Source organism: Pseudomonas svalbardensis, from assembly GCF_030053115.1.
In the GTDB taxonomy this organism is placed as follows: domain Bacteria; phylum Pseudomonadota; class Gammaproteobacteria; order Pseudomonadales; family Pseudomonadaceae; genus Aquipseudomonas; species Aquipseudomonas svalbardensis.
The window spans coordinates 5,835,874-5,947,938 of the sequence record NZ_CP125619.1 but is presented as its reverse complement, the minus strand read 5'-3'; the positions used below and the strand labels follow the sequence as shown (position 1 = coordinate 5,947,938).

Below are 112,065 nucleotides of genomic sequence, written 5' to 3'. Positions count from 1 at the left end.
ACGCTGTCGAAACGCACCAAGGCGTGCAAGCCCAGACGTGCCAACGCTTCGCGCCAATCCGGCTCGCGATGGTTGGCGCTGCTGACAAAATTCAGCACCGGCAGCAACGGTTTTCCGCAGCTGGCCAACACTTCCAGCTCATCACGGTATTTGGCCAGCACCGGTTCCCGGGCATCGATCACGTAGAGACCGGCGTCGCAGGTCAGCAGTTGCCGCAGCACCTTGGCTTCCTGTTCGAAACGCTGCCGGGCTTCGCTGCCTTCAAGGAAACGCGCAAGACGTGCCGGGCCGTCCAGGCGTTCACCCGGTCGTTCCAGACGTTCGAGGTAGTCGAGCAGGGCGATGGCGTCTTCCAGGCCCGGCGTGTCGAAGAGATCGAGCAACGGCTCGCCGTCCACCGACAATCGTGCGCCCTCGACGTGTCGTGTGGTGCTGGGGCGATGAGACACCTCACCGAAACCGACATCGCGGGTCAGGGTGCGCAGCAACGAGGTTTTGCCGACGTTGGTGTGGCCGACTACCGCGAGCTTCAAGGGCGCTTTCCATGGATTAGTCATGACCGCTCTCCAGCCAGTTCAACGGCGCGCAATCGGCGAACGGCAAGTCCAACTGCTGCAACGCCACGTGCCAGTCGCCCAGCCTTTCGGCATCCAGCGCTTCGCCCGGTGGTGCTTGCAGCAGCCAGACGCGGGTGGCGCTGGCGTTGCGCGCCAGTTCGGCGATCAGTGCCAGACTGCCGCGGTCTGGCGAACGTCGCGGATCGCAAGCGATGGCCAATCGGGCCGGAGGGAAACGGCTCAGCTGTTCGAGAAGTTTGTTGCGCGATTCGCGACTGTCGAGAATCCCGGCGTTGCCCACGGTTTTCGGCAGTGGCGGCGGCCAGGGGCGTTGATCGTCCAGCTCGATGGCCACCAACAGTGCGCCATCGCTTGGCAGGTCGTTGACGCCGCTTTCAATACGATGCAATTGCTCTGGCGCAGCGTCGCTGATGCCCAGGCGTTCACTGGTCGGCATCAGCCGTTCGCGCAGTTGGGCATAACCGGGCAGGTTCAAATCCAGATGTAATGTCGCTTGGCCGGTTTTCCAGCGCCACAGGCAAAACAGCGCCAACAACAGACGCGGCAAAACACCGTAGACCACCAACACACCGACCAGCCATGTTGCCCAGGCCTGACGGGCGCTTTCGATGTTCAGCGCGGCATCGTCGCTGGCGCGGATCATTTCTACGGTCGGAACGTTGAAACCAAGCATGGCCGGAAGGGCTCCGAGAGCCTGAGTCATGGCGACGAAGGTGTCGCCGCTGAGGAGGGTGGTTTCCCAGACGAAGCCGTAACGCCGGGTCGCCATCAGCATCAACAGCATCACCAGAGCGCTGAGCATCGCCAGCAACCACAAACCGTTGACCAGTACGCCGACCGCCCAGCGATTGAGTTTTTGTCGTTGCAGCAATAGCAGCAGGGCCGGCGCCAGTTGCGCCGCTTTGGCATCGCGAGCGAGTTTTTCGCTGAGCCATAACCACAAGCGGCCGAGGGTGGCGCCGTGTTCGCCGGCGAAGGCAAGGCCCAACGCCCAGCTCAGCAACAGAATCAGGTTCAGCCCAAGCAAACTGCCCAAGGCCCAGAACACATTGACCGGGGGTTGTCCGTCGCCCAGCGCGGCAAGCGCCAGGCCGGCGCCGCTGGCAACGGCGAGAACAGCCAATACCAACAGTGCCAGCCGCGCACCTTGCAGCCAATGTTTGAGGGCGCTGGTCAGCCCGTCGCGGTCCGCCAGCCACAGGGCGCGGCGTTGAATGCGTGACGGCAAATCACCGCCCGCGCTGCGGGCCAGTCGGTTGGCTTCCAGATCATCCAGGGGGCCGGCGTGTTCTTCGCGCAGGCGAATGGTTTCCGTCAACCAGAGGTTATTCAGTTCAGTCACGCGGCATCCCGTCGCTTAGTTCAGTGGTGAGCATAACCGCTGTGGCGCTTATCGGGGTACGGGAGGCTCTGGTATCCTCGCCGGCATGACTAAATCACTCCCCCTCAGCCTGATTGCAGCCCTCGGTGAAAACCGTGTGATCGGCGTCGACAACAGCATGCCCTGGCACTTGCCGGGGGACTTCAAATACTTCAAGGCCACCACCCTGGGCAAGCCGATCATCATGGGTCGCAAGACCTGGGATTCCCTCGGTCGTCCGTTGCCGGGCCGGTTGAACATCGTGGTCAGTCGTCAGGCGGATCTGCTGCTGGAAGGCGCGGAGGTTTATCCGTCGCTGGAGGCTGCAGTGGTTCGCGCTGAAGAGTGGGCTCGGGAACAGGGTGTCGATGAGCTGATGCTGATTGGCGGCGCGCAATTGTATGCGCAGGGGATGGCTCGGGCTGATCGGTTGTATTTGACGCGCGTGGCGCTGAGCCCGGAAGGGGATGCGTGGTTTCCGGAGTTTGATTTGAAAGAGTGGAAACTGGTGTCGAACACCGAGAATCCGGCTGTGGATGACAAGCCGGCGTACAACTTCGAAGTGTGGGAAAAGTCTTAAAAGCTTCGCGAGCAAGCCCGCTTGTGTCTTGGGCAGGAATTAGACTGAGGGTGAGAGCGGTGAGTGGCAAGCTGAATGCCCGGAGTGCTTAAAGCACGTGTGGGAGCCCATGCTGCCATTCACCTCTCCGCTCTGGTTATTGAGCCCGAACAGTTGAACGAGCCGACCTCGAACATTACAAGCGTGGTGCCCAGCCAGAGCGCTCTCACCTTTGAGTGTAAGAGGGATCGGCTATGTTTTCCTGCGCAGGCATCGATGTTTCCAAAGATACCCTTGAAGTTCGGATTAACCCGCAAGACGTTGGCGCGAGTCACCTCAATACCGCCAGTGATTTCCTTGCGCTGATTGACTGGTTAAAGCGCTATCAGGTCAGCCGCGTATTGCTGGAAGCCACCGGCGGCTATGAGCGAGAGGTCATGAAAGCGCTTCAGGCTGCCGGCTTCGAAGTCTTGCGGATCAACCCTCGCCGAGCCAGGGATTTTGCCAAGGCCATGGGGCAGCGCGCTAAAACCGACCCGATAGATGCGCGGCTGCTCGCGCAGTTTGCCGAAGTCATAAAGTCGCCAAGCAACCGAATCACCAGCCCTGAACAGGACAATTTGCGTGCGCTGGTACAGCAGCGCGAAAATTTTGTTCAGCAGCAAGGCGACGATATACGGCGCCTTAAAACAGCCTCTGCTGACACGGTAAAACCCTGTCTGCGAAGTCATATCGACTATTTATGCCAAGCCATAAAGTCGATAGAAAAGCTGATCCGTCAAACTGCTAAAGACCTGGACAGTGATAAAACGGCCCGTTTGTGCTCGGTCAAGGGTATAGGGCTCGTGACGGCAGCCAGCTTGATGGCCTACTTACCCGAGCTGGGCGAGGTTGGACGGCACGAGATTGCAGCGCTGGCAGGCATAGCCCCCTACAACGACGACAGTGGCAAGCATGAAGGCCCCCGCCACATTAGCGGCGGCAGGTTTGCTGCGCGTCGGGCAATGTACATGGCGTGCTGGGTGGTGATTCAGCGACAGCCTGAGTTCAAAGCGCGGTATGACGCACTGCGTCATAAGGGTAAATGCGCAAAAGTAGCGCTCATCGCCTGTATGCGTGTGTTGTTGATACGGCTGAACGCCATGATCCGAGACCGAACCGAGTGGAAAGAACCCTTGGCCTAAACGGGTCGCGGTGTTCCTGTAGGGCATCGCATGGCGTAAAGCTGTGGGAATTCAGCTGTCTATCAATATGCCTTCAGAATAAAGATCATCAAGACAGTTGCTCCCACATTGGTCCTGCGGTGTACATAGAACTTATGAACACCGAAGATCAACTGTGGGAGCGGGCTTGCTCGCGAAGGCGGACTATCAGGCGCTACTTAAGCGTGAGCCAACTCCGAATGCTCATCCGCATGTAGCAGTTCTTTATCGGTCTGCTGCATGATCTGGCTGGTAATCGCACCGGCCGTTATCGAACCGCTGACGTTCAACGCCGTACGGCCCATGTCAATCAGCGGCTCAACCGAAATCAGCAACGCCACCAGTGACACCGGCAAGCCCATCGCGGGCAGCACGATCAACGCGGCAAACGTCGCGCCACCGCCCACGCCGGCCACACCGGCCGAGCTCAGCGTCACAATCGCCACCAGCGTCGCGATCCACAGCGGGTCCAGCGGGTTGATGCCCACGGTTGGCGCAACCATCACCGCCAACATCGCCGGGTACAGACCGGCACAACCATTCTGGCCAATGGTCGCGCCGAACGAGGCGGCGAAACTGGCGATGGATTGTGGAATACCCAAACGGCTGGTCTGGGCTTCGATGCTCAGCGGAATGGTCGCGGCGCTGGAGCGGCTGGTGAAAGCAAACGTCAGCACCGGCCAGATCTTGCGGAAAAAGCGCAGCGGATTGATCCCGGCGGCCGACACCAGCAAGCCATGGACCACGAACATCAGGCCCAGTCCGATGTAGGAAACCACCACGAAACTGCCAAGTTTGATGATGTCCTGCAGGTTGGAGCCGGCGACCACTTTGGTCATCAGAGCCAATACACCGTACGGGGTCAGCTTCATCACCAGACGCACCAGACGCATCACCCAGGCTTGCAGGGTGTCGATGGCGTTGATCACTTTCTGACCTTTTTCGACGTCATCTTTCAGCAGTTGCAGCGCTGCGACGCCAAGGAACGCAGCAAAAATCACCACGCTGATGATCGAGGTCGGCTTCGCGCGAGCGAGGTCGGCGAACGGGTTTTGCGGAATGAACGACAGCAACAGCTGCGGCACATTCAGGTCGGCAACCTTGCCCGCGTAGTCGGTCTGGATGGTTTGCAGACGGGCCATTTCCTGAGTGCCGGCCACCAGGCCTTCGGCGGTCAAACCAAACAGGTTGGTCAAACCGATACCGATCAGCGCCGCGAGGGCCGTGGTAAACAACAGCGTGCCGATGGTCAGGAAGCTGATCTTGCCCAGCGACGAGGCGTTGTGCAGACGGGCCACGGCACTGAGGATCGAGGCGAACACCAGCGGGATCACGATCATTTGCAGCAACTGCACGTAACCGTTGCCTACCAGATCGAACCAGCCGATCGAGGCTTTCAGTACCGGGTTGCCGGCACCGTAAACGGTGTGCAGAGCCACACCGAAGACCACGCCCAGCACCAACGCGAGCAGGACTTTTTTCGCCAGGCTCCATGTGGTGTGACGGGTTTGCGCCAGGCCAAAGAGCAGGGCGAGGAACACCAGCAGATTGAGGATCAGCGGCAGATTCATTGGAACTCCGATAAAGACTTGTGCCAGCTACCTTCCGGGGCAGCCGCGAACCGGCAAGCCTAACAGCTTGATATCTAATGAATTAATATCAAAAACATCTGGATGCTGTCGTTTTTGGAATAAGCGAGTGTCGCTGACAGAGATGCAGCTGGCGCAATAGGGACGCAGGCGGTCGCGGGCAGACGAGGGCTGTCACACTTATTTGTTAGCTTCGATGTCTTTAATTCAGGGTCTTTTAATAAGGAAAGCATGCCGATGAAGCTCGCACCGAAATTTCTGGTCGCTGCACTCTGCTTGGGCCTCGCCGGCCAAGCCTTCGCTACGGATTTGAAGCATTGGCCAGCCGATCAGGCCAAGGCGCTGGACGCAATGATTGCCGCCAACGCCAACAAAGGTAACTACGCGGTGTTCGACATGGACAACACCAGTTACCGCTACGACCTCGAAGAGTCGTTGCTGCCGTTCATGGAAAACAAGGGCCTGATCACCCGCGAGAAACTCGACCCCTCCCTGAAACTGATGCCGTTCAAAGACACCGCCGACCACAAGGAAAGTCTGTTCAGTTACTACTATCGCCTCTGCGAACTCGACGATATGGTCTGCTATCCATGGGTCGCGCAAGTGTTCTCAAAGGCTACGTCGATGAGTTGATGGCGTCCGGTAAACCGGTTCCGGCGACTTACTACGAAGGCGACGTGGTCAAGAACCTCGACGTCAATCCGCCGAAAATCTTCACTGGTCAGAAAGAGCTGTACAACAAGCTGATGGAGAACGGCATCGAGGTCTACGTGATGACCGCCGCCTCCGAAGAACTGGTGCGCATGGTCGCCGCCGATCCGAAGTACGGCTACAACGTGAAACCGCAAAACGTGATCGGCGTGAGCTTGTTGCTCAAGGATCCGAAGACCGGCGAGCTGACCACGGCGCGCAAGCAGATCACCGCGGGCAAGTATGACGAAAAGGCTAACCTCGGCCTCGAACTGACCCCGTACCTTTGGACTCCGGCGACCTGGATGGCCGGCAAGCACTCCGCGATCCTGACCTACATCGACGAGTGGAAAAAACCAGTACTGGTTGGCGGCGATACGCCGACCAGCGACGGTTACATGCTGTTCCACGATGTCGACGTGGCCAAGGGCGGCATCCACTTGTGGGTCAACCGCAAAGACAAATACATGACCCAGATTAACGGCATGATGGCCAAGCACGCCGCGGCTCAGGCCAAGGAAGGGTTGCAGGTTACGGCGGACAAGAACTGGGTGATTGTGAAGCCAGAAGAAATCCAGTAAGCACCAAAAATCCAAATGTGGGAGTGAGCCTGCTCGCGAAAGCGTCGGGCCATTCAACATCAATGCTGCGTGACACACCGCCTTCGCGAGCAGGCTCGCTCCCACACTTGACCGAGTTGGCCGCAAAAAAATGCCCCGCACTTGGCGGGGCATTTTTTTGTTCGACGGTTAAGCCTTACAGCCCGTCGAGCATTGCCTTGTTACGCACGGCACCCTTGTCGGCGCTGGTTGCCAACAGGGCGTAGGCCTTCAGTGCGGTGGTCACCTTGCGTGGACGTTTTTCCACAGGCTTCCAGCCTTTCTGATCCTGCTCGGCACGACGGCCGGCCATTTCTTCGTCGCTGATCAACAGGTTGATCGAGCGGTTCGGAATGTCGATCAGCACTTTGTCGCCATCCTGTACCAGACCAATCGCGCCGCCCGCCGCCGCTTCTGGCGAAGCGTGGCCGATGGACAGGCCCGAGGTGCCGCCGGAGAAACGGCCATCGGTGAGCAGGGCGCAAGCTTTGCCCAGGCCTTTGGATTTCAGGTACGACGTCGGGTACAGCATTTCCTGCATGCCCGGGCCGCCTTTCGGGCCTTCGTAACGAATGATCACGATGTCACCGGCTTTCACTTCGTCCGCGAGAATGCCGCGTACGGCGCTGTCCTGGCTTTCGAAGATCTTCGCGTTGCCTTCGAAGACATGAATCGACTCGTCGACACCGGCGGTTTTCACCACGCAGCCGTTCAGTGCAATGTTGCCGTACAGAACGGCCAGGCCGCCTTCTTTCGAGTACGCGTGTTCGACGCTACGGATGCAGCCGTTTTCACGGTCGTCGTCCAGGGTTTCCCAGCGGGTCGACTGGCTGAACGCGGTTTGCGTCGGGATGCCCCCAGGACCGGCCTTGAAGAAGTGATGCACCGCTTCGTCGTTGGTCTGGGTGATGTCCCACTTGGCGATGCCTTCAGCCAGTGTGTTGCTGTGCACGGTCGGCAGGTCGGTGTGCAGCAGACCGCCACGGGCCAGCGAGCCGAGGATGCTGAAGATCCCGCCGGCGCGGTGCACGTCTTCCATGTGGTACTTCTGGATGTTCGGCGCGACCTTGCACAGTTGCGGCACGTGACGGGAGAGACGGTCGATGTCGCGCAGGTCGAAATCGATCTCGGCTTCCTGGGCCGCGGCCAGCAAGTGCAGGATGGTGTTGGTGGAACCGCCCATCGCGATGTCCAGCGTCATGGCGTTTTCGAATGCCTTGAAGTTGGCGATGTTGCGCGGCAATACCGACTCATCGTTGTCGCCGTAGTAACGCTTGCACAGCTCGACGATGGTGCGGCCGGCCTGCAGGAACAGCTGTTCGCGGTCGCTGTGGGTGGCCAGGGTCGAACCGTTGCCCGGCAATGCCAGACCCAGGGCTTCAACCAGGCAGTTCATCGAGTTGGCGGTGAACATGCCGGAGCACGAGCCGCAGGTCGGGCAGGCGCTGCGCTCGTACTCAGCGACTTTCTCGTCAGAAGCGCTGGAGTCGGCGGCGATCACCATGGCGTCGACGAGGTCGAGACCGTGGCTGGCCAGTTTGGTCTTGCCGGCTTCCATCGGACCGCCGGAAACGAAGATCACCGGGATGTTCAGGCGCAAAGCAGCCATCAGCATGCCAGGGGTGATCTTGTCGCAGTTGGAGATGCAGACGATGGCGTCGGCGCAGTGGGCGTTGACCATGTACTCGACGGAGTCGGCGATGATCTCGCGGCTCGGCAGCGAATACAGCATGCCGTCGTGGCCCATGGCGATGCCGTCATCCACGGCGATGGTGTTGAATTCTTTGGCTACACCGCCGGCGCGTTCGATTTCGCGGGCGACCAGTTGGCCCAGGTCCTTGAGGTGGACGTGGCCCGGTACGAACTGGGTGAAGGAGTTGGCAATGGCGATGATCGGCTTTTTGAAGTCGTCATCTTTCATCCCCGTGGCGCGCCACAGTGCGCGGGCGCCGGCCATGTTGCGGCCATGGGTGGATGTTTTCGAGCGGTAATCAGGCATGAAGCACTCCGGGCGGCTAATCAGGTATCAAAAGGGAAGTGAGCTTCTATTGACGTCTGGAACACTCAGAAATGGCCGTGTGTCCGGAAGTTGCCGATAACTTTGCGGGATCGCCGCGCGCTTCAGCTTGAGCTCATAAACCCGCCGGGGGATGACTGGCGATGAATGTCGCGATTCTACACGGCTGGCGTCAGGAGGGAATGCCGGAAAATGGGGATCCAGCGCTGACGGAACGTGTGGGATGACCATCGGTAGGTGAGCAATCGCTTTGTGGGGATATCACCGCACGGGACGCTTGGCTAAACTGCCCGGCCTCGCGCAACCCCACCAAAAGGAATTGGAATGTCGCTGTTGAATCGTTCGTTGTGGTTTTACCTGCTGACCGGCCTGTGCCAAGGGTTAGTGTTCTGGCAGTTCGAAACACTCAAGACTTTTGGCGCGGGGGTGCTGGCGGCAAGCTTGACGCTGGTGTTGGTGGGTGGCCTGTTTCTGCAATTGCTCGGCCCTAAGCTCAGAAACACGCGGGTTCTGGCGCTGACGGTGGTGTTTTGCGTGTTGACGATGTCAATCAGCAGCTGGGTCCTGGTGTCCGGGATGGAGTATGGCAATCGCTGGCTGACGAACACTTGGCTGTTGACCAGCGTGCCGCTGTGTTACGTGGTGTGTGCGTTTCTGGCCAGTTGGCCTTCCGGCGAAGGCCGCAACTGGCGCTACGACGATCTGTTCCAGTACGCCTGGAGCCATGTGTTCGTGGTGTTTTTTGCTCTGACGCTGACCGGTGTATTCGGTTTGCTGCTTCTGCTCTGGAGCATGCTGTTTGTCATGCTGGGCATCGGGTTCTTTGCCGAGCTATTCGGTTCCCCGCTGTTTATTTGCCTGAGTGGGCCGGTGGTGTTTTCCCTGACCATGCGCCTGGGGCTGAACAACGAAAAAGTCATCGGCATGCTGCGGGGCGTCTTCCTGGCGGCGTGTCATTTTCTGTTGCCGCTGATCACGCTCATTACCGTTCTGTTTACCGTGACGCTCCCCTTTACCGGCCTGCAACAGATCTGGGCCACCGGCTACTCGACCCCGATATTGTTGTGTCTGGTGGGGACGTATCTGTTTTTGCTCATGGGGGTGTTTCAGGATGGGCGTCAGGCTCAGCCTTATCCGGTGTGGCTGATGCGTTGTGTCGAGGCGGGTTTGCTTTGCTTGCCGGTGCTGATGGTGGTGGCCGGGTACTCAAGCTGGCTGCGTGTTGAGCAGTACGGCCTGTCGCCCCGGCGGTTTGTCAGCCTGTTGCTGGTCGCGGTCATCGCGGCGTATAGCCTGGCCGCGGCGTGGGCCGTGGCGCAACGCAAGACCCCATGGCTGGACAGTCTGCGGCGCAGTAACCCGGCCCTTGCCCTGGCAGTGTGCGTGGTGTTGGTGCTGATCAATACACCTTGGCTCAATGCGCAATCGTTCAGCGCACGGGATCAGGTGCGACGTTTGCTCGATGGCCGCACGTCGGTGTTGACGTTCGATTCCAACTACTTGCGCAACGGGCTCGGCGTGTCTGGACGGCAGCAATTCGAGGCGTTGTCCGAGCGGCTTGAACGCAATGAAATTCTCGATGCGCCCTCGCGAGAGGTGCTGCGCATCCAGATGAAACAAACGCCCGGTGAAACCACCTTTACGTACCCGCCGACGGAGTCGACACCCGTGAACATTGAATGGGTGGGGCCGAAGGTGGACGGCAGCGAGCAGTTTGTCAGCCTCAACAGCAAAAAACGTCAGTGCCAGGATGCGGGGTGCGTGATGTGGGCGGCCGACCTGGATGGCGATGGCCAAGCCGAAGTGGTGCAATTCAATCAGCAGCCGTGGGATCACAGGGCGTTCCTCTATAAACGCGCCGCCGACGGTGAGTGGCAATATGTCACCGTGCTCCAGGGCGCGAATGTCACGCCGCAAAACCTTGACCAGCTGCGTGCGGGAGAGGTCAAACTCATCGAGCCGCGCTTCAAGAACGTTCAACTAGGTACGCTCTCGCTGGTCCCCGAACCTGAGGAGCAATGACACCGCACCCACTGTCTCAGGCTTCGCGCAAGGCCGGATTGCGCAGGCGGATGTGACAGATCATGACCAGCCCGACGCTGCTCAAGGCGATGAAGCTGAGGGCCAGCGTCAGTTGCAGTTCGAAGGGACTCAGGTTGATCAGGGCGCTGATCAGGCCACCGAAGATGAATACCAGCGTGTTCCCGGCGGACGCCGAGGTACCGGCCATGTCCGGAAAAACCTCCATCGCCTTCGAGGTGGCGATAGGGCGAGCGATGGTGGTGCCGGCGGTGCAGATGATCATCGGGATCAGCACCGTCAGGGTCGACAGCCCCATCGCGTTTGAGAGCATGAGCATTACCAGCCCCGAAAAGAAGATCAGGCTTAGACCGACGATGATCTGTGTATTGGGGGCGATTCGCCCAGCGAGGACTCGAGCGAGAATGCCGCCGATGATGTAGGCCACGCCATACAGCAGCAGTGTCAGGGAAAACTCGTAGGCCGAAAGCTGCAACTGCTCCATGAAGATCAGGGGCGAGATGACAATGAAGGAAAAGTGGCAGGTGAAGGCGATTGCGGCGATCAGCCAATAGCCGAGGAAACCCGCATCGCGACAGACACGCCGGTAGGACTGAAGAATACTTCGGCGCTGGGTTGTGGCAGTGTGCCGGTTTTCAAGAAAGAAGCAGGCCTTAAGGAACACGGCGGCGGCGATGGCAATAAAGACAATGAAGCTTGCGGGCCAGTCCAGTGCCTGTTGCAACAGGGTGCCAGCCAGTGGCGAGACGGAAATGAAGATCCCGCTGGCGGTGACCATCAGAATCCGCAGTTGATCCCGCTCCTTGCCGTCGAACAGGTCCTGGACCAGCGCCTGCGAGAGCACGAAGCAACCGCAGCCGATGGCTTGCACCACCCGGAACATCAGGAACCAGGCGTAGTCGGTGGACAGCACGCAACCAGTCGCACCGACAATCGAGACCGCCATTCCCGCCAGCAGCAGACTTTTGCGCCCGATGACATCCGAGAGCGGCCCGACCAGTAGTTGGGAAAGTGCGATCCCGATGGCAAACAGGCTGATGGAAAACGCGATGTCGCCTGGCGTGGTCCGGAAGTGTTCGGCCAGCGCCGGGAACGATGGCAGCAGAACATCCAGAGGGAAGACCCCGAGCATCACCATGGTCATTAACAGGGTGATCGCAGAGCGGCGGTGTTTGACACTGACCGCAGATATTCCTTCATCCATCGACAAGTCCTGCCTGTGCGAAGAGCTGCTGGTTAAAAGGCAGGTCGAAAAAACCTGCCTTTTCCATCGCCTGTAGCGTCGCGCCTGCACCTGATCGGGCGCGCTGAAGGCAGGCTTGCGGGCTGGTCAGGGCACTGAGGATTTCTGCGACGCAATTCTCCCTGAGGCCCACGCTGTTCAGGCTTTCCTTCAGCCATCGCTCATCGACCTCAAAGAACATCAGGATGATGTCCACCAGCAGCTTCGCCGCGAACGTGCGTTGGCTGCTGTTCAGGGTCAGCCACAGATAATGGAACACTTCGCAAAAATAACGACTGTGTCGGGCCTCGTCGGTGAGGTGGTCCCTGAGCATTTCCTGGACGCTGGACACCAACTCGTTGCGGCAAACCTCGAGCAGTTCCCTGGCGATGATGGTCTCGGACACGAAGCCGACGAGAAACCAGGCCAGCGCCTTATGCCTGTCAGGCGCGTGGTCAAGCAGGGCGTTCAGTCGGGTAATGCGGTGCGGCATCACCGGGCGTTGGCTCATGCCGTAAAGGTCGGCTATCTGCTCGGCGAGACTATTGGAGAACAGAGCGTGATAACCCTCATCGGTATAAAGCTGGAGGGCAGCTGTTTTCATCCGTCGGGGGATAGATACACCGAGCTCATCGTGGACGATGGTTTCCACGGAGCGGTTGACGATTCGATGTTCGAGCTGGGTGGTGTAGTCGAGGAAATACACCAGATGGTTGGCCGATAAACGATGGGTGATCGCACTGCCGGCTGCATCGATTTCCGGGTGATTCAGGTAGGGCAGGAAGGCGGGCGGGAACCAGTGTCGTGTTTCCAGTTGCCGTTCCAGATCTGATGGCAATTGATAGGTGTGCTCGCTGGTTCGTACCGAGGCCCGGGTGTTCCAGTCGCCGAGGGTGAAGCGCTGTGCCCAGGCGTCGGGCAGTGACAGGTCGTCTGTGCGGGGCTCGGTCATTGTTGTGGGCCTCGGTTGCGCAGCAGCGCTTTCAATTCCTTGCACATCACTTGTCCGTCACTCTGGCCGCAGCCCACAAAAAACAACGGTTGTTCGGCGCTGTCCTCGATCCCCAGCAACGTTTCGACCTGATCGTCGGCCAACGCACCGGTCAGCCAGGTGCTTAACCCAAGTGCGGTGGCCACCAGTTGAAAGGTCTGGGAAATATGACCTGCCTCGACGTAAGCCATTCGGTAGGCCCGCGAGTGTTCATATTTCCACCACAGTTTGTCGAAGCGAGCGGTGATGAACAGGCCGACTGGCAGGTTGTTGATGAAATGCTGCCCACACAACAACTGGCCCAAGGGCAAGTCAGGTACCGGATTGACGAAGCTCAACGCATGTTCGTCGGGGTGGTAGGCGTAGAGCCCGGGATTCAGGCCGCTGACGTTCTGAACATGCAGAAAACCTTCGCAGGCATTCAGCCCGCCACCGGATGGACTGCTGCGCCGGGCGCCAAGACCTTCAGCGATGGTTTCGTCGATGTCGTTGTCGCGCTCACGCAGATAACCAAGGGACAAATACAGAAGAGTGCTCACATCATCGAGGGAAACTCTTTCACCCGTGAAGGTGCGACAGGTCTTTCGCTCGATCAACGTCTTTACAAGCGCTTTTACCGGGAAGCAGGAAGGTTGAGGCAATGCAATCCGTTCGGTTGTCGGGTGCTCTGTGAGTCTGGCCTCCGGGGCAGGAGTGGCCAGTACTTCGGCGCAATGGTTCAGATAGTGTCTCGACCATTCATTAATATCTTGGGGGATATATTCACAAGGAATGTTCTTGGTGCCGATATGAAATATCTTCGACAGTTCATCCCAGCCCCATTCAAGGGTGTCTTGTATTGAGGTTGTGAGTATTCCCGCGTTCAGGAGTTGCGTGTCTATTATGTTGTTGTTATCAAACTTTTCAGGGTTTTCGATAAGGTGTGCGAGACGGGTTGAATATTCAAGATTCAATTCGAACTGTTTGTGGTTCTTGTAATCCCAGACTATTTGGTCGGGCGTGCGGGGAAGTATGAATATATAAGGGTTTATCTGCATGATTGGCGACTCACTCTGGTCTTTGCCATAGAAAACGCTGGGTAGCCGGCACTCCCCAGCGTTTCATTTACTTAGCGGGCTTTTGGCGCAACCAGAAAAGCCAGGTTAGCGATTTTGTTGGTTTCCAGAGTAATTGCTTTCATGTTTTGAACTCCTTGTAATTGATAGTGAGTGTCACTCCTTTGTGACGACTTAATCATAGTTTGTAATGAGTTCTTATCAAGGGGGGATTGGGTAGGAATATTCCAGTAATTTTGTCGGATTGATCTGAGGGTTGGATGAGTCTTGTAAGTTCTGTCCGCTAAAATAAAAGACAAAGCGAAACGTCCTGCAAGTCATTAAGACCGCTGGAGTAGGAAGTTGGAGGATTCAATAACAGATAACAGAACGGGGAGCCGGCTGGCTCCCCGTCAAACCAGCGTAATCAGCTGTTTGGCAGCAGACGGCAGGTGATGCTCTTGATGTAGCGGGTTTCGGCGATGGCTGGGTGAACCGGGTGATCCGGGCCCTGACCGCCGCGCTCCAGGATCTGGATGTTGCGGTCCAGGTGACGGGCGCTGGTCAGCAGGATGTTCTGCAGATCGTCTTCCGGCAGGTGCATCGAGCACGAAGCGCTGACCAGGATGCCGTCTTTGCTGAGCAGACGCATGGCTTGCTCGTTCAGGCGACGGTAGGCACCTTCACCGTTCTTCATGTCTTTCTTGCGTTTGATGAACGCCGGAGGATCGGCAACGATCACGTCGAAACGCTCTTCGCTGGCTTTCAGCTCTTTCAGGGCTTCGAACACGTCACCTTCAATGCAGGTCATCTTGTCTGCGAAACCGTTCAGCGCGGCGTTGCGCTCGACGCCGTCGAGGGCGAAGGCCGACGCGTCGACGCAGAACACTTCACTGGCGCCGAACGCAGCCGCTTGCACGCCCCAGCCACCGATGTAGCTGTACAGGTCCAGCACGCGTTTGCCTTTGGCATAAGGTGCCAGACGCGCGCGGTTCATGCGGTGGTCGTAGAACCAGCCGGTTTTCTGTCCCTGGATGACGGGCGCTTCGAATTTCACGCCGTTCTCTTCCAGGGCAACCCACTCCGGCACCAGGCCGAACACGGTTTCGACGTAGCGGTTGAGGCCTTCGGCATCACGGGCAGCGGAGTCGTTCTTGAACAGAATGCCGCTAGGCTTGATCACTTGGGTCAGCGCTGCGATCACGTCTTCTTTATGGGCTTCCATGGTCGCCGAAGCGATCTGTACCACCAGGATGTCGCCGAAACGGTCGACCACCAGACCTGGCAGCAGGTCGGAATCGCCGTAGACCAGGCGATAGAACGGCTTGTCGAACAGGCGATCGCGCAGGGACAGCGCGACGTTCAGGCGATGCACCAGCAGCGACTTGTCCAGCGGCAACTTGATGTCGCGCGACAAGAGGCGGGCGCAGATCAGGTTGTTCGGGCTCATGGCAACGATGCCCAGCGGCTTGCCGCTGGCTGCTTCGAGGATCGCCTGGTCGCCGGCCTTGAAGCCGTGCAAAGGAGTAGCGGCTACATCGATTTCGTTGCTATAGACCCACAAATGGCCGTTTCGCAGGCGACGGTCGGCGTTGGCTTTGAGGCGCAGGCTAGGCAGGGACATGACGTCGCTCCGGAAAAAAGAGCGGGAGTATAGCGTGTTGCGCACGGCCACGGTTTGGCGGATGGACATGCGGTGAGGAAGGGCAAGGCATTTGATGAAACTTCAGACGATGGACCGGCCAAGGTGTCGGATCCAACTTTATAAGGGTTAGAATCGCCGCCTGTCCCAGAGTGTGTACTTATGTCCCAAGAGCTGACTACCGAACAGATTCAACAGTCCCTGCAAGGCATCAGCGTGCCGGCCCAACCGCAAATCATGGTGGATTTGCAGATGGAACAGTACATGCCCGATCCGGATCTGGAGGTGATCGCGAAGCTGATCTCCCAGGACCCGGGCCTCTCTGGCGCCTTGTTGAAAATCGTCAACTCGCCGTATTACGGCTTGAGCAACAAGATCGCCTCGATTCAGCGTGCGGTGAATCTGCTGGGCAGCCGCTCGATCATCAACCTGATCAACGCGCAGTCGATCAAGGGCGAGATGAACGACGACACCATTGTTACCTTGAATCGTTTCTGGGATACCGCTCAGGACGTGGCGATGACTTGCCTGACCCTGGCCAAGCGCATTGGCACCCAGGCCGGCGATGAAGCGTACGCGTTGGGCCTGTTCCATGACTGCGGCGTGCCGCTGATGCTCCAGCGCTTCCCCAACTACATGACCATTCTGGAAGAGGCCTATGCCAGCGCCAGCGCCGAATGCCGAGTGGTGGATACCGAGAATCGGGTGTTCAATACCAATCATGCGGTGGTGGGTTATTACACCGCCAAATCCTGGCGCCTGCCGGAGCATGTGACCGCCGCCATCGCCAATCACCACAATGCATTGGCGATCTTCAGCGATGAGTCGTCGCGCAACAGTCAGGTGAAAAACCTGCTGGCGATCCTGAAAATGGCCGAGCACATTTGTGCGTCCTTCCGGGTGCTGGGCAACCAGCGTGATGACCACGAGTGGAACAGCATCGCACCGCTGGTTCTCGATTATGTCGGGCTCTCGGACTACGACTTCGAGACCCTCAAACAAACGATTCGTGACCTTGGCGCTCACCGCTGAGCGTTGCACAGCCTGATTCGAGAGCACCATGCCGGAACTGCCTGAAGTCGAAACCACTCGCCGCGGAATTGCGCCACACCTGGAAGGCCAGCGTGTCAGCCGGGTGATCGTGCGTGAGCGGCGCTTGCGCTGGCCGATTCCCGAAGACCTGGATGTGCGACTGTCTGGCCAGCGCATCGTGCTGGTGGAGCGACGCGCGAAGTACCTGCTGATCAATGCCGAAGTCGGCACGCTGATCAGCCATTTGGGGATGTCGGGAAATCTGCGTCTGGTGGAAGTCGGCACGCCGGTGGCCAAGCATGAGCATGTGGACATCGAACTGGAATCCGGTCTGGCCCTGCGTTACACCGACCCGCGACGGTTTGGCGCGATGCTCTGGAGTCTCGATCCGCTCAACCACGAGTTGCTGATTCGCCTCGGGCCGGAGCCGTTGACCGACCTGTTTGACGGCGAGCGCTTGTTCCAGCAGTCCCGCGGGCGATCCATGGCGGTCAAACCGTTCATCATGGACAACGCGGTGGTGGTGGGCGTGGGCAATATCTACGCAACCGAAGCATTGTTCGCGGCCGGTATCGACCCGCGTCGTGAGGCCAAGAGCATCTCTCGGGGGCGTTATCTGAAACTGGCGATCGAGATCAAACGCATCCTGGCGGCCGCTATCGAGCGCGGCGGCACCACATTGCGAGACTTTATCGGCGGTGACGGTCAGCCGGGTTATTTCCAGCAGGAACTGTTCGTGTATGGCCGTGGCGGTGCACCCTGCAAGATCTGCGGCACGGAGTTGCGGGAAGTGAAGCTGGGGCAGCGCGCCAGCGTCTTTTGCCCGCGTTGTCAGAGCTGATACGCCCAGGGTCTATAGTCAGTGTTCTGACTGCCTAGCCCAAGGACCGCGCCATGAACCTGTTTCGAACCGTTGTCGTCGTTTTGCTGCTGAGCGTCGGTGCGCCAGCGTTGGCAGCAAACACGGGCAGCGGCGACCCGCGTTACACCATCCAGAATCCCCCGGCGTACGCCATGATCGGCGATATGCTGATTGCCCGACCTTTGCTGGTCGTGGCGACGGTGATTGGTGCAGGAGTGTTTGTGGTGTCGTTGCCGTTTACCGCATTGGGTGGCGGCGTCGGCGATGCGGGGCAGGCGTTGGTGGTCGACCCGGCGAAAGCGGCGTTTGTGCGGTGCTTGGGGTGTATCGGAGAAGGGTTTGAGCAGCGGGAGTGAAGCCTTAAGCGCTTCGCGGGCAAGCCTCGCTCCTACAGGTGATACGCGAATCTTGTGCAAGATCCTGTAGGAGCGAGGCTTGCCCGCGAAGGCGCCCTCACAGGCGCCAAATGACTCAAGCCTTACCGGTAATGATCCGGTACTTCTCCATCAACTGCTCTTCAGTCTCCGGATGCGCCTCGTCCAGCGGAATGCAATCCACCGGGCACACTTGCTGGCACTGAGGTTCGTCGTAGTGGCCGACGCACTGGGTGCACAGGTTCGGGTCGATCACGTAGATCTCTTCGCCCTGGGAGATGGCGGCGTTCGGGCACTCGGGTTCGCAGACGTCGCAGTTGATGCAGTCGTCGGTGATGATCAGGGACATGCTAACTCCAGCCAGGGCGGAAGGCCCGGGCGCAATAAACCAATGCGCACAATTGTGCCGCATTGGCGCCCGCAGTGCACGCGGGCGCCGCTTGAGCGGTTGCTACTTCTTGAAGCGTTCGTTCAGGGCGTCCGCCACCGCAGGGTGGACGAACTTGGTGATATCGCCACCCAGGGCTGCGATTTCACGGACCAGCGTCGAGGAAATGTACGAATAACGCTCGGACGGGGTGAGAAACAGACTTTCCACATCTGGCGCCAACTGACGGTTCATGTTGGCCAGCTGGAATTCGTATTCGAAGTCCGACACCGCACGCAAACCACGCAGGAACACGTTGGCGTTCTTCTCTTTGGCGAAATGCGCCAGCAACGTCGAGAAGCCGACGACTTCAACGTTGGGCAGATGTTTAGTGACCTCGCGGGCCAGCGCCACACGCTGTTCCAGGGGAAACAACGGGTTTTTCTTCGGGCTGGCGGCGACGGCGATGATCACATGATCGAACAGGCGCGCGGCGCGTTCGACCAGATCGCCATGGCCCTTGGTAATAGGGTCGAAGGTACCTGGGTACAACACTCGGTTCATCGCGTCGTCCTGGCGGGAGTCCGTTGGGGAGTCGGATGGTATCGCAGCCTTCCCGGTCGGCCAAGTCGCCTTTTGTGTAAGAAAGCACTATAGACGATTGGAATATTCTCCATTTTCATGGGTTTTTCAAACGTTCGGCCAAAGAAGTTGCCAACTGCGCTGTCAGCCCGTAGACCGACAATTGCGGGTTTGCGCCAATGCTGGTGGGGAACAGCGAGCCATCATGAATTGACAGGTTGCCTAACTGATGATGCCGGCCGAGGCTGTCGGTCACTGCGTTTTTCGGGTCTTCACCCATGGCACAACCGCCCATCACATGGGCGCTGCCCAGGCGTGTGCGATACAGCTCAAGGCTCAGGCTGTCGATCAGCGTGCGCGCTTCGGCGAGGGTTTTCACGTAGCGAGCGTCGGTGTGCATTGGCATTACCGCATTGGCACCGCCCGCGAACTGGATCTCGGCCATGCTGTGGAACGCCCGACGCAATCCGTCCCAGGCATAAGGTGAAACCTGATAGTCGAGCACCGGCGTGCCGTCACCGCGCAACTCGACGCTGCCGCCGGGGCTGTCCGGGTGAAAGCCGTCCCGCAGCAACGCCAACATGGCGTGGGTGTGGGGCAGGTTTTCCATGTGTTGGGCGTTTTCCTTGCCGAAACCGCCGAGCAGGGTCGTGGCCAGTGCCGGGTGCAGCGGCGGCACTTCGAGTTTGTAAGACATTTTCCCGGTGGTGCCGTCCTGCCATTGGAAATGGTCGGAATAGATCGACTGTGGTGCGCCATAAAACGGGTTGATCACCTCGTCGAACAGCCCAGCCGACATGTTTACCAGGTGTAGAAAAGTCCGTTTACCCAGCCGTTTGTGCGGATCCGGTGCCTCGGAGCGCATGAGCAGCGCCGGGCTGTTGATCCCGCCGCCGGCTAGCACGTAATGCCGGGCCTTGACCGTGATCGTGTGTCCGGTAGGTGCGACGCAGCGGTCGTCCATCGCTACGCAATGCAAGCCAGTGACCTTGTCGCCGCTGATCAAGAGCTTTTCGGCGCGAGCCAGATAGAGCAACTCCCCACCTTTTTCCAGGGTCGCCGGGATGGTCGTGACCAGCATCGATTGCTTGGCGTTGGTCGGGCAACCCATGCCGCAGTAGCCCAGGTTCCAACAGCCACGCACGTTGCGCGGGATCACATGCCAGGCGTAGCCGAGTTTTTCGCAGCCTTTGCGGATCACGTCGTTGTTGGCGTTGGGCGGGATCATCCAGGGGGCGACGCCCAGGCGTTGTTCCATTGTCTCGAACCACGGCGCCATCTCGGCTGGAGTATGGCCTTTGACGCCGTGTTCCTTAGCCCAGTGGTCGAGGGTCAGGTCCGGCGTGCGAAAACTGGAGGTCCAGTTGATCAGCGTGGTGCCGCCCACCGCCCGGCCCTGAAGGATGGTGATCGCGCCGTCCTTACTCATGCGGCCGATACCTTCCTGATAGAGGTTGGTGTAGGCCTGGTCTTCGAGCATCTTGAAGTCGCTGCTGGTCTTGAGCGGGCCTTCCTCGATCAGCAATACCTTGTAGCCCGCTGCGCTGAGGATTTCTGCGGTGGTGCCACCGCCTGCGCCGCTGCCGATAATCGCCACGTCCACTTCGACGGTCAGGTCCTGGGTCAGTTGTGAACCGTTATAGGTTTTCCAGCCACGGGCCAGGCCTTCGCGGAACGGATCGGGTACGGGCATCTTCAGGTTCTCTTGTTGTTATGGTTTGGACGCATTGGTGAGGCGGCTGACGCCTTCGCGAGCAGGCTCGCTCCCACATGGATCGCGAGCCCCCTGTGGGAGCGAGCCTGCTCGCGAATGGGTCGACTCGGTTTTAAACTGTTGGTGGCCCGGGATACCCGCAATGCGCCCACGACTCCGCCCGGCTGTACCACGCCATCATCACCAGCTGCTGCAGCGAGCTGTGGCCCATGCGCAGCAAACTTAACCAGCTGTTTTCCCAGCGATCCAAAAAGTGCCGAATCTCGTCAGCACTGGCGTTTTCCCAACTGCCCCAGATCCCGGTCAGGGGGCCGCGAGTCACGGCCATTCCCAGCACATCAAATAACTGCCGGGTCAGCTTGAGCATTTCCGGCGACAGATGATTCAGACCGTTATCCAGGCAGTGCAGGGTTTCACCGACGGCCGCCGGCATTTTCTCGACGGCCACAGCGCCGTCGAGCATCACCGGAATCAGTGCTCGCAGAAACAGTAAGTCACCGCTGCGCAGAATCGCGAAACCGCTGGCCGGCAGGCTCGATGAGCAGCCGCTGAGGCTCGCTCCCAAACCGGCGGTGGCGAGAAAAGCGCTGGCGCCCAGGCTGAATTTAAGCAAGCCGCGCCGTGACAACGCGGGTGTATCGGACAGGCTTGGGCTCATTCTTGTTATTACCCGAAGGGGATGGTCGTTAGCGGATAAACAGCTTCTGAATCAGCTTCTGAATGGATTTTCCGTACGGCGGATAGATCAATTTCGCCGCATTGAACCGCTGTTTGATCAGCACGCCTTTGGCTTTGCTGAACGTCAGAAAACCTTCGTGGCCGTGGTAATGGCCCATGCCCGAGGCACCGATCCCGCCGAATGGCATATCGTCCTGAGCGACGTGCAGCAGGGTGTCGTTCAGGCACACGCCGCCGGAATGGGTTTCGTGAAGTACGCGGTGTTGCTCACGCTTGTCGTAGCCAAAGTAATAAAGGGCCAGCGGCCGGGGTCGTTCATTGATATAGGCAAAGGCCTGATCCAGATCCTTGTAGGGAACGATCGGCAACAGCGGGCCAAAGATTTCGTCCTGCATCACCATCATGTCGTTGCTGACGTTGAGCAGCAGGCTGTGACTCATGCGGCGTCCCTGGCCCTTGTCGAACAACGGAATCAGCAGCGCGCCCTTGCTGGTGGCGTCGCTGATGTAGCCGTTGAGGCGCGCCAATTGCCGGTCATTGATGATCGCGGTGTAGTCCGGGTTGTCGGTCAAGGTCGGATAAAACCCGCGAACCGCCTGACGATAGGCTTCGACGAAAGCGCCGACGCGATCTTCCGGCACCAGCACATAGTCCGGGGCCACGCAGGTCTGCCCGGCATTGAGTGTCTTGCCGAAGGCGATGCGTTCGGCGGCGTCCTTGAGTGGCACGTCGCGCGACACGATGGCGGGGGATTTGCCGCCGAGTTCGAGGGTCACCGGGGTCAGGTTCTCGGCCGCCGCACGCATCACGTGTTTGCCGATGCTGGTGGCGCCGGTGAACAGCAGGTGATCGAAACGCAATCTGGAGAACGCCACACCGAAATCAGCTTCGCCCAGTACCACGCAGACCAGGTCTTGCGGGAAGATTCGGCCCAGCAGTTCCTTGAGCAACAAACCGGTGACGGGGGTCGATTCGCTGAGCTTGAGCATCACCCGATTGCCTGCCGACAACGCGCCTACCAACGGGCCGATGGCCAGATACAGCGGGTAGTTCCACGGCACGATCACCCCGACCACACCCAACGGTTGATAAATGACTTTGGCCGCTGCGGGTTGAAAGGCAACTCCGACCTTGCGCTTCGACGCCTTCATCCAGCCTTTGAGGTGCTGACTGGCGTAGTGAATGCCGTGCAGGCTGGGCATCAGTTCGGCGAGCAGGGTTTCATCGGCGCTGCGATGGCTGAAATCCTGGCTGATGGCATCGATCAGAGCCTGGCGCTCATTGCTCAACAGATCGCGCAGGGCTTTTAGCCATTGCTGGCGCTGGGCGGCGGGCGGCATCGGGTTGGCGGCATACGCCGCGCGTTGAGCGTCGAACAGGGTCTGGAGCTCTTCCAGGGGCTGCTGAAGGTTTTGCAGGTAGGCGATGTCAGCAGTCATGGTCGGCTCCGGATTTATTGTAATGAGGGACGTTTTAGAGTCTATGCTCTATAAAGTCAAATGACATCCTGGCGCAGCTTTGTTTTATCCACCCGCGGATAGGTCGTAAGATGCCGGTCAACGCACTTTGAATTAAAGCCCAAGCCATGGCCCCTCGGATCAAAACCAGCGAGCGCATCGTGCAGAACAGCCTGGAGCTGTTCAATCAGCAGGGTGAGCGCAGCATCAGCACCAACCACATTGCTGCCCATATGGAAATTTCCCCGGGCAACCTGTACTACCACTTCCCCAACAAGCAGGCGATCATCGCCGTGCTGTTCAGTGAGTACGAAAACCTGGTGGACAGCTTCCTGCGCCCGCCCCAGGGGCGTGCCGCCACGGTCGAAGACAAGCGCTTCTACCTTCAGGAACTGCTGGCCGCCATGTGGCGCTACCGGTTTTTGCACCGCGATCTGGAGCACCTGCTCGACAGTGATCCGGAGCTGGCCGCCCGTTATCGGCGCTTTTCCCAACGCTGTCTGATCCATGGCACGCACATCTACGCGGGCTTCGTCGAGGCCGGCATCCTGCAAATGGACAAGGTTCAGATCGAATCCCTGACGCTAAACGCCTGGATCATCCTGACGTCCTGGGTGCGTTTTCTGTGCACCACCCGTGAAAATTCCAATCACCTGAGTGAACAGGCCATTAAACGTGGCGTGTATCAGGTGCTGGTGCTGGAGGCCGGTTTTGTCACGGATCAGTCCCGCGACGCAGTGAATGCGCTGTTCGAGGAGTTTTACGTGCCGCTGGCCAAAGCGCTGGAAGAAGTGGGATAGAAAGTGCAGTAGGATCAAACATCGCCCAATCACAGGAGCCCGTCATGGCCATTGCGCAACTGATCAGCCCGCAAGCGTTGGACCTGAAAAAGGAGCAGCCGGGGCTGGTGATTCTGGATTGTCGTTTTGCCCTCGAAGACCCGGATTACGGTCAGCGCAGCTATGCCGAAGGGCATATTGCCGGGTCGAGCTTTGCCGATCTTGAGCGTGATTTGAGCGGGACAGTAATCAAGGGTGTGACCGGGCGCCATCCGTTGCCTGAACCTGAAGACTTGATCGAACGTCTGCAAGCCTGGGGCGTCAACGCCGACAGCGATGTGATTTTGTACGACGACGGTCCGGGTGCCTACGCGGCGCGGGCCTGGTGGTTGCTGGCCTGGCTGGGCAAACGTGACGGCGTGTTCATTCTGGATGGCGGGCTCAAGGCCTGGCACGCGGCCGGTTTGCCCCTGAGTCTTGATGCGCCGCAGATTGAGCGTGGCACCTTCACGGGGTCGCCGGACAACGCGCTGATCTTGAGCGCCGAACAGCTCCAGCAACGTCTCGGCCAGCCCGCGCTGACCCTGCTCGATGCCCGCGGCTTGCCGCGTTTCAAAGGCGAAGTAGAGCCGATCGATCCGATTGCCGGGCACATCCCCGGCGCGCAATGTGCGGCGTTCACCGACAACCTGGGCAGCGACGGGCGTTTTCTGCCGGCGGATCAGCTCAAGCAGCGTTTTGCCGCAAAACTCGGTAATCGTTCGCCGACCGATCTGGTGGCGTACTGCGGTTCTGGCGTGACGGCCTGTCACAACCTGTTCGCGTTGTGTCTGGCCGGCTATCCGCTGGGATCGTTGTATGCCGGTTCATGGAGCGAGTGGATCAATGATCCTGCGCACGGCATCGCCATCGGCGAGTAATCCCGATCCAATGTGGGAGCGAGCCTGCTCGCGAAAGCGGAGTGTCAATCAACATTGATGCCTACTGACCCACCGCCTTCGCGAGCAGGCTCGCTCCCACATTTGGACCTGTGTCGACCTCAACTTCCGGGGAGTTGCCGGGCGCTGCGATACGCGCCCGGTCCCACGCCGTAAACCTGCTTGAATTGCCGACTCAGATGACTCTGGTCAGCAAACCCCAATTGCGTCGCCACTTCCAGCGGCAAGCAACCGCTCTGTAACAGCGCCCGCGCCCGAGCGATGCGCTGCTGCATCAGCCAGGTGTGCGGCGGCATGCCCGTGGCGCGGCGGAACATCCGGGCGAAGTGGAAGGGCGAAAGGTTGACCGCCGCTGCCAGTTCTTCCAGCGAAGGCGGCGTCGCCAGTTGTGCTTGCAGCAGATCCTTGGCCCGCGTCACCGCCCGATGTTCCTTGCCCGGCTTGCCGGCAATCAGCACGGCCGCGTGCCGTTGCAGCAGCAACGGCATCATTTCCCGCCAGACCGTTTGTTGTTGCAAGGCAGTGGACGGACTTTCCAGTAGACGATGCAGTTGGCAGAAACCCTTCACCAGATCCGGATCGCGATACAGCGTCGCGCCGAACGCCGGTAAGTTGTTGGTCGGCAGTTCCAGTTCATCGAGTAGCGACAGAATCTGACCGCTGTCCGGATAGAACGCCCGATACAACCAACCGTCCTCCGTGCCTTTATGGCCGGTGTGCAGTTCGTCTGGATTGATCAGCACCAGCGTGCCGCTGCCCGCCAGGTGTTCGGCACCGCGATAGCGATAGCGCTGGGCGCCCGCCATGATCATGCCGATCACGTAACCGTCATGCACATGGGGGGCGAAACGGTGTTCGATGTAGCGCGCGGACAATAACTCGACGCCGGCCAACGGCGCTGTTTGCCAGAATCGGATCGACTCGCCCTGATCGACGTCCATGGCCTTACTGACGACCCACGGCGGTCAACCACTGTGGGATGCGGCGTTCCAGGTAGTAACCCGGTTGCTTGACCGAACCATCGACGAAGCCGACATGCCCACCCTTGGTCTGTAACTCGAATTGAGTGCAGGCGGACAATTCGTCGGCTTGCGGCAGGCTATGAGGAAAGACAAACGGGTCATCGGCCGCTTGAATGATCAGGGTCGGCGTACGAATCTCGCCAAGGAAATAGCGACTTGAGGCGCGTTGATAGTAATCCTTGGCGTCGACGAAACCGTTCAGCGGCGCGGTGACCCGGCCATCGAAATCCCAGAACGTGCGCATGTTCTCCAGCGAGCCCAGCGCGGCCAATGCCGCCAGTCCATCCTCGCGTCCGTCATGCTGGAACTGGCGTTGTTTGTTCTTGATGTAGGCCACCATCTCCCGCATGAAATGCGCCTGATAGACCTTCGAGAAACCCTGGCCGATACGGTCGGCGCATTGATCGAGACGAAACGGGACCGACACCGCCACCGCACCGACCACGCCACTATGGCTGCCGGATTCGCCCAAGTGCTTAAGCAACACATTGCCACCCAGGGAATAGCCGACCGCATACAACGGCGCGAGCGGTCGTTGAGCCTTCAGGTGTTTGATGGTTTCGGCCAGGTCTTCACTGGCGCCGGAATGGTAGCTGCGTGGCAACAGATTCGGCTCACCCGAACAGCCGCGCCAGTTCAGCGCGACGCTGGCCCAGCCTTGGGCGCCCAGTGCTTTCTGCACCCCGGCCACGTAAGGCGAATTGGAAGAGCCGGTCAGACCGTGCAACACCAGCACCAGTGGTGCATCGGCGCTGTGCGGGCCGTGCCAGTCGAGATCGAGAAAGTCGCCATCCTCAAGCCACAAGCGTTCGCGCTGGCGTTCTATGTGCGTGGTTTTGCGCCACAGCGGTCCCCACAAGGTTTGCAAGTGCGGGTTGCCGAGGCCGAAGGCGGGGGTGAAACGTTCTGGCGAATGGGACACGATGGTTCTCGATGCAGCGGTGCGAGCCTCGCTTGAGGCGCGCACCTTTTTCAGGCCGGTTGATTAACCGGCAATCTCTGCCATACGTTGCCACAACGCGTAATACACCCGCCCGGATTTTTGCTCCCGGTGCAGGCGCCAGTTGCCTGGTAAGCCAAGGCTCGATGGCGCATTCTCGCTTTCAGTGTAGATCCAGGCTTCATCGGCCAGCCACTGACGTTCTTCAAGCAATGCGCAAACGCCTGGCAACAGGTTCTGGTTGAAGGGCGGATCGAGGAACACCAGGTCGTAAGCGGTCGCTGTTTGTGTTTCCAGATAGCGCAGGGCATCGGCGGTCTGAATCTGGCCGGTGGTGCAGCGCAGTGTGCCCAGATGTTCCTTGATGCTGGCGACCGCGATGTTACTGGCGTCCAGCGCCTGACCCATGGCCGCGCCACGGGACAAGGCTTCGAGGAACAACGCGCCGCTGCCGGCGAACGGGTCCAGAACCTTGGCGCCAGCGACATAAGGCGCGAGCCAGTTGAACAGGGTTTCACGCACCCGGTCCGGGGTCGGACGCAGGCCCGGTGCATCCGGGAAACTCAGCTTTCTGCTGCCCCATTCACCGCCGATGATGCGCAGTTGGTTCACGCCGTTATGGACGTTGTGTACGGGTTTTTTGGGACGAGTGGCCATTAATGCTCCGGAACCCCGAGCGGTTGCTCGGCAGGTTTATCAGTTGGGGCCGGTAACGGCTTTTGCGGCACGGTCGGGCCAGCGCTGACGATGACCATTTTGTCCGTGCTCAAGTGTTTGTTCAGTGCGGTTTTGACCTGCTCGACCGTCAGGCTCTGGGACTCGCGCATAAAGTCATCCAGATAGCTCAGCGGCAAGTTGTAGAAACCCATGGCGCCAAGCTGGCCGACGATATCGGCGTTGCTGGCGGTGGACAGCGGGAAGCTGCCGGCCAGTTCACGCTTGGCGTCGTCGAGTTCTTTCTGGGTCGGGCCGGTTTTAAGGTAGTCAGCGAGCACGTCCTGCACCAGTTTCAGCGTGCCTTCGCTCATCTCGGCGCGGGTTTGCAGATTGATCATGAACGGACCGCGAGCCTGCATCGGGGAAAAGCCCGAATAGACGCCGTAAGCCAGGCCGCGCTTCTCGCGCACTTCGCTCATCAATCGGGTGCCGAAGCCACCGCCGCCAAGAATCTGGTTACCCATGGACAGTGCCGCGTAGTCCGGGTCGTCACGGTCGATGCCCAATTGCGCGAGCATCAGGTTGGTCTGCTTGGACGGGAACTCGATGTGACCGATGCTGGCTTTCGGTTCCTCCGGTTGCGGGATTTTCGCCAGCTCCGGGCCTTTTGGCAGCGCGCTGGAGACTTGCGCAGCAATCGCCTCCGCCTCGGCACGAGACAGGTCGCCCACCAGCGCAATCACCACGTTGCCAGCCGCATAGGCCTTCTCATGGAACGCGCGCATCTGTGCCGCGGTAATCGCTGGAACGGTTTTCGCCGTGCCGTCGCTGGAGTGTGCGTACGGGTGATCGCCGTACAGACGGTTCATCAGCTCCAGGCTCGCGAGTTTGCCGGGGTTCTGCTTCTGGTACTCGAAACCGGCGAGCATCTGGTTCTTGATGCGCGCAAAGGAATCGGCCGGGAAGGTCGGTTTGCCGACGACTTCAGAGAACAATTTCAGGGCCGGTTCGCGTTTATCCGCGGCGCTGAGGCTGCGCAGGGAAGCCAGTGCCATGTCTTTAAATGCGCCGTTGCCAAAGTCTGCGCCCAGGCCTTCGAAGCCCTGAGCAATGGCGCCGACATCTTTGCCGGCCACACCTTCGTTGAGCATGGCGTTGGTCAGCACGGAGAGGCCAGGTGCGTCGCCGTCCTGGCTGCTGCCGGCGGCGAAGATCAGGCGCATGTCGAACATCGGCAGCTCCCGGGCTTCAACGAACAGCACCTTGGCGCCCTCGGCGGTTTTCCAGGTCTGCACGTCCAGGGTGCGGTGGCTTGGCGCCTTGCCGTCGAGTTCGGCCAGCGATTGCAGTTTCTGGCTGGCCTTGGCCTTGTCGAGGGCTTCGCTGGCCTTGGACTCGTCGGTCTTTGAGAAGTAAAACGCGGCAGACCCGATCAATGCGACAGCGATCAGGCCCATCAGGGCCAGGCGCGGTTTTTTACGCTCACTCATGAGTCGTCTCCTCTGGCAGTACATGGGCGACGCTGAGACGTTCGCGGGTGAAATACAGCTTGGCGGCTTTCTGGATGTCTTCCGGGGTCACGCTTTCCAGCTCGGCGAGTTCGGTGTCCATCAGCTTCCACGACAGGCCAACGGTTTCCAATTGGCCAATGGCGGTCGCCTGGCTGGTGATCGAGTCACGCTCGTAAACCAGGCCGGCGATGACCTGCGCACGGACGCGTTCCAGTTCTTCAGCGGACGGCGCGGTGGTTTTCAGCTGTTCGAGCAGCTTCCACAGGCCCGCTTCGGCCTGGGCCATGGTTTTCTTTTTCTGGGTGTTGGGCGTTGCGGACAAGGTGAACAGGCTGTCGCCACGGGTATAGGCGTCGTAACTCGACGAACCGCCGGACACCAGCTCTTCGCCACGCTCCAGTTGTGTCGGGATACGTCCGCTGTAGCCGCCGTCGAGCAGGGCGGAGATCAGGCGCAAGGCGTTGACCGAGCGTTTGTCTTCAGCGGTGGCGATGCTTGGCACGTTGAAACCCAGCATCAGGCTTGGCAGTTGGGTCTGCACATGCAGGGTGATCTGCCGTTCGCCGGGTTCGGCCAGTTCCAGCGGGATTTTCGCCGATGGCACATCACGTTTGGCGATCGGGCCGAAATAGCGTTGGGCCAGGGTTTTGACCTCGTCCGGGGTCACGTCACCGACCACCACCAACGTGGCGTTGTTCGGCACGTACCAGGATTGGTACCAGTGGCGCAGCTCTTCGACTTTCATGCGGTCCAGGTCAGCCATCCAGCCGATGGTCGGCGTGTGGTAACCGCTGGCCGGGTAGGCCATGGCCTTGAAGCGTTCGTAGGCCTTGGACATCGGTTTGTCGTCGGTGCGCAGGCGACGTTCTTCTTTAATGACTTCGATCTCGCGGGCGAACTCGTCGGCCGGCAGACGCAGGCTGGCCATGCGGTCGGCTTCCAGCTCGAAGGCCACACCGAGGCGGTCGCGGGCCAGCACCTGGTAATACGCCGTGAAGTCATCGCTGGTGAACGCGTTCTCTTCGGCGCCGAGGTCGCGCAGGATCAGCGACGCTTCGCCGGGGCCGACTTTTTCGCTGCCCTTGAACATCATATGTTCCAGGGCGTGGGACAAACCGGTCTGACCCGGCGTCTCGTAGCTTGAGCCGACCTTGTACCAGACTTGGGAAACCACCACTGGCGCACGATGGTCTTCGCGCACGACGACCTTCAGGCCGTTATCGAGGGTGAATTCGTGGGTGGGTTGTGGATCGGCAGCCAGGGCCGAGAGGGGCAGACAAACTGTGCTGAGCAGCAGGCCTGCAGCGCGGCGGGCTAGAGCATTCATTCGTTTTTAAACCTTTGGGGCTGCCCGCTTGGTCTTAGCGTCGGCGGGCGAGAGGGTGCTAGGATACTGATCCGTTTTACTGGCGGCCACGCCTATCAGGCCTTTGATCGGTCAGCAGGTTGTTTGGGTTTACGGCTAAAGCTTTGAGTTTGTCAGCTAAACTCTGCGTTTTCGCCGACGATGCCGTTCCAGTCCTTCGTATTAGTCGACCTTTGAGGTGCTGTTTGCACCTCGACAAAATGTTGCGCGTGAACAAGCTGGGTCAATCGCAGTCTGTTCTGCATCGAATATTTATTTGCCGAGGCGCCCTTTGGCGCGTCGCTACCGTGAGATAGCCGTCCTCCATGTTTGGTTCCAACGACGACAAGAAAGCCCCAGCTGCGGCTGGTGAGAAGAAAAGCCTGTTCGGATGGCTGCGCAAAAAGCCGCAGGAACCCGTCGTCGAACAGCCACAGCCACTTCCTGAGCCCACGCCTGCGCCGGTAATAGAAGAAGAACCCGCGCCGGTTGTCCTGCCGATCGCCGAACCGGTGCTGCAAACGGCCATCGAGCCTGAGCCTGATGTTGTCGCTGAAGTCGTGGCCCAGGTGCCGCTCACGCCCGTTGCCGAGCCATGGCTGACGTTGCCCGTGGCGGAAGAGCCGGTGGCATTGGTCGAAGATGAGCTGGCGCCGCACGTTACGCCGCCGATTCCAGCGCCGACTGCGTTTGCTCCTGAGCCCGTTCAAGCGCCAGTGGTTGAGTCGGTTGTCACGCCAGTGGTGGTGGCCGAGCCTGAACCGGTTGTTCCAGAACCTGTGGTGCCCGCATTCGTTGCTCCGGTTGCTCCGGCTGCTCCGGTTGTCCAAGCGCCGGCTCCGGCCATCGCTCCCGTCGCTCCCGTCGCTCCCGTTGCCGCCGCACCTGTCGTTCCCATCGAAGCGCCTGCCGAGCCTGTGCGTACCGAAGAAACCAAAGCCGGTTTCTTCGCCCGCCTGAAACAAGGCTTGTCCAAGACCAGCGCCAGCATCGGCGAAGGCATGGCCAGCCTGTTCCTGGGCAAGAAGATCATCGATGACGAGCTGCTCGAGGACATCGAAACCCGTCTGCTGACCGCCGATGTGGGCGTCGAGGCGACTTCGGTGATCATTCAGCGTCTGACCCAGAAGGTCGCCCGTAAAGAATTGGCCGATGCCGACGCACTGTACAAATCCCTGCAAGCGGAATTGGCGGCGATGCTCAAGCCCGTCGAGCAACCGCTGAAAATCACTTCGCAGACCCAGCCGTTCGTCATCCTGGTCGTCGGCGTCAACGGTGCCGGCAAGACCACCACCATCGGCAAACTGGCGAAGAAGCTGCAGCTCGAAGGCAAGAAAGTCATGCTCGCGGCCGGCGATACCTTCCGCGCCGCCGCCGTCGAACAATTGCAGGTCTGGGGCGAGCGCAACAAGATCCCGGTCATCGCCCAGCACACCGGCGCTGACTCGGCTTCGGTTATCTTCGATGCCGTGCAAGCCGCCAAGGCCCGTGGCATTGACGTGCTGATCGCCGACACCGCCGGTCGTTTGCACACCAAAGACAACTTGATGGAAGAGCTGAAGAAGGTTCGCCGGGTGATCAGCAAGCTCGACGCCGACGCGCCTCACGAGGTGCTGTTGGTGCTTGATGCCGGTACAGGACAGAACGCGATCAGCCAGGCCAAACAATTCAACCAGACCGTCGAACTGACAGGCCTGGCGCTGACCAAGCTCGATGGCACCGCCAAAGGCGGGGTGATTTTCGCCCTCGCCAAGCAGTTTGGCCTGCCGATTCGCTACATCGGCGTCGGTGAAGGCATCGATGATTTGCGTACTTTTGAAGCAGAACCCTTTGTCCAGGCATTGTTTGCCGAGCGGGAGCGTTCATGATTCGTTTCGAACAGGTCGGTAAACGCTACCCGAACGGCCACGTCGGCTTGCATGAGCTGAGCTTTCGAGTCCGTCGGGGCGAGTTTTTGTTTGTGACCGGGCACTCTGGCGCAGGTAAAAGCACTTTGTTGCGCCTGCTGCTGGCGATGGAGCGTCCGACCACTGGCAAGTTGCTGCTGGCGGGGCAAGACCTTGGCACCATCAGCAACGCGCAGATTCCTTACCTGCGGCGCCAGATCGGCGTGGTGTTCCAGAATCACCAGCTGTTGTTCGATCGCACGGTGTTCAACAACATCGCGCTGCCCTTGCAGATCCTTGGGTTGTCCAAGGCCGAGATCGCCAAACGCGTGGATTCGGCGCTGGAGCGCGTGGCGCTGTCGGACAAGACCGACTTGTACCCTGGCGACCTGTCCACCGGTCAGCAGCAGCGCGTCGGCATCGCCCGCGCCATCGTTCACCGCCCGGCCTTGCTGCTGGCGGACGAACCGACCGGTAACCTCGATCCGCGTCTGGCGGCCGAAATCATGGGCGTGTTCGAAGACATCAACCGTCTGGGCACCAGCGTGCTGATTGCCAGTCACGACCTGGCACTGATCGCCCGCATGCGACACCGCATGCTGACCCTGCAACGCGGCCGGTTGATCGGCGACGGGGAGGCCGGCGTATGAGTGCGACACGCAGCCCCAAGGTTTCCGAGCGCGTGGCCCCGAAGGCCGCCGATCAGCAACCGCAGAAGAAAAAACGCGACGATGATGACGGTCCGGATTTCGCCACACTGTTCCGTGCCTGGGTCGAGAGTCATCGCGCCAGCCTGCTCGATAGCTTGCGTCGTTTGGGCAAGCAGCCAATCGGTAGCTTCTTCACCTGCATGGTAATGGCGGTTGCCCTGAGTTTGCCGATGGGCCTGTCACTTTTGCTAAGTAACGTCGAGCGTCTCGGCGGTTCCTGGCAGCGTGCGGCGCAGATTTCCCTGTATTTGCAAATCGAGGCCAGCCCCGCTGAAGGCGAGTCGTTGCGCGAGCAGATCAAAGGCATGCCTGGCGTAGCTGATGCTGAATATGTCGGCCGCGATCAGGCGCTGGAAGAGTTCCAGCAGCAGTCAGGTCTGGGTGAGGCGCTCAAGGAACTGCCGGAAAACCCGCTGCCGGGCGTGGTGCTGGTCACCCCGAACGAAGTCGACAAGCCCGCGCTTGAAGCATTACGACAAAAACTTTCCGAGCTGCCCAAGGTACAACAGGCGCAACTTGATCTAGTCTGGGTCGAGCGTCTGGCAGCGATCCTCAAGTTGGGTGACCGTTTTGTCTTCGGTCTGACCGTGCTTCTGGTTTCTGCATTACTTTTGGTGATAGGCAATACCATTCGTCTTCATATTGAAAACCGCCGCACAGAGATAGAAGTGATTAAACTCGTCGGCGGCACTGACAGCTATGTGCGCAGGCCCTTTCTGTATATGGGTGCGCTTTATGGCTTCGGTGCGGGGATTCTTTCCTGGGGCGTATTGGCGTTCGGCCTTGACTGGCTGAACGACGCGGTAGTTGGGCTGGCCGGTCTGTATGGCAGTGATTTTGCGCTGGCCGGAGTGCCAGCTGCCGACGGTCTGTCGCTCTTGCTTGGCGCGGTGCTGTTGGGGTATATCGGTGCATGGATTGCAGTCGCACGCCACCTGCGGGAGCTTGCGCCAAAGTAATATCATTTTGCTCGTATTGACCTTTCAGCGTTTATGGGAACTTGTCTTTCGGTTTCCGGTCAATTTTCGCAGTGCTGAACTGCACGAGTTATGTAAGTCGGAGGTTTTTTCGTATGACCAATTCTTTGCAACCTGCATATGCTCTGGTCCCGGGTGCGAACCTGGAGGCCTATGTGCACACCGTGAACAGCATTCCATTGCTGACGCCGGAGCAGGAGCGTGAACTGGCCGAGAGTCTCTATTATGAGCAGGATTTGGGGGCGGCTCGGCAGATGGTGCTCGCCCACCTGCGTTTTGTTGTACATATCGCCCGTAGCTATTCAGGCTACGGTCTGGCTCAGGCTGACCTGATCCAGGAAGGCAATGTCGGCCTGATGAAGGCCGTGAAGCGTTTCAACCCGGAAATGGGTGTGCGCCTGGTGTCCTTTGCCGTGCACTGGATCAAGGCGGAAATCCACGAGTTCATCCTGCGCAACTGGCGGATCGTGAAAGTCGCGACCACCAAGGCCCAGCGCAAGCTGTTCTTCAACCTGCGCAGCCAGAAGAAACGTCTGGCGTGGCTGAACAACGAGGAAGTCCATCGTGTGGCGGAAAGCCTCGGTGTAGAGCCTCGGGAAGTGCGTGAGATGGAAAGTCGCCTGACCGGCCATGACATGGCCTTCGACCCGGCCACGGAAGCGGACGACGACAGTGCTTTCCAATCGCCGGCCAACTATCTGGAAGACCACCGGTACGACCCGGCCCGTCAGCTGGAAGATGCCGACTGGAGCGACAACTCCAACCACAACCTGCACGAAGCGCTCGAAGTGCTGGACGACCGCAGCCGCGACATCCTCTACCAGCGCTGGCTGGCGGAAGAAAAAGCCACGCTGCATGACCTGGCGCAGAAGTACAACGTGTCGGCCGAGCGTATTCGTCAGCTCGAGAAGAGCGCGATGAACAAGCTCAAGATGTCGATTGCCGCCTAACCGCAGCTCCGGCATAAAAAAACGCCCCGATCATTGATCGGGGCGTTTTTGTTTGTGGATCAAAAGGTCACTGAGCCCAAGGTACGCGGCGTGAATCATTGATTCCTACAAGGTAGCTATCGCCACCGAGCTGACTCATCTGCTGTCGAATCCATCCCGCTCGCCGTGCGACGTAGTTAGTTGGATGACTGGCGCTCCACACCCGCGGGTTAGGCAGCACCGCCGCCAGCAAACTGGCCTGCTGCCGGGTCAGCGAGCGAGCGCCGACACCAAAGTGATGCCTGGCTGCTGCTTCAGCGCCAAACACACCGTCATCCCACTCGACACTGTTGAGGTACACCTCAAGTATTCGCTGCTTGGGCCAGAACACTTCGATCAGCCCGGTAAACCAGGCTTCCAGGCCTTTGCGCAGCCAGCTGCGGCCGGACCATAGAAACAGATTCTTCGAGACCTGCTGGCTCAAGGTGCTGGCGCCGCGAATCGTTCCGCCGAGTTCGTTGTGGGCCAGTGCGGCCTGGATCGCGCCAAAGTCAAAGCCCCAATGCTCCGGGAATTTTTGATCTTCGCCGGCAATCACTGCGACTTTCAGGTCATCGGAAATTTCATCCCAGGGTTTCCAGGTGCGCTGCAGATCGATGGGCTCGCCGTCGAACCAGGATTCGACCTTACGCTCGACCATCAACGCCGTTCCCGGTGGCGGTACCACGCGAAAGATCAGCACCAGTAATACGCTGCCACCCGCGAACCAGAGCAGGGCCTTCGTGAATCGTCGCAAAAATAAACGCAGCATAGAGATGGCTTGGCCGAACCCGTTGAGCGGGCCATTATACAGACCCTGTGGATCGAGTCTGACTGGAGTTCTTCATGCTGCGTGGCTTTCTGATGCTGGCCGCTTTCTTCGGCTTCACCGGCGTTGCCCTTGGCGCGTTCGCCGCCCATGGCTTGAAAAGCCGTCTGACGCCCGAGTACCTGGCGATTTTCCACACCGGCGTGACCTACCAATTGGTGCACACGTTGGCCTTGCTGGGCGTTGCGCTGCTGGTCACGCAGATTCCCGGTCGCCTGATCACCTGGGCGGGTGCATCGTTTGTCGTCGGCATCCTGCTGTTTTCCGGCAGTCTGTACCTGTTGACCATGACCGGCGTCAGCAAGCTCGGGATCATCACCCCCTTCGGCGGGCTGGCATTTCTGGTCGGCTGGTTCTGTCTGGGGCTTGCCGCCTGGCGGTTGAGCTGACCGGGTGGTCCATTTCATGACGAATGGCTTGGGTCGCCAAGACTGATCGGGCTAGAATGCCAGCCCCTAAAAATGATGGCGGCATTCGGCATGCGCATTCAGTTGAACGGCGAATCCCTTGAACTGCCCGACGGTGAAACCGTTGCGGCCCTGCTGACCCGTCTGGAACTGACCGGACGCCGGGTGGCGGTCGAACTCAATCTGGATATCGTCCCGCGCAGCCAGCATGCGGAAACCACGCTGAACGACGGCGATTCCGTCGAGGTGGTCCACGCCATCGGCGGCGGCTAGTCGTCCGGCCCATAAGGGCACAGAATTCTGCAAGAACCTCACTCCTACAGAGGATTTCCCATGAGCATCGTTCGTAGCGACAAGCCCTTCGTCCTGGCCGGTCGTACTTACCAGTCGCGTTTGCTGGTAGGCACCGGCAAGTACCGCGACATGGAAGAAACCCGCCTGGCCATCGAAGCCTCGGGTGCCGAGATCGTCACCTTCGCCGTGCGCCGCACCAACCTCGGCCAGAACCCGGGCGAACCGAACCTGCTCGAAGTCCTGTCGCCGGATCGCTACACCTTCCTGCCTAACACCGCCGGTTGCTTCGACGCTACCGAGGCGGTGCGCACCTGTCGCCTGGCCCGTGAGCTGCTCGGCGGCCACAACCTGGTGAAGCTGGAAGTGCTGGCGGATCAGAAAACCCTGTTCCCCAACGTGATCGAAACCCTCAAGGCCGCCGAAGTGCTGGTCAAGGAAGGTTTCGACGTGATGGTCTACACCAGCGATGATCCGATCATCGCCCGTCAACTGGCGGAAATCGGCTGCATCGCGGTCATGCCGCTGGCCGGCCTGATCGGCACGGGCCTGGGGATCTGCAACCCGTACAACCTGCAGATCATCCTCGAAGAAGCCAAGATCCCTGTGCTGGTGGACGCCGGTGTCGGTACCGCCTCCGACGCCACTATCGCCATGGAACTGGGTTGCGAAGCGGTGCTGATGAACTCGGCCATCGCCCATGCCCAGCAGCCGGTCATGATGGCTGAAGCCATGAAACACGCCATCGTTGCAGGTCGCTTGGCCTACCTCGCCGGCCGCATGCCGAAAAAACTCTATGCCAGCGCCTCCTCGCCGCTGGATGGTCTGATCAAGTAAGAGCCATTGATGACTGAATCAAACGACACGCCTATCCAGACGGAAGAAGGCGACGAGCGCCAACACCGCCGCATCAAGAGTTTCGTGATGCGCGCCGGGCGCATGACCGAAGGCCAGCAACGCGGTCTGGAACAGGGTACGCCGCTGTTCGTGCTGCCTCTGGCCGACGCGCCGGTGGACTTCGATCAGGTGTTTGGCCGTTCGGCGCCGCGCTCGCTGGAAATCGGTTTCGGCATGGGCCACTCGCTGCTGGAAATGGCCGCGGCCTCGCCAGAGCAGGATTTCATCGGCGTGGAAGTGCACCGTCCGGGTGTTGGTGCGCTGCTCAATGGCGTGCTCACTCAGGGCCTGACCAACCTGCGGGTCTACGATTGCGATGCGATCGAAGTGCTCAACCGCTGCGTGGCCGACAACAGCCTCGATCGCCTGATGCTGTTTTTCCCGGACCCATGGCACAAGAGTCGCCACCACAAGCGCCGTATCGTTCAGGCATCGTTCGCTGAGCTGGTGCGCAGCAAGTTGAAGGTCGGCGGTGTGCTGCACATGGCCACTGACTGGGAACCGTATGCCGAGTACATGCTGGAAGTGATGAACGTCGCGCCGGGTTATCGCAACCTGGCCGAAGATGGCAAATGCGTCCCGCGTCCGACCGAGCGCCCGATCACCAAGTTCGAACGCCGCGGCGAACGACTTGGGCATGGCGTGTGGGACCTGAAGTTCGAAAAACAGTCTTAAACCCTACGCAATACCAACTGTGGGAGCGAGCCTGCTCGCGATAGCGGTTTGACAGTCAACGAAGATGTTGAATGTCGGGCCCTCATCGCGAGCAGGCTCACTCCCACATTTGTTTTGTGTGCTGTTCTGGAATCAGCGGCGGTCTGCGACGACGCCGATCAACACCAGCACCACCAACAACACCGGCGCCAGGCTGTAGTTGTTGAACTGGCTCAGGCCTTTGATGATCCACGGCGTGGCGTAGATCAGCGCGACGCCGCTGCCGATCATGCACAGCAGGGCCATCAGCGGCACGCGCAAGGCGCCGGCGATGCTGCCCAGGCGTTGGTCGACCCAGCCTTTGATATCGGCACCAAACAACACCAGCAGGCTGCCCACCAGTGCCAGAGCGATTTCAGACAGGTTGCTACGGCTCCAGCGGGACGCGGTGGCGAGCAGGTCGAGTATCAAATCCATTCGTTTTCCCTTAGGGCTGAAATCAGCTCAGAAATGTCTGCAGCAAGTCATTGAGAAACAGTTGTCCGCGCTCGGTGGCCGCCAGACGTGACGGTTCGACCTGCAACAAGCCACTTTGTTCGGCTTCGTGGCGGTGTTCGGCGAGGCTTTCCAGGGGCATCCCGGTGCGTTCCGGATACAGCCGCGATTCCACGCCCTCGGTCAGGCGTAGCGCGTTCATCAGGAACTCGAACGGCATCTCATCATTGGTCAGCGCTTTCTCGCCGGCCTTGAAGCTTTTCGCCGGGTTGAGGTAATCCTTGGGCAGGCGGGTCTTCCAGGTACGGACGATGCGCCCGTCCGGATGGCTGAGCTTGCCGTGAGCCCCGGCGCCGATGCCGATGAAGTCGCCGAAACTCCAGTAATTGAGGTTATGCCGCGCCGGACGACCGGGTTGGGCATACGCCGAAACTTCGTATTGCGCGTAACCGTGCTCGGCCAACAGCGCCTGACCGGCCTCCTGAATGTCCCACAGCGTGTCGTCTTCCGGCAGCGTCGGCGGCTGGTTCCAGAACACCGTGTTCGGCTCCAGGGTCAGCTGATACCAGGACAAGTGGGTCGGCTTCAGGGTGATGGCCTGGCGCAGATCGCTCAGGGCGTCGTCCAGGGACTGATCGGGTAAACCGTGCATCAGGTCCAGATTGAAGTTGTCGAACCCGGCCTGACGGGCCATGCCGGCGGCACGTACCGCTTCGTCACCGTTGTGAATCCGCCCCAGCGCTTTGAGTTTCTCTTCCTGAAAGCTCTGAATGCCGATCGACAGGCGATTGATGCCCAGCGCCCGGTAGGCGACGAACTTCTCTTGTTCGAACGTCCCGGGATTCGCTTCCAGGGTAATTTCGATGTCGCTGGCAAACGGAATGCGTTGCTCGACGCCCTTGAGCAAGCGGCCCAAGGCTTCGGCGCTGAACAGGCTCGGCGTACCGCCGCCAAAGAAGATCGAACTCAGCTCACGGCCGTAGACGGCATGCAGGTCCTGATCGAGGTCGGCGAGCAGCGCGTCCACATATTCTTCTTCCGGCAACACCGGGCTGGCGGTGTGGGAGTTGAAGTCGCAATAAGGGCATTTGCGCACACACCACGGAATGTGGATGTACAACGCCAGGGGCGGCAGCACAGGCAGGGCGGCCCGAGGCGATTGGGCGGCGCCGCCGAAGATCAGCGGCGACGCGGATGAGTCGTGGATCATTTCAGGCCCAGACGCTGGCGCAGCAGATCCATTGCACGGGCGCGGTGGCTGATGAGGTTCTTGTCGCTCGGGCTCAGTTCGGCGCTGGAGCAATCGCGCTCCGGCACCCAGAACAGCGGATCGTAACCAAAACCGTGTTCGCCGCTGGCCGCTGGCAGGATTCGTCCGTGCCACAGGCCTTCGCAGATAATCGGCAACGGATCGTCGGCATGACGCACCAGCGCCAGCACACAGACGAACTGCGCACCGCGCTCGGCTTGCGGCACGTCTTTCAACGCATCAAGCAGTTTGGCGTTGTTCGCCGCATCGCCTTGACCATCGGCGTATCGAGCCGAGTAGATACCCGGCGCACCGCCAAGGAAATCCACTGCCAACCCCGAATCGTCGGCCAGCGCTGGCAGGCCGGAGATGCGCGCGGCATTGCGGGCCTTGAGGATGGCGTTCTCGACGAACGACAGGCCGGTTTCTTCAGGTTCGACGCTGCTGAACTCGCCAATCGAGCGCAGTTGCACCGATTCGCCGAGCATGGCCTGAAGTTCCTTGAGTTTGCCGGCGTTGTGGCTGGCCAGCACAAGTTGCGTGAAGTTGATCATTCGCCGGGGAAGAGCTCTTGGTTGAAATTGATGGTGTTGGTTTTATCGCCGTTCTTCACGTTGACCTGGAAGGTACGTGTTTCCTGCTGATCGACCGGGTATTGCGCGATGTAGTAGATAGCGCCCTGTTCGGTGACCTGTTTGAATTTCAACGAAACGCTTTGGCTGGTGAGGTCTTTGACCGTGCCGTTGACTTCAGCGGTCATTGGCTTGCCATCCTTGAGCACGGAGACGTTTATCACACCCTGGTTCTTGCTTCGTGTCAGCCCGGCTGCTTTGGCGATATCCGGTGTCAGGAAGGTGGAGTTGAAGGTGTTGTAGTGCACCGTTACATCGCCAAAGGTTTCTTTACGCTCGCCTTTAATGACGTCGGCGGCCATGGCGGTGACGCTCAGGCAGGCAGTAAGTACAAACAGCGCTAGTCGACCCATGATCGTTCTCCTCGAAGTGTGGTGACTCAGACCGCGACCTTGTGGTCTTGCAGCCCTGGGCTGCTGACGCGGTAAATACCGATTTCACCTAATAGATTAGGCCATAGCTTACTGGCCCACCCGTGACGGTGCTGTTGATCCACGGCAAGCCGATCAATGACCCTGGCTTCACGTGCGCGACACAACGCTTCAAAGTCTTCGAAGGTGCAAAAGTGGATGTTCGGCGTGTTGTACCAGGTGTACGGCAGAAAATCGGACACTGGCATCCGGCCCTTGCTCGCCAGGTACCAGCGGCAGCGCCAGTGACCGAAGTTGGGGAAGGTGATGATGCACTGGCGACCGACCCGCAGCATTTCGTCGAGGATCTTGTCCGGGTAATGCACGGCTTGCAGCGCCTGGGTCATGACCACGACGTCGAAGCTGTTGCTGGCAAAGTTGCCCAGGCCCTTGTCCAGGTCTTGCTCAATCACGTTGATGCCCTTGGCCACGCACTCGGCGATGTTGTCCGGGTCGTTTTCCAGGCCATAGCCGGTCACTTGCTTGTTATCGCGCAGCCAGGTCAGCAATTCGCCATCGCCGCAGCCGAGGTCGAGTACGCGGCTACCGGCGGGGATCCATTCCTGGATGATTTCCAGATCAGCTCTCATGGCTTTCTCACAACGTAATGCGGTTCATGTAATTGCTGAATGCCTGCAAGTAGCGCGGGATCGGAATCAGGAAGGCGTCGTGGCCTTGCGGAGCGTCGATCTCGAGGTAGCAGACGTCTTTCTTGGCCGCCATCAGCGCGTCTACCAGTTCCCGCGAGCGGGCAGGGGAGAAGCGCCAGTCGGTGGTGAAGGACATCACGCAGAACTTGGCTTGGGCGTTGGCGAAGGTTTTCGCCAGGTCATCGTCGAAGTTCGCCGCCGGATCGAAGTAGTCCAGCGCCTTGGTCATCAGCAGGTACGTGTTGGCGTCGAAACGCCCGGAGAACTCTTCGCCCTGATAACGCAGGTAGCTTTCGACCTGGAATTCGACGCTGTGGAAGTCGTAGTTGAGCTTTTCGCTCTTCAGGCCCCGGCCGAATTTCTCGCCCATGGAGTCGTCGGACAGGTACGTGATGTGCCCGACCATCCGCGCCAGCATCAAGCCACGCTTGGGGATCACGCCCGCTTCCTGGAACGAACCGCCGTGGAACTCGGGGTCAGTGAGGATCGCCTGGCGCGCCACTTCGTTGAAGGCAATGTTCTGTGCCGACAGCTTGGGGGCCGAGGCGATGGCCAGGCAGTGGCGAATGCGATCCGGGTAAGTGATGCTCCACTGCATCGCCTGCATGCCACCGAGACTGCCGCCAATCACGGCGGCCCATTGGCCGATGCCGAGCAGGTCTGCCAGGCGTGCCTGGCTGTGAACCCAGTCTTCCACGGTCAACACCGGGAAGTCGGCGCCAAACGGCTTGCCAGTTTCAGGATTGACGCTGCTCGGGCCGGTAGAGCCGTTGCAACCGCCGAGGTTGTTCAGGCTGACCACGAAGAATTTGTTGGTGTCGATCGGCTTGCCGGGGCCGATGCAGCTATCCCACCAACCGGGTTTGCGGTCGTCGGGGCTGTGGAAGCCGGCAGCGTGATGATGACCGGACAAGGCGTGGCAGATCAGCACGGCGTTGCTCGCCGCGGCGTTCAGCGTGCCGTAGGTTTCGTAGATCAGGTCATAAGCTGGGAGCGAACGGCCGCAGGCCAAGGCCAGGGGTTCGCTGAAGTGCGCCACTTGCGGCGTCACCAGACCAACAGAATCGGGGGGAAAGGCAGTTGGCATCGACCCTGCTCTCGTTGAAATGAGGCGTAAGTCTAAAGACCGCTGCCTTTAGCAGCAAGCTAAGGCCGAGGTGTTTGGGAAATGGGTGCTCGGCATTGGATCTACCCCTCACCCTAACCCTCTCCCCAGAGGGTAGAGGGGACTGACCGAGGTGTTTTTTCGAGTTACATCGACCTGAGCTACCGAGTCGAATTCAGTCTTGAAAAGCACACAAATCTGCTCCCTTTCCCCCTCTCCCCACTGGGGAGAGGGCTGGGGTGAGGGGTGGTTCTTCCGCTCAACACACAATCAAAGCGAACGCAGCACCAAACCCGGCAAATCCGGCAACTTCTTCGGCGAACATATCCGCACCCGCTTCTGCCGGTTCAACTCGCCGCTAATCAAACTCACCTGGCTCTTGGAAACCCCAAACGCCTTGGCCAGAAATGCCATCAAATACGCGTTGGCCTTGCCTTCAACCGGCGGTGCGGTCAGGCGAATCTTCAATCGATCCCCATGCAGCCCGCAGAAATCATCGCTGCGGGCCGCCGGTTGCAGGTGACACTCCAGAATCAGGTCGTCACCGTCCCAGCGAAAGTAGCTCACCGGGTCAGATCAGCAGACGGAGGATTTCCGGCATCATCGTCATGGCAGCGAGGTTGTTGATCACCAGCATGTCGATCAGCTTGAGTACGATGAACGCCAGGATCGGCGAGATATCCAGGCCGCCAAGGTTTGGCAGAATCTTGCGGAACGGCGCCAGGGCCGGTTCGCAGATCTGGTTCACCAGCTCGGCGCCAGGGTTATGGCTGCCCGGTGCGACCCAGGACAGGATCACGCTGATGATCAGGGCAAAGAAGAAAATCTTCAGGAACAGCGCGGTCACGCCGATCAGCGACCAGATCAGCAATTGCAGCGGGTTACCGATGGTGCCGTAAGTCAGCAGCAGGGTCAGGGCCATCAGCGCCAGTTGCACGAGGATCGCCAGCACCAGCGAGGACATGTCCAGGCCGAACATGCTCGGGATGATCCGGCGCAACGGCTTGAGCAGCGGCTGAGTGGCTTTCACGGCGAACTGGCAGAGCGGGTTGTAGAAGTTTGCGCGTACCAGTTGCAGTACGAAGCGCAGCAGCACGATCAGCAGGTACAGGCTGCCGAGGGTTTGCAGCACGTAGACCGCTGCAGTGTTCAATCCAATCATGTAAGGCTCCTTATTGACCCAATTGTTCGGCCATCTCGGCCGAGCGGTGCGCAGCGGCGCCGAGTGCTTTTTCTACCAGGGCTTCGAAGCCGCCGGCCTGGAACGACTTGATCGCCGCTTCCGTCGTGCCCGCAGGCGAGGTCACGCGGCGACGCAGTTCCGCAGCGTCGACGTCACTGGCCACGGCCATGTGAGCAGCGCCCAAAGCGGTTTGCAGGGTCAGTTGTGCGGCGATGTCTGCTGGCAGACCGAGCTTTACGCCGGCGGCGGTCATGGCTTCGATCAGCAGGAAGAAGTACGCAGGGCCCGAGCCGGAAACGGCGGTGACCGCGTCCAGTTGTTGCTCTTCATCCAGCCACAGTGCGATGCCGACGGCGGACAGCAGTTCTTGCGCCTGTTTGCGTTGCTCGGTGTTCACTTCAGCCGTGGCGAACAAACCACTCACGCCCTGACGCAGCAGCGCCGGGGTGTTGGGCATGCAACGCACGATCGGTTGGGCGCCGAGCCAGTTGTTCATGCTGGCGCAGGTGATGCCGGCCGCAATCGAGACCACCAGTTGATTCGGCTTGAGGCTTGGGCGAAGCGCTTCGCAGACGGCTTTCATCGCTTGGGGTTTGACCGCCAGTACGACGACTTCGGCGCCCTGGATGGCGTCGGCGTTGTCGGCGAACACGTCGATACCGTGTTCAGCGTTCACGCGAGCGCGGGTTTCAGCGCCCGGATCACTGGCGCGGATCTGCGCGGCGTCCAGACCTTTGGCGCGCAGGCCGCCGATCAGGCTGGCTGCCATGTTGCCGGCACCGATAAAGGCAATACGAGTCTTGCTCATGTCAGGTCCTTATAAAGAGAGGAGTCAGCCACGTTATGGCTGGCCATGCATTTGTTGAGAGCCGCGAGCACCAAACAGGGCCGTACCGATACGGACCCAGGTGGCGCCCATGGCGATGGCCGACTCGAGGTCGTGGCTCATGCCCATGGAAAGTGTGTCGAGCGGCAGGTTCAGGCTGGCTTGCAGGCTTTGTACGGCAGCAAAAGCGGCATCCTGGGCGGCGCGATCTTCGGTCGGCTCGGGGATTGCCATCAACCCGCGCAGTTTGATGCGGGGCAGTTCGCTGATGGCGTTGGCCAGGGCCGGCAGGTCGGCCGGGGTGCAGCCGGACTTGCTGGCTTCACCGCTGACGTTGACCTGGATGCAGATGTTCAGTGGCGGCAAATCGGCAGGACGTTGTTCGGACAGGCGTTGTGCGATTTTCAAACGATCCACGGAATGCACCCAGGCGAAGTGCTCGGCGATAGCGCGAGTCTTGTTCGATTGAATGGGGCCGATGAAGTGCCAGATCAAGGGCAGGTCGGCCAATTCGAGCTGTTTGCTCAGGGCTTCCTGCAGGTAGTTCTCGCCAAAATCGCGCAGCCCCGCAGCATACGCTTCGCGCAGGGCTTCGGCGGGCTTGGTCTTGCTCACAGCCAGCAGCTGGACGCTGTCTTCGTCGCGTTTTGCGGCGACGGCAGCGGCGTGGATGCGTGAACTAACCTGAGCGATGTTGTCTGCTATCGTGGACATCAAGAGGCGCCGGCGGCTGAAGGTTCGCGGCATTCTACTGGAATTGAGGAACGCTATGGATATCACTGAGCTGCTGGCTTTCAGCGCGAAACAGGGCGCGTCCGACTTGCATCTGTCTGCCGGCCTGCCACCGATGATTCGGGTCGACGGCGATGTGCGGCGCATCAACCTGCCGGCCTTGGACCACAAGCAGGTGCAGGCGCTGATCTACGACATCATGAACGACACGCAGCGGGTGGACTTCGAAAAGCACCTGGAGACCGACTTCTCCTTTGACGTGCCCGGCGTGGCGCGTTTTCGGGTTAACGCGTTCAACCACAATCGCGGTGCTGGCGCGGTGTTCCGGACCATTCCGTCCAAGGTCCTGAGCATGGACAACCTCGGTATGGGGGAGGTGTTTCGCAAGATTACCGAAGCGCCGCGGGGGCTGGTGCTGGTGACCGGTCCGACCGGTTCCGGCAAATCCACCACCCTGGCGGCGATGATCGATCACCTGAACACCCATCGTCATCACCACATCCTCACCATCGAAGACCCGATCGAGTTCGTCCACGAGTCGCGCAAATGTTTGATCAACCAGCGTGAAGTCCATCGCGATACACGCAGCTTCGCCACGGCGCTGCGCTCGGCCCTGCGGGAGGACCCGGACGTGATTCTGGTGGGGGAGATGCGGGATCTCGAGACCATTCGCCTGGCGTTGACCGCCGCCGAAACCGGTCACCTGGTGTTTGGCACGCTACACACGACATCAGCGGCGAAAACTATCGACCGGGTGGTGGACGTGTTTCCGGGGGACGAGAAGTCGATGGTTCGTTCGATGCTTTCCGAGTCGTTACTGGCGGTGGTGTCGCAGACGTTGGTCAAGAAAATCGGCGGCGGGCGGATCGCGGCCCACGAAATCATGCTCGGCACGTCGGCGATCCGTAACCTGATCCGCGAAGATAAAGTGGCGCAGATGTACTCGTCGATTCAGACCGGGGGAAACCTGGGGATGCAGACGCTGGATATGTGCTTGAAGGAGCTGGTGAGCAAGGGCTTGATCAGCCGCGAGCATGCGCGGGAGAAGGCGCGCACGCCGGATGGTTTTTGAGGCTTAAAAGCAAAAGATCGCAGCCTGCGATCTTTTGATCTTGCTTCAAATCAGCGCTGAACAACCTGCAGGGTGTTCTTCTCTTTCGGCATAACCCGCTTGGCAACCACGTAGTGGCTTTCCCAGTAGGGTTTTTTCAGCGTGTCGATGGTCACCGACTTGCCACGACGTGGTGCGTGGATGAAGCGGTCGTTGCCCAGGTAGATGGCAACGTGATTGACCCGACGGCTCTTGATGTTGAAGAAAATCAGGTCGCCAGGCTTAAGATCCTTGCGATCGACTTTCTCCCCATGACCGCTGGCCATGGCGTTGGAGGTGCGCGGCAGGTCAAACGTGGCGTCGTTAAACGCGTATTTCACCAGGCCACTGCAGTCGAACCCTTTACTTGGGCTGCTGCCGCCCCAACGGTACGGAGTACCCAGGACGTTTACGGCGCGGCTCAGCACGTTGCTGCTTTCCTTGCTCGCCATCGGCGGTACAAGGCTGCTTTTGCTGCTGCTCAACTGGGGAGCGCGTTTTGCGGATTGTTTGTTTTTGCTCGAAGGAGCAGAAACATGGGATTTTTGGGTGTAACCATTAACGTCAGGAAGACGTTGCTCACGATTGGTGGCGTGGGCGGCCAGTGGCATCAAAAGGCAAATGGTTAGCCATGTCTTGAAAAATGGACGCATTAGGCAAGGCTCATATAAGTTAGCGCGCAACTTTATAACAGCTTTTTTGGCCCTTCCGAGGCCGTTGGTCGATTCAACTTTCGGACAACGGAACCAAATAAGCAGAAAATTGACGCAATTGTCGGACAGAAGTCAGGTGGTATAAGGCTTTGACGGGACACAAGGTAGCAGATGCCATACGTCGGCCACCTGTAAAAAAGTCACAAAGAATTCAAGAATATTTATCTATCGTATGAAACGAGGACCTTCATGAACACCTATCAACAGTCCGATCCGCAACAAGATACCCACAGCAAAGTGATCGGTTACCTGCTGTGGATTTTGGGTTTTACCGGCGCTCATCGCTTCTATTACGGCAAGCCGGTGACCGGGACGATCTGGTTCTTCACCTTAGGTTTGTTGGGTATCGGTTGGCTGATCGACCTGTTTCTGATCCCGGCCATGGATCGTGAAGCGGACCTGCGTTTTACCGCCGGGCCTATTGAGTACAACGTTGCGTGGATTCTGCTGACGTTTCTTGGGGTGTTCGGCGTGCACCGGATGTATCAGGGGAAGTGGATCAGCGGATTGCTGTACCTGGTGACGGGTGGGTTGTTCTTTCTGGGGGTGCTGTATGACTTCTGGACGCTGAATGATCAGGTGTCGATTCGCAATGCGCAGAACAGAGGCGCCTTCCAGTAAGTCTTCGCTGGCAAGCCATGCTCCTACAGGGTGTTCATACACAACCCCGTAGGAGCAAAGCTTGCTCGCGATTGCCGCAACGCGGGCTTACGCCTGGTGGCTAATACGCCCATCCACCAAGGTGTAACGCACCACGCCCGGCAAGCTGTGGCCAATGAACGGGCAGTTTTCGCCTTTGGACAGCCAGGTCTCACCGGCCACGGTCGAAGCCGCCGGATCGAACAGCACGATGTCCGCCGGTCCCCCTACCGCCAGTTTGCCCGCCGGCAGGCGCAACGCCTCGGCAGGTCCGGTGCTCAAACGTGCCAGCAGTGTTGGCAGGTCCAGCAAACCGTCTTCCACCAGCGTCATTGCCAACGGCAACAGCAGTTCAACGCTGCTGATGCCTGGCTCGGTGGCCCCGAACGGCGCCAGTTTGGCATCCCGCTCGTGGGGTTGGTGATGGCTGGAGATCGCCGATACCACACCCGATTTCACCGCTTCGCGCAGGCCGTCGCGGTCAGCGCGGGTGCGCAGCGGTGGCTGGACGTGATAGAGGCTGCTGAAGTCGATCAGCGCTTCGTCGGTCAGGATCAGCTGATACAGGGCGACATCAGCCGTCACCGGCAGGCCGCGAGCTTGGGCCTGAGCGATCAGGGCCACGCCACGTGCGCTGGTGAGCTGGCTGAAGTGCGCGCGCACGCCACTTTGCTCGACTAGCAGCAGATCCCGCGCGAGAGCCACGGTTTCGGCGGTTTCGGGAATGCCCGGCAAACCGAGGAAGCTGGCGGTCGGGCCTTCGTGGGCCAGGCCACCTTCGGCCAGGTCATGGTCCTGAGAGTTGAAAATCACCGTCAGGTCGAATGTTGCGGCGTATTCCAGCGCCCGGCACAGCGTGCGGGTGTTGCGGAAGCTGTCCAGACCGTTGCCGAAGGCCACGCAACCGGCATCGCGCAAGGCAACCAGTTCGGCCAGCTGTTCGCCGTCCAGGCCTTTGCTCAGGGCGCCGATCGGAAAAACCTTGGTGTTGCCGGCCTCGCGGGCGCGGTCGAGGATCAGTTCGGCCACGGCCGAGGTGTCCAGCACCGGTTTGGTTTTCGGCGGGCAGCACAGGCTGGTGACGCCACCGGCTGCGGCGGCGCGGGTTTCGCTGACGATTGATCCTTTACGGCTGTAGCCCGGCTCGCGCAGGGCGACGTTCAGGTCAACCAGCCCAGGGGCGGCGACCAGGCCTTTGGCGTCGAGGGTGTCGACGGCGACAAAACCGGCCGGCGCGGCGCCAAGGGCAATGATCTTGCAGGCTTCAATATGGATATCGGTAACTTGATCCAGGCCACTGGCCGGATCGATGACGCGGGCACCGAGAATGCTGAGCTTCACTGGGCGTTCTCCTGCTCGAATTGGCGCTGGGCAGTCTGCCCGCTCATGGCCATGGACAGCACAGCCATACGAATCGCGATGCCGTAGGTGACTTGATTGAGGATTACCGAGTGCGGGCCATCGGCCACCGCCGACTCGATTTCCACGCCGCGGTTGATCGGCCCCGGGTGCATGACGATGCAATCCGGTTTGGCGCCGGCCAGGCGCGCGGTGGTCAGGCCGAACAGGCGGTAGAACTCACCTTCGCTCGGCAGCAGGCCGCCAGTCATGCGTTCACGCTGCAGGCGCAGCATGATCACCACGTCGACGTCTTTCAGGCCTTCGGTCATGTCGGTGTAAACCTTCACGCCGTATTGCTCGATGCCGATCGGCAGCAGGGTTTTCGGCGCAATCACGCGGATGTCCGGGCAACCGAGGGTTTTCAGTGCCAGCATGTTCGAGCGTGCCACCCGCGAGTGCAGGATGTCGCCGACGATGGCTACGGAAAGGTTTTCGAAACCGCCCTTGTGCCGACGGATGGTGAGCATGTCGAGCATGCCCTGGGTCGGGTGGGCGTGACGGCCGTCGCCGCCGTTGATGATCGCCACCTGCGGGCAGACATGTTCGGCGATGAAGTGCGCCGCGCCGGAATCACCGTGACGCACGACGAACATGTCGGCGGCCATGGCTTCCAGGTTGCGCAGGGTGTCGAGCAGGGTTTCGCCCTTGCTCGCCGATGACGTGGACACGTTCAGGGTGATCACGTCCGCCGACAGCCGCTGGGCGGCCAGTTCGAAGGTGGTGCGGGTGCGGGTGGAGTTCTCGAAGAACACGTTGCACACGGTCTTGCCGCGCAGCAACGGGACTTTCTTCACCGCCCGGGCGCCGACTTCGAGGAACGAGTCGGCGGTGTCGAGGATTTCCGTCAGCAGCTCGCGGCGCAAACCGTCGAGCGAGAGGAAGTGGCGCAGCTGGCCCTGATCATTGAGCTGCAGCGGGCGCTTGGTTTCTAGAGGCGTCATCGCGAGGGGGACTCTCAATAGGGCGAATTAAAGGGCGAGGTCTTGCAGTTCGAGCTTGAGTTCCGGGCCGGACAGTTTCACCCGTTCGTGGGCTGCCAGCGACAGGGTCGCACCGACCACGTTCGGGCGGATCGGCAGCTCGCCGGCGTCCAGGTCCAGCAGGCACACCAATGTCACGCTGGCCGGGCGGCCGTAGTCGAACAGCTCATTGAGGGCGGCGCGGATGGTCCGGCCGCTCATCAGCACGTCATCGATCAGCACCAGGTGTTGGCCTTCGATCTCGAACGGCAGCGCCGAAGGGCGCACTTGTGGGTGCAGGCCGTTCTGACTGAAGTCGTCGCGGTAGAAGGAGACGTCCAGGGTGCCGAGGGGCGAGTCGCTGCCCAGTTCATCGAGCAACGCCTGGGCGACCCAGACGCCGCCGGTACGAATACCGATGTAGCGCGGTTCGCTGATGCCACGTTTGGCCAGATAGGCGTCAAGCCGGGTCGCCATCTGGCTGATCAGTTCAACGGGATTGGGCAGGCTCATGGTTGCTCCTTCTTGGGCCCGAGCCGGGTTCTGCTGGAGAGGTGGCTCGGGTTGTAGCTAAGTAGAGACGCTGCAGCGGCTCTTCAGGATTCGAACAGTGCGGTGTTTTCGTCGAGCCAGCCTTGCAGCAGCAGGGCGGCGGCGATGGCGTCCACCGGGTTGTCGCGGTAGCTGCCCTTTTGTCCGCCACGATCACGTCGTTCACCCTTGGCTTCGAAAGTGGTCAGGCGTTCATCGTGGGTATAGAAGGGCAGGTTGTAGCGGCCATTCAGGCGGCGGGCGAATTTCTCGGCGCGCAGGCACATGTCGCTCGGCGTGCCGTCCATGTTCAAGGGCAGGCCAACCACCACGGCATCGGGTTTCCACTCTTTAATCAGGGCTTCGACCTGATTCCAGTCGGGAATACCGTTTTGTGCCTTCAAGGTGCACAGCTCGCGGGCCTGGCCGGTAATCACCTGGCCGACCGCAACGCCGATCTGTTTGGTGCCGTAGTCGAAACCCAAAATCAGGCGCAGGGCCATCAGGCGTGTCCCGCCTGGCTGGTCAGCAGGCTGAGGTTGACGCCCAGGTGCTTGGCCGCTGCTTCCAGGCGCAGTTCGCTGCTGGTGTTGAACAAAATATCGGCATCAAACGGGCAGGTCAGCCAAGCGTTCTGGGCCAGTTCGGCTTCCAGCTGCCCGGCTTCCCAGCCAGCGTATCCGAGGGCGATCAGGCTTTTCGCCGGACCGACGCCGTCGGCGATGGCGAACAGCACATCCTGAGAGGTCGACAGAGCCAGTTTCTCATCGAGCTCGACGGTGGCCTGATAACTCTGCCCCGAGGGGTGCAGAACAAAACCGCGATCGGTCTGCACCGGGCCGCCGATGAAGATCGGCACATGCTGGCAGAGCACCGGCGGTTCGATGTCGGGGCGCAGTTGCTCGAGGATATCGGCCAGGTTGAGGTCTTGCGGACGATTGACCACCAGGCCCATGGCACCATTGGCCGTGTGTTCGACGATGTAGGTCAAGGTGTGCGCAAAGTTCGGGTCGACCATGTGAGGCATGGCGATCAGGAATTGATGCTTGAGGTAGCTGGGGCTGACGTTCTTCATGAGCGCTAGTGTGGCGTTGGAGGGGCGAACTGACAAGCTGAGGATGGCGCAATTTGGCAGTCGACACAGATCAAATGTGGGAGCAACTGTCTTGATGATCTTTATTTTGAAGGCATATTGATAGACAGCTGAATTCCCACAGCTTTACGCCATGCGATGCCCTACAGGAACACCGCGACCCGTTTTAGGCCAAGGGTTGTTTCCACTCAGTTCGGTCTCGGATCATGGCGTTCAGTCGTATCAGCAGCACGCGCATACAGGCGATGAGCGCTACTTTTGCGCATTTGCCCTTACGACGCAGTGCGTCATACCGCGCTTTGAACTCAGGCTGTCGCTGAATCACCACCCAGCACGCCATGTACATCGCGCGACGCGCAGCAAACCTGCCGCCGCTAATATGGCGCGGACCTTCATGCTTGCCGCTGTCATCGTTGTAGGGGGCTATGCCTGCCAGCGCTGCAATCTCGTGCCGTCCAACCTCGCCCAGTTCGGGTAAGTAGGCCATCAAGCTGGCTGCCGTCACGAGCCCTATACCCTTGACCGAGCACAAACGGGCCGTTTTATCACTGTCCAGGTCTTTAGCAGTTTGACGGATCAGCTTTTCTATCGACTTTATGGCTTGGCATAAATAGTCGATATGCCTCTGCAGACAGGGTTTTACCCGGTCTACAGAGGCTGTTTTAAGGCGCCGTATATCGTCGCCTTGCTGCTGAACAAAATTTTCGCGCTGCTGTACCAGCGCACGTAAGTTGTCCTGTTCAGGGCTGGTGATTCGGTTGCTTGGCGACTTTATGACTTCGGCAAACTGCGCGAGAAGCCGCGCATCTATCGGGTCGATTTTAGCGCGCTGCCCCATGGCCTTGGCAAAATCCCTGGCTCGGCGAGGGTTGATCCGCAAGACTTCGAAGCCGGCAGCCTGAAGCGCTTTCATGGCCTCTCGCTCATAGCCGCCGGTGGCTTCCAGCAATACGCGGTTGACCTGGTAGCGCTTTAACCAATCAATCAGCGCAAGGAAGTCACTGGCGGTATTGAGGTAACTTGCGCCAACGTCTTGCGGGTTAATCCGAACCTCAAGAGTATCTTTGGCAACGTCGATGCCTGCGCAGGAAAACATAGCTGAATCCTCTTACACTCAAAGGTGAGAGCACTCTGGCTGGGCACCACGCTTGTAAATGTTCGAGGTAGGCTCGTTCAACTGTTCGGGCTCAATAACCAGAGTGGAGAGGTGAATGGCAGCATGGGCTCCCACACGTGCTTTAAGCACTCCGGGCATTCAGCTTGCCATTCACCGCTCTCATCCTCAGTCTAATTCCTGCGCAAGACACAAGCGGGCTTGCTCGCGAAGGCATCGTGCCAGTCGACATTAATGTTGAATGATTGAACGCATTCGCGAGCAAGCCCGCTCCCACAAGGGGATTTGTGGGGTGTCAGTTGCTGGACAACCGGTCCCCACGGGCAAACTTCCAGGTCCGGATGATTTCCAGACGATCGATATCCGACAAATCCCCGGTAAACGGTGAAAACGGCGCCGCCAGCCGCACGATGCGCTGCGCCGCCTGATCCAGCAGCGGTTGCCCGGATGACTCCAGCACCAGCACTTCAAAGAGCGAGCCGTCACGGTTGATCGAAACCATCAGGCGCAAATTGCCGTAGATCTGCTTGCGTCGCGCTTCGTCGGGGTAATTCAGGTTGCCGATGCGCTCGACCTTCTTGCGCCACTCGTCCTTATACCAGGCGCCTTTGTCGCGCATGGTCGACGCGGCGCTCAGGCGATGGACGCGCGGGCGCTTGGCATACAACTGTTGTTCGCTGGCCAGCTCCGCTTCCAGGCTGGCGATGTCGCTGGACAGCTGTTCACTGTCGAACGTCGGAGCGGCGACTGCGGGTTTGGTGACGGGTTTGGGTTCTTCGGTTTTGGCCGCGGCCTTTTTCGGCTTGGGCGCGACGGTCGTCACGGCTGCCTTCGGTGCGGCTTCCTGCACTTGAGGCTTGGCCGCTGGCGGTGGCGTGACTTTCTGCACCTTGTTGTCCTGGAAAGGCGCGACCTCGGTGGTCTTGGGAATTGCCTTTTTATCCAGGGTGCCGCTGCCTTGCTGATTCTCTTGAGCGAGGAAATCGGCCTTCTCAGGCTTCTTTTCGCTTTTAAAGGTGGCGAGGGTGATTTCCAGGGTTTTGCTGATTTGCTTGGGTTCGACCATCGTAAAGCCGACGCCCAACAGCAAGGCCAGGTGAATCAGCGCCGCGAGAAATAGGGTAAAACCGAGGCGATCAGCCGGGCGCACGCCACGATGGGCGAGTTCAGCGGGCAGATCGGACGGGAGCGTCATGACAAAAAAACCAACATCGCGTTTTTCACAGGCCGCGGATGATAACGCAATGTTGGTCGTTTCTTGGCTGTTCTATATCAACGGGCCTTGAGCTTCTGATCGATGGCATCCATCAGCAGGCCGCCGATGTCGGTGCCGAACGCGTTATCAATCTCGCGAATGCAGGTCGGGCTGGTGACGTTGATTTCCGTCAGGTGCTCGCCGATCACGTCGAGACCGACGAACAGCAGGCCTTTTTCGCGCAGGGTCGGGCCGACTTGTGCGGCGATCCAGCGATCTTTCTCGGTCAGCGGTCGGGCTTCGCCACGGCCACCGGCGGCGAGGTTGCCACGGGTTTCACCGGCGGCAGGAATTCGCGCCAGGCAGTAATCCACCGGTTCGCCGTCGATCATCAGGATGCGCTTGTCGCCATCGACGATGGCCGGCAGGTAACCCTGGATCATGATCTGCTGTTTGCCGTGCAGGGTCAGGGTTTCGAGGATCACCGACAGGTTCGGGTGGCCAGCGGTGTGACGGAAGATCGATGAACCGCCCATGCCGTCCAGCGGCTTGAGGATCACGTCGCCGTGATGGTCGGCGAATTCACGCAGTACATCCGGGCGACGGCTGACGATGGTCGGCGGCGTGCACTGCGGGAACAGCGTGGCGAACAGTTTCTCGTTGCAGTCGCGCAGGCTTTGCGGCTTGTTGACCACCAGCACGCCAGCGCGTTCGGCTTGCTCCAGCAGGTAGGTGGAGTAGACGAATTCCATGTCGAACGGCGGATCCTTGCGCATCAGGATCACGTCCAGATCGCTCAGCAGCGCGTCGGTTTCGGCGTCGAGTTCGAACCATTTTTCCGGGTTGGCAAAGACTTTCAACGGACGCATCCGCGCCCGCGCTTCGCCTTCGGCCTGGTACAAATCGCCCTGTTCCATATAGAACAGTTCCCAGCCGCGCTTCTGTGCGGCCAGCAGCATGGCCAGCGAGCTATCCTTTTTATAGGAAATGCTGGCGATAGGGTCCATGACAATCCCGACGCGAACGCTCATGGGTTTTTCCTCGAAATTGGGTGGGTCGCAGTGACCTGCAAAAGTGGCGTCAGAGTGGCGCTGAGTGTGTTCCCGGTCAAGGAAAAACCACTGCCAGGGTTGGCCGATAGATTGGTTTTGGAGACTGTGCTAAAAAGGCTGCCATATCGCGCTGGCCCTTGAACATCAAGGGTTTCGAGCCTCCGGTTATCGGAAATGGACAATTTGATTCGCAAAGGCGACGGCAGAGCATTTATGGAACAGCATTCCAGCGCCTTGAAGGTCATGGTGATCGACGACTCGAAGACGATTCGCCGTACCGCCGAAACGCTGTTGAAGAACGTGGGGTGTGAAGTGATCACCGCCATCGATGGTTTCGATGCCCTGGCCAAGATTGCCGATAATCACCCCGGCATCATCTTTGTCGACATCATGATGCCGCGTCTGGATGGTTATCAGACCTGCGCTTTAATCAAGAACAACAGTGCGTTCAAGTCCACGCCAGTGATTATGCTGTCGTCCAAGGATGGGCTGTTCGACAAGGCCAAGGGGCGCATCGTCGGCTCCGACCAGTTTTTGACCAAGCCTTTCAGCAAGGAAGAACTGCTGAACGCGATCCAGGCCCATGTACCGGGCTTCGCCGCCGTTTTGCCGCAGTAGCACACGCACAGTGACGCTCGGCCAGCGGGCCCGGCGTCGACAAAAATGGGGAAGACCATGGCACGTATTCTGATCGTCGATGATTCGCCGACCGAAATGTACAAACTGACCGGCATGCTGGAAAAGCACGGTCATGAAGTGTTGAAAGCCGAAAACGGCGCCGACGGCGTGGCCCTGGCCCGTCAGGAAAAACCTGACGCGGTGCTGATGGACATCGTCATGCCTGGCCTCAATGGTTTCCAGGCGACCCGTCAGCTGACCAAAGACCCGGAAACCGGGCACATCCCGGTGATCATAATCACCACCAAGGATCAGGAAACCGACAAGGTCTGGGGCACGCGCCAGGGCGCCAAGGACTACCTGACCAAACCGGTCGACGAAGAGACCCTGATCAAGACCCTGAACAACGTGCTGGCCGGTTGATCGTCCGGCCATGACCGAGTCGCTGACGGCTTTCGAACTGCTCCTGCAGATCGACCAGCGTTGTCGTCTGCTGGCGGCGGATTTGCCGTCCCAGCCGACCCGACAAGACAGTTGGAGCGGCATCGGCTTCCGTCTGGGCGAGCACTGGTACGTCGCGCCCATGGGCGAAGTCAGCGAAGTGTTGCACGAGCCGAGGTGTACCCAGCTGCCGGGGGTCAGGCCCTGGGTCAAGGGCGTGGCCAACCTGCGCGGGCGTCTGTTGCCGATCATCGACTTGTGCGGCTTCTTTTCTGGTAATGAGCCTGGGCATGAGCTGTCAGCCGTGCGCAAGCAGCGCCGGGTATTGGTGGTCGAGCATAACGATGTGTTTGCCGGGTTGATGGTCGATGAGGTTTTCGGCTTGCAGCACTTTGCCCAGGACAGCCTGGAACCGGTAGATACCTTGAGCGGCCCGATTGCACCGTTCATCCAAGGCCAGTTTCAGCGTGAGCAGACCTGGCAGGTGTTCAGCCCGTTTGCGTTGGTGCAGTCGCAAAGCTTCATGCACGTCGCGCTATAACCGCAATGGCCCATATTCAATGTGGGAGCGAGCTTGCTCGCGATGGCGGTTTATCGATCAACATAGATGCTGACTGTCAGTCCGTCATCGCGAGCAAGCTCGCTCCCACAGGTTCTTCGGCAATCTTTAAGGGTGTTGGTTACCGATGATAAAAGCAAAAACAGGCAAGCCAGAAGGGTCGCGCAGCCGGTCACAGATCATCGCGCTGTTCATCGCGTTGATCGTCTTCATCATGCTGCTGTTCGCCAACTTCGCGTACCTCAACACCCAGGCCACGTACGACAAACAGTACATCGGCCACGCCGGTGAGCTGCGCGTGTTGTCCCAGCGCATCGCCAAGAACGCCACCGAAGCCGCTGCCGGCAAGGCGGCGGCGTTCAAGTTGCTGAGCGATGCGCGTAATGACTTTGCCCAACGCTGGGGCTATCTGAAGAAAGGCGATCCCGCCACCGGCCTGCCGCCGGCGCCGTCCACCGTGCGCCCGGAAATGCGCGCCGTGCAACTGGACTGGGAACGCTTGCTGAAAAACACCGACGCGATCCTCTCCAGCGAACAGACCGTGCTGTCGCTGCATCAAGTCGCCGCGACCCTGGCCGAAACCGTGCCGCAGTTGCAGGTCGAGTACGAAAAAGTCGTCGAAACCCTCCTCCAGCGCGGTGCCCCGGCCGCACAGGTGGCCATGGCGCAGCGCCAGTCGCTATTGGCTGAGCGGATTCTCGGCGCGGTGAACACCGTGCTGTCCGGTGATGAAAACTCGCAGCAGGCCGCCGACGCCTTCGGTCGTGATGCGGCGCGATTCGGCCAGGTGCTCAACGGCATGCTCCAGGGCAATCCGTCACTGAAAGTCAGCCAGGTTGAAGACCGCGATGCGCGCGCGCGGTTGATCGAGATTTCCGAGCTGTTCGAATTCGTCTCGGGTTCGGTGGATGAAATCCTCGAAACCTCGCCGGAGCTGTTCAAGGTCCGTGAATCGGCCACCAATATCTTCACCCTGTCGCAGACCCTGCTCGAAGAAGCCTCGCACCTGGCCAGCGGTTTCGAAAACCTGGCCGGCGGGCGCGACACCGACACCATTGGCGGCTACGTACTGGGCCTGCTGGCACTGATGTCGATCATCCTCATTGGCCTGGTGATGGTTCGCGAAACCAATCGTCAGTTGCGCGAAACCGCCGAGAAGAACGAGCGTAACCAGAACGCGATCATGCGCCTGCTCGACGAGATCGAAGACCTGGCAGACGGCGACCTCACCGTGACCGCCTCGGTGACCGAAGACTTCACCGGGACCATCGCCGACTCGATCAACTATTCCGTGGACCAACTGCGCGATCTGGTGGCGACCATCAACCTCACCGCTGGCCAGGTCGCTGCTGCCGTGCAGGAAACCCAGGCCACCGCCATGCACCTGGCCCAGGCTTCGGAGCATCAGGCGCAGCAGATTGCCGAAGCCTCCACCGCGATCAACGACATGGCCCAGTCCATCGATCAGGTCTCGGCCAACGCCGCCGAATCATCGGCGGTGGCCGAACGCTCGGTGGAAATCGCCAACAAGGGCAACGAGGTGGTGCACAACACCATCCACGGCATGGACAATATTCGCGAGCAGATTCAGGACACCGCCAAGCGCATCAAACGCCTCGGTGAGTCCTCTCAGGAAATCGGCGACATTGTCAGCTTGATCGATGACATTGCCGACCAAACCAACATCCTTGCGCTCAACGCGGCGATCCAGGCCTCCATGGCCGGTGATGCCGGGCGCGGTTTTGCGGTGGTCGCCGATGAAGTCCAGCGGCTGGCCGAGCGCTCGTCCGCCGCCACCCGACAGATCGAAACCCTGGTGCGGGCGATTCAGACCGACACCAACGAAGCGGTGATTTCCATGGAACAGACCACCACCGAAGTGGTGCGTGGCGCTCGTCTGGCGCAGGATGCCGGAGTGGCCCTGGAAGAAATCGAAGGCGTGTCGAAGACCCTCGCCGCGTTGATCCAGAGTATTTCCAACGCAGCGCAGCAACAGACGTCTTCGGCCGGTCAGATTTCCCTGACAATGAACGTGATCCAGCAGATCACCACGCAGACCTCGTCCGGCTCCACCGCCACCGCCGAGAGCATTGGCAACCTGGCGAAAATGGCCAGCCAGCTGCGGCGTTCGGTGTCCGGTTTTACCTTGCCGGCCGCCAAGGCGCAGGCTGCGGATACAGTGTGAAACGCCTGCGAGCGAATGCTTTTTTTGAGTAGAGCAGTGATTTGGAGTGGTTATGGGTGATCGGCACGACTATGTGGCCCTCGAGTGGGTCAAAGGCGAGATTGCCGAAACGCTGAAAGTGGCTCACCAGGCGATTGAAACGTTGCTTGATGACCCGCAGGCGACGCACGCCCTCAGTGAATGCCTGGCGTGCGTCCATCAGGTTCACGGCAGTTTGCAGATGGTCGAGTTCTACGGCGCGGCGCTGCTCGCCGAAGAGATGGAACATCTGACCACCGCCTTGCAACAGAACCGCGTCAGTCATCGCGATGAGACGCTCCACCTGTTGCTGCAAGCCCTTGGGCAGATGTCGATTTACCTCGACCGGGTGCAAGGTGCGCGCCGCGACCTGCCGCTGGTCGTGTTGCCACTGATCAACGATCTGCGCAGCGCCCGTGGCGAAAGCCTGTTGTCGGAAACCAGCCTGTTCAGCCCGCAATTGCCGGACCTGCCGCCCCTGGACGAAGAGTCGCTGGCGCTGCTGGAACCGGCGGATTTACCGAATGTGCTGCGCAAGTTGCGGCAGATGTTGCAGATGGCCCTGGTCGGATTGCTGCGTGAGCAGGACGGCGAAACCAACTTCGATTACCTGACCAAGGTCTTTGCGCGCCTCGAAGGACTGTGCGGCAACGCACCCCTGAGCCCGTTGTGGCAAGTCGCCTCGGCGCTGGTCGAAGGCATGCGCGGCGGCTCGATTGCTAACAGTCCGGCGTTGCGCAGTCTGTTCAAGGAGGCCGACAAAGAACTGAAGCGCCTGCTCGAACAGGGCATGCCCGGAATCAATCAGCCAGCACCGCTGGAGTTGCTCAAGAGTTTGCTGTTCTACATTGCCAAGGCCGAACATCCCACCGGGCAGATGCTGACCATGAAAGATCGCTACGGACTGGACGACGCGCTGCCTGACAGCGCGATGGTCGACGAAGAACGAGCACGGCTGGCCGGCCCCGACCGCGATGCCATGCGCTCGGTGTTGGCCGCTTTGTGTGAAGAGCTGGTGCGGGTCAAGGAACGCCTGGACCTGTTCGTGCGCAGCGACCGCCAGCACACCTCGGACCTCGAAAGCCTGCTGGCGCCCCTGCGGCAAATCGCCGACACCCTGGCGGTGCTTGGTTTCGGCCAGCCACGCAAGGTCATCATCGACCAACTGGCGGTGGTGCTGAGCCTCGTTCAGGGCCAGCGTGAGCCCAACGACGCGATCCTGATGGACGTCGCCGGTGCTTTGCTCTACGTCGAGGCGACCCTCGCCGGCATGGTCGGCACCGTAGAGCCGGAAAGCCAGGAAGAAAGCCGCCTGCCGACCACCGACCTGACCCAGATCCATCAGATCGTGATCAAGGAAGTGCGCATCTGCCTGCAACAGGCCAAGGACATGATCGTCGACTACATCGACGCCGACTGGGACCGCCAGCACTTGCAGCCATTGCCGGCCTTGCTGACCCAGGTGCGCGGTGCGCTGGCGATGATTCCGTTGAGCCGTGCAGCGAGTCTGATCGAAACGTGCAACCACTTCATCCGCGAGCACCTGCTGCTGGATCCGGATCATCCCGGCTGGCAGGAACTGGACAGCCTGGCCGACGTCATCACCAGCATCGAGTACTACCTGGAGCGCCTCAGCGACGACCCCGAAGCGCCGGGCGAAAAGTTGCTCGACGTCGCGGAAAAGAGCCTGGCCTCACTCGGCTTTTTCCCCAGCGAGCAGCAGGTGCCGGTGCTTGAAGATGTGCTCAGCCCGAGTGAAGCGCAGGTCATGCAGGATCTGCAGGAACTGGATGACCCTGAGACCGTCAAGTCACTGGCCGATGTATTGGCCAGCCCTGTGTCCTCCGTCAATCCGCCTGCCCTGACGACCCCGGGAAGCTTGCTGCCGCCGCCCGCCGGTGAAGAACCGGTGGACGATGAGCTGCGGGAAGTGTTCCTCGAAGAAACCGATGAAGTCCTGGAAATCCTCCGCGAGTACCTGCCGCGCTGGTCGGTTAATCCCGACGATAAATCGGCCCTGAGCGAACTGCGCCGGGCCTTCCATACGCTCAAGGGCAGTGGCCGGATGGTCCGCGCGCTGGTGCTGGGCGAATTGGCCTGGTCCGTGGAAAACCTGCTCAACCGTGTGCTGGAACACAGCGTTCCGCCGGGGCCGGCGGTGCAACAACTGCTGGGCGATGCGCTTAATCTGCTGCCGGAACTGGTGGCCGAGTTTGCCAACCATGCTCAGCGCCAGCGCAACGACGTTGACCAATTGGCCGCACGCGCCCACGCCTTGGCCAAGGGCAACGAGCCGATACTCGACGAGGACGCACAAGACGTCGCAGCCCTCGATCCGCTGCTCCTTGAGATCTTCCGCAACGAAGCCGAAACCCATTTGGGCAGCCTCAACCGCTTCCTCGATAAAGCCGCCGAGCACGTGCCATTGCAGGCCAGCGACGAGTTGCAGCGGGCGCTGCATACCCTCAAGGGCAGCGCCTCCATGGCTGGCGTATTGCCGATCGCCGAGCTGGCAACACCGCTGGATCATCTGGCCCGAGAGTACAAGGCGCACCTGCTCGCCCTGGACCTGGACGAAGTCGAACTGTTACTCGAAGCCGAAGGACTGTTCCGTCTCGGGTTGCGACAGCTCAAGACTGATCCATTGGCGGATATTCCCGGTGCCCGCTCATTGATCGAGCGAACCCAGGCGTTGCTGGCCGAGCGGCTGGAAACGCTCCTGAGTGCACCGAATACCGGGTTGCGCATCAAGCGTGATCCGCAACTGATCAACAACTTCCTCGCCCAAGGCATGGACATCCTGCTCGACGCCGAAAGCCTGTTGCAACGCTGGCAGCAACATCCCGGCGAGCGTCAGGAACTCAGCGCATTGCTGGATGAATTGACCACCCTCGGCGAAGGCGCCCACCTGGCTGATCTGCATCCGGTGGATGAACTCTGCGAAGCCTTGCTCGACCTCTATGGTGCGGTGGAAGAAAGCAGTCTGGCGGTCAGCGAGGAGTTTTTCCATGAGGCGCAAAGTGCCCATGAAGCGTTGATCAACATGCTCGACGAACTGGCCGCCGGCCAGGAAGTCAGCCCGCAACCGGAGCGCATTCGGGCCTTGCGCGGGTTGCTCGATGAGAGCCTGGACCCGTCGGCGATGGGGCTGATTCGCAGCGATGGTAGCCGCACGTTGAGCATTCGGGAACTGGGTAGCGCCACGGCCGAACTGGAGCAGACCGCGACCCAGGTTGAGCTGGACGATGAGATCGTTTCGATCTTCCTCGAAGAGGCGGTGGATATCCTCGAAAGCGCCGGCCAGGCCTTGCAGCGCTGGCTGAGCGACCCGGACAACGCTGCGCCGTTGTTGTCGTTGCAGCGAGATTTGCACACCCTCAAAGGTGGTGCGCGGATGGCCGAGGTCGAGCCGGTCGGTGAGCTGGCCCATGAACTGGAAACCCTTTACGAAGGTCTGGTGGACCGCCGCTTCGCCTACAGCGAAGCATTGGCGCACTTGCTGCAACACAGTCATGACCGGCTCGCGCAGCTGCTTGACCAGTTGCAGAACCAGCGGCCATTGGGCGATCCGGGTGAGGTGATCGAGGCCATTCGCGAGTTTCGCCAGGGCAATGCCAGCGCTGTTGAAACGGTCGAACCGGCACGGGCCGAGGATTCACCGGGGCATGATCCGGAACTTCTGGAGATCTTCCTTGAGGAAGGTTTCGACATCATCGAAAACTCCGGCGCGGCGCTGGTGCGCTGGCAGGCCGAGCCGTCAAATCGTCAGGAAGTGGAAACCCTGCTGCGTGATTTACACACCCTCAAGGGTGGCGCGCGGATGGTGGAAATCGCGCCGATTGGCGACCTCGCCCATGAACTGGAATTTCTCTACGAAGGCCTGTCGGCTGGCGTGTTGCAACCCACCGCCGCGTTGTTCGGCTTGCTGCAAAGCAGTCACGACCGACTGGCGCAGATGCTCGACGCGACCCGTGCCGGTCAGCCATTGCCGCCCGCCGATCAACTGATCGACGCGATCAAGAATTTCAGTCATCCGGCAGTGCCCGAAACACCGGCACCGGTCGTGGTGTCCGCTACGCCGAAAGTCGAGCCGCCAGCACCGCAACCCGATGCCGGCGCGGACATGGTCAAGGTCTCGGCAGAACTGCTCGACGATCTGGTGAACCTGGCCGGCGAAACGTCGATCTTCCGTGGCCGGATCGAACAACAGGTCAACGATGCGCGGGTGACCCTGAGCGAGATGGAAACCACCATCGAGCGCATGCGCGACCAATTGCGCCGGCTCGACACCGAAACCCAAGGGCGGATTCTCAGCCGTCAGCAAGTCGAAGCCGAACGCCTGGGCTACGAAGAATTCGATCCGCTGGAAATGGACCGCCACTCACAGTTGCAGCAACTGTCGCGCGCGCTGTTCGAATCCGCCTCCGACTTGCTCGACCTCAAGGAAACCCTCGACCGACGCAATCAGGACGCGGAAAACCTGCTGCAACAGCAGGGCCGCATCAACACCGAATTGCAGGAAGGCCTGATGCGTACGCGCATGGTGCCGTTCGAACGGATGCTGCCGCGCTTGAAGCGGATCGTCCGCCAGGTCTCCGGCGAGTTGGGGAAAGATGTGGAGTTCATCGTCGGCAATGCCGAAGGCGAGATGGACCGCAACGTCCTCGAGCGCATGGCCGCGCCGTTGGAACACATGCTGCGCAACGCCGTGGATCATGGCCTGGAATCCGCCGAGGTGCGTATCGCGGCGGGTAAACCGGCTCAGGGTCGTATCACGCTCGACCTGTCGCGAGAGGGCGGCGACATCATTTTCGACATCCGCGACGACGGTGCCGGCGTGCCGCTGGACGCGGTGCGGCGCAAGGCGATCAAGCGCGGGTTGCTGGCCCCGGACAGCGACATCAGCGACCGCGATGTGCTGCAATTCATCCTGCAACCGGGGTTCTCCACCGCCGAGAAAATCACCCAGATTTCCGGACGCGGCGTCGGCATGGACGTGGTGCATGAAGAGGTCCGGCAGCTCGGCGGCAGCATGAGCATCGACTCTGTGCCGGGGCAGGGCGTGCACTTCCGGATTCGCCTGCCGTTTACCGTGTCGGTCAACCGGGCGCTGATGGTGCAGTGCTTTGATGATCAGTACGCGATCCCGCTGAACACCATCGACGGCATCGTTCGCGTGCTGCCCAACGAACTTGAAGGGCATTACCGGCTCGATCCGCCGACCTACAAATACGCCGGGCAACACTATGAACTGTGCTACCTCGGCGAACTGCTGAAAACCAGCCACCGCCCGAAACTGCTGGGTCAGAGCCTGCCGCTGCCGGTGTTGCTGGTGCAGTGCAACGAGCGGCACATCGCGGTGCAAGTCGACTCCATGGCCGGCACTCGCGAGATCGTGGTCAAAAGCCTCGGCCCGCAATTCGCGGCGGTGCAGGGGTTGTCCGGGGCCACGATTCTCGGCGATGGGCGGGTGGTGCTGATTCTCGATTTGCTGGCGCCGATCCGTGCGATGCAGGCCCGAGTGCCGCAACAGTCAGCGACTCAGGAGGCGGAGGTCGAGCCGCACAAGCCATTGCTGGTGTTGGTGGTCGACGATTCGGTCACCGTGCGCAAAGTCACCAGCCGTCTGCTGGAACGCCACGGCATGAACGTGCTGACCGCCAAGGACGGTGTCGACGCCATGCTGCTGCTTGAAGATCACATGCCTGACCTGATGCTGCTGGACATCGAAATGCCGCGCATGGACGGCTTCGAAGTCGCGACCCAGGTCCGCGCCGACGAACGTCTGCAGCACCTGCCGATCATCATGATCACCTCCCGCACCGGGCAGAAACACCGCGACCGCGCCATGGCCATCGGCGTCAACGACTACCTCGGCAAGCCGTACCAGGAATCGGTGCTGCTCGAAAGCATCACCCTGTGGAGCAAAACCCATGCTTGAGCACCGCACCAGCAACCTCACCGGCCTGTTGCTGCCCTTGGCTGACCGCAACCTGATTTTGCCCAACGTCGCGGTTGCGGAGCTTATTGATTACCAACCCAGCGCCTTCGACCTCGACACGCCGCCGTGGTACCTCGGGCGGGTCATGTGGCGGAACCGGCAGATACCGTTGCTGAGTTTCGAGTCGGCGTGTGGACAGAAAATCGTCATCGGTGAGCGGGCTCGGATCGTCATCCTCAATGCTCTCGGTGGGCGGCCCGATCTGAAATTCATTGCGTTGCTGGTGCAGGGGATTCCACGGTCTTACAAGCTTGATAGTCAGCTGAGCTATGTGGATGTGCCGTTATGTTCGCTGGAACAGGCGGCGGTGCAGGTGGGCGAGCAAGTGGCCAAGGTGCCGGATTTGCTGGCGTTGGAGGAGTTACTGGTGAATGCCGGGTTGACCTGACTGGCCCCATCGCGAGCAAGCTCGCTCCCACATTGGATCTCCGTCGTACACAAATCCCCTGTGGGAGCGAGCCTGCTCGCGATGGCGGCCGTCAATTCACCTCAAACCTGACGGCTAAACCTTGGCTTGATCCCGCAACTGCATCTGCAACGCCTCATAGTGATCTTGCACCCGCTCCACCAATAACTGCACACCGTCCGTCAAACGGCTGATCGCCAAGGCTACAGAGCGGCGTGAGCCTTCGACATCGTCCGCCAAGTCAGCAGCAATCGCGCTGATGGACAGCAAGTCTTCGGAAGCATTGGCCAGCAGAGCCTCGGGATCGTCGACACCTGGGGCAACGGCGAAGAGGTGGTATTTACGGCGCTTGGCCGGTTTTTCGTGGAGTGGCGGGAAGTAATGGGGGAAGGCGCGGTCGGCGGCTTCCTTGAGTTTTTCGGCTTCGAGGGATGCTTGGGAACCGGTGTCGGTTTCCGGGGGATTGGGAGTGGCTTTGAACATTGTGATTCTCCGCTTATGTTTTGGAGCTGGCCCTTTCGGTTTCCGAACGAAGGGGTGGCAGCTGTACGCAGGCTGGAAACCCGGGAAACGGCAACCCGGTTGACCCGAAGGTCTCCCGCGCACAGCCGCCATAACGGAGTGCACACTTTAAAGGTGCGCAAGCATACGTCATGAGTGGCGCTTTCACGCCGTTTGCTCGTCGGGGTTTCCAATCCCGGTCGCTGAATTGGCAGCGACACACAAACGATAAAGATCAACGCAAAACCGCACCAGTCAGCGGGTTCCGGCATTGCTGTAGGCAGTGACGCCAGACTGCGTAGCCTCTCACCCGTCCTGCGAAGAAACTTTTAAACACAAATCCCCATTCGGCTCGCGGCAGGTTGAAGATTCCCAAAAAGGGACCTATCGTTCCTTTTTTGGGACTTATCGGTCGTTGCCGTGAAAAACCTGTCACTGAGCGAAGCCTTGTTCACCACCACCCAGCAAAAAGTGCTCGGCCTGCTGTTTGGTAAACCCGACCGCAGTTTTTACGCCAACGAGATCGCCCGCTGGGCTCAAGTGGGTAAAGGCAGCCTCATGCGCGAGCTGGATCGGTTGCAGCGGGCAGGCGTCCTGACCATGACCCGTCAGGGTAACCAGACCCACTATCAAGCCAATCCCGACTGCCCGATCTATGCCGAACTGCTGGGCATCGCCCGCAAAACCTTTGGTATTGCCGAGCCTCTGCGTCAGGCGCTCCAACCCTTTGCCGAACAGATCACTTGGGCATTTGTGTACGGCTCTATCGCCAAGGATCAGGCAAACGCATCCAGTGACATTGATCTCATGCTGATCGGCGAAAGCCTCCACTACAGTGAAGTGATGGAGCGGCTCCTGCCTATGGAAGAGCAACTGGGCCGCACCCTCAACCCGACGCTCTACACCCCCGACGACTGGGCCGCGAAACTGGCCGCTAAAAATAGCTTCGTCGTGCGGGTAGCGCAGCAGGACAAGATCAACCTGATGGGGGGAAACCCTTTGGAGTCCAAGGATGGGCAGCAACGAGAACCTGGAGAATCTGTTACGTAGCGGTGGACTGAAAGCTGTTTCAACATAAAAACTAGGTGTGTTGGAAATCCACCCCTCACCCCAGCCCTCTCCCCACGGGGGAGAGGGGGAAAGGGAGCAGATCTTCATGGTTTTCGTAACCTGAGTTCAACTCGATATCTCAGGTCGATGTATAGCGAAAGACACCTCGGTCAGTCCCCTCTACCCTCTGGGGTGTTTGTACCGGACACATGGTGGACAGGTGTTCGGAGACATGGTGGACACTTTTAAATAGACACATTGCTCATCTGAAAGGAGATGGTTTGTGTCTTGGGAAGAGGTGTCCACCATGCAGCTTCGTTCCGAATTTGTACTGTTAGCTCGGCAAGAAGGGGCCAATATCCGACAACTCTGCCGACGCTTTCATATCAGCCCAAGCACCGGATACAAATGGCTTGGCCGGTTCGAAACCTCTGGTGCAGACGGCTTGCACGACCAGTCTCGGCGCCCAAAACATTCACCCAAACGCTGCGCTGATACGGTTGAAAAGCAGATTCTGGCCTTGGGGGTGGAGCACACGGCCTGGGGCGCCCGCAAGCTCAAACGCAATCTGGAGGATGAGGGGTATTTGATGCCCGCCGTCAGCACGGTGCATGCGATTTTGCAGCGTAATTCGCGAATCGACCCGCAGGCGGCAAATACCAAACCCTTTATCCGATTTGAGCATGAAGCCCCCAACGATCTTTGGCAGATGGACTTCAAGGGACATGTCGGCATGCGCCATGGTCGCTGCCATCCCTTGACGGTATTGGACGACCATTCGCGGTTCTCGCTGTGCATCGCGGCCTGTGGCAACGAGCAGCGTCAGACCGTGCAGGAGCAGCTTATCCACGTGTTTCGGCGCTACGGCTTGCCGATGCGCATGACCATGGATAACGGTGCACCGTGGGGCGATCAGAGCGGGGTTTATACCGCGTTAGAGGTCTGGCTGATGAGCCAGGGCATCCGAGTGGGCCACTCCAGGCCTTATCACCCGCAGACTCAGGGCAAGCTTGAGCGTTTTCACCGCAGCCTCAAGGCTGAAGTTTTGCAAGGTCAGTGCTTCATCGACCTGCTTGGGGCACAGAACGCCTTCGATATCTGGCGCGATATCTACAACCAGAAACGCCCCCATCAAGCATTGGAAATGGAGGTTCCAGCGACTCGCTACAGCTGTAGTCCTCGTGAATACCAGGAGCATCGGCAAGCACTGGAGTACGCCGAAGGGGATTTGATCAGAAAGGTTCAGGCCAATGGCGAGATGTACTGGAAAAGCCGCAAGTATGCGATTGGAAAGGCCTTCATCGGCGAGCACATAGCCATCAGAGAAACGACCGAGGATGGCATCTACGACATCTATTGGAGCAGACATCGCATTGCCAAAATTGACTTGAGCTTGCAGACCGTTGTATCAGGAAAGCGGCTTTGAAGACGTCCACCATGTCCCCGAACATGTGTCCACCATGTGTCCGGTACAAACATGGGGAGAGGGTTAGGGTGAGGGGTGAATCTAACTGACACAAAAGACCAGACCAACCATTACCCTGACCGTAACGATCCAACACTCTGCTTGATTGATGCCCCCCACCCAACACTCCAAGCGCTTTCGAGTGGGGTCCAGGTTGCGGCCTTTGTGTTAATGAATTTTGAGGTGAGCAACACATGTATCACGGGGAAAGATTGAACGCCTGGACGCATCTGGTCGGGGCGGTGGCAGCGGTTGTCGGGGTGGTGTGGATGCTGGTGATCGCCGGCATGGACGGCAGCCCGTGGAAGATCGTCAGCGTGGCGATTTACGGGTTTACCTTGCTGGTGCTTTACAGCGCGTCGACCGTTTACCACAGCGTGCGAGGGCGCAAGAAAGCGATCATGCAGAAGGTCGATCACTTTTCGATCTACCTGCTGATTGCCGGCAGCTACACGCCTTTTTGTCTGGTGACATTGCGCGGGCCGTGGGGCTGGACGCTGTTCGGGATTGTCTGGGGGCTGGCGCTGATCGGCATCCTGCAAGAGATCAAACCGCGTTCCGAAGCGCGGATTCTGTCGATCGTGATCTATGCGGTGATGGGCTGGATCGTGCTGGTGGCGGTCAAGCCGTTACTGGCGGCGTTGGGCAGTACAGGTTTCGCCTGGCTGGCGTCGGGCGGCGTGCTGTACACCGTGGGCATTGTCTTTTTTGCGCTGGATAGTCGTTTACGCCATGCCCACGGGATCTGGCACCTGTTTGTGATCGCCGGGAGTTTGCTGCACTTCGTGGCGATTCTGTTTTATGTCCTTTGAGGTCGCTACGGGATCAAGCGATCCAGCTGCGCCTGCGCCCGTCGGCTGAACACCTGCAACAAGTCGCTCAAGGTATGGGGCGGCGGTTCGTCGGCGCGGGTGACCGCGTACAAGGTGATTGGTAACGCTGGCGCCAGAGGTCGAATCGCCGTGGTGGCGGGGGACGCGCCGAGCGCGGTAAACGGATCGATCACCGCCAGCCCGGCACCGGATTCAACCATCGCCCGCGCGAGCGAATAGGTCTGCACGGCGATGCGTACCCGTGGCGGCGGATCGACCGCCTCAAGGTAGCTGTCGAGTCTGGCCGCCAGCGGGTCGGCGCTGGACAGGCCGATCAGCGGCGCGCCGGCCAGTTCGATCAATGGCAACGGCTGGCTCAAGGCGTCGTCGGCCCAATAACCCGACGGCGCCAGCGCCACCAAAACCCCGCAGGCCAGCGGCTGCGCCTTCAGGCCCGGATGATCCGGCGGCTGCAAGGTCAGCGCCACATCCACTTCGCGCATCAACAAATTCTGCATCAGCTCACGGCTGTGGGCGCTGGACAGTTCGCAGACGATGTCCGAGTAGCGTTGCGTCCACTCGTTGATGGCCGGCGGCAGCAGCGACAGGGCCAGCGCCGGGATCGCGCCGATCCGTACGCTGTGCCCCGGCTCGCGACGCAGGCTCTGGGCCAGACGTCGCACGCCTTGCAGGCTTTCGGTGACCTTGTCGACTTCGCGCTCAAGCTCCAGCGCTTCGGGCGTAGCCTGCAATTTACCGCGCACCCGCAGGAATAACGGGAAGCCCAGTTGCTGCTCGGCGTGTTGCAGCACTTTGCTCACCGCCGGCTGCGATACGTGCAGCAACTGCGCGGCACCACTGACCGAACCGGTCTGGCGAATGGCCTGGAAAATCTCGATGTGTCGCAGTCGCATGGCAAGTCCATAACCTTTGTTTATGGGTCAGGCATCTTTATGCATTGTTCAAGGTCTGTCACCTGGTCCTAACCTGAAGCCTGTTTCAACAACGGTTAAGGACAGACATGGCTCAGCGGGTTTGCATCATCGGTGGTGGCGTCATTGGGCTGACGACGGCTTACGCACTGGTGCGCGACGGCATCGACGTGACGCTGATCGAGGCCCGGGATTCGCTGGGCAGCGAGACCAGTTTCGCCAACGGGGGCCAGTTGTCCTACCGCTACGTCGCGCCGCTGGCCGATGCCGGCGTACCGTTGCAGGCGCTTGGCTGGATGTTGCGCGGTGACTCGCCGTTGAAGCTGCGTCCGCGCCTGGACCCGGCGCAATGGCGCTGGATGGCGTCCTTCCTGGCGGCCTGCCGTCGTTCGGTGAATCAGCGCAACGGCGCGCACCTGCTGCGTCTGGCGCTGCTGAGTCAGTCCACGCTGCAAGGCTGGCGCGACGAAGATCGTCTCGACGGTTTCAACTGGCGGCGCAACGGCAAACTGGTGACGTTTCGTGAAGCCGCGAGTTTTGAGCATGCGCGCCATGGCCTGGCCGATCCGCAACAGCAGCACGTGCTGTCGCGGGCCGAATACGCGCAGCTGGAGCCTGCACTGGCCGAGGCGCCGTTTGTGGGCGCGATTTATACGCCTGACGAGGAGGTTGCCGATTGCCATGCTTTCTGCCAGCAACTGCAGGCTCGACTCCAGGCGTCGGGGCGTTGCGAGTTTTTACTCGGCCAAAAGGTCACCGGCATTCGCCACGCGGACGGCGCGGTGCAGGCCGTAGAAATGGGTTCGCAAGTGCTGCCGGTCGAACAACTGGTGATTGCCGCCGGACATCGCAGTCCGGCGCTGGCGCTGCCCGGCATGAACCTGCCGCTGTATCCGCTCAAGGGCTACAGCCTGACCTTGCCGATCCGCGCCGAACATCGCGCGCCGGAGCTGAGCATCACCGATTACAACCGCAAGATTGTGTACGCCCGCATCGGTGAACAGCTGCGCGTGGCGGCGATGGTCGACATTGTCGGTTTCGACCCGGCGCTCGACCCCAAACGTCTGGCGCTGATCAAGCGCCAGGCGCAGGAAACCTTGCCCAATGCGGGTGATTACGACGCCGCCATCGAATGGGCAGGCATGCGCCCGGCCACCCCCAGCGGCGTGCCGTTGATCGGCGCCACGGCGTACCGCAACCTGTGGCTCAACCTCGGCCATGGCGCCCTGGGTTTTACCCTGGCTTGTGGCAGCGCCCGGTTGCTCAGCGAGTTGATCGCCCGGCGCACACCCTCAATCGAAATGCAGGGCCTCGCCCCCCGCGTCGCCTGACTTGAAAAGGAAAAACCGATGAGCATCAACCGTATCAACAGCAACAGCCGACTCTCTGGCGCGGTGACCTTTGGCGATCTGGTGTTTCTCTCGGGACAGGTTCCGGGTGACAGCACCGACGTCACCGGCCAAACCGCCGAGGTGCTGGCGAAGATCGATGCGTTGTTGGCCGAAGCTGGCAGCGACAAGGATCATCTGCTCAACGCGACCATTTACCTGAACGACATTGGCCGCGACTTTGCCGCCATGAATGAGGTCTGGTCGCAGTGGTTGTCACCGGGCAAGGCGCCGACCCGCACTACTTTGCAGGCGCAACTGGCCCGTCCAGAGGTTTTGGTGGAAATCACTGTGATCGCCGCCCGCCGCTAATCGCTCTACCCACAACGGAGAATAACAATGCAAAAAATCACGTTGATCGGCTGCACCCTCGGCTTGCTGCTCGCCAGTCAGGTCCAGGCCAACGAAGCGCCGCTGACCGGCACGCTGAACAAGGTTGCCAATGCCAAGAGCATCACACTGGGCTATCGCGACGCGTCGGTGCCGTTCTCCTACGTGGGTGATCACACGGGGCAGCCGATGGGCTATTCGGTGGACCTGGCGAGCAAGATTGTCGAGCGCATCAAGCAAAAGCTTGAACTGCCGGATCTGCAGGTGAAGTACAACCTGGTGACCTCACAAACGCGCATTCCGCTGGTGCAGAACGGCACGGTCGACCTTGAGTGCGGTTCCACCGGCGTGACCGCCGAGCGCATGCAGCAAGTGGCGTTTTCCTACGGGTTTATCTACGTGAAGGGTCAGTTGCTCACGGCGAAGGACAGCGGCATCAAGCGCTTCGCCGACCTGCGCGGCAAGAACGTCGTGACCACCGCGGGCACCACCAACGAGCGGTTTCTGAAGAGCTACAACATCGATCACAAGATCGATATGTTCGTGATCAGCGCCAAGGACCACGGTGAAGCCTTCCAGATGCTGCAGTCAGGTCGGGCGGCGGCGTTCTATATGGATGACGCGCTGCTTTACGGCGAACGCGCCAAGGCCCGCGATCCGCATAATTGGGTTGTGGTGGGGGAGGAGCAGTCGCGGGAAATCTACAGCTGCATGGTGCGCAAGGGCGACCCGCAGTTTCTCGAGTTGGTGAACTCGACCCTCGCCGATCTGTACAGCTCGGGCGAGATCAACGGCATCTACCAGCGCTGGTTCCAGCAACCGATTCCACCCAAAGGCCTGAATCTGGAATTCCCGATGACCAGCGAGCTGAAGGCAATCATCGCTAAACCGGTGAGTGATCCGGTGCAATAGTTTCTGTTTTTTATGTCTTGTAGACCGCGTCGCCGGCCTTCGCGAGCAGGCTCGCTCCCACACTTGATCTGTGTCGTTCAGAGATCAAATGTGGGAGCGAGCCTGCTCGCGAAGAGGCCCTAGAAGTCACCCCAAAGCTGTTGGGCAACGGCTAATGCCACCACCGGCGCGGTTTCAGTGCGCAACACACGAGGGCCGAGGCGGGCGGCGTGAAAGCCGCCAGCCTTGGCCTGCTCGACTTCAGCGTCAGACAACCCGCCTTCCGGGCCGATCAAAAACGCCAGCGTCGCCGGTTTCGCATGACTCACCAACGGCTCAGCCACCGGATGCAACACCAGCTTCAACTCCGCTTGAGTCTGCTTCAACCAATCCGCCAGCAGCAGCGGCGGATGAATCACCGGCACCCGTGAACGCCCGCATTGCTCGCACGCGCTGATCGCAACCTGGCGCCAGTGCATCAGGCGTTTGTCGGCGCGTTCATCCTTCAGCCGGACTTCACAGCGGTCGCTGAAGATCGGGGTGATTTCAGTGACACCCAGTTCGGTGGCTTTCTGAATCGCCCAGTCCATCCGCTCGCCACGGGACAAGCCCTGGCCGAGATGGATCGACAATGGCGACTCAACCTGCCCGGCGAAGCTTTCATCGATCTGCACGACGACGCGCTTCTTGCCGACCTCCACCAGCGTGGCGCGAAACTCATGGCCCGAACCGTCGAACAGTTGCAACGCATCACCCTCGGCCATGCGCAACACGCGGCTGATGTAATGGGCCTGGGCCTCGGGCAACTCGTGTTCGCCGGTGCTCAAGGGGGCGTCGATAAAGAAGCGGGACAGTCTCATCGGGGGTCTCTGTAAAATGTGTGCAGGTTTTGGCGGCCCTATCGCGAGCAAGCTCGCTCCCACAGGTGTACGCGGTCAACTGTGGGAGCGAGCTTGCTCCGGGCGGCGTTCCGACGATGACGGTAGTCCGGTCACCGCAGAAGCTTAGGTGAAATCAATCAGCCCGGATCGCGAAAACCGGGGTGAAAGTCTTTCGGCACCGCCACGCTAACGCTATCGCGAGTCGCAATATCGATGCCTTCGCTGGCCACTTCGGCCAGAAAGTCGATCTGTTCAGGCGTGATCACGTACGGCGGCAGGAAGTACACCACGCTGCCCAGCGGTCGAAGTAAAGCACCACGCTCCAGTGCATGCTGGAACACTTTCAAGCCGCGACGTTCCTGCCACGGATAAGCTTCCTTGGTGGCCTTGTCCTTGACCATCTCGATGGCGAGCACCATGCCGGTCTGGCGCACTTCCGAAACGTTCGGGTGATCGGCCAGGTGCGCGGTGGCGCTGGCCATGCGCTGAGCCAGCGCCTTGTTGTTCTCGATGACGTTGTCTTCTTCGAAGATATCCAACGTCGCCAAGGCTGCCGCGCACGCCAGCGGATTGCCGGTGTAGCTGTGGGAATGCAGGAAGGCGCGCAGGGTCGGGTAGTCGTCATAGAAGGCGCTGTAGACATCTTCGGTGGTCACGCAGGCCGCCAACGGCAGGTAACCGCCGGTCAGGGCCTTAGACAGGCAGAGGAAGTCCGGGCGGATGCCGGCCTGTTCGCAGGCGAACATCGTCCCGGTGCGGCCGAAGCCGACGGCGATTTCGTCGTGGATCAGGTGCACGCCATAGCGGTCGCAGGCGTCACGCAGCAGTTTCAGATAAACCGGGTGGTACATGCGCATGCCGCCGGCGCCCTGGATCAGCGGCTCGACGATCACTGCGGCGACGGTGTCGTGGTTCTCGGCCAGGGTCTGTTCCATGGCAGCGAACATAGTGCGCGAATGTTCTTCCCAGCTCATCCCCTCGGGGCGATGGTAGCAATCGGGGCTCGGCACCTTGATGGTGTCCAGCAGCAGGGCCTTGTAGGTTTCGGTGAACAGCGGCACGTCGCCCACCGACATCGCCGCCATGGTCTCGCCGTGGTAGCTGTTGGTCAGGGTGACGAAGCGTTTCTTGTTCGGCTGGCCGCGGTTGAGCCAGTAGTGAAAGCTCATTTTCAGCGCGACTTCGATGCAGGACGAACCGTTATCGGCGTAGAAGCACCGGGTCAGACCTTCCGGCGTCATTTTCACCAGGCGCTCGGACAGCTCGATGACGGGCTGATGACTGAAACCAGCGAGGATCACGTGTTCCAGCTGATCGACCTGATCCTTGATGCGCTGGTTGATCCGCGGGTTGGCGTGACCAAACACGTTGACCCACCAGGAGCTGACGGCGTCGAGGTAACGTTTGCCTTCGAAGTCCTCCAGCCAAACGCCTTCACCGCGTTTGATCGGGATCAGCGGCAGCTGTTCGTGGTCTTTCATCTGGGTGCAGGGATGCCACAACACCGCGAGATCGCGTTGCATCCACTGATTATTCAGGCCCATTTTCAGTCTCCTCGAGGCGGCTCGCGACGTGCGCGGGCAAACAATCGCGCAAGCCTATGCAATGCGTGACGTGGGGACAACCCATTGTGTCGATTGAGCTACTTTGTATAGGTGGATAGACGTCGCTGGCGGCCTTTTGATGGCTGACGTATTCTTCGCGGTTCTTTGAGTCGTCTGACTCGTAAAGCCGCTATTTCCTACGTTTATTTCCGGAGTTCGCTGAATGTCTGCTGGTTGGCTGCGCGCCTGTGCGCTGGTGATGTTGGGGCTGTTCAGCGTATCTGCGCTGGCCAAGGATAAAACGGCGATCGTGATCGGCGGAGGGCTGTCTGGCCTCACTGCGGCTTACGAACTGCAAAACAAGGGCTGGCAGGTCACCCTGCTGGAAGCCAAACCGAGCATGGGCGGTCGCTCCGGCATGGCCACCAGTGAGTGGATCGGCAACGACAAGACTCAACCGGTTCTGAACAAGTACGTATCGACCTTCAAGCTGAGCACCACGCCGGCCCCAGAGTTCGTGCGGACCCCAGGCTACCTGATTGACGGTGAGTATTTCACGGCCGCCGATCTGGCCACCAAGCAGCCGGCCACCAGCGACGCGCTCAAGCGCTACGAAAAAACTCTGGACGATCTGGCGCGCTCGATCGAAGACCCGCAGAACCCGGCGGCCAACAGCACACTGTTCGCCCTGGACCAGATCAACGTGGCCAACTGGCTCGACCGTCTGAATCTGCCAGCCACGGCGCGTCAGTTGGTGAATCAGCAGATTCGTACCCGGTATGACGAACCGTCGCGCCTTTCGCTGCTGTACTTCGCACAGCAAAGCCGCGTTTACCGTGGCGTTGCCGACCGTGACCTGCGCGCTTCGCGTCTGCTCGGCGGTAGCCCGGTGTTGGCGCAGGCGTTCGTCAAACAACTGAAAACTATCAAGACCAGCTCCCCGGTCTCGGCGATCACCCAGGACAAGGACGGCGTGACCGTCAAAGTCGGCAGCGTTGGCTACCAAGCTGATTACGTCGTTGTGGCCGTGCCACTGCGCGCACTGAACAAGATTCAGATGACTCCGTCGCTGGATGCCCAGCATATGGGCGCGATCAAAGGCACCAACTATGGTTGGCGCGACCAGATCATGCTGAAGTTCAAGACGCCGGTATGGGAAAGCAAGGCGCGGATGACCGGCGAGATCTACAGCAACACCGGTCTGGGCATGTTGTGGGTTGAGCCGGCACTGAAGGGCGGCGCCAACGTGGTGATCAACCTGTCCGGCGACAACGCGCGCGTGATGCAGGCCTTCGGCGACAAGCAGATGGTCGATCAGGTGCTGATCCGTCTGCACACTTTTTATCCACAGGCGCGCGGTTCGTTCACCGGTTACGAAATCCGCCGCTACAGCACCGACCCATCGATGGGCGGCGCTTACCTGGCGTTCGGCCCTGGCCAGATCAGCAAGTACTGGCGCCTGTGGGAACGTCCGATTCAGCGTGTAGCCTTTGCCGGCGAACACACTGACACGTTGTACCCAGGCACGCTCGAAGGCGCACTTCGCACCGGTCAGCGTGCAGCCAGTCAGGTAGAAGATCTGGCGGCCGGCAAGTCGTTTGAACCGGCGAAAGTTGTTCCGGCAGCGACCGTTGCGGCGGCCGGCGCGGTGGCGGCGAAGAAAGGTAACTTCTTCACCAACCTGTTTGGTGGTTCTGACGACAAACCGGCACCCGTCAAGGCACCAGAGCCAGTGGCTCCGGTTGCTCCGGCACCGGCTCCAACACCTGCGCCGGCCCCAGCGCCTGCTCCGGTCGAAGCGCCGAAACCAGCGGCCCCGGTGAAAGCCGAGCCGGCTAAAAAAGCCCCGGCCAAAGCTGTAGCGAAAAAACCTGCGGCCAAAGCCGAGGCTAAAAAGGCCCCGGTGAAGAAGGCTGAACCGGCGAAGAAAGTAGCGGTCAAGCCCGCTGCGACTCCGGCGACGGATACCAAAGCGCAGTAAGCTTTTGGACTAAAAGAACGCGGCAGAAATGCCGCGTTTTTTTATGCTTGAAGAAAACCAATATCAAGAATCGAATAAATCTTGGGGCGCAGGTGTTCTTTAGTTGGACTTCATTTTTGCTTACACATTGGTCTTTAATCTTTCCTTAACTCACCTATTTCAGACTCTTGATCGTATTTCTCGATATTTCAAAGCGAAATTTTCCGCTTTAACTCGATAGATAACTCGATAGTCTTGTTCGCAGTTCTCACAGGATTTGGGCAATGCAGCTACGTAACTCTTCTTCGCGCTACGGTTGGGTCAGCATCTTCATGCATTGGGGCGTCGCGCTGGTGGTCTTCGGTCTGTTTGCGTTGGGCTTGTGGATGGTCGGTCTCGACTACTACAGCACCTGGCGCAAAGACGCGCCCGACTTGCACAAGAGCATTGGCCTGGTGTTGTTAGCCGTCATGGTTCTACGGGTGCTGTGGCGTTTCATCAGCCCGCCGCCGCCAGTACTGGAAAGCTATAACCGCGTGACGCGCATTGGCGCCAAGTTCGGGCACTCGTTCCTGTATCTCAGTCTGTTCGCTGTGATGATTGCCGGTTACTTGATTTCCACCGCAGACGGTGTCGGGATTCCGGTGTTTGGCCTGATTGAAGTTCCTGCACTGATATCCGGACTACCGGACCAGGCAGACACAGCCGGTGTGATTCATTTGTACCTGGCCTGGGCGCTGGTAATTTTTTCCGGTCTCCATGCGTTGGCAGCACTGAAACACCACTTTATTGATCGTGATGCGACCCTGGCGCGAATGCTGGGGCGCAAAGCCTGATGTTCAACCTCGACTCCAAAGGAATAGAAAGCATGTTGAAAAAGACGCTCGCCGCTCTGGCAATCGGTTCTGCCCTGCTGTCCGCCAACGTGATGGCGGCTGACTACGTTGTCGACAAGGAAGGCCAGCACGCCTTCGTTGACTTCAAGATCAGCCACCTGGGCTACAGCTTCATCACCGGAACCTTCAAGGACATCGACGGCAAGTTCAGCTTCGACGCTGCCAAGCCTGAAGCCAGCAAGATCGAGTTCAACGTGAACACCGCCAGCGTGTTCACTAACCATGCCGAGCGCGACAAGCACATCGCCAGCGGTGATTTCCTGAATGCGAGCAAGTTCGCAAAAGCCACGTTTGTTTCCACCAGCGTCAAATCCACCGGCAAAAACGCCGCGGGTAAAGACACTGCTGACGTGACCGGTGACCTGACCCTGCTGGGCGTGACCAAGCCAGTCGTGGTCAAGGCCACTTTCCTGGGTGAAGGCAAGGATCCATGGGGCGGCTACCGTGCCGGCTTCGAAGGCACCACCAGCATCAAGCGTTCCGATTTCGGCAAGCAGAAAGACCTGGGTCCACAGTCCGACGCGGTCGAGTTGTACGTAACGTTTGAAGGTGTGAAAGCGAAGTAACTTTCGCCGCTTGAACAAAAACGCCCCCGATCTTGCGATCGGGGGCGTTTTTTATGGCTGCGTTAAATCAGCGATTGCGGGTCAGCAAGGCTGGTTTCTCGCCGCGCGGACGGCCTGGCAGTTGATCAAGTTGCTCAGGAGTCGGGAAACGATCGGTTTTCGACTCCTTGTGAATGATCTTCGGTGCCGGGCCGCGCGGGTTTTGCACGGCCGGTTCCGAACGCGGCTGATCGTCGGTGCGGGCCGGGCGGCGGTTGCGGGACTCTTCGCGACGGGCCTGGCCGTCACGTGGAGCACCGTTGCGTGGGCCGCTGCGCTTAGCCGGCGGAGTGCCGGTGGTGGCGCCATCGCTGCTGCGTGGGCCGCTTTGACGACCCTGAGGCTTGCCGCCGCCGGTGCGCGGAGCACCTGCGCCAGCTGTCGTGCCTTGTGCCGAAGCGCCCGGGCGGCGACCACGGCCCTGAGCCGGTTTGGCTTGAGGAACGTAGTCGACGCGGTTACCGAAGTTATCGATATCGTCGTCCAGGAACTCGTCCGGAGCACGGTCTGCGGCAGCAGCGCGTGGTGCTGGACGCTGTTGCTCGCGAACCGGAGTGCCTTCGCGTGGCTTGTGTTCACGCGCCGGGCGATCACCGCGGCCAGTGGCTGCAGGTTTTTCCTTGCCGCCCTTGTCCTTGCCTTTGTCTTTACGACCGCCGCCACCGCCGGTGCCGTTCGGACCGTCGCCGCGTGGGCCACGTGGGTTGCGCGGGTTACGCACATCCGGACGCTCGCGAACTTCAGGTTTCTCGGCTTCTACAGCGCTGGAATCGAAGCCCATCAGGTTGCCGTCGGCAATCTTCTGCTTGGTCATGCGTTCGATGCTTTTCAGCAGCTTCTCTTCATCCGGAGCGACCAGCGAGATCGCTTCGCCCGAACGACCGGCACGGCCGGTACGGCCGATACGGTGAACGTAGTCTTCGTCGACATTTGGCAATTCGAAGTTGACCACGTGTGGCAACTGATCGATGTCCAGGCCGCGAGCGGCGATGTCGGTGGCAACCAGGATGCGCACTTCGCCGGCCTTGAAGTCGGCCAAGGCTTTGGTGCGAGCGTTCTGGCTCTTGTTACCGTGGATCGCTACGGCGCTGAGGCCGTGTTTGTCCAGGTATTCGGCCAGACGGTTGGCGCCGTGCTTGGTGCGGGTGAACACCAGCACCTGTTCCCAGGCGCCAGCGGTAATCAGGTGCGCCAGCAACGAGCGCTTGTGGCTGGCGGCCAGGCGGAATACGCGCTGTTCGATACGCTCGACCGTTGTGTTCGGCGGCGTGACTTCGATGCGTTCCGGGTTGTGCAGCAGCTTGCCGGCGAGGTCGGTGATGTCTTTGGAGAAAGTCGCCGAGAACAGCAGGTTCTGGCGTTTGCTCGGCAGACGAGCCAGGACCTTTTTCACGTCATGGACGAAGCCCATGTCGAGCATGCGGTCGGCTTCGTCCAGCACGAGGATTTCCACGTGGGACAAATCGACGCTGCCTTGGCCGGCGAGGTCCAGCAGGCGGCCGGGGCAGGCCACCAGCACGTCAACACCGCGGGACATGGCCTGAACCTGTGGGTTCATGCCGACGCCGCCGAAGATGCAGGCGCTGACGAACTTCAGGTCACGGGCATAGACCTTGAAGCTCTCGTGTACTTGAGCCGCGAGTTCGCGGGTAGGGGTCAGGACCAGTACGCGCGGTTGACGCGGGCCGTGACGCTGGGATTTGTCCGGGTGACCGTTGGGGAACAACCGCTCCAGAATCGGAAGGGCGAAGCCGCCGGTTTTGCCAGTACCTGTCTGAGCCGCGACCATCAGGTCGCGACCTTGCAACACGGCGGGAATGGCCCGCTGTTGCACCGGAGTAGGCTCGGTATAGCCCGCTGCCTCGATGGCGCGGACTAAAGCCTCGGAGAGACCGAGGGAAGCAAAGGACATGAGTAATCCTGTTTTAGTTAGGGCTTGGCCCAATGGGAGTCTTGCCTGGCGCGAATGGCGTTTAAGAGGAACGCAATCCCGTCCGGTCCTGCTGGGCCAAGAAGGCTCATCTGGAGTGCTCGCGCGGGCTGAAAAGCTGCGCTGTAGCGGGGTCGAGATGCCTTGAACAAGTCCGAGCGTCCGGGCGTGAGCCTGGCGGGAAGGCCGGAGTATAACAGAGCAATCACTGCGCGCCGCTTTCCTGCTGCTCAACGGTTTTTCCGTTGGCGGCGGTGGCTCTGGTGGTTTTTACCTCGGCCGCAGGGTCGGCGCCATAACGGGCGCTCAGTTCAGCGTACGCGGGCTCGCGCTTGAAGCGTTTGAGTTCGGCGCCGAAGCGCTGCACCAACAAGTCCATGCCGGCATTGCGGCGTACTGCCAGGAACTGGCTCTGGTGGCTGATGACGGTCGGGTTCTCGGTAATCTTGTCGCGGATGCCCAATTCGTTGAGCAAGTGCTGACCGACCCTGCGATCAGTGATCAGCAGGTCGATCCGCCCGCGCACCAGTTTGCCGAAGTTGGCTTCATGGGTCGGCGCCGGTTCGTGAGTGAACAGGGTCGATTCACGAAAGTCCTGGCTGTACAGATAGCCTGGGGAGGTGCCTATGGTCAGCCCTTTCAGGTCGGCCAAGGTGCGAAAAGGGTGGGGCCGCTCATTGGCGTAGAACATCACGAACTCCACTTCCGAGAGTGGCTCGCCGGGGTAAAGCAGGGTGGCGTCGCGCTCTTCGCTGTGGAAGATGTCCAGCGCGCCGTCTGCCTGGCCCGTTTCGAGCATCGACAGGCAGCGTTTCCACGGCAGGAACTGCCATTCCACTTCGATGCCCAGGCGTTTGAAGACGATGGCGGTGGTTTCGTAGTCCAGTCCCAGGGATTTGCCGTTTTCCTCATACACGTACGGCGCCCAGGGTTCGGTGACAATGCGCAGCTTCTCGCCCCGAGCGGCGAAGCTCAGGCAAGTAAAAAGCAAAACTGTCAGCAACTGGGCAATTACGGGCATGGCCTGAGGTTAGTACTCTAAAGGCCTAATGAGAAGCTCTGGCGAGCATGTTTAGCACTGTCCTTGAGGTAGATTGCGCGCAAGGCCTCTATTTATCGGGCGAATTGAGCAAGTGGTCGTGGATAGCTTTGCGTCGACCGCCCAGGATCAGTCGTACCAGTTCCCTGTTGAACCAGCGTTCGAGCAAGTGCTGAGTGACCGGCTTGCCGAGGCGCTCTTCCTGGTTTTGCAGCGCCTTGTCCCACCACACCGGCCCACAGGCCTTGTCGAACTCATTGTGGTGTTCATAGCAGCCATAGAGGATTTCGCGGATGAACTGACGCAGATGTTTGGGCAGTGCCAGGGTGATGAGTTTGTAGAGCATTCGCTGGGCCCATGGCGGTCGTGGCAGGTGAGCTGACACGCGGCGAGTATCGTCCAATGCCGCCTGACTGGTCGGGTTCTTGGCGTGTTTGATGACCCAGGCGTTAACCTTGGCCCTGAACAGCTGCTTGCGGCTCCAGTAGTGATGGATCAGGTCCGGGCACTTATTGACCTTCATCGTGCGATAGGCTGCGACCGACAGGCAGAACTCTTCAAGGGTATAAGCCCCCTGTGCCATGGGAAACAATTCGTCGATCAATGCAATGGAGTGATCAAGCACCTGCGCGTCCTGCTGGTGCAACCCGATCACGCCGGAGTTGAGCAGCATCATCTGATCGTCAGCCAGGCCTTTGCTCAAAAGCGTACTCGACAGCGCACTGTAGAGCACGTTCTCCTTATTGGTGCCGTATTGGGTGTAGTAGTCGTTGCACAGCAGAGTGCCGGGTTGTACGCGGTTGAACAGTTCGACGGGTGAGCAATGGAAGAACGTGTCGGTGTCGATCAGCAATGCGACTTCCGACTCCTCAAGCACCGTGCGCAACGCCACATGCTTGGCTCGAAAGTGATAGCCATGGGGTTCGTTCCAGCGGCGACGAGTAGGCTCGTCGAGGGGGCGAACTCGTACCGGTAGGTGCTCGTAGGGCTGCGGGTTGTCACTGAAAACCTGGATGTCGAGCTCTGCGTGGGGCGTTTCACGCAGCCAGGCCAAGGCACTGGCGATGCTGAACACCGCTTCCTGGTGGTACGTCTGGGAGCCAAAAACCAGATATACCAGTTGAGGGCGTGGTGGCGAGGACTCAGTCGTCATTGGAAACAACATTCCATGGGCTTTGAATATAAAAGGCCCTCAGAAGAGGGCCTTGGGATGAGGCATGGAGTCTTTCAGCGCGGTAGCTTCAGATTGTTCCACACCGCCAGGCTCGCTTCTGCCTGGTTCAGGGTATAGAAATGCAACCCCGGAGCTCCACCTTGTAACAAACGTTCACACATTTCAGTAATAACCTGCTCACCGAAACGCTGAATGCTTGAGGTGTCGTCGCCGTAGGCTTCCAGCTGCTTGCGGATCCAGCGCGGAATTTCCGCACCGCAGGCATCGGAGAAGCGCGCCAGCTTGCTGTAGTTGGTGATCGGCATGATCCCCGGAACGATCGGGATGTTCACGCCCATCGCCCGTACACGTTCGACGAAGTAGAAGTAGCTGTCGGCGTTGAAGAAGTACTGGGTGATCGCACTGTTGGCGCCAGCGTTGGCCTTGCGCACGAAGTTGGTCAGATCGTCTTCGAAATTGCGCGCTTGCGGGTGCATTTCCGGGTAGGCGGCGACTTCGATGTGGAAATGATCGCCGGTTTCTTCACGAATGAATTCAACCAGGTCATTGGCGTGGCGCATTTCACCACTGGCCATGCCCATGCCGGAAGGCAGGTCACCGCGCAGGGCAACAATACGGGTGATGCCGGCCGCCTTGTATTGGGTCAGCAGGCCGCGCAAGTCGTCCTTGCTGTCGCCAACGCAGGACAAATGCGGTGCGGCAGGGACTTTGACTTCGCTTTCGAGTTGCAACACGGTGTTGAGGGTGCGATCACGGGTCGAACCACCAGCGCCGTAGGTGCAGGAGAAGAAGTCAGGGTTGTAGGTCGCCAGATGACGGGCAGTAGCGATCAGTTTTTCATGCCCAGCATCGGTCTTCGTAGGGAAGAACTCGAAGCTGTAGCGACGTTCTTGGGACATGGGAATACCCTTTGCAATCGCAAAAGGCGGGCCGGTGATGGCCGGCCCGCCTGGTCAGGATCGGCGGGCGCAAAGCCCGCCGGGTCCAATCAGTAGCGGTAAGCGTGCGGCTTGAACGGACCTTCGACGGTCACGCCGATGTAGTCGGCCTGGGTCTTGGTCAGTTGTGTCACGACGCCGCCGAAACCGCGGACCATTTCCAGGGCCACTTCTTCGTCGAGTTTCTTCGGCAGTACTTCAACGGTCAGGCGCTCGGCTTTCTGGGCTGGTGACAGGTCGGCGTACTTCTGGCCGAACAGGAAGATCTGAGCCAGAACCTGGTTGGCGAACGAACCGTCCATGATGCGGCTTGGGTGACCGGTTGCGTTACCCAGGTTAACCAGACGGCCTTCGGCCAGCAGGATCAGGTAGTCGTCGTTCTGGGCGTCGAACGCGCCAGGACCGGTACGGTGGATTTTGTGAACCTGTGGCTTCACTTCTTCCCATGCCCAGTTCTTGCGCATAAAAGCAGTGTCGATTTCGTTGTCGAAGTGGCCGATGTTGCAGACAACAGCGCGCTTCTTCAGGGCTTTGAGCATGTTTGCATCGCAAACGTTGACGTTACCGGTGGTGGTCACGATCAGGTCGATCTTGCCCAGCAGCGCTTTGTCGATGCTTGCTTCAGTACCGTTGTTGATACCGTCGATGAACGGCGAAACCAGCTCGTAACCGTCCATGCAGGCTTGCATGGCGCAGATCGGGTCAACTTCGGAGACTTTAACGATCATGCCTTCCTGACGCAGGGACTGGGCCGAACCCTTGCCCACGTCACCGTAACCGATGACCAGCGCTTGCTTGCCGGACAACAGGTGGTCGGTACCGCGCTTGATCGCGTCGTTCAGGCTGTGACGGCAGCCGTACTTGTTGTCGTTCTTGCTCTTGGTTACCGAGTCGTTGACGTTGATGGCCGGGATTTTCAGTTCGCCCTTGGCCAGCATGTCCAGCAGGCGGTGAACGCCAGTGGTGGTTTCTTCGGTGACGCCGTGGACGCGGTCCAGGATCGCCGGGTATTTCTTGTGCAGCAGCTCGGTCAGGTCGCCGCCGTCGTCGAGGATCATGTTGGCATCCCAAGGCGCGCCATCTTTGAGGATGGTTTGCTCCAGGCACCACTCGTACTCTTCTTCGGTCTCACCTTTCCAGGCATAAACCGCAATGCCGGCAGCAGCGATAGCGGCAGCGGCCTGGTCCTGAGTCGAGAAAATGTTGCAGGACGACCAGCGTACTTCGGCACCCAGGGCAACCAGGGTTTCGATCAGCACGGCAGTCTGAATGGTCATGTGGATGCAGCCGAGGATTTTCGCGCCTTTGAGCGGCTGCTCACCGGCGTATTTGCGGCGCAGACCCATCAGGGCTGGCATTTCGGATTCGGCGATGATGGTTTCGCGACGGCCCCAGGCAGCCAAGGACATGTCGGCGACTTTGTAATCGTTAAAATCTGCAGGCGTGATAACAGCGCTCATGATGAGCCTCCATTCGTAATGTATGCGAATGGGCGCCGTTGTGCGTTTAGTGTCTGACCGATAACGGTCAAGCAACGCCCCATCCGAGCCTGACAGGTCGAACCTGCTGCAGCGCCCCTCGGACAGGTGGCGGGAAAACGGTAGCAACCGAAGATGACCGTTTTGAAACGGTGGCGATTATAGCCGTGTGAGCGATACTTCCAAAGCGTTTCTGTTGGTCAATGTCTGAACGGTAATCGAGACCATAGTCGATGCTTGATAGAGCTCTAGGTCGGGCTCTGCCATGATGCCCGCCATCATTCGGCAAGACGCTCAGGAGTGAATATGAATTTCCACACCCGCAAATGGGTAAAACCCGAAGACCTCAACCCCAACGGTACGCTGTTCGGCGGCAGCCTGTTGCGCTGGCTCGACGAAGAAGCGGCGATCTACGCCATCGTCCAATTGGGCAATCAGCGTGTGGTCACCAAGTACATTTCCGAGATCAACTTCGTCAGCGCCTCGCGTCAGGGCGACATCATCGAACTGGGCATCACCGCCACCGAATTCGGTCGCACCTCCATCACCCTGAAGTGCGAAGTGCGTAACAAGATCACCCGCAAAAGCATCCTGACGGTGGAGAAGATTGTCTTCGTCAATCTGGGTGAAGACGGCTTGCCAGCGCCGCACGGTCGGACCGAGATCACGTACGTCAAAGACCAGTTCAAGGATGACATCGCCCCGTAGGAGCAAAGCTTGCTCGCGATGGGCTCACCTCGGTTTCTGTCAGGACAGTGAACAGCTCCGAACCCTGCGTGTCGTACCTACATGACACGCCACTGGTTCCGGAGCTTTATGGACACGCAAAAAGACGGCAAGACCCCGAACCTCTCGCCTGAAGAACAGCACGACGTCGATAAGAGCCAGCCGCCGCGGGCGGCGGTGCTGCACGAAATCATCCGCACCCAGGGCGATCAGGAACTTGAGCGCAGTGTCGCCGCCTTGTGGTGGTCGGCGCTGGCCGCCGGCCTGACCATGGGCCTGTCGCTGATGGCCATGGGGCTGCTCAATTCCCGTTTGCCGGATGGCGAAGGCTTCAAGGTGATCGCCAGTTTCGGTTACTGCGCAGGCTTTCTCGCGGTGATCCTCGCCCGTCAGCAGTTGTTCACCGAGAACACCCTGACGGCTGTGCTGCCGATCATGACCAAACCCACACTGAACAATTTCGGTCGATTGCTACGCCTGTGGTCGGTGGTGCTGGTGGGCAACCTTTGCGGCACGTTGCTGGTGGCGTATGTGATGCTGCATCTGCCGATTTTCGACAGCAAGACCGACCTGGCTTTCCTTGATATCGGACGCAAGATCATGGAGAACGACGCCAGCCAGATGTTCGCCAAGGGCATTGTGTCTGGCTGGATGATTGCCACCATGGTCTGGATGATTCCGTCCATGGAGAGCGCGAAGATGTGGATCATCATCCTCATCACCTACCTCATGGCGCTGGGGGATTTCACCCACATCGTGGTCGGGTCCGCCGAGGTCTCGTATCTGGTGTTTGCCGGTAAGTTGCCGTGGAAGGATTTTTGGCTGGTGTTCGCCGGGCCGACGCTGGCGGGGAACATCATCGGCGGCAGCTTCATCTTCGCGCTGATCAGCCATGCGCAGATTCGCAGCGAGAGCGGGCCGCCGAAGCAGACTGCGGATCAAGGCCCGGAGCCCGACCCGCAGGAGAGCAAAAAGTAATAAGTTTGAAATCTTTGTTAGGTCAAGGGCCACCCGACCCATCAGCCAGACACATTGACCACACCCGCCCCACGACGTTGCAGATAGATGTAGAAAACCGCCGTCACCACCGTCAACCCACTGACCAGCGCGCCGGTCCACGGCAAGTCCGCCAGATCCGCGCCACTGGCGACAACCAGCCCACCTATCCACGCACCGGCGGCGTTGCCGAGGTTGAACGCGCTCTGGTTTAACGTTGAGCCCAGATTCGGCGCTTCATGGGCCTGATCGATGATCAGCAGTTGCAAAATCGGGCACAGGGCAAAGGCGAAGATGCCCCACAACACCAGCGTAATCGCTGCAGGGATCACCGAGTGACTGGTCTGTGTGAACGCGGCCAGCACGACCAGCACGGCCAGCGCCATGCCCACCAGCGACGGTAGCAATCGACTGTCAGCCAGGCGACCGCCGAGCATGCTGCCCGCGGTCAGTCCGACCCCGAATAGCAGCAGCATGATGGTCACGCCATGCGGGCTGACGCCGGTGATGTCTTGCAGGATGGGCGCGATGTAGGTGAAGACGCTGAACAGGCTGGTCGACGCCAGCACACTCATGCCCAGCGCCAACAACACGTTGACCTTGCCCAGCACTTTGAACTCGCTGGCGAGGTTGGCCTTGTCCATGGCGATGTCCTTCGGCAGCCAGACCCACTGCGCAATCGCAGCAATCACGCCGATCACCGACACCGCCCAGAACGTCGAGCGCCAGCCGGCGTATTGCCCGAGCGCGGTGCCCAACGGCACGCCCAGCACGTTGGCCAGGGTCAGGCCAGTGAACATCATCGCAATCGCTTGGGCGTGTTTGTTTGGTGCCACCAGTCCAGCGGCAACCACCGAGCCGATGCCGAAGAACGCACCATGGCAGAGCGCGGTGACCACTCGTGCGGCCATCAGCGTGGCGTAGTTCGGCGCCAATGCGCAAAGAATGTTGCCGAGGATGAACATCAGCGTCATGCCCAGCAGCGTGGCTTTGCGCGGCATGTTGGCTGTGCCGACCGCGAGGATCGGTGCACCGAAGACTACGCCGAGGGCGTAGCCGGTGATCAACAATCCGGCATGAGGAATGCTGACGGCGAGGTCGCGGGCGACATCGGGCAGCAAACCCATGATGACGAATTCAGTGGTGCCGATGCCGAACGCGGCAACAGCGAGGGCAAGCAAGGCGAGTGGCATGCGCAAGGTCTCTGTCGGTAGTCTTGACGCTCTGATCAGGCATACGCATGCCGACGCCCGTTCTCGACGAGAGCGGGCGGTGGCAGAAATTATTGGAATTAGTCTGTGCGCAACTGAGTGCGGCGTGGTCGCTTGCAGTATAAACAGCTGCTGACATATGGCGAATCAATTATCTGGGTGCTTCCCGTAGGGAACAAAAATAAAAAATGGAGTGTGCCGTGCTTGCAACAGCACTGGTGTTAGTAGCGGCGCTGTTGCACGCGGCGTGGAATACCCTGATCAAATTCAGTGCGGAACGATTGTTGGTGGTGGCCTGCATGGACAGCGTGGCCATGTTGTTTGTCGCGGTGATGCTGCCGTTCGTGAACCTGCCGCCCATGGAAATCTGGCCGTGGATTCTGGCGTCGGTGGCGTTCGAGTTGCTCTATCGCTATCTGCTGATTCAGGCGTACCGGGTCGGCGACCTCGGGTTGGTCTATCCGCTGATGCGTGGTTTGTCGCCGCTGGTGGTGCTGGCACTGACGCTGATTTTTGCCGGGGAAGTGCTGACGAACCAGCAGATCTTCGGGATTCTGCTGATCCCGTTCGGCATGCTGTGCCTGCTCTGGCAGGGCGGCGGCGGTGCGCGTTTACCGTGGTCGATGCTGCCGGTGGTGGCGTTGATCGGTCTGTGTATTGGCTGCTACACCTTCATCGACGGCCAGGCGTTGCGACGCTGGTCGCATCCGCTGGATTACCTGGTGTGGGTCACGTTGCTCAGCGCCTGGCCGTTCCCGTTATTGGCGCTGGTGCGTAAGCGACCGGCCTTCATGTTGTTCTGGCGGGAACAGTGGCGACTGGGGTTGGCGGTCGGGTTTTGCGTGTTGTTCAGCTACGCTCTGGTGCTGTGGGCCATGCAGCTGGGCTCGATTGCCGAAGCGGCGGCATTGCGCGAGATCAGCGTGATTCTGGTGGTGCTGTTCGGCATGCGTTACCTGAAAGAACCTTTTGGAAGGCCGCGGCTCTTAGCCTGTGGGCTGGTGCTGATCGGCATGCTGATAATGAAGTTTTGACTGGAGCTCGACTCTTGAAACTTGAAGAAGGGATTGCGTTATGACGGTTGCTCTGTGGTGCATTTTGATCGCGATTTTTCTGCCCTATATCTGCACGGGCATTGCCAGGGTCAGTGGCGGGTTCAGGCCGAAAGACAATCATGATCCCCGTGACTTTCTCGAGTCACTGAATGGTTTTGGCCGACGCGCGTATGCGGCGCATCTGAACTGTCTTGAAGTGATTCCCGCGTTCGCAGCGGCGGTGATCGTTGCGCACCTGGCCGGTAATGCCGAACTGGTGACGATCAATGTGCTGGCGGTGTTGTTCATCACCAGTCGACTGCTGTACATCATTTGCTACTTGGCGGACTGGGCTATGTTGCGGTCGCTGGTGTGGTTGGTGGGGATGGGGTTGATCGTCAGTTTTTTTGTGGTTTCTGTTTAAGAGCAAGATCAAAAGATCGCTGGCGAAGCCAGCGATCTTTTGACTTTATAGCTTGTCGGTTACTTGCGGCACTTGAGGCAGGGCTGCGCCTTTAGGCCAGAGCATCCAGATCTGCCCCTGCTGTTTCATGTCGCCGGCCAATTGCCCGGCCGCCTCGCCGGTGCCCCAAAACAGGTCTGCACGGACTTCGCCGGCAATTGCGCCGCCGGTGTCCTGAGCGGCTACCGGGCGTACCAGTGCGGTACCGTCCGGTTTAGTCGTCGACAACCACAACAGGCTGCCCAACGGAATCACTTTGCGATCCACCGCCGCGCTGTAGCCGGCGGTCAGCGGTACGTTCAGCGAGCCGCGAGGCCCTTCGTTGCTGTCCGGGTTGCGGGTGAAGAATACGTAGCTGGGGTTGCTGCCCAGCAGTTCCGGAATGCGCGTCGGATTGGCCTTGGCCCAATGGCTGATGGCGCCCATGGTCACTTCTTCTTTTTTCAGTTCGCCCTGGTCCACCAGCCAGCGGCCGATCGGTCGATACGGGTGACCGTTCTGGTCGGCATACGCAATGCGCAACTGTCGGCCATCATCGAGCTGGATACGACCCGAGCCCTGGATTTGCAGGAATTGCAGATTCATCGGGTCGGTCAGCCAGGCAACAACCGGTGCCTTGACCCCTTTGGTTTCAATCGTGGCCGCATCGTCGTAAGGCTTGAGCACGCGACCTTCGAGTCGTCCGCGCAGGCGTTTGCCTTTGAGTTCCGGATAAATGCTGTCCAGAGAGACGATGATCATGTCCTCGGGCACACCGTACACCGGGATGTTTGCCACTTCGGTCTGGGTCAGGCTGCCGGGGTAGACCGGCTCGTAATAGCCGGTGATCAAGCCGTTGGGATTGTCATTGGCGGCGCGCAGGCCGTAGACGTCGAGGTTCTGCTTGAGGAAGCCGCGAATGTCGCTGGCGGTTTGTGGCACGTTGGCGGCAGCCGCACACGTCGAGCCCCAGACCGGGTCGGCCTTGAGTCGGGTGCAGGCGCTGCGCCACGAACCGAAGCCGGCGACCAGGTCGTTGTCGGACACCGTCGGAAGTGCTTCCCACGTGGCGCTGGAGTAGGTCGCCAGGGCGTGGGTTTTCGGTTTGTTGTTGTCGCCACCGGTGCAGCCCGCAAGCACGGCCACCATCGGAAGGGTCCAGGCGAGGTTGTGACGCCATGCCTTGAAACGGCTGTTCATGGAGTAATTCCTTTGTCGGTTGCCTGAGTGCTCCATGCGCTCAAACAACCCGTATTGATAATAGGGCTATTGGTCTTTGCCGATGACGCGAGGATACTGGCCGCCGTTTCCCGTGACCTGAAGCCACCATGACTCTTAAAAGACTTTCTGTTGTATTGCTGGCCTGCCTGACGTTGTCTGCCTGCGGTGGTGTCGATCCCAACTCGCCGCTGGGCCAGCGTAAGGCGATCTTCAAGCAAATGCTCAAGACCGGCGAAGACCTGGGCGGCATGTTACGTGGTCGCATCCCGTTTGACGGTCCGAAATTCGCTGACGGTGCCGTGAAGCTCGATGCGCTGTCCCGTGAACCGTGGAAACATTTTCCGCAGGTGCGCGAAGAAGATCACACCAGCGCCAAGAGCGATGTCTGGCAGAAACAGGAACACTTCCAGGACATGGCCCGCACCCTTGAAGTCGCCACCGGTGAATTGGTGATTGCCAGTAAGGTTCAGCCTTACAAGGCCAGTAACCTTGGGCCGGCGGTGCAGAAGGTCGAAGATGCTTGCAGTGCTTGCCATAAAGAGTTTCGGGATCATTGAGACCTGAACTGATCCTTACTTATCCAGCTCATCAAGTGCGTTCTGCAATTCCTTGCGTGACTCGGCGAGTTTGTCTTTGCGCTTGTTGATCTTCTCGGCGTCGCCTTTCTTCATTGCCTTGTCGAGGTCAGCCTGACGCTTGCTGACTTCGTGCTTGGCGTCGAGCACCTTGTTCTCCCGTTCTTTCTTCAGGGAAGCGTCGGTGCATTGAGCGGTGACTTCGCTCAGAGCAGTTTCAAGTCCTGCCTGCTGATCAGCATTACCGTGAGACTTGGCCAGTTCAATCTGGTTGATAATGCCCTGCTTCTTCGCGGCGCAGCCGGTCAGCCCTGGAGCTTCTTCGGCGGCCATCAGTGGAGTGGCCATCACGCTGCAAAGGGTCAACAGGGCGAACGGTGAAAGAAGTTTCATAAAGGCTCCATGTGAAAAGGCAATCGGGTCTATGTGGCGATAGGGTGTTTGAGCCCGGCGGCGCCATTGGGTTCCGGGTTGGTGGGCATCACCCGTTGTTAAAAACCGTCAATCCCGGCAACACGTAATGTTTCACTCAAGGCCAGGACCTGCGGGTCGCGGAAAAATGCACTCAACTGCGCTGCGCGTCCCGGGCCGATGCCAGGTTCTGCCTGCCATTGTTCGGTGCTTCGTTGTGCCAGTTCCTGCCATGAGTTGGCGAGGCGTGCCTGGCCGCTCGGTGGCAAACCCAAGGCTTTGAGCCAGCGAGCGAATGGGCGTTGCCGGGCACTGTTGAAGCTGTTCAAAAGACGAGCACTGCTGCGTTCGCCGAAGCCGTCAATGTTAGCAAGCTCTTGAGCATCGAGGGTTAACCAATCCAGCAGGCCGTTCAGGCGGCCTGTTTCGAAAAGTTTCTCCCAAGTGCCAGGGCCAACATGTGGCAAAGCCAGTCCCTGCTTGCTGCTGAGCCAGGTCAGTCGGGCGAGGAATTGGCTTTCGCACCCCGGTGTCGGCTGCCAGCAACTCAAATGATGAAAGTCCTCTGCCAGCGGTACGCTCAATTCAGCGCGTTGGGTGCTGCGCAGCATGACACCGTCAAGCCTGGGAATGGTCAGGCCTGCCAGGCTGATGGCGACCTGATCTCCGGGCCGGATATCCAGTGTTTTCCAGCGTTGCCGTGAGCTCACACTGACTCGCTTGATCTGCCGGTCATCGAGCATTACTGGCGTCAGTTCCAGTACCGGGGTGATTCGTCCGGTCCGTCCAATCTTGAAGTGGACCTTGCGCACCTCGGCCAGGGCCTGGGCAAAAGGGTATTTCCAGGCGACGCTCCAATAAGGCGGTTTAGCCTGCCAGCGCTCGGCGGATGGGCGCTGATCCTGGCGCAGGACAATGCCATCACTGGTGAAGGGCAGGGGCGAGCGATACCAGTGATCGCGCCAGCGTTCTGCATCGGCAAATACCTTGATCGAGTGACTGTAAGCTGCGGTGCTCGGGAAACCCAACTCATCCAGGGCTGCGACGCGGGCGGGCAAACTGGCCGGTCCTTGGGGCCAGTCCCAGACAAACAGGCCGATCCCGGCGGCTTGCTCAGTGCTTAACTTTTTGCGGGCCATCAAACCGGCCACTGTGGCGCGTGCATTGAGGCTGCCGGCACGGGCCTGTATGTGGTCGGTCAGGCGCCAATAGAGTTCACCTTGCAGCAGCAGGTCCAGCGGTTGTGGCAATTGTTGGGGGATGGCAGCGATTTGGCGCGCCGAAGCCGTCCAGTCCTGGCCATTTACTCCGTCGCCGCGGCTGATTGCCTGAGTCAGCAGGCCTTTGCGGTAGATCAGCGTCACCGCCACGCCGTCGACCTTGGGCTGAATCCAGACATCGCTCCGTCCTTTTAGCCAGGCTTCAACGGCGCGACCATCGCGGAGTTTTTCCAGGCCCGTGTGGGCGATGGGGTGCGGGATCGTGCCGCCCGCGGTGCGCAACGGTTCTACGGATTGGCCCAAGTCGAAACAAGTGCGCCATTCGGTCAGTCGTGCACGGGACTGATCGTAGAGTTCATCGGCGACCAATGAGCGGCCGCCCCGGTGATAGCTGTCGTCCCAGAGGTCGATTTGTTTCTGCAGTGACGTGATTTCGTCCAGGGCGCGTGCGGGGGGCCAGTCGGGGCACTTGGCCGCGTGGGAGGTCAGACAGAAAATGATCAGTAGAAAACCGAAAAACACGCGCAGGTTGAGCGGCATCGTGAGCGTCCTTGCTCAAGTGGAATGCTGGAAGGCTAGGACGGATTATCAGGATGAGAGGGCCGGCTGTTTTTCAGCGTGTGTCGGCCTCTGGAAAGCAGGCAATAAAAAGCCCCGCACGGCGAACCGTGCGGGGCTTTTGGTATCGCCGGGGAAGTCTTACAGGCCGGCAGCAGCGCGCAAGGAATCGGCGCGGTCGGTCTTTTCCCAGGTGAAGGTGGTGAAAGTGTCATCGCCCACTGTCTTGGTAGTCGGAGTACGACCGAAGTGGCCGTACGCAGCGGTTTCCTGGTACATCGGGTGCAGCAGGTCGAGCATGGTGGTGATTGCGTATGGACGCAGGTCGAACACTTCGCGAACCAGTTTGACGATTTTGTCGTCGCTGATTTTGCCGGTGCCGAAGGTGTTCAACGAGATCGACGTAGGCTGAGCAACACCGATGGCGTAGGAAACCTGAATCTCGCAACGCTCGGCCAGGCCGGCCGCCACGATGTTCTTGGCCACGTAACGACCCGCATAGGCGGCCGAACGGTCAACCTTCGATGGATCTTTACCGGAGAACGCGCCGCCGCCGTGACGGGCCATGCCGCCGTAGCTGTCAACGATGATCTTGCGACCGGTCAGACCGCAGTCGCCTACCGGGCCGCCGATGATGAACTGGCCAGTCGGGTTGATGTGGAACTGAGTGTCTTTGGTCAGCAGTTCGGCAGGCAGTACGTGCTTGACGATCAGTTCCATCACGCCTTCGCGCAGGTCTTTGTACGACACGTCAGGGTTGTGCTGGGTCGACAGTACAACGGCGTCGATACCGACAACCTTGCCGCCTTCGTAACGGCAAGTCACTTGCGACTTTGCGTCCGGGCGCAGCCAAGGCAGCAGGCCGGATTTACGGGCTTCGGCCTGACGCTGAACCAACTGGTGCGAGAAGGTGATCGGTGCTGGCATCAGCACGTCGGTTTCGTTGCTGGCATAGCCGAACATCAGGCCCTGATCGCCGGCGCCTTGATCTTCAGGCTTGGCACGGTCGACACCCTGGTTGATGTCAGGGGACTGCTTGCCAATGATGTTCATCACGCCGCAAGTGGCGCCGTCGAAGCCGACATCGGAGCTGTTGTAGCCGATGTCCAGAATCACGTTACGCACGATCTCTTCCAGGTCGACCCAGGCCGACGTGGTGACTTCACCTGCGATGATTGCAACGCCGGTTTTTACCAGAGTCTCGACCGCTACACGGGCGAACTTGTCTTCAGCAATGATGGCGTCCAGCACAGCATCGGAAATCTGGTCGGCGATTTTGTCCGGATGTCCTTCGGACACGGACTCGGAGGTGAAGAGGGAGTATTCGCTCATCTCGATTTTTTCCTGAATTTACCGATGGTGAGTGTCGCCAGCCGGTCGCTGAAAATGGCGGACCTGGATCTGGAAACCATTACGTAAGCCTACATAGAGGCTTTCCCCGGGAACGAGTCCCGCAGCGGTGGCCCAACGGGCCAAATCGTCCTGTTCAAACCCCAACCAGAGATCACCGCAGGCCTCCCTGGCCCAACTCTGGTTGTGGCTACATAACTCTGTCACGAGCAGGCTACCGCCCGGTTGCAGCAAGTTGGCCATGTGCTTGAGTGCTTCGGCCGGCGCGGCGAAATGGTGCAGCACCATGTTCAGTACAACGCAGTCAGCCTTGAGGCGGACACCGTTCAATGCATCGGCCAATTGCAGGCTGACGTTCGCCAGCGTTTCACGTTCGCAAACCTGGCGCGCCAGTTCGAGCATCGCCGGGCTGTTGTCCAGCGCCGTGACCTGGGTGAAGCGGCGCGCCAGTTCCGGCAGAAATGCACCATCTCCGGGGCCGACTTCGATGGCCGTGGCGCCTTCGCTGAAACTTAGTTTGTCGAGCAATGCCACCACGCTTTCGCGGTATTGCGGCAGACCGGCGATCAAGTCTTGCTGGGCGCGAAACTTCTCCGCGACCCGTGAGAAAAAGTCCTGGCTGGCCGCCGCGCGTTGCCCATGGACCTGACCAATCCGCGACTGCACGTCGGCAGGCAGGGTCAGGTTGTCCACTTCATCCAGTAGCGCGGCGTGCAGCCTGCCACCCAGCAATTCGGTGTGGGGCAGGGCGCGGCGGTAGAAAATCGCGTTGCCTTCACGGCGAGTCGCCACCAGATCGGCCTGGGCCAATACCTTGAGGTGATGACTCATGCCGGACTGGCCGATGCCAAAGATCTGCGCCAGCTCCAGTACGCCAAACGAATCGTTGGCCAGCGCGCGCAATACATTCAGACGCAGAGGATCGCCGCCGGCCTTGCACAAGGCCGCCAGCTCATCGCAATCGTCATGTCGAATGGAAGGCACACGTAAATTCATAAGGCCAGCAGTCTAGTGACGGTCAGAAAGCACCGCAAGAGCAATATCAAAAAGTTTTGATATTGCTCGATAGATGGCACTTCTCGGGGAAAGGGTCACTCTACAAATCGTCAGCGGAAAGGTTTCACCAGGCGAATGCGACTTTATCCACCGGAAAAACGCCTTCAGATGACTATCTGTCATTGCCCCGAGGCGGGTGGGTGAGGGAAAATGCTCGCCTTTTTTCCGTTTCGTTTTATTCACTCTCGATTCAATATCCGCAGGAGAACAGCGATGCCCAGCCGTCGTGAGCGTGCCAACGCCATTCGTGCCCTCAGCATGGATGCCGTGCAAAAAGCCAACAGCGGCCATCCCGGTGCCCCTATGGGTATGGCGGATATCGCCGAAGTACTTTGGCGTGACTACCTGAAGCACAACCCGAGCAATCCATCGTTCGCCGACCGTGACCGCTTCGTGCTGTCCAACGGTCACGGCTCGATGTTGATCTACTCGCTGCTGCACCTGACCGGCTATGACCTGTCGATCGATGACCTGAAAAACTTCCGCCAACTGCACAGCCGCACCCCGGGTCACCCGGAATTCGGCTACACCCCAGGCGTTGAAACCACTACCGGTCCACTGGGCCAAGGCCTGGCCAACGCCGTTGGTTTTGCCCTGGCAGAAAAAGTCCTGGCGGCGCAGTTCAACCGTCCGGGCCACAATGTTGTCGACCACCACACCTACGTGTTCCTGGGTGATGGCTGCATGATGGAAGGCATTTCCCACGAAGTCGGCTCCCTGGCCGGTACTTTGGGTCTGGGCAAGCTGATCGCCTTCTACGACGACAACGGCATCTCCATCGACGGCGAAGTCGAAGGCTGGTTCACCGACGACACGCCTAAGCGTTTCGAAGCTTATAACTGGCAGGTCATCCGCAACGTCGACGGTCACGATCCTGAAGAGATCAAGATCGCGATCGAAACTGCGCGCAAAAGCGATCAGCCAACCCTGATCTGCTGCAAGACCACCATCGGTTTCGGTTCGCCGAACAAGCAAGGTAAAGAAGACTGCCACGGCGCCCCACTGGGCGACGCGGAAATCGCGCTGACCCGTGCTGCGCTGAAATGGAACCACGGTCCGTTCGAAATCCCGGCCGACATCTACGCCGAGTGGGACGCCAAGGAAACCGGTCGCGCGGCCGAAGCCGAATGGGATCAGCGTTTCGCTGCCTACTCTGCTGCCTTCCCTGAGTTGGCCAACGAGCTGATTCGTCGTCTGAGCGGCGAACTGCCGGAAGACTTCGCTGAAAAAGCCTCGGCTTATATTGCTGAAGTCGCTGCCAAAGGCGAAACCATCGCCAGCCGTAAAGCCAGCCAGAACGCATTGAATGCCTACGGCCCGCTGCTGCCTGAACTGCTGGGCGGCTCCGCTGACCTGGCCGGTTCCAACCTGACCCTGTGGAAAGGTTGCAAAGGTGTTACAGCTGAAGACGCCAGCGGCAACTACATGTACTACGGCGTTCGCGAGTTCGGCATGAGCGCGATCATGAACGGCGTGACCCTGCACGGCGGTCTGGTGCCTTACGGCGCGACCTTCCTGATGTTCATGGAATACGCCCGCAACGCAGTGCGCATGGCCTCGCTGATGAAGCAGCGTGTCGTGTTCGTCTACACCCACGACTCCATCGGTCTGGGCGAAGACGGTCCGACTCACCAGCCGATCGAGCAACTGACCAGCTTGCGCAGCACGCCGAACCTCGACACCTGGCGCCCAGCCGATGCCGTTGAATCGGCGGTGTGCTGGAAAATGGCTCTGGAACGCAAGGACGGCCCTTCGGCGCTGATTTTCTCGCGTCAGAACCTGCAGCACCAAACCCGTAATGCGTTCCAGATCGCCGACATCGCCCGTGGCGGTTACGTGTTGAAGGACTGCGACGGCGAGCCTGAGCTGATCCTGATCTCCACCGGTTCCGAAGTCGGTCTGGCGGTTCAGGCCTATGACAAGTTGAACGAACAAGGTCGCAAGGTGCGTGTTGTCTCGATGCCTTGCACCAGCGTGTTCGATGCTCAGGACGCCGGCTACAAGCAAGCGGTTCTGCCGTTGCAGGTCAGCGCCCGTATCGCTATCGAAGCCGCCCACGCGGACTACTGGTACAAGTACGTCGGCCTGGAAGGCCGCGTGATCGGCATGACCACCTACGGCGAGTCGGCGCCTGCGCCAGCCTTGTTCGAAGAGTTCGGCTTCACCCTGGAAAACATCCTGGGTCAGGCTGAAGAGCTGCTGGAAGACTAAAACACGGACGTGGCAGTTATGTTTTCATGCCTGCCGCGATTCCTGTAGCAGCTGGCGCAGCCTGCGTTCGGCCGCGAAGCGGTCGTAAACCCGACAACGCGTATCTTTAACTGGAGCGCGGTGCCTGATTTTACGACCGCTTCGCGGCCGGACGCAGGCTGCGCCAGCTGCTACAGGTCCGTATTGGTACATAGAATTCGTCTGCCCGCGTCTATCGAGAACCCCATGCCTCAACCGCGTCCTTACAAAGTTGCACTCAACGGCTACGGCCGGATTGGTCGTTGCGTCTTGCGTGCGTTGTTTGAGCGAGGCGAGAAGGCCGGGTTTGAAATTGTTGCGATCAACGATCTGGCGGACATGGCCAGCATCGAATACCTGACTCGCTTCGACTCCACTCACGGGCGTTTTCCCGGGGAAGTGAAGGTCGACGGCGATTGTCTGCATATTAATGGCGACTGCGTGAAGGTCCTGCGCAGTGCCACCCCCGAAGGCATCGATTGGGCGTCGCTGGGCGTCGATCTGGTGCTGGAGTGCTCCGGCGCTTACCACACTCGTGAAGATGGCCAGCGTTTCTTGGATGCCGGCGCTCCGCGGGTGCTGTTTTCCCAGCCGATGGCCAGCGAGGCGGATGTCGACGCCACCATCGTCTACGGCGTGAACCAGGATTGCCTGACCGGTGACGAGTTGCTGGTGTCCAACGCGTCCTGCACCACCAACTGCGGCGTGCCGCTGTTGCGCCTGCTGGATCAGGCCATTGGTCTGGAATACGTGTCGATCACCACCATTCACTCGGCGATGAACGATCAGCCGGTGATCGATGCCTATCATCACGAAGACTTGCGCCGCACCCGTTCGGCGTTTCAGTCGGTGATTCCGGTGTCCACTGGTCTGGCGCGCGGCATCGAACGCCTGTTACCGGAACTTGCCGGGAGAATTCAGGCCAAAGCCGTGCGGGTGCCGACGGTTAACGTGTCTTGCCTCGACATTACGATGCAGACCGTGAGCGACACCGACGCCACCGAGGTCAACCGGATTTTGCGCGAGGCTGCCACCAGCGGCCCGCTCAAGGGCCTTCTGGCCTACACCGAGTTGCCTCACGCCAGTTGTGATTTCAATCATGACCCACATTCGGCCATCGTCGATGCCAGTCAGACCCGAGTTTCCGGCCCACGGCTGGTGAACATCCTGGCCTGGTTCGACAACGAATGGGGGTTTGCCAACCGAATGCTGGATGTTGCGGAACACTATCTGCAATCAGCTGGCTCACCAAAACACTGCTCTCCAAAACAGTAGGAAATGCGACCCATGACCGTGTTGAAGATGACCGACCTCGATCTGCAAGGTAAGCGCGTACTGATCCGCGAAGACCTCAACGTCCCAGTCAAGGACGGTGTTGTCACCAGCGATGCGCGTATCCTGGCCTCGCTGCCGACCATCAAGCTGGCCCTGGAAAAAGGCGCGGCCGTGATGGTCTGCTCGCACCTTGGCCGTCCGACCGAAGGCGAGTTCTCGGCCGAGAACAGCCTCAAGCCAATCGCTGACTACTTGAGCAAGGCTCTGGGACGTGAAGTGCCGCTGGTGGCCGATTACCTGGGCGGCGTTGACGTGAAGGCCGGCGACATCGTGCTGTTCGAAAACGTGCGCTTCAACAAGGGCGAGAAAAAGAACGCTGACGAACTGGCCCAGCAATACGCCGCACTGTGCGACGTGTTTGTGATGGACGCCTTCGGCACCGCTCACCGCGCCGAGGGTTCGACCCATGGCGTGGCCAAGTTCGCCAAAGTCGCGGCCGCAGGCCCGTTGCTGGCCGCCGAACTGGACGCACTGGGCAAAGCCCTCGGCGCCCCGGCCCAGCCAATGGCGGCGATTGTTGCCGGCTCCAAGGTCTCGACCAAACTCGACGTGCTGAACAGCCTGAGTCAGATCTGCAACCAGCTGATCGTCGGCGGCGGCATTGCCAACACCTTCCTGGCGGCTGCCGGTCACCCGGTCGGCAAGTCCCTGTACGAGCCGGACCTGCTGGACACCGCTCGCGCCATCGCCGCCAAGGTCAGCGTGCCGCTGCCGGTCGACGTCGTGGTTGCCAAGGAATTCGCTGAAACCGCCACGGCTACCGTCAAGCTGATCGCTGATGTGGCCGCAGACGACATGATTCTGGACATCGGCCCACAGACCGCGGCGAATTTTGCCGAGCTGCTGAAGTCGTCCAAAACCATCCTGTGGAACGGCCCGGTGGGCGTGTTCGAATTCGACCAGTTCGGTAACGGCACCAAAGTCCTGGCCCAGGCCATCGCAGAAAGCTCGGCGTTCTCCATCGCTGGCGGCGGCGACACCCTGGCCGCCATCGATAAATATGGCGTTGCCGGTCAGATCTCCTACATTTCTACCGGTGGCGGCGCGTTCCTCGAGTTCGTCGAAGGCAAAGTTCTGCCGGCCGTTGAAGTCCTGGAAAGCCGGGCCAAGGCCTGAGGCCGCCCATTTGACCAGGCAAAGGAGTGTTCAGATGGTCAAGACGTTAGCGCTATTGATTGTCGCGGGTTCGCTGGCGGCTTGCGGGAGTAACCCGAAAGCCCCGAAGGTACCCGAGACGCCTGAACAGGACAAAGGCTGCTATCAGGCCGACTGGCAGGCCGAAACCAACCCGGTGATCAACAAGCGTTCCGGGCCTGATGGCCTGGACAAATACGAGACGCAGACCCCAGCCAAGGAACATGGTTGCCCTTGACGGGTCTGACACTTTACTCAGGGCTGGCGGCGTGCGTCGTCAGTCGAGGAACATGGATGAAAGGTTTTATCGCCGTTACGGCGCTGGCTCTGCTGGCAGGTTGCACCAATTTGAACCTGTTCAAGCCTGCCGAATCGACGGACAGCTGGACCACTTGGACCTGTGACAGTCAGGCCAACGTGCTCTGGCGCTACACCGACGAAAGCCGCAAGGAAGTCGACGTTCGCCTGGGCGGTGCCGATCAGGTCTACCGCTTGAAGCATGAACCGGGCGCCGACGGTTCGCTGTACAGCAACGACATGCTGGCGTTTCACATAAAAGGTGAGGAAGGCCTGGTGTACTGGGTCGCCACCAATGATTTGATCGGCCGCGGTTGCAAAGTGCAGTAACGCCGCAAGATTGAGGCAACACCGAATTGGCAGGCAGGGCTGACCCCCGATCTGCAATAACTTGAATAGCCGCCGCCGCTACGGCAGGCTGGCACGATTAACGACCCTCAACCGGGAGATGCACACACAATGGCACTTATCAGCATGCGCCAGATGCTGGACCACGCAGCCGAGTTCGGCTACGGCGTTCCAGCCTTCAACGTCAACAACCTTGAGCAGATGCGCGCCATCATGGAAGCCGCTGACAAGACTGACTCCCCGGTGATCGTCCAGGCTTCGGCCGGTGCTCGCAAATACGCCGGTGCACCGTTCCTGCGTCACCTGATCCTCGCGGCAATCGAAGAATTCCCGCACATCCCGGTGTGCATGCACCAGGACCACGGCACCAGCCCTGACGTCTGCCAGCGCTCCATTCAACTGGGCTTCAGCTCGGTGATGATGGACGGTTCCCTGGGCGAAGACGGCAAGACCCCGACCGACTACGACTACAACATCCGCGTTACCCAACAAACTGTAGCCCTGGCTCACGCCTGCGGCGTATCGGTAGAAGGCGAGCTGGGCTGCCTGGGTTCGCTGGAAACCGGCATGGCTGGTGAAGAAGACGGCATCGGCGCCGAAGGCGTTCTGGACCACAGCCAAATGCTGACCGACCCGGAAGAAGCCGCTGACTTCGTCAAGCGCACCCAAGTCGACGCCCTGGCCATCGCCATTGGTACCAGCCACGGCGCGTACAAGTTCACCAAGCCGCCTACCGGCGACGTGCTGGCCATCGACCGCATCAAAGAGATCCACAAACGCATCCCGAACACCCACTTGGTGATGCACGGTTCGTCTTCGGTTCCGCAAGACTGGCTGGCGATCATCAACCAGTACGGCGGCGACATCAAAGAAACCTACGGCGTACCGGTTGAAGAAATCGTCGAAGGCATCAAGCACGGCGTGCGCAAGGTTAACATCGACACGGACCTGCGCCTGGCCTCCACCGGTGCGATGCGTCGCCTGATGGCAACCAACCCGAGTGAGTTTGATCCGCGTAAGTTCTTTGGCGCGACTGTTACTGCGATGCGTGATGTGTGTATCGCTCGTTATGAAGCGTTTGGTACGGCGGGTAATGCTTCGAAGATCAAGCCGATCTCGTTGGAAGCAATGTATCAGCGGTATTTGAAGGGTGAGTTGAACGCTAAGGTTAACTAAGCCTTTGGTGTCTGAGTCGCATTAATGAACCCGCCGAGAGGCGGGTTTTTTATGGTCGGAGATTTTTACGCGGCGCAGCTAATGCGCGGCGAATCAATGTCACCTATAACGGACATTTTTAAGGATCGAGGCAGAAAAGTCCGATATGGGTGACATCCATCTTATTTTAGCGGTTCGATTTCTCGTCAAACCCACGTTGCTCAATCACCCGAAACACATCGCTCACATCCTGGACCATGATCCGGGCGATGTTGGTGACGGTGTTGATGTCGTTCTCGGCATAGTCCGGCAGGCTGGTGCAGGCCATGAGGTTCAGGTATTTGAGGACGGCGTTGAGGCGTTCGCTGACGCAGTTGTGGAGTTCGCGTAGCGGGGCGTCGCTGTCGATGAGCAGGACGGGGTAGTCGGTGGCGAATTGGGACATGGGGGTGAAGCGGCGGGGCGGGTTGTTCATTGTCATAAGTAAATCGTCCTCGTGTCTAAAAGGAGAGCTACTCGTACCGTAAGGGCTGCGAAACCCTGTCGCCAACAATGTCAGCGACAGGCCAACTTTAGGCAGCGATTCGGGTAGCCGCAACCGGGCTGTAGGACGCCTTTGCGGTCATGTGGCGAGACGGTTTGGTCTCGTTCGGTGGTGTAGGGGCAATAGAACCGGGCGATGTGGTGTGTCTGAGGAAATTGGGGGGTTGGGTTGGGGCTGCTTCGCAACCCAGCGGGAGCAAGCTCCCTCGCCACGGTCGGAGAGGTCCTACGAGGTTTTCGGACGCTGGGATTTGTAGCAGCTGTCGAGCTTGCGAGGCTGCGTTCGGCTCGGGCCGCGTTCGGACGCAGCAGTCGTAAATCAGACACCCCATATATTCAGGTAGACCGGGTTCTTCGGGCTTGCGAGGACTTCGTCCTCGGACGCAGCCTCGCAGGCTCGGCAGCTGCTACAGAGATCGAGTTGTTCCTGGGAGCGTCCCAGTCCGCATTCCCAGCGGGAGAGAGCTACTTATCGTGATCAATATCCAGCTTGCTGAACGTCACTTTCCCGCCTTCGCTGGTGTACCCGGTGTTGTCCTGCACATAAGCCCCGGCCTTGAAGTACAGCGGCTTGACGCTCCAGGTCTTGCTGATTTCGGTGTCCCACTGGTAGCCCGCCGCACTGATGCCCAGCGCGCCGCCTGGGCTCAGGTGGATGAGGTAGTTGAACTCCCGATCCAGTTTCACCCCGGTAGCAAGGGTGATTGTCCGTGCGTCATCGTCATCAGGGCGCATACGAACCTTGGCGACGATGTTGCCTGACTGCGTGCTGGTCGAGTACTGATACTCGAGCTTCACCATGGGCTTCTGGCTTTCATAGGCGTGGATCTGGCCAATGACAATCTTGCCCGAGGTTGGTACCTGGTTCACCGCCAGGGTGGCACGCAGGGAGTTGTCGGCGTCCGGGTAGCGCCAGTTTTTCAGGGTCCCATTGCTGTAGGTTTCGCGAAGTTCAGTGCGGGGATACTTTGCGTTTTCAGTTGTAGCACCGGTGACCGGGGCCCAGAAAAACAAGGTGCCGGTGTTGGAGTGGAAGTATTGATCCTTGAAGCCATCCACCAGTTTTGATGTTTCAACGGTGTACGGCGGATTGCCGACGGGAACGCTGAGGTTCCAGGTTGCGAGATCGATCATAGACAAAAGCTTCCACGGATTTTTTTGCTGCACGCACGTGCCAGAAGCTCTAGCACGCACCTTGGGGGCAGTCCTTATAATCGCAGAAGTTCAATTTGTTAATGCGTAAATGACAAACGGGTGACGTCAAAATCCTGTTAAAAGGCCATCTTTCCCGGTTTTAGAGGGCTGTGGCGCCGACCGTTAGTCGGCAAATGGACGCTTTGGTTAAATGATGGCGTACTGATAGCTTCTGCTTTAGCGGAACCCGGTCTAGAGTGAAGGCTTAGTATTTGTCCGGTTTTCACGAAAAACCGGCCTGACGTCCCGCATAAGAGAAGCAGCATGGAATGCGCGCAACCCACGCCAGCTGAAGGCAACTCAATCCTTTTAATCGTCGATGATTACCCTGAAAACCTGATCAGCATGCGCGCGTTGTTGCAGCGCCAGGACTGGCAGGTCATGACCGCCGCCTCGGGCTTCGAGGCGCTCAGTCTGTTACTCGAACACGATGTCGACCTGGTGCTGCTGGATGTGCAGATGCCGGGCATGGACGGTTTTGAAGTGGCACGCCTGATGCGCGGAAGCCAGCGAACCCGCCTCACGCCGATCATTTTCCTTACCGCCAACGAGCAGTCCCAGGACGCCGTAATCAAGGGCTATGCCAGCGGTGCGGTGGATTACCTGTTCAAACCGTTCGACCCGCAAATTCTCAAGCCCAAAGTCCAGGCGCTGCTCGAGCATCAGCGCAATCGCCGTGCGCTGCAGCGCCTGAGCCACGATCTGGAGGTCGCACGCGCGTTTAATGCCTCGGTGCTCGACAATGCCGCCGAAGGCATCCTGGTGGTCGGTGAGGACGGTCTGATCCGCTTTGCCAATCCGGCGATGTCGCGGCTGCTCAATGCCACGGTGCAAGACCTGCAAGGCAAAGAGTTCCTGGACTTCCTGCAAAATCCGCACATCCCGATCTGGGCCGACTCCGAGTTGTTCGCCGGTTACAAACGCGGCGAAATCCTGCGCCTGCATGATGCATTGCTGCGTACGGCGCCCGGCCAGCAGGTGCCCGTGGCGCTGTCCTGCGCCCCGTTGCCCAGCGAGCAACATGCGATGGTGGTGACGGTGCTGGACATGTCGGTGGTGCGCCATCTGCATCAGCAACTGGAGTTCCAGGCCGTCACTGACCCATTGACCGGGCTGCTCAATCGTCGTGGCTTTTACCAGACGGCGGAAAACCTGCTGTTGCGTGGCGACCGCTCCGACAGCGCCTGGGTGCTGCTGTATTTGGACCTCGACGGCTTCAAACGGGTCAATGATTCCCTCGGTCACGATGCCGGCGACCGGGTGTTGCGGTGGGTGTCCGAGCAGTTGAAGGCCTGTCTGCGGCCCTTCGACATTCTGGCGCGCATGGGCGGTGATGAGTTCACCGCTTTGCTGGATCTGGAATTCCCCGAGCAAGCGGCAAAAATTGCCGAGAAGCTGATTGAGCGGGTGTCGATCTGTCAGCAGATCGATGGTCTGGATATCGCGTTGGGCGCCAGCATCGGCATTGCGACGTACCCGGATTGCGGTTCCAATCTCGACGGCCTGCTGCGCGCATCTGACATCGCCATGTACGAAGCCAAGCGCGCCGGCCGTCAGCAATATCGATTCTACGATCACGAAATGAACGGCCGGGCGCGCTCACGGCTGATGCTCGAAGAAAGTGTGCGCGCGGCCATCGAGAACCGTGATTTCAATTTGGTGTATCAACCTCAGGTGGCCATTGCCAGTGGGCAGATTCGCGGGTTCGAGGCGCTGATCCGCTGGCAGCACCCGAGCGTCGGCGATGTACCTCCGGGGCTGTTTTTGCCATTGCTGGAAGAGGCGCGGTTGATCAGTCGCCTGGGCAGTTGGATCTATCAACAAGTGGCGAGCCAGCGAAAAGCCTGGGAAACCTTGTTTGCCGACGACTTGGTGCTGGGCGTCAGTTTGAGCAGTACGCAGTTCGGCATGCCCAATCTGGTCACCGAGTTGCGCCAGGTACTGGAGCGCCATGGTTTGCAGGCGCGCCATCTGGAAGTCGAGGTCACTGAAGAGGCCTTGATGCAAAACCCCGAGGAAACCCGCAAACAGCTGCGCCTGCTGCGTAACCTGGGTGTGCGAGTGGCCCTGGATGACTTTGGTTCCGGGCCGTGTTCGCTGTCTCATCTGCGGGATCTGGAGTTGGACACGCTCAAGTTCGACCGGCATTTGATTGCCCGGCTTCCGGAGTCCTCACGCGATGCCGCGCTGGTGCGCAATGTGATCGAGCTGTGCAAGGAGTACGGGATGCTGGTGATTGCCGAGGGGGTGGAAACCGTTGCGCAATATCAATGGCTGCAAGCCAATGGTTGCGAGTACGTGCAAGGGTTTCTGGTCGCACGGCCGATGATGGCCGAGGACGTCGGCGACTTTGTAAGGCCGTTCGACTGGAACACGCTGACCGGCTGAATTCGCTACACTGGCGACCTTTTCGTGAATCGTGTTGCCGCCCCAATGACCGCGTTGAAATACCTCCAGGCCTATCCCGCCGCGCTGCAGGACCAAGTGCGCCAGTTGATCGCCGACGGTCGGCTGGGCGACTACCTGAGCCAGCGTTACCCGGAAAAACACCGGGTGCAGAGCGACAAGGCGTTGTACACCTATACGCTGGACCTCAAGCAGGAATACCTGCGTAACGCCCCGGCCATCGATAAGGTGTTGTTCGACAACCGCCTGGACCTGACCCACCGCGCCCTCGGATTGCACACTGCGATATCCCGGGTGCAGGGCGGCAAGCTCAAGGCCAAGAAAGAAATTCGTGTTGCTTCATTGTTCAAGGATGCACCTGCCGAGTTTCTGAAAATGATCGTGGTGCATGAACTGGCGCACTTCAAAGAGTCGGATCACAACAAGGCGTTCTACAAGCTTTGCGAACACATGTTGCCGGGGTATCACCAGGTGGAGTTCGATGTGCGGGTGTACCTGACGTGGCGGGATATGCAATAGAGATCAAAATATCGCAACCGGGAGTGTTTAGATGGATGTAAGCAAGACCAAGAGCAGCTTCTATCGTCGGTTGTACGTGGCGTACCTGATTGATAGCGGGTTGGCCAGTAGCGTCCCGGCGCTGACCGAAGTGACCGGCATGCCCCGGCGCACGGCTCAGGACACCATCGCGGCATTGGCGGATCTGGACATTGTTTGCGAGTTCGAGCAGGAAGACGGTGCGCGCAATCATGCCGGGCGTTATCGGATTCGCGAGTGGGGGGCGATAGATCGGGGGTGGATCGAGCGCAATCTTCGGCAGATCAAAGCGGTGCTGGAGTATCCCTGATTGTTGGGTTCGCTTTAGATCGACCCCTCACCCTAACCCTCTCCCAAAGGGTAGAGGGGACTGACCGAGTTGTTTGATCGAAGTACTGCGACCTGAAATACCAGGTCGAACTCAGGTGTTGAAAGGCACGGAGATCGGCTCCCTTTCCCCCTCGGCTGGGGAGAGGGGTGATTCCAGAGTCTGTCGCAAGACTCAAGCCCGACGCATCCCGATATGCGGAATGTCATCCTCGAGAAACTCCTCGCCCGCCACCACAAACCCGTAGCGTCCGTAATACCCCTGTAAATGCGCCTGGGCCGAGAGATAGATCGGTACTTCAGGCCAGCGCTTTTCAGCCTGCTTTAACGCCTGCGCCATCAGCTCATGCCCAAGCCCGGTGCCACGCGCTTGAGGGGCAATGATCACCCGCCCGATGACCACGTCGCCGCCCTGTAACTCCGGGTCGAGCAACCGCAGGTACGCCACCAGCCGATCCCCGTCCCAAGCCATTAAATGGCAGGTGTCACCTTCCAGATCCTGGCCATCGACGTCCTGATAGACGCATTTCTGCTCAACGACAAACACCTCTGCACGTAGCTGCAGAATGGCGTACAGCTGCTCTTTGCCCAGATCGCTGTGGTGTTTGCAAACCCAATCGATTGTCATCTTCACACTCCTTGAACATCGTCGCTCCGATACTAAGCGCCCAGGCGAAAGATGTCTGTATGGCAGAGAAATCTGTGACAAAGGCCAAAATGCCATCATTCATTTCGCGCGGCCTTGTCTTGTTTGTGTAATCTGAGATGAAGCGCTGTGCAGTGGCTTCGATGAGCTAATGTTAGTACCTGGGTTTGGCAGTACGGGGGCCTTGGAGTTTTGGCTGAAAACATGTCGGGCGTCCCGCCCGCTAAGGATTTTCTAGCATGCCGCAATTGCATCGAGCCTTTGCTTTGATTGGGTTGCTGTTGCTGACTCAAGGCGCGGCAGCGGAAAAGCTGCGATTGGTGGCCGATGCCTGGCCGCCCTTTACCGACGCCACGCTGGTCAACGGTGGGTTGGCCACGGACATCGTCAGCACAGCACTGGCCCGGGCCGGTTATGCCAGTGACTTTGAACAAGTGCCTTGGGCGCGGGCCTTGCAGGGGGTTGGCGAGGGTCGATACGACGTGTTGGTCAACGCCTGGTACACCGACGATCGTACGAAGCTTGGCCAGTTTTCCGGCGAGTACCTGCTCAACCGGGTGCGCTTTCTCAAGCGCAAAGACACACCGATCGAATACAACAACCTGCAACAACTGCATACCTACCCGATAGCGGTGGTGCGCGGTTATGCCTATTCGCCAGAGTTCGATGACGACGTATCGATGCAGAAAGTCCCGGTGCACAGCTTCTCCATGGCGGTGCGGATGGTCGCCGCCGATCGGGTCAAATTGACGCTGGAAGACGAATACGTCGCGCGTTACTTCCTGGCCCGGGAATCAACCAAGGTGCGCAATGCCGTGGAGTTTTTGCCCAAGCCATTGAGCGAGAACAGCCTGCACATCCTGGTCAGCCTGAAGAACCCCAGGCATGAACAGATCGTCGCCGGTTTCGACCGCGAGATCGCGGCGATGAAAGTGGATGGCAGTTATCAGCGGTTGATGAAACAACACGGACTGTAAGCGCCGGTCCCGAGCTCAATCCTCGCCTGTTTCCTTGATGAGGTGCGCTGCCAGCGTCCGCAGTGGCCCAAGTTGACGGCATATCAACGCCAACTGCGTCTGCACCAGCCGTTGGCCTTCATCGATTTCGTCCGGCATCTGTTCAAGCGTATTGGCCAGTGCCTCTTCCTCATCGCTTTGGATCGCAATCGGCAGTTTGCTCGCCAGGCCTTGGGCAATTTCATCGATGCTGGCGGCCAGTCTCACGCCGGCACCGTCGATCAAATGCTCGCGCACGTCGGGCGGTAGCTGGGTTTCCCGGTGTGCGCCCAATCCGGATAAATAGCTGAGCAAGGTGTGCGACAGCACCAGGAAGCGGAATCCGACATCCGCCTCCTTACGGAAATGCCCCGGTTCCATCAGCATGTTGGCGAGCGTCGTCGACAGTGCCGCGTCAGCGTTGTGCGCATTGCGTCGTGCCAGGCGATAAGCCAGGTCGTCGCTTTTGCCAGCGGCGTATTGCTGCATGATCTGGCGCAGGTAAATGCTGTTGCACGTGAGGGTGTTGGCCAGCACTTTATTCAGGCGTCGGCCCTGCCAGTCGGGCAGAAACAGGAACACCGCCAGCCCGGCGATCAGGCTGCCGAGCAAGGTATCGAACAACCGCGGCAGGAACAGCCCGTAACCATCCCCGACCTGGTTGAAGCAGAACAGCACCATCAAGGTGATCGCAGCCGTCGCCAAGGTGTAGCGGGTGGTGCGGTTGATAAAGAACACCACACCGGCGGCGATCGCAAAGCATGACTGGACCAAGGGATTCGGAAACAGATCGAACAGCGCCCAGGCCACGGTCAGGCCGATGGCGGTGCCGATGATTCGCTGGCCGAGTTTGCGGCGGGTGGCGCCGTAGTTCGGTTGGCAGACAAACAGCGTGGTGAGGATGATCCAGTAACCCTGAGACGGGTGGATCAAATGCACCATCCCGTAGCCGATGCTCAGGGCCAGGGGCAAACGCAGTGCGTGACGGAACAGCAATGACGTCGGCGTCAGCTGCGTGCGTAACCGAATCCACACATCCTTGAGGCTACGGGGCGAACGGTCGAGCAGGCTGCTGTCGGTGGCGTCCGCCAGGGCATCGGGGTTGCTGGCATCGCTGAGCAAACGATCGAGCGTGCCGAGATTGGCCGCCAGTGCCCGCAACGAACGCAACAAGCCGCGCCAGGCCGGGTTGCTCTGGATGCGCAGATGTTCGAGGGAGGCATGCAGGTCACTCAGGGCTTCGGCGAAGCTCGCGTCATAGATGAACGGCTGGCGCATCTGAATCGACTCGGCCAGCGCCCGGCAGGCCTTGCCTTGCTGGCGCAGCAGGCGCTGGCAGCGGAACATCACGTCGCTGTGAAAGAACGCGTCGGCCAGGGCGTTGTAAGGGTAGTGCGAGGAACTGGCGCGCTCGTGGATGTCCTGAGCGAGGAAGTACAGCTTCAGGTAACGGCTGACTTTCGAGCCCGGTCGACCGTTGCCGACCCGGTGCAGGATGATTTCCTTGGCGGCGTTCAGTGCTGCCACGACACGGCCGTTTTGCTGCGCCAGTTTCAGTCGACGCGCTTCCACGTCCATCTGCCGGATCGGTTCGAACAGCGACGATTTCAGCTTCAGGTAAAACCCCAGTTCGCGGAACAGCCGCGCCAGGCTCTGCTGTACCGGCTGGTTGGAAAACATCGCCTGCCACAGTACCGACAGTAATCCGTACCAGGCAGCACCGGCCACCAGCAGCACCGGCTCGTGCCAGAAATCGGTCACCGCGCCGCCGCGCTGGTCCACGGCGATCATGGTGTAGACCGATAGAATCAGCGTCGCCGAGGCAATCGCGCCATATCGCTCGCCCAGGGCGCCGAGCATGGTCAGGCAGAACGCGGCCAGGGCAAAGGCGATGATAAAGAGGATGGGGTAGGGGAACAGCAGTTCGACGGACAGCGCAGCGACGGCAAAACACACCAGCGTCACGGCCAGCGCGTTTAGGCGGCCTTGCCAACTGTCGTCGGTCTCGGCCAGAGCGCTGGCGATGATCCCCAGGAACAACGGAATCAGCAGCCCCATTTCATCCTGATACCAACACAACGCCATGGTACCGGTCAGGGCGATAAACACCCGCACGCTGTAGCTGAATTTATCCAGCGCCCAGAGGCGACGCAGAGACTGACTAAAGGGGGTCGATGACATGAAGTGCGAGGGCCTTCCGAGGCAATGATTCTAAATTGAGCCAGTAATGACGCCGACACAATGGCGCCGATCACATCTGACAGCAAAATCTGTTCCTTGATTTCAAACGCGGTCAATGTGGGAGAAGGCTTGCTCGCGAAGAGGCCGGCACATTCAACATTGATGTTGACTGTAAAGCCGCCTTCGCGAGCAAGTCGAATCGTCGCACCGCCGCTCCCACATTTTATTTGTGTACACCCTTGAGTCAGGCGTACTGCGCGGCGGCGTAACCCGAGGCCCAGGCCCACTGGAAGTTGAAGCCGCCCAGATGCCCGGTCACGTCGAGCACTTCGCCGATAAAGTACAGGCCGGGGCTTTTCAGCGATTCCATGGTCTTGGACGACACCTCGTTGGTATCGACGCCGCCCAATGTCACTTCAGCGGTGCGATAACCTTCAGTGCCGGCCGGAACCACTTTCCAGCTCGCCAGTTTTTCGGCGATGTCGGCAATTTCCGCGTGGGTGTACTGCTTCATCGGTTTGGAGACGAACCAGTTGTCTGCCAGCAGGTTGGCCATCTTCTTGGTGAAGATTTCCCCCAGCAGGGTTTTCAGCTCGCTGTTCGGGCGTTCGGCTTGCTGTTGTTGCAGCCAGGTCGGCACGTCATGGTCCGGCATCAGATTGATCTCTACCGTGTCGCCGGATTCCCAGAACGAAGAAATCTGCAAAATCGCTGGACCACTCAGGCCGCGGTGGGTGAACAGGATGTTCTCGCGGAAACTCTGGTCATTGCAGCTCACCAGGCAATCCACCGACGTACCGGACAGTTCGGCGCAAAGCTCCTTGAGCTGATCGGTAATGGTGAACGGCACCAGCCCAGCGCGTGTCGGCAGCAAGTCGTGGCCGAACTGTTTGGCCACCTGATAGCCGAAACCACTGGCGCCCAGCGTCGGGATCGACAAGCCGCCCGTGGCGATCACTAACGATTCGCAGGTGATCTGATCGAGGGTGGTTTGCAGTAGGTAGCCGCGTTCCATTTTCTCGATGTGCTGGATCGAGGTGTCCAGGTGCAGGCTGACGCCGACCTGATCGCACTCGTTGAGCAGCATGTCGAGGATGTCGCTGGATTTGTTATCGCAGAACAGCTGGCCGAGTTTTTTCTCGTGATATGGCACGCCGTGCTTGGCGACCATGCCGATGAAATCCCACTGGGTGTAGCGCGCCAATGCGGATTTGCAGAAGTGTTCGTTCTGCGAGAGGAAATTGCTCGGTTCGGTGTACATGTTGGTGAAATTACAGCGGCCACCGCCCGACATCAGGATTTTCTTGCCGGCCTTGTTGGCGTGGTCGAGCAACATCACCTTGCGCCCGCGCCCGGCGGCAGTCAGCGCACACATCAAACCTGCGGCGCCAGCGCCAATGATCACGACTTCGGTAGAGCGCAAAACG

Annotated in this window: 106 protein-coding genes, 1 pseudogene and 1 riboswitch (1 of these 108 only partly in view); of the genes and pseudogenes, 49 read left to right on the top strand and 58 right to left on the bottom strand. The window is 59.7% G+C overall.

Annotation, left to right across the window (positions count from 1 at the left end):
* Both QFX16_RS27550 and QFX16_RS27545 read right to left on the bottom strand, forming a co-directional pair.
* A protein-coding gene (locus QFX16_RS27550) for a GTPase/DUF3482 domain-containing protein (protein WP_283182065.1) crosses the window boundary here: on the bottom strand, positions 1–557 show its 5' portion. Its footprint begins 820 nt before the window's first position; 557 of the gene's 1,377 nt are visible here — the first part of the coding sequence; the start codon lies at positions 555–557; its stop codon lies beyond the left edge, outside the window.
* A complete protein-coding gene (locus QFX16_RS27545; protein ID WP_283182064.1) occupies positions 550–1,920 on the bottom strand; it encodes a DUF2868 domain-containing protein in 1,371 nt (456 codons plus the stop codon). The genes QFX16_RS27550 and QFX16_RS27545 overlap by 8 nt, the downstream gene beginning before the upstream one ends.
* 85 nt (positions 1,921–2,005) lie before the next feature.
* Between QFX16_RS27545 and QFX16_RS27540 the strand changes: the two genes are divergently transcribed.
* Both QFX16_RS27540 and QFX16_RS27535 read left to right on the top strand, forming a co-directional pair.
* Complete coding sequence (locus QFX16_RS27540) at positions 2,006–2,518, top strand: dihydrofolate reductase (RefSeq protein WP_283182063.1); 513 nt, start codon at positions 2,006–2,008, stop codon at positions 2,516–2,518.
* A 233-nt stretch (positions 2,519–2,751) separates the two neighbouring features.
* Positions 2,752–3,681: an IS110 family transposase gene (locus QFX16_RS27535; protein WP_283180508.1), complete on the top strand. Its 930-nt coding sequence runs from the start codon at positions 2,752–2,754 to the stop codon at positions 3,679–3,681.
* Between the two features lie 197 nt (positions 3,682–3,878).
* Here the strand turns inward: QFX16_RS27535 and QFX16_RS27530 are convergent, their stop codons facing one another.
* A complete protein-coding gene (locus QFX16_RS27530) occupies positions 3,879–5,270 on the bottom strand; it encodes an L-cystine transporter (RefSeq protein WP_283182062.1) in 1,392 nt (463 codons plus the stop codon).
* A gap of 255 nt (positions 5,271–5,525) precedes the next feature.
* Here QFX16_RS27530 and QFX16_RS27525 point away from each other — a divergent pair.
* Positions 5,526–6,559: pseudogene (locus QFX16_RS27525) on the top strand (HAD family hydrolase).
* 175 nt (positions 6,560–6,734) lie between these two features.
* On the opposite strand, the gene ilvD reads toward QFX16_RS27525, so the two are convergent.
* Positions 6,735–8,576, bottom strand: a complete 1,842-nt coding sequence (gene ilvD / locus QFX16_RS27520; RefSeq protein WP_283182061.1) for a dihydroxy-acid dehydratase — start codon at positions 8,574–8,576, stop codon at positions 6,735–6,737.
* A 342-nt stretch (positions 8,577–8,918) separates the two neighbouring features.
* Between ilvD and QFX16_RS27515 the strand changes: the two genes are divergently transcribed.
* Positions 8,919–10,616: a DUF4153 domain-containing protein gene (locus QFX16_RS27515; RefSeq protein WP_283182060.1), complete on the top strand. Its 1,698-nt coding sequence runs from the start codon at positions 8,919–8,921 to the stop codon at positions 10,614–10,616.
* Between the two features lie 16 nt (positions 10,617–10,632).
* On the opposite strand, the gene QFX16_RS27510 is transcribed toward QFX16_RS27515, so the two are convergent.
* The 4 genes from QFX16_RS27510 to QFX16_RS27495 all read right to left on the bottom strand — a co-directional run bounded on the left by QFX16_RS27510 (position 10,633) and on the right by QFX16_RS27495 (position 15,505).
* Complete coding sequence (locus tag QFX16_RS27510; RefSeq protein WP_283182059.1) at positions 10,633–11,838, bottom strand: multidrug effflux MFS transporter; 1,206 nt, start codon at positions 11,836–11,838, stop codon at positions 10,633–10,635.
* The gene (locus QFX16_RS27505; RefSeq protein ID WP_283182058.1) at positions 11,831–12,808 is read right to left on the bottom strand and encodes a diiron oxygenase; all 978 of its coding nucleotides are present in this window, start codon (positions 12,806–12,808) and stop codon (positions 11,831–11,833) included. The genes QFX16_RS27510 and QFX16_RS27505 overlap by 8 nt, the downstream gene beginning before the upstream one ends.
* Positions 12,805–13,884 carry a SagB family peptide dehydrogenase gene (locus QFX16_RS27500; protein WP_283182057.1) on the bottom strand — a complete coding sequence of 360 codons (1,080 nt, stop codon included), beginning with the start codon at positions 13,882–13,884 and terminating at the stop codon, positions 12,805–12,807. Before QFX16_RS27500 ends, QFX16_RS27505 begins: the two co-directional genes overlap by 4 nt.
* Before the next feature lie 424 nt (positions 13,885–14,308).
* Positions 14,309–15,505 (bottom strand): class I SAM-dependent rRNA methyltransferase, encoded by a 1,197-nt coding sequence (locus tag QFX16_RS27495; RefSeq protein WP_134420712.1) that lies wholly within the window; start codon positions 15,503–15,505, stop codon positions 14,309–14,311.
* A 234-nt stretch (positions 15,506–15,739) separates the two neighbouring features.
* Between QFX16_RS27495 and QFX16_RS27490 the strand changes: the two genes are divergently transcribed.
* The 3 genes from QFX16_RS27490 to QFX16_RS27480 are packed head-to-tail and all read left to right on the top strand — an operon-like array spanning position 15,740 to position 17,773.
* Positions 15,740–16,555 (top strand): HDOD domain-containing protein, encoded by an 816-nt coding sequence (locus QFX16_RS27490; RefSeq protein ID WP_283184644.1) that lies wholly within the window; start codon positions 15,740–15,742, stop codon positions 16,553–16,555.
* A 28-nt stretch (positions 16,556–16,583) separates the two neighbouring features.
* Complete coding sequence (gene mutM / locus QFX16_RS27485; RefSeq protein WP_283182056.1) at positions 16,584–17,396, top strand: bifunctional DNA-formamidopyrimidine glycosylase/DNA-(apurinic or apyrimidinic site) lyase; 813 nt, start codon at positions 16,584–16,586, stop codon at positions 17,394–17,396.
* A gap of 53 nt (positions 17,397–17,449) precedes the next feature.
* Positions 17,450–17,773 (top strand): multidrug transporter, encoded by a 324-nt coding sequence (locus QFX16_RS27480; RefSeq protein ID WP_283182055.1) that lies wholly within the window; start codon positions 17,450–17,452, stop codon positions 17,771–17,773.
* Positions 17,774–17,888: 115 nt separating this feature from the next.
* On the opposite strand, the gene QFX16_RS27475 is transcribed toward QFX16_RS27480, so the two are convergent.
* The 5 genes from QFX16_RS27475 to QFX16_RS27455 all read right to left on the bottom strand — a co-directional run bounded on the left by QFX16_RS27475 (position 17,889) and on the right by QFX16_RS27455 (position 22,571).
* Positions 17,889–18,140, bottom strand: coding sequence for a YfhL family 4Fe-4S dicluster ferredoxin (locus QFX16_RS27475; RefSeq protein ID WP_038358877.1), 252 nt, complete (start codon positions 18,138–18,140; stop codon positions 17,889–17,891).
* A gap of 102 nt (positions 18,141–18,242) precedes the next feature.
* The gene (gene coaD / locus QFX16_RS27470; protein ID WP_008150570.1) at positions 18,243–18,722 is read right to left on the bottom strand and encodes a pantetheine-phosphate adenylyltransferase; all 480 of its coding nucleotides are present in this window, start codon (positions 18,720–18,722) and stop codon (positions 18,243–18,245) included.
* Positions 18,723–18,837: 115 nt separating this feature from the next.
* Positions 18,838–20,433 carry a GMC family oxidoreductase gene (locus QFX16_RS27465; RefSeq protein WP_283182054.1) on the bottom strand — a complete coding sequence of 532 codons (1,596 nt, stop codon included), beginning with the start codon at positions 20,431–20,433 and terminating at the stop codon, positions 18,838–18,840.
* A 133-nt stretch (positions 20,434–20,566) separates the two neighbouring features.
* Positions 20,567–21,112, bottom strand: a complete 546-nt coding sequence (locus QFX16_RS27460; RefSeq protein WP_283182053.1) for a twin-arginine translocation pathway signal protein — start codon at positions 21,110–21,112, stop codon at positions 20,567–20,569.
* Positions 21,113–21,140: 28 nt separating this feature from the next.
* On the bottom strand, positions 21,141–22,571 hold the full coding sequence (locus QFX16_RS27455; protein ID WP_283182052.1) for a coniferyl aldehyde dehydrogenase: 1,431 nt from the start codon (positions 22,569–22,571) through the stop codon (positions 21,141–21,143).
* 146 nt (positions 22,572–22,717) lie between these two features.
* Between QFX16_RS27455 and QFX16_RS27450 the strand changes: the two genes are divergently transcribed.
* Positions 22,718–23,389: a TetR/AcrR family transcriptional regulator gene (locus QFX16_RS27450; RefSeq protein ID WP_283182051.1), complete on the top strand. Its 672-nt coding sequence runs from the start codon at positions 22,718–22,720 to the stop codon at positions 23,387–23,389.
* A 44-nt stretch (positions 23,390–23,433) separates the two neighbouring features.
* On the top strand, positions 23,434–24,288 hold the full coding sequence (locus QFX16_RS27445) for a sulfurtransferase (protein ID WP_283182050.1): 855 nt from the start codon (positions 23,434–23,436) through the stop codon (positions 24,286–24,288).
* A 119-nt stretch (positions 24,289–24,407) separates the two neighbouring features.
* On the opposite strand, the gene QFX16_RS27440 is transcribed toward QFX16_RS27445, so the two are convergent.
* The 5 genes from QFX16_RS27440 to QFX16_RS27420 all read right to left on the bottom strand — a co-directional run bounded on the left by QFX16_RS27440 (position 24,408) and on the right by QFX16_RS27420 (position 29,763).
* The gene (locus QFX16_RS27440; protein ID WP_283182049.1) at positions 24,408–25,247 is read right to left on the bottom strand and encodes an AraC family transcriptional regulator; all 840 of its coding nucleotides are present in this window, start codon (positions 25,245–25,247) and stop codon (positions 24,408–24,410) included.
* Positions 25,248–25,251: 4 nt separating this feature from the next.
* A complete protein-coding gene (locus QFX16_RS27435; RefSeq protein WP_283182048.1) occupies positions 25,252–26,250 on the bottom strand; it encodes a hydrolase in 999 nt (332 codons plus the stop codon).
* 63 nt (positions 26,251–26,313) lie between these two features.
* Positions 26,314–26,925 (bottom strand): 16S rRNA (guanine(966)-N(2))-methyltransferase RsmD, encoded by a 612-nt coding sequence (gene rsmD / locus QFX16_RS27430; protein ID WP_033060498.1) that lies wholly within the window; start codon positions 26,923–26,925, stop codon positions 26,314–26,316.
* On the bottom strand, positions 26,925–28,415 hold the full coding sequence (locus QFX16_RS27425) for a M16 family metallopeptidase (protein WP_283182047.1): 1,491 nt from the start codon (positions 28,413–28,415) through the stop codon (positions 26,925–26,927). The genes rsmD and QFX16_RS27425 overlap by 1 nt, the downstream gene beginning before the upstream one ends.
* Positions 28,408–29,763 (bottom strand): M16 family metallopeptidase, encoded by a 1,356-nt coding sequence (locus QFX16_RS27420; RefSeq protein ID WP_283182046.1) that lies wholly within the window; start codon positions 29,761–29,763, stop codon positions 28,408–28,410. Before QFX16_RS27420 ends, QFX16_RS27425 begins: the two co-directional genes overlap by 8 nt.
* A 344-nt stretch (positions 29,764–30,107) precedes the next feature.
* Between QFX16_RS27420 and ftsY the strand changes: the two genes are divergently transcribed.
* The 4 genes from ftsY to rpoH all read left to right on the top strand — a co-directional run bounded on the left by ftsY (position 30,108) and on the right by rpoH (position 34,304).
* Positions 30,108–31,649, top strand: coding sequence for a signal recognition particle-docking protein FtsY (gene ftsY, locus QFX16_RS27415; RefSeq protein ID WP_283182045.1), 1,542 nt, complete (start codon positions 30,108–30,110; stop codon positions 31,647–31,649).
* Positions 31,646–32,317: a cell division ATP-binding protein FtsE gene (ftsE, locus tag QFX16_RS27410; RefSeq protein WP_283182044.1), complete on the top strand. Its 672-nt coding sequence runs from the start codon at positions 31,646–31,648 to the stop codon at positions 32,315–32,317. Before ftsY ends, ftsE begins: the two co-directional genes overlap by 4 nt.
* A complete protein-coding gene (ftsX, locus tag QFX16_RS27405) occupies positions 32,314–33,336 on the top strand; it encodes a permease-like cell division protein FtsX (RefSeq protein ID WP_283182043.1) in 1,023 nt (340 codons plus the stop codon). The genes ftsE and ftsX overlap by 4 nt, the downstream gene beginning before the upstream one ends.
* Positions 33,337–33,449: 113 nt before the next feature.
* Entirely contained in the window at positions 33,450–34,304 is an 855-nt protein-coding gene (gene rpoH / locus QFX16_RS27400) for an RNA polymerase sigma factor RpoH (RefSeq protein ID WP_283182042.1), read from the top strand.
* Positions 34,305–34,371: 67 nt separating this feature from the next.
* Here rpoH and mtgA read toward each other — a convergent pair whose 3' ends face one another.
* Positions 34,372–35,094 (bottom strand): monofunctional biosynthetic peptidoglycan transglycosylase, encoded by a 723-nt coding sequence (gene mtgA, locus QFX16_RS27395; RefSeq protein WP_283182041.1) that lies wholly within the window; start codon positions 35,092–35,094, stop codon positions 34,372–34,374.
* Positions 35,095–35,168: 74 nt separating this feature from the next.
* Here mtgA and QFX16_RS27390 point away from each other — a divergent pair, with 74 nt between their 5' ends.
* The 4 genes from QFX16_RS27390 to trmB all read left to right on the top strand — a co-directional run bounded on the left by QFX16_RS27390 (position 35,169) and on the right by trmB (position 37,421).
* Complete coding sequence (locus QFX16_RS27390) at positions 35,169–35,540, top strand: DUF423 domain-containing protein (protein ID WP_283182040.1); 372 nt, start codon at positions 35,169–35,171, stop codon at positions 35,538–35,540.
* A gap of 90 nt (positions 35,541–35,630) precedes the next feature.
* Positions 35,631–35,831, top strand: coding sequence for a sulfur carrier protein ThiS (gene thiS, locus QFX16_RS27385; RefSeq protein ID WP_007897898.1), 201 nt, complete (start codon positions 35,631–35,633; stop codon positions 35,829–35,831).
* A 60-nt stretch (positions 35,832–35,891) separates the two neighbouring features.
* The gene (locus tag QFX16_RS27380; protein WP_150767690.1) at positions 35,892–36,686 is read left to right on the top strand and encodes a thiazole synthase; all 795 of its coding nucleotides are present in this window, start codon (positions 35,892–35,894) and stop codon (positions 36,684–36,686) included.
* A 9-nt stretch (positions 36,687–36,695) separates the two neighbouring features.
* A complete protein-coding gene (gene trmB, locus QFX16_RS27375; protein WP_111448446.1) occupies positions 36,696–37,421 on the top strand; it encodes a tRNA (guanosine(46)-N7)-methyltransferase TrmB in 726 nt (241 codons plus the stop codon).
* Positions 37,422–37,553: 132 nt separating this feature from the next.
* Here the strand turns inward: trmB and QFX16_RS27370 are convergent, their stop codons facing one another.
* The 10 genes from QFX16_RS27370 to QFX16_RS27325 all read right to left on the bottom strand — a co-directional run bounded on the left by QFX16_RS27370 (position 37,554) and on the right by QFX16_RS27325 (position 44,664).
* Positions 37,554–37,877 (bottom strand): DUF3392 family protein, encoded by a 324-nt coding sequence (locus QFX16_RS27370; RefSeq protein ID WP_283182039.1) that lies wholly within the window; start codon positions 37,875–37,877, stop codon positions 37,554–37,556.
* A gap of 22 nt (positions 37,878–37,899) precedes the next feature.
* Positions 37,900–39,105, bottom strand: a complete 1,206-nt coding sequence (gene hemW, locus QFX16_RS27365; RefSeq protein ID WP_283182038.1) for a radical SAM family heme chaperone HemW — start codon at positions 39,103–39,105, stop codon at positions 37,900–37,902.
* Positions 39,102–39,698: an RdgB/HAM1 family non-canonical purine NTP pyrophosphatase gene (gene rdgB / locus QFX16_RS27360; RefSeq protein ID WP_283182037.1), complete on the bottom strand. Its 597-nt coding sequence runs from the start codon at positions 39,696–39,698 to the stop codon at positions 39,102–39,104. The genes hemW and rdgB overlap by 4 nt, the downstream gene beginning before the upstream one ends.
* Positions 39,695–40,129, bottom strand: coding sequence for a DUF4426 domain-containing protein (locus tag QFX16_RS27355; protein ID WP_283182036.1), 435 nt, complete (start codon positions 40,127–40,129; stop codon positions 39,695–39,697). Before QFX16_RS27355 ends, rdgB begins: the two co-directional genes overlap by 4 nt.
* A gap of 26 nt (positions 40,130–40,155) precedes the next feature.
* Positions 40,156–40,776, bottom strand: coding sequence for a methionine biosynthesis protein MetW (metW, locus tag QFX16_RS27350; protein ID WP_283182035.1), 621 nt, complete (start codon positions 40,774–40,776; stop codon positions 40,156–40,158).
* A 7-nt stretch (positions 40,777–40,783) separates the two neighbouring features.
* On the bottom strand, positions 40,784–41,923 hold the full coding sequence (gene metX / locus QFX16_RS27345; RefSeq protein ID WP_283182034.1) for a homoserine O-succinyltransferase MetX: 1,140 nt from the start codon (positions 41,921–41,923) through the stop codon (positions 40,784–40,786).
* Between the two features lie 288 nt (positions 41,924–42,211).
* Positions 42,212–42,508, bottom strand: coding sequence for a DUF167 domain-containing protein (locus tag QFX16_RS27340; RefSeq protein WP_283182033.1), 297 nt, complete (start codon positions 42,506–42,508; stop codon positions 42,212–42,214).
* A gap of 4 nt (positions 42,509–42,512) precedes the next feature.
* Positions 42,513–43,103, bottom strand: a complete 591-nt coding sequence (locus QFX16_RS27335) for a YggT family protein (protein WP_283182032.1) — start codon at positions 43,101–43,103, stop codon at positions 42,513–42,515.
* A gap of 10 nt (positions 43,104–43,113) precedes the next feature.
* Positions 43,114–43,932, bottom strand: a complete 819-nt coding sequence (gene proC, locus QFX16_RS27330; protein ID WP_283182031.1) for a pyrroline-5-carboxylate reductase — start codon at positions 43,930–43,932, stop codon at positions 43,114–43,116.
* A gap of 33 nt (positions 43,933–43,965) precedes the next feature.
* Positions 43,966–44,664, bottom strand: a complete 699-nt coding sequence (locus tag QFX16_RS27325; RefSeq protein WP_283182030.1) for a YggS family pyridoxal phosphate-dependent enzyme — start codon at positions 44,662–44,664, stop codon at positions 43,966–43,968.
* Positions 44,665–44,719: 55 nt separating this feature from the next.
* On the opposite strand from QFX16_RS27325, the gene QFX16_RS27320 reads away from it, so the two are divergent.
* On the top strand, positions 44,720–45,754 hold the full coding sequence (locus QFX16_RS27320; protein ID WP_283182029.1) for a type IV pilus twitching motility protein PilT: 1,035 nt from the start codon (positions 44,720–44,722) through the stop codon (positions 45,752–45,754).
* Positions 45,755–45,804: 50 nt separating this feature from the next.
* On the opposite strand, the gene QFX16_RS27315 is transcribed toward QFX16_RS27320, so the two are convergent.
* Positions 45,805–46,425: a C40 family peptidase gene (locus QFX16_RS27315; protein WP_283182028.1), complete on the bottom strand. Its 621-nt coding sequence runs from the start codon at positions 46,423–46,425 to the stop codon at positions 45,805–45,807.
* A gap of 249 nt (positions 46,426–46,674) precedes the next feature.
* Here QFX16_RS27315 and QFX16_RS27310 point away from each other — a divergent pair, with 249 nt between their 5' ends.
* Positions 46,675–47,106, top strand: a complete 432-nt coding sequence (locus tag QFX16_RS27310; RefSeq protein WP_283182027.1) for an NINE protein — start codon at positions 46,675–46,677, stop codon at positions 47,104–47,106.
* Between the two features lie 87 nt (positions 47,107–47,193).
* On the opposite strand, the gene QFX16_RS27305 is transcribed toward QFX16_RS27310, so the two are convergent.
* From QFX16_RS27305 to gshB, 8 genes are all read right to left on the bottom strand, one after another.
* Positions 47,194–48,465 carry a dihydroorotase gene (locus QFX16_RS27305; RefSeq protein ID WP_008152614.1) on the bottom strand — a complete coding sequence of 424 codons (1,272 nt, stop codon included), beginning with the start codon at positions 48,463–48,465 and terminating at the stop codon, positions 47,194–47,196.
* Complete coding sequence (locus tag QFX16_RS27300) at positions 48,462–49,466, bottom strand: aspartate carbamoyltransferase catalytic subunit (protein WP_007897943.1); 1,005 nt, start codon at positions 49,464–49,466, stop codon at positions 48,462–48,464. Before QFX16_RS27300 ends, QFX16_RS27305 begins: the two co-directional genes overlap by 4 nt.
* A gap of 27 nt (positions 49,467–49,493) precedes the next feature.
* A complete protein-coding gene (gene pyrR, locus QFX16_RS27295) occupies positions 49,494–49,997 on the bottom strand; it encodes a bifunctional pyr operon transcriptional regulator/uracil phosphoribosyltransferase PyrR (RefSeq protein WP_033060467.1) in 504 nt (167 codons plus the stop codon).
* Between the two features lie 83 nt (positions 49,998–50,080).
* Complete coding sequence (ruvX, locus tag QFX16_RS27290; RefSeq protein ID WP_005792259.1) at positions 50,081–50,518, bottom strand: Holliday junction resolvase RuvX; 438 nt, start codon at positions 50,516–50,518, stop codon at positions 50,081–50,083.
* A complete protein-coding gene (locus QFX16_RS27285; protein ID WP_046045231.1) occupies positions 50,518–51,090 on the bottom strand; it encodes a YqgE/AlgH family protein in 573 nt (190 codons plus the stop codon). Before QFX16_RS27285 ends, ruvX begins: the two co-directional genes overlap by 1 nt.
* 184 nt (positions 51,091–51,274) lie before the next feature.
* Positions 51,275–52,204, bottom strand: coding sequence for an IS110 family transposase (locus QFX16_RS27280; RefSeq protein ID WP_283182026.1), 930 nt, complete (start codon positions 52,202–52,204; stop codon positions 51,275–51,277).
* A 313-nt stretch (positions 52,205–52,517) separates the two neighbouring features.
* Positions 52,518–53,417 carry an energy transducer TonB gene (locus QFX16_RS27275; protein WP_283182025.1) on the bottom strand — a complete coding sequence of 300 codons (900 nt, stop codon included), beginning with the start codon at positions 53,415–53,417 and terminating at the stop codon, positions 52,518–52,520.
* 77 nt (positions 53,418–53,494) lie between these two features.
* Entirely contained in the window at positions 53,495–54,448 is a 954-nt protein-coding gene (gene gshB, locus QFX16_RS27270; protein WP_140675026.1) for a glutathione synthase, read from the bottom strand.
* Positions 54,449–54,682: 234 nt separating this feature from the next.
* Between gshB and pilG the strand changes: the two genes are divergently transcribed.
* The 6 genes from pilG to QFX16_RS27240 all read left to right on the top strand — a co-directional run bounded on the left by pilG (position 54,683) and on the right by QFX16_RS27240 (position 64,679).
* Positions 54,683–55,087, top strand: a complete 405-nt coding sequence (gene pilG, locus QFX16_RS27265; RefSeq protein ID WP_008152601.1) for a twitching motility response regulator PilG — start codon at positions 54,683–54,685, stop codon at positions 55,085–55,087.
* Positions 55,088–55,144: 57 nt separating this feature from the next.
* Positions 55,145–55,510 carry a twitching motility response regulator PilH gene (gene pilH / locus QFX16_RS27260; RefSeq protein ID WP_008068134.1) on the top strand — a complete coding sequence of 122 codons (366 nt, stop codon included), beginning with the start codon at positions 55,145–55,147 and terminating at the stop codon, positions 55,508–55,510.
* A gap of 10 nt (positions 55,511–55,520) precedes the next feature.
* Positions 55,521–56,069: a chemotaxis protein CheW gene (locus QFX16_RS27255; protein ID WP_283182024.1), complete on the top strand. Its 549-nt coding sequence runs from the start codon at positions 55,521–55,523 to the stop codon at positions 56,067–56,069.
* A 145-nt stretch (positions 56,070–56,214) separates the two neighbouring features.
* Positions 56,215–58,272: a methyl-accepting chemotaxis protein gene (locus QFX16_RS27250; RefSeq protein ID WP_283182023.1), complete on the top strand. Its 2,058-nt coding sequence runs from the start codon at positions 56,215–56,217 to the stop codon at positions 58,270–58,272.
* 52 nt (positions 58,273–58,324) lie between these two features.
* On the top strand, positions 58,325–64,231 hold the full coding sequence (locus tag QFX16_RS27245) for an Hpt domain-containing protein (RefSeq protein WP_283182022.1): 5,907 nt from the start codon (positions 58,325–58,327) through the stop codon (positions 64,229–64,231).
* Complete coding sequence (locus QFX16_RS27240; RefSeq protein WP_283182021.1) at positions 64,224–64,679, top strand: chemotaxis protein CheW; 456 nt, start codon at positions 64,224–64,226, stop codon at positions 64,677–64,679. The genes QFX16_RS27245 and QFX16_RS27240 overlap by 8 nt, the downstream gene beginning before the upstream one ends.
* Positions 64,680–64,793: 114 nt before the next feature.
* Here QFX16_RS27240 and QFX16_RS27235 read toward each other — a convergent pair whose 3' ends face one another.
* On the bottom strand, positions 64,794–65,180 hold the full coding sequence (locus QFX16_RS27235) for a DUF6124 family protein (RefSeq protein WP_283182020.1): 387 nt from the start codon (positions 65,178–65,180) through the stop codon (positions 64,794–64,796).
* Between the two features lie 438 nt (positions 65,181–65,618).
* Between QFX16_RS27235 and QFX16_RS27230 the strand changes: the two genes are divergently transcribed.
* From QFX16_RS27230 to trhA, 3 genes are all read left to right on the top strand, one after another.
* A complete protein-coding gene (locus QFX16_RS27230) occupies positions 65,619–66,248 on the top strand; it encodes a transcriptional regulator (RefSeq protein WP_283182019.1) in 630 nt (209 codons plus the stop codon).
* Between the two features lie 283 nt (positions 66,249–66,531).
* Positions 66,532–67,674: an IS481 family transposase gene (locus QFX16_RS27225; protein WP_439900100.1), complete on the top strand. Its 1,143-nt coding sequence runs from the start codon at positions 66,532–66,534 to the stop codon at positions 67,672–67,674.
* A 233-nt stretch (positions 67,675–67,907) separates the two neighbouring features.
* Positions 67,908–68,525 carry a PAQR family membrane homeostasis protein TrhA gene (trhA, locus tag QFX16_RS27220; protein ID WP_283182017.1) on the top strand — a complete coding sequence of 206 codons (618 nt, stop codon included), beginning with the start codon at positions 67,908–67,910 and terminating at the stop codon, positions 68,523–68,525.
* A 5-nt stretch (positions 68,526–68,530) separates the two neighbouring features.
* Here the strand turns inward: trhA and QFX16_RS27215 are convergent, their stop codons facing one another.
* On the bottom strand, positions 68,531–69,439 hold the full coding sequence (locus tag QFX16_RS27215; RefSeq protein ID WP_283182016.1) for a LysR family transcriptional regulator: 909 nt from the start codon (positions 69,437–69,439) through the stop codon (positions 68,531–68,533).
* Between the two features lie 107 nt (positions 69,440–69,546).
* Between QFX16_RS27215 and QFX16_RS27210 the strand changes: the two genes are divergently transcribed.
* From QFX16_RS27210 to QFX16_RS27200, 3 genes are read left to right on the top strand one after another with little or no spacing between them, the layout of a single operon-like run.
* Entirely contained in the window at positions 69,547–70,788 is a 1,242-nt protein-coding gene (locus QFX16_RS27210) for a D-amino acid dehydrogenase (protein WP_283182015.1), read from the top strand.
* A gap of 18 nt (positions 70,789–70,806) precedes the next feature.
* The gene (locus QFX16_RS27205; protein ID WP_074871612.1) at positions 70,807–71,157 is read left to right on the top strand and encodes a RidA family protein; all 351 of its coding nucleotides are present in this window, start codon (positions 70,807–70,809) and stop codon (positions 71,155–71,157) included.
* Positions 71,158–71,184: 27 nt separating this feature from the next.
* Entirely contained in the window at positions 71,185–72,087 is a 903-nt protein-coding gene (locus tag QFX16_RS27200) for a transporter substrate-binding domain-containing protein (RefSeq protein ID WP_283182014.1), read from the top strand.
* Between the two features lie 119 nt (positions 72,088–72,206).
* On the opposite strand, the gene QFX16_RS27195 is transcribed toward QFX16_RS27200, so the two are convergent.
* The gene (locus tag QFX16_RS27195) at positions 72,207–72,926 is read right to left on the bottom strand and encodes a 16S rRNA (uracil(1498)-N(3))-methyltransferase (RefSeq protein WP_111448480.1); all 720 of its coding nucleotides are present in this window, start codon (positions 72,924–72,926) and stop codon (positions 72,207–72,209) included.
* A gap of 158 nt (positions 72,927–73,084) precedes the next feature.
* A complete protein-coding gene (locus QFX16_RS27190; protein ID WP_283182013.1) occupies positions 73,085–74,491 on the bottom strand; it encodes an adenosylmethionine--8-amino-7-oxononanoate transaminase in 1,407 nt (468 codons plus the stop codon).
* Between the two features lie 223 nt (positions 74,492–74,714).
* Between QFX16_RS27190 and QFX16_RS27185 the strand changes: the two genes are divergently transcribed.
* The 3 genes from QFX16_RS27185 to QFX16_RS27175 all read left to right on the top strand — a co-directional run bounded on the left by QFX16_RS27185 (position 74,715) and on the right by QFX16_RS27175 (position 77,913).
* The gene (locus QFX16_RS27185) at positions 74,715–76,472 is read left to right on the top strand and encodes a flavin monoamine oxidase family protein (protein ID WP_283182012.1); all 1,758 of its coding nucleotides are present in this window, start codon (positions 74,715–74,717) and stop codon (positions 76,470–76,472) included.
* 263 nt (positions 76,473–76,735) lie between these two features.
* Entirely contained in the window at positions 76,736–77,287 is a 552-nt protein-coding gene (locus QFX16_RS27180; RefSeq protein WP_283182011.1) for a cytochrome b, read from the top strand.
* A 32-nt stretch (positions 77,288–77,319) separates the two neighbouring features.
* On the top strand, positions 77,320–77,913 hold the full coding sequence (locus QFX16_RS27175) for a YceI family protein (protein ID WP_283182010.1): 594 nt from the start codon (positions 77,320–77,322) through the stop codon (positions 77,911–77,913).
* A gap of 67 nt (positions 77,914–77,980) precedes the next feature.
* Here QFX16_RS27175 and rhlE2 read toward each other — a convergent pair whose 3' ends face one another.
* The 5 genes from rhlE2 to ahcY all read right to left on the bottom strand — a co-directional run bounded on the left by rhlE2 (position 77,981) and on the right by ahcY (position 84,493).
* A complete protein-coding gene (rhlE2, locus tag QFX16_RS27170) occupies positions 77,981–79,864 on the bottom strand; it encodes an RNA helicase RhlE2 (protein ID WP_283182009.1) in 1,884 nt (627 codons plus the stop codon).
* A 223-nt stretch (positions 79,865–80,087) separates the two neighbouring features.
* Complete coding sequence (locus tag QFX16_RS27165) at positions 80,088–80,903, bottom strand: substrate-binding periplasmic protein (protein WP_283182008.1); 816 nt, start codon at positions 80,901–80,903, stop codon at positions 80,088–80,090.
* Between the two features lie 88 nt (positions 80,904–80,991).
* The gene (locus QFX16_RS27160) at positions 80,992–82,074 is read right to left on the bottom strand and encodes a hypothetical protein (protein WP_283182007.1); all 1,083 of its coding nucleotides are present in this window, start codon (positions 82,072–82,074) and stop codon (positions 80,992–80,994) included.
* A 74-nt stretch (positions 82,075–82,148) separates the two neighbouring features.
* On the bottom strand, positions 82,149–82,994 hold the full coding sequence (metF, locus tag QFX16_RS27155) for a methylenetetrahydrofolate reductase [NAD(P)H] (protein WP_283182006.1): 846 nt from the start codon (positions 82,992–82,994) through the stop codon (positions 82,149–82,151).
* An 89-nt stretch (positions 82,995–83,083) separates the two neighbouring features.
* Positions 83,084–84,493 (bottom strand): adenosylhomocysteinase, encoded by a 1,410-nt coding sequence (gene ahcY, locus QFX16_RS27150; RefSeq protein ID WP_077747242.1) that lies wholly within the window; start codon positions 84,491–84,493, stop codon positions 83,084–83,086.
* A gap of 23 nt (positions 84,494–84,516) precedes the next feature.
* Positions 84,517–84,619: riboswitch (S-adenosyl-L-homocysteine riboswitch) on the bottom strand.
* Between the two features lie 198 nt (positions 84,620–84,817).
* Between ahcY and QFX16_RS27145 the strand changes: the two genes are divergently transcribed.
* Both QFX16_RS27145 and QFX16_RS27140 read left to right on the top strand, forming a co-directional pair.
* Positions 84,818–85,219 carry an acyl-CoA thioesterase gene (locus QFX16_RS27145; RefSeq protein WP_008152010.1) on the top strand — a complete coding sequence of 134 codons (402 nt, stop codon included), beginning with the start codon at positions 84,818–84,820 and terminating at the stop codon, positions 85,217–85,219.
* Positions 85,220–85,327: 108 nt separating this feature from the next.
* Positions 85,328–86,215 (top strand): formate/nitrite transporter family protein, encoded by an 888-nt coding sequence (locus tag QFX16_RS27140; RefSeq protein ID WP_283182005.1) that lies wholly within the window; start codon positions 85,328–85,330, stop codon positions 86,213–86,215.
* Positions 86,216–86,256: 41 nt separating this feature from the next.
* Here the strand turns inward: QFX16_RS27140 and QFX16_RS27135 are convergent, their stop codons facing one another.
* Positions 86,257–87,426 carry an MFS transporter gene (locus QFX16_RS27135; RefSeq protein WP_283182004.1) on the bottom strand — a complete coding sequence of 390 codons (1,170 nt, stop codon included), beginning with the start codon at positions 87,424–87,426 and terminating at the stop codon, positions 86,257–86,259.
* Positions 87,427–87,644: 218 nt separating this feature from the next.
* Between QFX16_RS27135 and QFX16_RS27130 the strand changes: the two genes are divergently transcribed.
* Together QFX16_RS27130 and QFX16_RS27125 are read left to right on the top strand one after the other, a co-directional pair.
* Positions 87,645–88,478, top strand: a complete 834-nt coding sequence (locus QFX16_RS27130; RefSeq protein ID WP_283182003.1) for an EamA family transporter — start codon at positions 87,645–87,647, stop codon at positions 88,476–88,478.
* A gap of 40 nt (positions 88,479–88,518) precedes the next feature.
* On the top strand, positions 88,519–88,902 hold the full coding sequence (locus QFX16_RS27125; RefSeq protein WP_283182002.1) for an MAPEG family protein: 384 nt from the start codon (positions 88,519–88,521) through the stop codon (positions 88,900–88,902).
* Positions 88,903–88,947: 45 nt separating this feature from the next.
* Here QFX16_RS27125 and mltA read toward each other — a convergent pair whose 3' ends face one another.
* Entirely contained in the window at positions 88,948–90,120 is a 1,173-nt protein-coding gene (mltA, locus tag QFX16_RS27120; protein ID WP_283182001.1) for a murein transglycosylase A, read from the bottom strand.
* A 128-nt stretch (positions 90,121–90,248) separates the two neighbouring features.
* Here mltA and QFX16_RS27115 point away from each other — a divergent pair, with 128 nt between their 5' ends.
* The gene (locus tag QFX16_RS27115; protein ID WP_283182000.1) at positions 90,249–90,698 is read left to right on the top strand and encodes a c-type cytochrome; all 450 of its coding nucleotides are present in this window, start codon (positions 90,249–90,251) and stop codon (positions 90,696–90,698) included.
* 15 nt (positions 90,699–90,713) lie between these two features.
* Here QFX16_RS27115 and QFX16_RS27110 read toward each other — a convergent pair whose 3' ends face one another.
* The 4 genes from QFX16_RS27110 to QFX16_RS27095 form a co-directional block, all read right to left on the bottom strand.
* Complete coding sequence (locus QFX16_RS27110; protein ID WP_283181999.1) at positions 90,714–91,109, bottom strand: DUF1090 domain-containing protein; 396 nt, start codon at positions 91,107–91,109, stop codon at positions 90,714–90,716.
* Positions 91,110–91,207: 98 nt separating this feature from the next.
* The gene (gene ligB / locus QFX16_RS27105) at positions 91,208–92,887 is read right to left on the bottom strand and encodes an NAD-dependent DNA ligase LigB (RefSeq protein WP_283181998.1); all 1,680 of its coding nucleotides are present in this window, start codon (positions 92,885–92,887) and stop codon (positions 91,208–91,210) included.
* A gap of 159 nt (positions 92,888–93,046) precedes the next feature.
* Positions 93,047–94,237 carry a methionine adenosyltransferase gene (gene metK, locus QFX16_RS27100; protein WP_283181997.1) on the bottom strand — a complete coding sequence of 397 codons (1,191 nt, stop codon included), beginning with the start codon at positions 94,235–94,237 and terminating at the stop codon, positions 93,047–93,049.
* Between the two features lie 18 nt (positions 94,238–94,255).
* Entirely contained in the window at positions 94,256–95,251 is a 996-nt protein-coding gene (locus QFX16_RS27095; protein ID WP_283181996.1) for an ArsR/SmtB family transcription factor, read from the bottom strand.
* Positions 95,252–95,524: 273 nt separating this feature from the next.
* Between QFX16_RS27095 and tkt the strand changes: the two genes are divergently transcribed.
* The 6 genes from tkt (at position 95,525) to fba (ending at position 101,830) form a co-directional block, all read left to right on the top strand.
* The gene (gene tkt / locus QFX16_RS27090; protein WP_283181995.1) at positions 95,525–97,522 is read left to right on the top strand and encodes a transketolase; all 1,998 of its coding nucleotides are present in this window, start codon (positions 95,525–95,527) and stop codon (positions 97,520–97,522) included.
* A 225-nt stretch (positions 97,523–97,747) separates the two neighbouring features.
* On the top strand, positions 97,748–98,815 hold the full coding sequence (gene epd / locus QFX16_RS27085; protein WP_282483226.1) for an erythrose-4-phosphate dehydrogenase: 1,068 nt from the start codon (positions 97,748–97,750) through the stop codon (positions 98,813–98,815).
* 12 nt (positions 98,816–98,827) lie between these two features.
* Positions 98,828–99,991: a phosphoglycerate kinase gene (locus QFX16_RS27080; RefSeq protein WP_283181994.1), complete on the top strand. Its 1,164-nt coding sequence runs from the start codon at positions 98,828–98,830 to the stop codon at positions 99,989–99,991.
* Positions 99,992–100,025: 34 nt separating this feature from the next.
* Entirely contained in the window at positions 100,026–100,247 is a 222-nt protein-coding gene (locus QFX16_RS27075) for a hypothetical protein (protein WP_283181993.1), read from the top strand.
* Between the two features lie 56 nt (positions 100,248–100,303).
* Positions 100,304–100,636, top strand: coding sequence for an MliC family protein (locus QFX16_RS27070; RefSeq protein ID WP_283181992.1), 333 nt, complete (start codon positions 100,304–100,306; stop codon positions 100,634–100,636).
* Between the two features lie 129 nt (positions 100,637–100,765).
* Positions 100,766–101,830, top strand: coding sequence for a class II fructose-bisphosphate aldolase (fba, locus tag QFX16_RS27065; RefSeq protein ID WP_046045276.1), 1,065 nt, complete (start codon positions 100,766–100,768; stop codon positions 101,828–101,830).
* Between the two features lie 166 nt (positions 101,831–101,996).
* On the opposite strand, the gene QFX16_RS27060 is transcribed toward fba, so the two are convergent.
* Both QFX16_RS27060 and QFX16_RS27055 read right to left on the bottom strand, forming a co-directional pair.
* Entirely contained in the window at positions 101,997–102,290 is a 294-nt protein-coding gene (locus QFX16_RS27060; protein WP_140674909.1) for a fructose-bisphosphate aldolase, read from the bottom strand.
* Between the two features lie 527 nt (positions 102,291–102,817).
* Entirely contained in the window at positions 102,818–103,486 is a 669-nt protein-coding gene (locus QFX16_RS27055) for a polysaccharide lyase family 7 protein (RefSeq protein ID WP_283181991.1), read from the bottom strand.
* A 324-nt stretch (positions 103,487–103,810) separates the two neighbouring features.
* On the opposite strand from QFX16_RS27055, the gene QFX16_RS27050 reads away from it, so the two are divergent.
* From QFX16_RS27050 to QFX16_RS27040, 3 genes are read left to right on the top strand one after another with little or no spacing between them, the layout of a single operon-like run.
* A complete protein-coding gene (locus QFX16_RS27050) occupies positions 103,811–105,934 on the top strand; it encodes a putative bifunctional diguanylate cyclase/phosphodiesterase (RefSeq protein WP_283181990.1) in 2,124 nt (707 codons plus the stop codon).
* 45 nt (positions 105,935–105,979) lie between these two features.
* On the top strand, positions 105,980–106,471 hold the full coding sequence (locus tag QFX16_RS27045) for a M48 metallopeptidase family protein (protein ID WP_008151965.1): 492 nt from the start codon (positions 105,980–105,982) through the stop codon (positions 106,469–106,471).
* 31 nt (positions 106,472–106,502) lie between these two features.
* Complete coding sequence (locus QFX16_RS27040; RefSeq protein ID WP_123369167.1) at positions 106,503–106,799, top strand: winged helix-turn-helix domain-containing protein; 297 nt, start codon at positions 106,503–106,505, stop codon at positions 106,797–106,799.
* A gap of 192 nt (positions 106,800–106,991) precedes the next feature.
* On the opposite strand, the gene QFX16_RS27035 is transcribed toward QFX16_RS27040, so the two are convergent.
* The gene (locus tag QFX16_RS27035; protein WP_283181989.1) at positions 106,992–107,444 is read right to left on the bottom strand and encodes a GNAT family N-acetyltransferase; all 453 of its coding nucleotides are present in this window, start codon (positions 107,442–107,444) and stop codon (positions 106,992–106,994) included.
* Positions 107,445–107,701: 257 nt separating this feature from the next.
* Here QFX16_RS27035 and QFX16_RS27030 point away from each other — a divergent pair, with 257 nt between their 5' ends.
* Entirely contained in the window at positions 107,702–108,439 is a 738-nt protein-coding gene (locus QFX16_RS27030; RefSeq protein ID WP_283181988.1) for a substrate-binding periplasmic protein, read from the top strand.
* A gap of 15 nt (positions 108,440–108,454) precedes the next feature.
* Here the strand turns inward: QFX16_RS27030 and yccS are convergent, their stop codons facing one another.
* Both yccS and QFX16_RS27020 read right to left on the bottom strand, forming a co-directional pair.
* Positions 108,455–110,638, bottom strand: coding sequence for a YccS family putative transporter (gene yccS, locus QFX16_RS27025; RefSeq protein WP_283181987.1), 2,184 nt, complete (start codon positions 110,636–110,638; stop codon positions 108,455–108,457).
* Positions 110,639–110,882: 244 nt separating this feature from the next.
* On the bottom strand, positions 110,883–112,061 hold the full coding sequence (locus QFX16_RS27020; RefSeq protein ID WP_283181986.1) for a BaiN/RdsA family NAD(P)/FAD-dependent oxidoreductase: 1,179 nt from the start codon (positions 112,059–112,061) through the stop codon (positions 110,883–110,885).
* Positions 112,062–112,065: the final 4 nt, after the last annotated feature.

Excerpts from the sequence above, each read along its gene's own strand:
- QFX16_RS27540 (WP_283182063.1), top strand. The coding sequence starts at position 2,006 with ATGACTAAATCACTCCCCCTCAGCCTGATTGCAGCCCTCGGTGAAAAC.
- QFX16_RS27535 (WP_283180508.1), top strand. The coding sequence starts at position 2,752 with ATGTTTTCCTGCGCAGGCATCGATGTTTCCAAAGATACCCTTGAAGTT.
- QFX16_RS27530 (WP_283182062.1), bottom strand. The coding sequence starts at position 5,270 with ATGAATCTGCCGCTGATCCTCAATCTGCTGGTGTTCCTCGCCCTGCTC.
- ilvD (WP_283182061.1), bottom strand. The coding sequence starts at position 8,576 with ATGCCTGATTACCGCTCGAAAACATCCACCCATGGCCGCAACATGGCC.
- QFX16_RS27515 (WP_283182060.1), top strand. The coding sequence starts at position 8,919 with ATGTCGCTGTTGAATCGTTCGTTGTGGTTTTACCTGCTGACCGGCCTG.
- QFX16_RS27510 (WP_283182059.1), bottom strand. The coding sequence starts at position 11,838 with ATGGATGAAGGAATATCTGCGGTCAGTGTCAAACACCGCCGCTCTGCG.
- QFX16_RS27505 (WP_283182058.1), bottom strand. The coding sequence starts at position 12,808 with ATGACCGAGCCCCGCACAGACGACCTGTCACTGCCCGACGCCTGGGCA.
- QFX16_RS27500 (WP_283182057.1), bottom strand. The coding sequence starts at position 13,884 with ATGCAGATAAACCCTTATATATTCATACTTCCCCGCACGCCCGACCAA.
- QFX16_RS27495 (WP_134420712.1), bottom strand. The coding sequence starts at position 15,505 with ATGTCCCTGCCTAGCCTGCGCCTCAAAGCCAACGCCGACCGTCGCCTG.
- mutM (WP_283182056.1), top strand. The coding sequence starts at position 16,584 with ATGCCGGAACTGCCTGAAGTCGAAACCACTCGCCGCGGAATTGCGCCA.
- QFX16_RS27480 (WP_283182055.1), top strand. The coding sequence starts at position 17,450 with ATGAACCTGTTTCGAACCGTTGTCGTCGTTTTGCTGCTGAGCGTCGGT.
- QFX16_RS27475 (WP_038358877.1), bottom strand. The coding sequence starts at position 18,140 with ATGTCCCTGATCATCACCGACGACTGCATCAACTGCGACGTCTGCGAA.
- coaD (WP_008150570.1), bottom strand. The coding sequence starts at position 18,722 with ATGAACCGAGTGTTGTACCCAGGTACCTTCGACCCTATTACCAAGGGC.
- QFX16_RS27465 (WP_283182054.1), bottom strand. The coding sequence starts at position 20,433 with ATGCCCGTACCCGATCCGTTCCGCGAAGGCCTGGCCCGTGGCTGGAAA.
- QFX16_RS27460 (WP_283182053.1), bottom strand. The coding sequence starts at position 21,112 with ATGAGCCCAAGCCTGTCCGATACACCCGCGTTGTCACGGCGCGGCTTG.
- QFX16_RS27455 (WP_283182052.1), bottom strand. The coding sequence starts at position 22,571 with ATGACTGCTGACATCGCCTACCTGCAAAACCTTCAGCAGCCCCTGGAA.
- QFX16_RS27450 (WP_283182051.1), top strand. The coding sequence starts at position 22,718 with ATGGCCCCTCGGATCAAAACCAGCGAGCGCATCGTGCAGAACAGCCTG.
- QFX16_RS27445 (WP_283182050.1), top strand. The coding sequence starts at position 23,434 with ATGGCCATTGCGCAACTGATCAGCCCGCAAGCGTTGGACCTGAAAAAG.
- QFX16_RS27440 (WP_283182049.1), bottom strand. The coding sequence starts at position 25,247 with ATGGACGTCGATCAGGGCGAGTCGATCCGATTCTGGCAAACAGCGCCG.
- rsmD (WP_033060498.1), bottom strand. The coding sequence starts at position 26,925 with ATGGCCACTCGTCCCAAAAAACCCGTACACAACGTCCATAACGGCGTG.
- QFX16_RS27425 (WP_283182047.1), bottom strand. The coding sequence starts at position 28,415 with ATGAGTGAGCGTAAAAAACCGCGCCTGGCCCTGATGGGCCTGATCGCT.
- QFX16_RS27420 (WP_283182046.1), bottom strand. The coding sequence starts at position 29,763 with ATGAATGCTCTAGCCCGCCGCGCTGCAGGCCTGCTGCTCAGCACAGTT.
- ftsY (WP_283182045.1), top strand. The coding sequence starts at position 30,108 with ATGTTTGGTTCCAACGACGACAAGAAAGCCCCAGCTGCGGCTGGTGAG.
- ftsE (WP_283182044.1), top strand. The coding sequence starts at position 31,646 with ATGATTCGTTTCGAACAGGTCGGTAAACGCTACCCGAACGGCCACGTC.
- ftsX (WP_283182043.1), top strand. The coding sequence starts at position 32,314 with ATGAGTGCGACACGCAGCCCCAAGGTTTCCGAGCGCGTGGCCCCGAAG.
- rpoH (WP_283182042.1), top strand. The coding sequence starts at position 33,450 with ATGACCAATTCTTTGCAACCTGCATATGCTCTGGTCCCGGGTGCGAAC.
- mtgA (WP_283182041.1), bottom strand. The coding sequence starts at position 35,094 with ATGCTGCGTTTATTTTTGCGACGATTCACGAAGGCCCTGCTCTGGTTC.
- QFX16_RS27390 (WP_283182040.1), top strand. The coding sequence starts at position 35,169 with ATGCTGCGTGGCTTTCTGATGCTGGCCGCTTTCTTCGGCTTCACCGGC.
- thiS (WP_007897898.1), top strand. The coding sequence starts at position 35,631 with ATGCGCATTCAGTTGAACGGCGAATCCCTTGAACTGCCCGACGGTGAA.
- QFX16_RS27380 (WP_150767690.1), top strand. The coding sequence starts at position 35,892 with ATGAGCATCGTTCGTAGCGACAAGCCCTTCGTCCTGGCCGGTCGTACT.
- trmB (WP_111448446.1), top strand. The coding sequence starts at position 36,696 with ATGACTGAATCAAACGACACGCCTATCCAGACGGAAGAAGGCGACGAG.
- QFX16_RS27370 (WP_283182039.1), bottom strand. The coding sequence starts at position 37,877 with ATGGATTTGATACTCGACCTGCTCGCCACCGCGTCCCGCTGGAGCCGT.
- hemW (WP_283182038.1), bottom strand. The coding sequence starts at position 39,105 with ATGATCCACGACTCATCCGCGTCGCCGCTGATCTTCGGCGGCGCCGCC.
- rdgB (WP_283182037.1), bottom strand. The coding sequence starts at position 39,698 with ATGATCAACTTCACGCAACTTGTGCTGGCCAGCCACAACGCCGGCAAA.
- QFX16_RS27355 (WP_283182036.1), bottom strand. The coding sequence starts at position 40,129 with ATGGGTCGACTAGCGCTGTTTGTACTTACTGCCTGCCTGAGCGTCACC.
- metW (WP_283182035.1), bottom strand. The coding sequence starts at position 40,776 with ATGAGAGCTGATCTGGAAATCATCCAGGAATGGATCCCCGCCGGTAGC.
- metX (WP_283182034.1), bottom strand. The coding sequence starts at position 41,923 with ATGCCAACTGCCTTTCCCCCCGATTCTGTTGGTCTGGTGACGCCGCAA.
- QFX16_RS27335 (WP_283182032.1), bottom strand. The coding sequence starts at position 43,103 with ATGATTGGATTGAACACTGCAGCGGTCTACGTGCTGCAAACCCTCGGC.
- proC (WP_283182031.1), bottom strand. The coding sequence starts at position 43,932 with ATGAGCAAGACTCGTATTGCCTTTATCGGTGCCGGCAACATGGCAGCC.
- QFX16_RS27325 (WP_283182030.1), bottom strand. The coding sequence starts at position 44,664 with ATGTCCACGATAGCAGACAACATCGCTCAGGTTAGTTCACGCATCCAC.
- QFX16_RS27320 (WP_283182029.1), top strand. The coding sequence starts at position 44,720 with ATGGATATCACTGAGCTGCTGGCTTTCAGCGCGAAACAGGGCGCGTCC.
- QFX16_RS27315 (WP_283182028.1), bottom strand. The coding sequence starts at position 46,425 with ATGCGTCCATTTTTCAAGACATGGCTAACCATTTGCCTTTTGATGCCA.
- QFX16_RS27310 (WP_283182027.1), top strand. The coding sequence starts at position 46,675 with ATGAACACCTATCAACAGTCCGATCCGCAACAAGATACCCACAGCAAA.
- QFX16_RS27300 (WP_007897943.1), bottom strand. The coding sequence starts at position 49,466 with ATGACGCCTCTAGAAACCAAGCGCCCGCTGCAGCTCAATGATCAGGGC.
- pyrR (WP_033060467.1), bottom strand. The coding sequence starts at position 49,997 with ATGAGCCTGCCCAATCCCGTTGAACTGATCAGCCAGATGGCGACCCGG.
- ruvX (WP_005792259.1), bottom strand. The coding sequence starts at position 50,518 with ATGGCCCTGCGCCTGATTTTGGGTTTCGACTACGGCACCAAACAGATC.
- QFX16_RS27285 (WP_046045231.1), bottom strand. The coding sequence starts at position 51,090 with ATGAAGAACGTCAGCCCCAGCTACCTCAAGCATCAATTCCTGATCGCC.
- QFX16_RS27280 (WP_283182026.1), bottom strand. The coding sequence starts at position 52,204 with ATGTTTTCCTGCGCAGGCATCGACGTTGCCAAAGATACTCTTGAGGTT.
- QFX16_RS27275 (WP_283182025.1), bottom strand. The coding sequence starts at position 53,417 with ATGACGCTCCCGTCCGATCTGCCCGCTGAACTCGCCCATCGTGGCGTG.
- gshB (WP_140675026.1), bottom strand. The coding sequence starts at position 54,448 with ATGAGCGTTCGCGTCGGGATTGTCATGGACCCTATCGCCAGCATTTCC.
- pilG (WP_008152601.1), top strand. The coding sequence starts at position 54,683 with ATGGAACAGCATTCCAGCGCCTTGAAGGTCATGGTGATCGACGACTCG.
- pilH (WP_008068134.1), top strand. The coding sequence starts at position 55,145 with ATGGCACGTATTCTGATCGTCGATGATTCGCCGACCGAAATGTACAAA.
- QFX16_RS27255 (WP_283182024.1), top strand. The coding sequence starts at position 55,521 with ATGACCGAGTCGCTGACGGCTTTCGAACTGCTCCTGCAGATCGACCAG.
- QFX16_RS27250 (WP_283182023.1), top strand. The coding sequence starts at position 56,215 with ATGATAAAAGCAAAAACAGGCAAGCCAGAAGGGTCGCGCAGCCGGTCA.
- QFX16_RS27245 (WP_283182022.1), top strand. The coding sequence starts at position 58,325 with ATGGGTGATCGGCACGACTATGTGGCCCTCGAGTGGGTCAAAGGCGAG.
- QFX16_RS27240 (WP_283182021.1), top strand. The coding sequence starts at position 64,224 with ATGCTTGAGCACCGCACCAGCAACCTCACCGGCCTGTTGCTGCCCTTG.
- QFX16_RS27235 (WP_283182020.1), bottom strand. The coding sequence starts at position 65,180 with ATGTTCAAAGCCACTCCCAATCCCCCGGAAACCGACACCGGTTCCCAA.
- trhA (WP_283182017.1), top strand. The coding sequence starts at position 67,908 with ATGTATCACGGGGAAAGATTGAACGCCTGGACGCATCTGGTCGGGGCG.
- QFX16_RS27215 (WP_283182016.1), bottom strand. The coding sequence starts at position 69,439 with ATGCGACTGCGACACATCGAGATTTTCCAGGCCATTCGCCAGACCGGT.
- QFX16_RS27210 (WP_283182015.1), top strand. The coding sequence starts at position 69,547 with ATGGCTCAGCGGGTTTGCATCATCGGTGGTGGCGTCATTGGGCTGACG.
- QFX16_RS27205 (WP_074871612.1), top strand. The coding sequence starts at position 70,807 with ATGAGCATCAACCGTATCAACAGCAACAGCCGACTCTCTGGCGCGGTG.
- QFX16_RS27200 (WP_283182014.1), top strand. The coding sequence starts at position 71,185 with ATGCAAAAAATCACGTTGATCGGCTGCACCCTCGGCTTGCTGCTCGCC.
- QFX16_RS27195 (WP_111448480.1), bottom strand. The coding sequence starts at position 72,926 with ATGAGACTGTCCCGCTTCTTTATCGACGCCCCCTTGAGCACCGGCGAA.
- QFX16_RS27190 (WP_283182013.1), bottom strand. The coding sequence starts at position 74,491 with ATGGGCCTGAATAATCAGTGGATGCAACGCGATCTCGCGGTGTTGTGG.
- QFX16_RS27185 (WP_283182012.1), top strand. The coding sequence starts at position 74,715 with ATGTCTGCTGGTTGGCTGCGCGCCTGTGCGCTGGTGATGTTGGGGCTG.
- QFX16_RS27180 (WP_283182011.1), top strand. The coding sequence starts at position 76,736 with ATGCAGCTACGTAACTCTTCTTCGCGCTACGGTTGGGTCAGCATCTTC.
- QFX16_RS27175 (WP_283182010.1), top strand. The coding sequence starts at position 77,320 with ATGTTGAAAAAGACGCTCGCCGCTCTGGCAATCGGTTCTGCCCTGCTG.
- rhlE2 (WP_283182009.1), bottom strand. The coding sequence starts at position 79,864 with ATGTCCTTTGCTTCCCTCGGTCTCTCCGAGGCTTTAGTCCGCGCCATC.
- QFX16_RS27165 (WP_283182008.1), bottom strand. The coding sequence starts at position 80,903 with ATGCCCGTAATTGCCCAGTTGCTGACAGTTTTGCTTTTTACTTGCCTG.
- QFX16_RS27160 (WP_283182007.1), bottom strand. The coding sequence starts at position 82,074 with ATGACGACTGAGTCCTCGCCACCACGCCCTCAACTGGTATATCTGGTT.
- metF (WP_283182006.1), bottom strand. The coding sequence starts at position 82,994 with ATGTCCCAAGAACGTCGCTACAGCTTCGAGTTCTTCCCTACGAAGACC.
- ahcY (WP_077747242.1), bottom strand. The coding sequence starts at position 84,493 with ATGAGCGCTGTTATCACGCCTGCAGATTTTAACGATTACAAAGTCGCC.
- QFX16_RS27145 (WP_008152010.1), top strand. The coding sequence starts at position 84,818 with ATGAATTTCCACACCCGCAAATGGGTAAAACCCGAAGACCTCAACCCC.
- QFX16_RS27140 (WP_283182005.1), top strand. The coding sequence starts at position 85,328 with ATGGACACGCAAAAAGACGGCAAGACCCCGAACCTCTCGCCTGAAGAA.
- QFX16_RS27135 (WP_283182004.1), bottom strand. The coding sequence starts at position 87,426 with ATGCCACTCGCCTTGCTTGCCCTCGCTGTTGCCGCGTTCGGCATCGGC.
- QFX16_RS27125 (WP_283182002.1), top strand. The coding sequence starts at position 88,519 with ATGACGGTTGCTCTGTGGTGCATTTTGATCGCGATTTTTCTGCCCTAT.
- mltA (WP_283182001.1), bottom strand. The coding sequence starts at position 90,120 with ATGAACAGCCGTTTCAAGGCATGGCGTCACAACCTCGCCTGGACCCTT.
- QFX16_RS27115 (WP_283182000.1), top strand. The coding sequence starts at position 90,249 with ATGACTCTTAAAAGACTTTCTGTTGTATTGCTGGCCTGCCTGACGTTG.
- QFX16_RS27110 (WP_283181999.1), bottom strand. The coding sequence starts at position 91,109 with ATGAAACTTCTTTCACCGTTCGCCCTGTTGACCCTTTGCAGCGTGATG.
- ligB (WP_283181998.1), bottom strand. The coding sequence starts at position 92,887 with ATGCCGCTCAACCTGCGCGTGTTTTTCGGTTTTCTACTGATCATTTTC.
- metK (WP_283181997.1), bottom strand. The coding sequence starts at position 94,237 with ATGAGCGAATACTCCCTCTTCACCTCCGAGTCCGTGTCCGAAGGACAT.
- QFX16_RS27095 (WP_283181996.1), bottom strand. The coding sequence starts at position 95,251 with ATGAATTTACGTGTGCCTTCCATTCGACATGACGATTGCGATGAGCTG.
- tkt (WP_283181995.1), top strand. The coding sequence starts at position 95,525 with ATGCCCAGCCGTCGTGAGCGTGCCAACGCCATTCGTGCCCTCAGCATG.
- epd (WP_282483226.1), top strand. The coding sequence starts at position 97,748 with ATGCCTCAACCGCGTCCTTACAAAGTTGCACTCAACGGCTACGGCCGG.
- QFX16_RS27080 (WP_283181994.1), top strand. The coding sequence starts at position 98,828 with ATGACCGTGTTGAAGATGACCGACCTCGATCTGCAAGGTAAGCGCGTA.
- QFX16_RS27075 (WP_283181993.1), top strand. The coding sequence starts at position 100,026 with ATGGTCAAGACGTTAGCGCTATTGATTGTCGCGGGTTCGCTGGCGGCT.
- QFX16_RS27070 (WP_283181992.1), top strand. The coding sequence starts at position 100,304 with ATGAAAGGTTTTATCGCCGTTACGGCGCTGGCTCTGCTGGCAGGTTGC.
- fba (WP_046045276.1), top strand. The coding sequence starts at position 100,766 with ATGGCACTTATCAGCATGCGCCAGATGCTGGACCACGCAGCCGAGTTC.
- QFX16_RS27060 (WP_140674909.1), bottom strand. The coding sequence starts at position 102,290 with ATGACAATGAACAACCCGCCCCGCCGCTTCACCCCCATGTCCCAATTC.
- QFX16_RS27055 (WP_283181991.1), bottom strand. The coding sequence starts at position 103,486 with ATGATCGATCTCGCAACCTGGAACCTCAGCGTTCCCGTCGGCAATCCG.
- QFX16_RS27050 (WP_283181990.1), top strand. The coding sequence starts at position 103,811 with ATGGAATGCGCGCAACCCACGCCAGCTGAAGGCAACTCAATCCTTTTA.
- QFX16_RS27045 (WP_008151965.1), top strand. The coding sequence starts at position 105,980 with ATGACCGCGTTGAAATACCTCCAGGCCTATCCCGCCGCGCTGCAGGAC.
- QFX16_RS27040 (WP_123369167.1), top strand. The coding sequence starts at position 106,503 with ATGGATGTAAGCAAGACCAAGAGCAGCTTCTATCGTCGGTTGTACGTG.
- QFX16_RS27035 (WP_283181989.1), bottom strand. The coding sequence starts at position 107,444 with ATGACAATCGATTGGGTTTGCAAACACCACAGCGATCTGGGCAAAGAG.
- QFX16_RS27030 (WP_283181988.1), top strand. The coding sequence starts at position 107,702 with ATGCCGCAATTGCATCGAGCCTTTGCTTTGATTGGGTTGCTGTTGCTG.
- yccS (WP_283181987.1), bottom strand. The coding sequence starts at position 110,638 with ATGTCATCGACCCCCTTTAGTCAGTCTCTGCGTCGCCTCTGGGCGCTG.